This is a genomic window from Streptomyces sp. 11x1 (assembly GCF_032598905.1).
Classification (GTDB): domain Bacteria; phylum Actinomycetota; class Actinomycetes; order Streptomycetales; family Streptomycetaceae; genus Streptomyces.
The window spans coordinates 1,654,221-1,769,563 of record NZ_CP122458.1 but is presented as its reverse complement, the minus strand read 5'-3'; the positions used below and the strand labels follow the sequence as shown (position 1 = coordinate 1,769,563).

General features: G+C 71.2%; 76 protein-coding genes, 1 tRNA gene and 8 pseudogenes (2 of these 85 cut by a window edge). 48 read left to right on the top strand and 37 right to left on the bottom strand.

Translation table 11 applies throughout. The features are described from left to right. The 9 genes from P8T65_RS07860 to P8T65_RS07820 form a co-directional block, all read left to right on the top strand. Positions 1-1,340 carry the 3' portion of a PQQ-dependent sugar dehydrogenase gene (locus P8T65_RS07860; RefSeq protein WP_316724634.1) on the top strand. Its footprint begins 1,162 nt before the window's first position, so only the last 1,340 of its 2,502 coding nucleotides appear in the window; the start codon falls outside the window, past its left edge; the stop codon is at positions 1,338-1,340. A 9-nt stretch (positions 1,341-1,349) separates the two neighbouring features. Next, positions 1,350-2,777: a ThuA domain-containing protein gene (locus tag P8T65_RS07855; RefSeq protein WP_316724633.1), complete on the top strand. Its 1,428-nt coding sequence runs from the start codon at positions 1,350-1,352 to the stop codon at positions 2,775-2,777. Between the two features lie 132 nt (positions 2,778-2,909). After that, the gene (locus P8T65_RS07850) at positions 2,910-4,070 is read left to right on the top strand and encodes an inositol-3-phosphate synthase (RefSeq protein WP_316724632.1); all 1,161 of its coding nucleotides are present in this window, start codon (positions 2,910-2,912) and stop codon (positions 4,068-4,070) included. After that, on the top strand, positions 4,067-4,978 hold the full coding sequence (locus P8T65_RS07845; RefSeq protein ID WP_316724631.1) for a sugar phosphate isomerase/epimerase family protein: 912 nt from the start codon (positions 4,067-4,069) through the stop codon (positions 4,976-4,978). Before P8T65_RS07850 ends, P8T65_RS07845 begins: the two co-directional genes overlap by 4 nt. Continuing rightward, complete coding sequence (locus P8T65_RS07840) at positions 4,975-5,679, top strand: EboA domain-containing protein (RefSeq protein ID WP_399098524.1); 705 nt, start codon at positions 4,975-4,977, stop codon at positions 5,677-5,679. Before P8T65_RS07845 ends, P8T65_RS07840 begins: the two co-directional genes overlap by 4 nt. Further along, positions 5,679-6,527, top strand: a complete 849-nt coding sequence (locus tag P8T65_RS07835) for a TatD family hydrolase (protein WP_316724630.1) — start codon at positions 5,679-5,681, stop codon at positions 6,525-6,527. The genes P8T65_RS07840 and P8T65_RS07835 overlap by 1 nt, the downstream gene beginning before the upstream one ends. A 3-nt stretch (positions 6,528-6,530) precedes the next feature. Continuing rightward, the gene (gene eboE, locus P8T65_RS07830) at positions 6,531-7,700 is read left to right on the top strand and encodes a metabolite traffic protein EboE (protein ID WP_316724629.1); all 1,170 of its coding nucleotides are present in this window, start codon (positions 6,531-6,533) and stop codon (positions 7,698-7,700) included. Next, entirely contained in the window at positions 7,697-9,109 is a 1,413-nt protein-coding gene (locus P8T65_RS07825; RefSeq protein ID WP_316724628.1) for an alkaline phosphatase family protein, read from the top strand. Before eboE ends, P8T65_RS07825 begins: the two co-directional genes overlap by 4 nt. 86 nt (positions 9,110-9,195) lie before the next feature. Next, positions 9,196-10,239, top strand: a complete 1,044-nt coding sequence (locus tag P8T65_RS07820; RefSeq protein WP_316724627.1) for a sugar phosphate isomerase/epimerase — start codon at positions 9,196-9,198, stop codon at positions 10,237-10,239. A gap of 85 nt (positions 10,240-10,324) precedes the next feature. Here the strand turns inward: P8T65_RS07820 and P8T65_RS07815 are convergent, their stop codons facing one another. The 4 genes from P8T65_RS07815 to P8T65_RS07800 form a co-directional block, all read right to left on the bottom strand. Next, entirely contained in the window at positions 10,325-11,713 is a 1,389-nt protein-coding gene (locus P8T65_RS07815) for an OFA family MFS transporter (RefSeq protein WP_316724626.1), read from the bottom strand. A 222-nt stretch (positions 11,714-11,935) separates the two neighbouring features. Further along, the gene (locus tag P8T65_RS07810) at positions 11,936-14,068 is read right to left on the bottom strand and encodes an acetate--CoA ligase family protein (RefSeq protein ID WP_316724625.1); all 2,133 of its coding nucleotides are present in this window, start codon (positions 14,066-14,068) and stop codon (positions 11,936-11,938) included. 3 nt (positions 14,069-14,071) lie between these two features. Further along, a complete protein-coding gene (gene frc, locus P8T65_RS07805) occupies positions 14,072-15,322 on the bottom strand; it encodes a formyl-CoA transferase (protein ID WP_316724624.1) in 1,251 nt (416 codons plus the stop codon). A 10-nt stretch (positions 15,323-15,332) separates the two neighbouring features. Continuing rightward, the gene (locus P8T65_RS07800) at positions 15,333-17,018 is read right to left on the bottom strand and encodes a thiamine pyrophosphate-binding protein (protein WP_316724623.1); all 1,686 of its coding nucleotides are present in this window, start codon (positions 17,016-17,018) and stop codon (positions 15,333-15,335) included. Between the two features lie 186 nt (positions 17,019-17,204). Between P8T65_RS07800 and sucC the strand changes: the two genes are divergently transcribed. The 6 genes from sucC (at position 17,205) to fusA (ending at position 25,739) form a co-directional block, all read left to right on the top strand. After that, positions 17,205-18,335 (top strand): ADP-forming succinate--CoA ligase subunit beta, encoded by a 1,131-nt coding sequence (gene sucC, locus P8T65_RS07795; protein WP_316724622.1) that lies wholly within the window; start codon positions 17,205-17,207, stop codon positions 18,333-18,335. Between the two features lie 10 nt (positions 18,336-18,345). Beyond that, the gene (gene sucD / locus P8T65_RS07790; RefSeq protein ID WP_316724621.1) at positions 18,346-19,230 is read left to right on the top strand and encodes a succinate--CoA ligase subunit alpha; all 885 of its coding nucleotides are present in this window, start codon (positions 18,346-18,348) and stop codon (positions 19,228-19,230) included. A 1-nt stretch (position 19,231) separates the two neighbouring features. Beyond that, entirely contained in the window at positions 19,232-20,782 is a 1,551-nt protein-coding gene (locus P8T65_RS07785) for an aldehyde dehydrogenase family protein (RefSeq protein ID WP_316724620.1), read from the top strand. A 186-nt stretch (positions 20,783-20,968) separates the two neighbouring features. Continuing rightward, positions 20,969-21,053: transfer RNA gene (locus P8T65_RS07780), tRNA-Leu, on the top strand. A 273-nt stretch (positions 21,054-21,326) separates the two neighbouring features. After that, positions 21,327-23,330: a glycosyl hydrolase gene (locus tag P8T65_RS07775; RefSeq protein WP_316724619.1), complete on the top strand. Its 2,004-nt coding sequence runs from the start codon at positions 21,327-21,329 to the stop codon at positions 23,328-23,330. Between the two features lie 324 nt (positions 23,331-23,654). Then, complete coding sequence (fusA, locus tag P8T65_RS07770) at positions 23,655-25,739, top strand: elongation factor G (RefSeq protein WP_316724618.1); 2,085 nt, start codon at positions 23,655-23,657, stop codon at positions 25,737-25,739. 166 nt (positions 25,740-25,905) lie between these two features. Here fusA and P8T65_RS07765 read toward each other — a convergent pair whose 3' ends face one another. Then, complete coding sequence (locus tag P8T65_RS07765; RefSeq protein ID WP_316724617.1) at positions 25,906-27,264, bottom strand: glycoside hydrolase family 43 protein; 1,359 nt, start codon at positions 27,262-27,264, stop codon at positions 25,906-25,908. Positions 27,265-27,642: 378 nt separating this feature from the next. Between P8T65_RS07765 and P8T65_RS07760 the strand changes: the two genes are divergently transcribed. From P8T65_RS07760 to P8T65_RS07730, 7 genes and pseudogenes are all read left to right on the top strand, one after another. Beyond that, positions 27,643-28,011, top strand: a complete 369-nt coding sequence (locus tag P8T65_RS07760) for a hypothetical protein (RefSeq protein ID WP_316724616.1) — start codon at positions 27,643-27,645, stop codon at positions 28,009-28,011. A gap of 166 nt (positions 28,012-28,177) precedes the next feature. After that, positions 28,178-32,071, top strand: a complete 3,894-nt coding sequence (locus P8T65_RS07755; protein ID WP_316731516.1) for a helix-turn-helix domain-containing protein — start codon at positions 28,178-28,180, stop codon at positions 32,069-32,071. Between the two features lie 213 nt (positions 32,072-32,284). Then, entirely contained in the window at positions 32,285-33,166 is an 882-nt protein-coding gene (locus P8T65_RS07750) for a C40 family peptidase (RefSeq protein WP_268269155.1), read from the top strand. A 188-nt stretch (positions 33,167-33,354) separates the two neighbouring features. Further along, a complete protein-coding gene (locus P8T65_RS07745) occupies positions 33,355-34,230 on the top strand; it encodes a helix-turn-helix transcriptional regulator (RefSeq protein WP_316724615.1) in 876 nt (291 codons plus the stop codon). Continuing rightward, positions 34,227-34,397 (top strand): annotated as a pseudogene (locus P8T65_RS07740) (DUF397 domain-containing protein); the annotation flags it as partial. The gene P8T65_RS07745 and the pseudogene P8T65_RS07740, both read left to right, overlap by 4 nt. A gap of 205 nt (positions 34,398-34,602) precedes the next feature. Beyond that, entirely contained in the window at positions 34,603-35,421 is an 819-nt protein-coding gene (locus tag P8T65_RS07735; protein ID WP_316724612.1) for a phytanoyl-CoA dioxygenase family protein, read from the top strand. After that, positions 35,418-35,693 carry a hypothetical protein gene (locus P8T65_RS07730; RefSeq protein ID WP_316724611.1) on the top strand — a complete coding sequence of 92 codons (276 nt, stop codon included), beginning with the start codon at positions 35,418-35,420 and terminating at the stop codon, positions 35,691-35,693. The genes P8T65_RS07735 and P8T65_RS07730 overlap by 4 nt, the downstream gene beginning before the upstream one ends. Before the next feature lie 118 nt (positions 35,694-35,811). On the opposite strand, the gene P8T65_RS07725 is transcribed toward P8T65_RS07730, so the two are convergent. Next, on the bottom strand, positions 35,812-36,777 hold the full coding sequence (locus P8T65_RS07725) for a glycoside hydrolase family 6 protein (RefSeq protein ID WP_316724610.1): 966 nt from the start codon (positions 36,775-36,777) through the stop codon (positions 35,812-35,814). 304 nt (positions 36,778-37,081) lie between these two features. Between P8T65_RS07725 and P8T65_RS07720 the strand changes: the two genes are divergently transcribed. After that, on the top strand, positions 37,082-38,095 hold the full coding sequence (locus tag P8T65_RS07720) for a LacI family DNA-binding transcriptional regulator (protein ID WP_316731515.1): 1,014 nt from the start codon (positions 37,082-37,084) through the stop codon (positions 38,093-38,095). Between the two features lie 88 nt (positions 38,096-38,183). Here the strand turns inward: P8T65_RS07720 and P8T65_RS07715 are convergent, their stop codons facing one another. Both P8T65_RS07715 and P8T65_RS07710 read right to left on the bottom strand, forming a co-directional pair. Continuing rightward, positions 38,184-40,637: a SpoIIE family protein phosphatase gene (locus tag P8T65_RS07715; RefSeq protein WP_316731514.1), complete on the bottom strand. Its 2,454-nt coding sequence runs from the start codon at positions 40,635-40,637 to the stop codon at positions 38,184-38,186. Positions 40,638-40,867: 230 nt separating this feature from the next. Then, positions 40,868-41,158: pseudogene (locus P8T65_RS07710) on the bottom strand (Gfo/Idh/MocA family oxidoreductase); the annotation flags it as partial. A gap of 189 nt (positions 41,159-41,347) precedes the next feature. Here P8T65_RS07710 and P8T65_RS07705 point away from each other — a divergent pair. After that, the gene (locus P8T65_RS07705; RefSeq protein ID WP_316724609.1) at positions 41,348-43,000 is read left to right on the top strand and encodes an N-6 DNA methylase; all 1,653 of its coding nucleotides are present in this window, start codon (positions 41,348-41,350) and stop codon (positions 42,998-43,000) included. Positions 43,001-43,027: 27 nt separating this feature from the next. On the opposite strand, the gene P8T65_RS07700 is transcribed toward P8T65_RS07705, so the two are convergent. The 7 genes from P8T65_RS07700 to P8T65_RS07670 all read right to left on the bottom strand — a co-directional run bounded on the left by P8T65_RS07700 (position 43,028) and on the right by P8T65_RS07670 (position 55,178). Then, positions 43,028-45,163, bottom strand: coding sequence for a UvrD-helicase domain-containing protein (locus tag P8T65_RS07700; RefSeq protein WP_316724608.1), 2,136 nt, complete (start codon positions 45,161-45,163; stop codon positions 43,028-43,030). A gap of 40 nt (positions 45,164-45,203) precedes the next feature. After that, positions 45,204-46,439, bottom strand: coding sequence for a 5-methylcytosine restriction system specificity protein McrC (locus P8T65_RS07695; RefSeq protein WP_316724607.1), 1,236 nt, complete (start codon positions 46,437-46,439; stop codon positions 45,204-45,206). 17 nt (positions 46,440-46,456) lie between these two features. After that, positions 46,457-48,277, bottom strand: a complete 1,821-nt coding sequence (locus tag P8T65_RS07690; protein ID WP_399098512.1) for a DUF4357 domain-containing protein — start codon at positions 48,275-48,277, stop codon at positions 46,457-46,459. Positions 48,278-48,493: 216 nt separating this feature from the next. Further along, positions 48,494-48,916: a hypothetical protein gene (locus P8T65_RS07685; RefSeq protein ID WP_316724605.1), complete on the bottom strand. Its 423-nt coding sequence runs from the start codon at positions 48,914-48,916 to the stop codon at positions 48,494-48,496. Continuing rightward, positions 48,913-51,351: an AAA family ATPase gene (locus tag P8T65_RS07680; protein WP_316724604.1), complete on the bottom strand. Its 2,439-nt coding sequence runs from the start codon at positions 51,349-51,351 to the stop codon at positions 48,913-48,915. Before P8T65_RS07680 ends, P8T65_RS07685 begins: the two co-directional genes overlap by 4 nt. Before the next feature lie 469 nt (positions 51,352-51,820). After that, the gene (locus tag P8T65_RS07675) at positions 51,821-53,068 is read right to left on the bottom strand and encodes a 5-methylcytosine restriction system specificity protein McrC (protein ID WP_316724603.1); all 1,248 of its coding nucleotides are present in this window, start codon (positions 53,066-53,068) and stop codon (positions 51,821-51,823) included. Beyond that, positions 53,061-55,178 (bottom strand): AAA family ATPase, encoded by a 2,118-nt coding sequence (locus tag P8T65_RS07670; RefSeq protein ID WP_316724602.1) that lies wholly within the window; start codon positions 55,176-55,178, stop codon positions 53,061-53,063. Before P8T65_RS07670 ends, P8T65_RS07675 begins: the two co-directional genes overlap by 8 nt. 88 nt (positions 55,179-55,266) lie before the next feature. Here P8T65_RS07670 and P8T65_RS07665 point away from each other — a divergent pair, with 88 nt between their 5' ends. Further along, positions 55,267-55,728 carry a hypothetical protein gene (locus P8T65_RS07665; RefSeq protein WP_316724601.1) on the top strand — a complete coding sequence of 154 codons (462 nt, stop codon included), beginning with the start codon at positions 55,267-55,269 and terminating at the stop codon, positions 55,726-55,728. A 24-nt stretch (positions 55,729-55,752) separates the two neighbouring features. Here the strand turns inward: P8T65_RS07665 and P8T65_RS07660 are convergent, their stop codons facing one another. Continuing rightward, positions 55,753-57,018: a hypothetical protein gene (locus tag P8T65_RS07660; protein WP_316724600.1), complete on the bottom strand. Its 1,266-nt coding sequence runs from the start codon at positions 57,016-57,018 to the stop codon at positions 55,753-55,755. A 285-nt stretch (positions 57,019-57,303) separates the two neighbouring features. Here P8T65_RS07660 and P8T65_RS07655 point away from each other — a divergent pair, with 285 nt between their 5' ends. Continuing rightward, complete coding sequence (locus P8T65_RS07655; RefSeq protein WP_316724599.1) at positions 57,304-58,665, top strand: endonuclease domain-containing protein; 1,362 nt, start codon at positions 57,304-57,306, stop codon at positions 58,663-58,665. Positions 58,666-58,787: 122 nt separating this feature from the next. On the opposite strand, the gene P8T65_RS07650 is transcribed toward P8T65_RS07655, so the two are convergent. Both P8T65_RS07650 and P8T65_RS07645 read right to left on the bottom strand, forming a co-directional pair. Next, positions 58,788-59,441, bottom strand: a complete 654-nt coding sequence (locus P8T65_RS07650; protein WP_316724598.1) for a class I SAM-dependent methyltransferase — start codon at positions 59,439-59,441, stop codon at positions 58,788-58,790. Positions 59,442-59,522: 81 nt separating this feature from the next. Then, a pseudogene (locus tag P8T65_RS07645) lies at positions 59,523-59,837 on the bottom strand (hypothetical protein); the annotation flags it as partial. 208 nt (positions 59,838-60,045) lie between these two features. Here P8T65_RS07645 and P8T65_RS07640 point away from each other — a divergent pair. Then, positions 60,046-61,632: an oxidoreductase gene (locus P8T65_RS07640; RefSeq protein WP_316724597.1), complete on the top strand. Its 1,587-nt coding sequence runs from the start codon at positions 60,046-60,048 to the stop codon at positions 61,630-61,632. Positions 61,633-61,820: 188 nt separating this feature from the next. After that, a pseudogene (locus P8T65_RS07635) lies at positions 61,821-61,940 on the top strand (transcriptional regulator); the annotation flags it as partial. A gap of 699 nt (positions 61,941-62,639) precedes the next feature. Here P8T65_RS07635 and P8T65_RS07630 read toward each other — a convergent pair. Then, a pseudogene (locus tag P8T65_RS07630) lies at positions 62,640-66,848 on the bottom strand (protein kinase); the annotation flags it as partial. 512 nt (positions 66,849-67,360) lie between these two features. On the opposite strand from P8T65_RS07630, the gene P8T65_RS07625 reads away from it, so the two are divergent. The 4 genes from P8T65_RS07625 to P8T65_RS07610 are packed head-to-tail and all read left to right on the top strand — an operon-like array spanning position 67,361 to position 76,657. Further along, positions 67,361-70,558 (top strand): sigma-70 family RNA polymerase sigma factor, encoded by a 3,198-nt coding sequence (locus P8T65_RS07625; protein WP_316724596.1) that lies wholly within the window; start codon positions 67,361-67,363, stop codon positions 70,556-70,558. Positions 70,559-70,605: 47 nt separating this feature from the next. Next, positions 70,606-73,731: a helicase-related protein gene (locus P8T65_RS07620; protein ID WP_316724595.1), complete on the top strand. Its 3,126-nt coding sequence runs from the start codon at positions 70,606-70,608 to the stop codon at positions 73,729-73,731. Next, a complete protein-coding gene (locus tag P8T65_RS07615; protein ID WP_316724594.1) occupies positions 73,728-75,575 on the top strand; it encodes a DUF1998 domain-containing protein in 1,848 nt (615 codons plus the stop codon). The genes P8T65_RS07620 and P8T65_RS07615 overlap by 4 nt, the downstream gene beginning before the upstream one ends. Then, positions 75,572-76,657: a DNA helicase gene (locus tag P8T65_RS07610; RefSeq protein WP_316724593.1), complete on the top strand. Its 1,086-nt coding sequence runs from the start codon at positions 75,572-75,574 to the stop codon at positions 76,655-76,657. The genes P8T65_RS07615 and P8T65_RS07610 overlap by 4 nt, the downstream gene beginning before the upstream one ends. Positions 76,658-76,897: 240 nt before the next feature. On the opposite strand, the gene P8T65_RS07605 is transcribed toward P8T65_RS07610, so the two are convergent. Continuing rightward, positions 76,898-77,908, bottom strand: a complete 1,011-nt coding sequence (locus tag P8T65_RS07605; protein WP_316724592.1) for a Gfo/Idh/MocA family oxidoreductase — start codon at positions 77,906-77,908, stop codon at positions 76,898-76,900. Between the two features lie 90 nt (positions 77,909-77,998). Beyond that, positions 77,999-78,760: an SDR family oxidoreductase gene (locus P8T65_RS07600; protein WP_316724591.1), complete on the bottom strand. Its 762-nt coding sequence runs from the start codon at positions 78,758-78,760 to the stop codon at positions 77,999-78,001. A gap of 227 nt (positions 78,761-78,987) precedes the next feature. Here P8T65_RS07600 and P8T65_RS07595 point away from each other — a divergent pair, with 227 nt between their 5' ends. Beyond that, a complete protein-coding gene (locus tag P8T65_RS07595; RefSeq protein ID WP_316724590.1) occupies positions 78,988-80,028 on the top strand; it encodes a LacI family DNA-binding transcriptional regulator in 1,041 nt (346 codons plus the stop codon). A 51-nt stretch (positions 80,029-80,079) separates the two neighbouring features. On the opposite strand, the gene P8T65_RS07590 is transcribed toward P8T65_RS07595, so the two are convergent. After that, entirely contained in the window at positions 80,080-81,255 is a 1,176-nt protein-coding gene (locus P8T65_RS07590) for an acyl-CoA dehydrogenase family protein (RefSeq protein WP_316724589.1), read from the bottom strand. A 100-nt stretch (positions 81,256-81,355) separates the two neighbouring features. Between P8T65_RS07590 and P8T65_RS07585 the strand changes: the two genes are divergently transcribed. Next, positions 81,356-81,964 (top strand): TetR/AcrR family transcriptional regulator, encoded by a 609-nt coding sequence (locus tag P8T65_RS07585; RefSeq protein ID WP_316724588.1) that lies wholly within the window; start codon positions 81,356-81,358, stop codon positions 81,962-81,964. Between the two features lie 208 nt (positions 81,965-82,172). Here P8T65_RS07585 and P8T65_RS07580 read toward each other — a convergent pair whose 3' ends face one another. Then, positions 82,173-83,264 (bottom strand): IS630 family transposase, encoded by a 1,092-nt coding sequence (locus tag P8T65_RS07580; RefSeq protein WP_316724587.1) that lies wholly within the window; start codon positions 83,262-83,264, stop codon positions 82,173-82,175. Between the two features lie 276 nt (positions 83,265-83,540). On the opposite strand from P8T65_RS07580, the pseudogene P8T65_RS47215 reads away from it, so the two are divergent. Next, a pseudogene (locus P8T65_RS47215) lies at positions 83,541-83,786 on the top strand (hypothetical protein); the annotation flags it as partial. Positions 83,787-83,887: 101 nt separating this feature from the next. Then, complete coding sequence (locus P8T65_RS47210; protein ID WP_399103006.1) at positions 83,888-84,082, top strand: zinc-binding dehydrogenase; 195 nt, start codon at positions 83,888-83,890, stop codon at positions 84,080-84,082. Between the two features lie 23 nt (positions 84,083-84,105). On the opposite strand, the gene P8T65_RS07565 is transcribed toward P8T65_RS47210, so the two are convergent. Further along, a complete protein-coding gene (locus tag P8T65_RS07565; RefSeq protein WP_316724586.1) occupies positions 84,106-84,918 on the bottom strand; it encodes a CDP-alcohol phosphatidyltransferase family protein in 813 nt (270 codons plus the stop codon). Between the two features lie 106 nt (positions 84,919-85,024). Here P8T65_RS07565 and P8T65_RS07560 point away from each other — a divergent pair, with 106 nt between their 5' ends. From P8T65_RS07560 to P8T65_RS07540, 5 genes and pseudogenes are all read left to right on the top strand, one after another. Next, entirely contained in the window at positions 85,025-86,005 is a 981-nt protein-coding gene (locus P8T65_RS07560) for a zinc-binding alcohol dehydrogenase (RefSeq protein ID WP_316724585.1), read from the top strand. A 169-nt stretch (positions 86,006-86,174) separates the two neighbouring features. Continuing rightward, the gene (locus P8T65_RS07555) at positions 86,175-86,573 is read left to right on the top strand and encodes a 6-pyruvoyl tetrahydropterin synthase family protein (protein WP_184901749.1); all 399 of its coding nucleotides are present in this window, start codon (positions 86,175-86,177) and stop codon (positions 86,571-86,573) included. Next, positions 86,570-87,820, top strand: coding sequence for a glycosyltransferase family 4 protein (locus P8T65_RS07550; protein WP_316724584.1), 1,251 nt, complete (start codon positions 86,570-86,572; stop codon positions 87,818-87,820). The genes P8T65_RS07555 and P8T65_RS07550 overlap by 4 nt, the downstream gene beginning before the upstream one ends. Then, a complete protein-coding gene (locus tag P8T65_RS07545; protein WP_316724583.1) occupies positions 87,817-88,848 on the top strand; it encodes a methyltransferase domain-containing protein in 1,032 nt (343 codons plus the stop codon). Before P8T65_RS07550 ends, P8T65_RS07545 begins: the two co-directional genes overlap by 4 nt. Next, positions 88,845-90,380: pseudogene (locus P8T65_RS07540) on the top strand (YbhN family protein); the annotation flags it as partial. The gene P8T65_RS07545 and the pseudogene P8T65_RS07540, both read left to right, overlap by 4 nt. Before the next feature lie 65 nt (positions 90,381-90,445). On the opposite strand, the gene P8T65_RS07535 reads toward P8T65_RS07540, so the two are convergent. Next, entirely contained in the window at positions 90,446-91,225 is a 780-nt protein-coding gene (locus P8T65_RS07535; RefSeq protein WP_316724582.1) for a creatininase family protein, read from the bottom strand. A gap of 87 nt (positions 91,226-91,312) precedes the next feature. Here P8T65_RS07535 and ribA point away from each other — a divergent pair, with 87 nt between their 5' ends. The 4 genes and pseudogenes from ribA (at position 91,313) to P8T65_RS07515 (ending at position 95,550) form a co-directional block, all read left to right on the top strand. After that, positions 91,313-91,972 carry a GTP cyclohydrolase II gene (gene ribA, locus P8T65_RS07530; RefSeq protein ID WP_189783077.1) on the top strand — a complete coding sequence of 220 codons (660 nt, stop codon included), beginning with the start codon at positions 91,313-91,315 and terminating at the stop codon, positions 91,970-91,972. Between the two features lie 184 nt (positions 91,973-92,156). Further along, a complete protein-coding gene (locus P8T65_RS07525) occupies positions 92,157-93,302 on the top strand; it encodes an FAD-binding oxidoreductase (protein ID WP_316724581.1) in 1,146 nt (381 codons plus the stop codon). Further along, a complete protein-coding gene (locus P8T65_RS07520; RefSeq protein WP_316724580.1) occupies positions 93,299-94,339 on the top strand; it encodes a saccharopine dehydrogenase in 1,041 nt (346 codons plus the stop codon). Before P8T65_RS07525 ends, P8T65_RS07520 begins: the two co-directional genes overlap by 4 nt. A gap of 7 nt (positions 94,340-94,346) precedes the next feature. Next, a pseudogene (locus P8T65_RS07515) lies at positions 94,347-95,550 on the top strand (saccharopine dehydrogenase family protein). Here the strand turns inward: P8T65_RS07515 and P8T65_RS07510 are convergent. Genes P8T65_RS07510 through P8T65_RS07500 form a run of 3 tightly spaced genes read right to left on the bottom strand, consistent with a single transcriptional unit; the run spans position 95,502 to position 98,843 of the window. Continuing rightward, positions 95,502-96,770 carry a serine hydrolase domain-containing protein gene (locus tag P8T65_RS07510; protein WP_316724579.1) on the bottom strand — a complete coding sequence of 423 codons (1,269 nt, stop codon included), beginning with the start codon at positions 96,768-96,770 and terminating at the stop codon, positions 95,502-95,504. The pseudogene P8T65_RS07515 and the gene P8T65_RS07510 overlap by 49 nt on opposite strands. 25 nt (positions 96,771-96,795) lie before the next feature. Then, entirely contained in the window at positions 96,796-98,211 is a 1,416-nt protein-coding gene (locus P8T65_RS07505) for an MFS transporter (protein WP_316731513.1), read from the bottom strand. A gap of 53 nt (positions 98,212-98,264) precedes the next feature. After that, positions 98,265-98,843, bottom strand: a complete 579-nt coding sequence (locus tag P8T65_RS07500; RefSeq protein ID WP_316724578.1) for a TetR/AcrR family transcriptional regulator — start codon at positions 98,841-98,843, stop codon at positions 98,265-98,267. Positions 98,844-98,950: 107 nt separating this feature from the next. Between P8T65_RS07500 and P8T65_RS07495 the strand changes: the two genes are divergently transcribed. Then, a complete protein-coding gene (locus tag P8T65_RS07495; RefSeq protein ID WP_316724577.1) occupies positions 98,951-100,066 on the top strand; it encodes an ABC transporter substrate-binding protein in 1,116 nt (371 codons plus the stop codon). 35 nt (positions 100,067-100,101) lie between these two features. Here P8T65_RS07495 and P8T65_RS07490 read toward each other — a convergent pair whose 3' ends face one another. The 3 genes from P8T65_RS07490 to P8T65_RS07480 all read right to left on the bottom strand — a co-directional run bounded on the left by P8T65_RS07490 (position 100,102) and on the right by P8T65_RS07480 (position 103,092). Further along, on the bottom strand, positions 100,102-100,674 hold the full coding sequence (locus P8T65_RS07490) for a hypothetical protein (RefSeq protein ID WP_316724576.1): 573 nt from the start codon (positions 100,672-100,674) through the stop codon (positions 100,102-100,104). Positions 100,675-100,838: 164 nt separating this feature from the next. After that, positions 100,839-102,179: an MFS transporter gene (locus P8T65_RS07485; protein ID WP_316724574.1), complete on the bottom strand. Its 1,341-nt coding sequence runs from the start codon at positions 102,177-102,179 to the stop codon at positions 100,839-100,841. Between the two features lie 247 nt (positions 102,180-102,426). Then, the gene (locus P8T65_RS07480) at positions 102,427-103,092 is read right to left on the bottom strand and encodes a TetR family transcriptional regulator (protein WP_184901772.1); all 666 of its coding nucleotides are present in this window, start codon (positions 103,090-103,092) and stop codon (positions 102,427-102,429) included. 132 nt (positions 103,093-103,224) lie between these two features. Here P8T65_RS07480 and P8T65_RS07475 point away from each other — a divergent pair, with 132 nt between their 5' ends. Continuing rightward, positions 103,225-104,100 carry a shikimate dehydrogenase gene (locus tag P8T65_RS07475; protein ID WP_316724573.1) on the top strand — a complete coding sequence of 292 codons (876 nt, stop codon included), beginning with the start codon at positions 103,225-103,227 and terminating at the stop codon, positions 104,098-104,100. 130 nt (positions 104,101-104,230) lie between these two features. Beyond that, entirely contained in the window at positions 104,231-106,021 is a 1,791-nt protein-coding gene (locus P8T65_RS07470) for a TIM barrel protein (protein ID WP_316724572.1), read from the top strand. A 73-nt stretch (positions 106,022-106,094) separates the two neighbouring features. Here P8T65_RS07470 and P8T65_RS07465 read toward each other — a convergent pair whose 3' ends face one another. The 6 genes from P8T65_RS07465 to zwf form a co-directional block, all read right to left on the bottom strand. Further along, entirely contained in the window at positions 106,095-107,570 is a 1,476-nt protein-coding gene (locus P8T65_RS07465; RefSeq protein ID WP_316724571.1) for a pentapeptide repeat-containing protein, read from the bottom strand. A gap of 119 nt (positions 107,571-107,689) precedes the next feature. Further along, positions 107,690-109,162, bottom strand: coding sequence for a hypothetical protein (locus tag P8T65_RS07460; RefSeq protein ID WP_316724570.1), 1,473 nt, complete (start codon positions 109,160-109,162; stop codon positions 107,690-107,692). 72 nt (positions 109,163-109,234) lie between these two features. Then, on the bottom strand, positions 109,235-112,117 hold the full coding sequence (locus tag P8T65_RS07455; protein WP_316724569.1) for a peroxidase family protein: 2,883 nt from the start codon (positions 112,115-112,117) through the stop codon (positions 109,235-109,237). 199 nt (positions 112,118-112,316) lie between these two features. Next, positions 112,317-113,201 carry a phosphogluconate dehydrogenase (NAD(+)-dependent, decarboxylating) gene (gene gnd, locus P8T65_RS07450; protein WP_316731512.1) on the bottom strand — a complete coding sequence of 295 codons (885 nt, stop codon included), beginning with the start codon at positions 113,199-113,201 and terminating at the stop codon, positions 112,317-112,319. Between the two features lie 50 nt (positions 113,202-113,251). Continuing rightward, positions 113,252-114,190: a glucose-6-phosphate dehydrogenase assembly protein OpcA gene (gene opcA / locus P8T65_RS07445; protein ID WP_316724568.1), complete on the bottom strand. Its 939-nt coding sequence runs from the start codon at positions 114,188-114,190 to the stop codon at positions 113,252-113,254. Beyond that, positions 114,187-115,343 carry the 3' portion of a glucose-6-phosphate dehydrogenase gene (gene zwf / locus P8T65_RS07440; protein WP_316724567.1) on the bottom strand. The gene runs 373 nt beyond the window's last position, so only the last 1,157 of its 1,530 coding nucleotides appear in the window; its start codon lies off the right edge, out of view; the stop codon is at positions 114,187-114,189. The genes opcA and zwf overlap by 4 nt, the downstream gene beginning before the upstream one ends.

Genomic DNA, 115,343 nt, shown 5'->3' with positions numbered 1-115,343 from the left:
CCGAGCCCGCCTGGATCCCCTACAACGGCAACTCCCTCCCGGAGTTCGGCGACGGCTCCGAGTCCCCGATGGGCGGCCCGGTCTACCACTACGACGCCTCGCTCGACTCTCCGGTGAAGTTCCCCGAGGCGTACGACGGCGACTTCTTCGCCGGTGAGTTCGGCCGCCGCTGGATCAAGCGGATCACCAGTGACGCCGACGGCACCGTGCAGTCGATCAACAACGTGCCGTGGACCGGCACCCAGGTCATGGACATGGCCTTCGGCCCGGACGGTGCGCTGTACGTCCTCGACTACGGCATCTCCTGGTTCGGCGGCGACGAGCACTCCGCCCTGTACCGCATCGAGAACGCCACCGACGGCCACTCCCCGGTCGCCCAGGCCGCCGCCGACCGTACCTCCGGTCAGGCGCGGCTGAAGGTGCGCTTCTCCTCCGCCGGCACCAGCGACCAGGACGGCGACGCCCTCACCTACAGCTGGGACTTCGGCGACGGCTCCACCTCCACGGCCGCGAACCCCACGCACACCTACAAGAAGAACGGCACCTACACGGCGACCGTGACCGCGAAGGACCCCTCGGGCCGCACCGGCAGCGCCAGCGTACGGATCGTGGTCGGCAACACCGCGCCCAAGGTGACGCTGGAACTCCCGCAGGACGGGCAGCTGTTCGCCTTCGGGGACGCCGTGCCGTTCAAGGTGAAGGTCAGCGACCCGGAGGACGGCCGCCCGATCGACTGCGCCAAGGTCAAGGTCACCTTCATCCTCGGCCACGACAGCCACGGCCACCCGGTGACCTCCGCCAACGGCTGCACCGGCACCATCCAGACCAGCGCCGACGGCGGCCACGACGAGAACGCCAACATCTTCGGGGTGTTCGACGCCGAGTACACCGACGGCGGAGGCGGCGGCCAGGAGCCGCTGACCACCCACGACCAGAACGTCGTCCAGCCCACCCACCGCCAGGCCGAGCACTACGGCGACTCCTCCGGCGTCGCGGTCCAGACGAAGCCCACGGCCCACGGCGGCAAGACGGTCGGGGACATCTCCAACGGCGACTGGATCTCCTTCGAGCCCTACGTCCTGTCCAACGCCACGAAGATCACCGCGCGTATCTCCTCCGGGGGCGCCGGCGGCAAGCTTGAGGTCCGTGCGGGCTCGCCGACCGGGCGTCTCCTCGGCAGAGCGACCGTGCCGGTGACCGGCGGCTGGGACACCTTCCAGGACGTCACCGCCAACCTGTCCCGCGCCCCGCGCGGCACCACCGCGTTGTACCTGGTGTTCAAGGGGAGCGGCTCGGGCGGCCTGTTCGACGTGGACGACTTCACCTTCACGAAGCGGTGAGGGGGCGTCATGCCGGGATACGGACGCGGACGAGGACGCCTGTGGGCGGCGCTGGGTGGTGCCGCCCTGCTGATCGGCTGTGTGTCGGGGCCCGCCGTGTCGGATGACGCGGGCGCCTCCGGAGGCCCTGGCGGTCCCGGCGGCGCGGGTCACGGGGACGAGCGCCGGGTGCTGGTCTTCTCCAAGACCGCCGGGTTCCGCCACGACTCGATCCCCGAGGGCGTCACGGCCGTACGGGAACTGGGCGCCGCCCACGGCTTCACGGTCGACGCCACCGAGGACGCCGGCGCGTTCACCTCGCGGAACCTGGGCCGCTACGACGCGGTGGTCTTCCTCTCCACGACCGGTGACGTGCTGAACACGGCCCAACAGGGCGCGTTCGAGCGGTACATCAGACGCGGGGGCGCCTATGTGGGCGTCCACGCGGCCGCCGACACCGAGTACGACTGGGCCTTCTACGGCGGGCTCGCGGGGGCGTACTTCCAGTCGCACCCCGCGATCCAGCCCGCGACGGTCGACGTCGAGGACCACGCCCACCCGGCCACCGCCGGTCTGGGCGTCACCTGGAACCGCACGGACGAGTGGTACAACTACCGCTCCAACCCCCGTGAGCGGGCCCATGTCCTCGCCTCGCTCGACGAGTCGTCGTACAGGGGCGGCACCATGAACGGTGACCATCCGATCGCCTGGTGCCAGGAGTACCAGGGCGGCCGCGCCTTCTACACCGGCGGCGGCCACACCAAGGAGTCCTTCGTCGAACCCGCCTTCCGGCAGCACCTGCTGGGCGGCATCCGGTGGGCGATCGGCGAGGCCCAGGCCGACTGCCGTCCGGAGAACGGCTACCGGCCGCTGTTCGACGGCACCGCCGGCTCGCTCGCGGCATGGCGGCAGGCGGGTCCGGGTTCCTTCACCCTGTCCGACGACGGCACGATCACGTCGTCCGGCGGGATGGGCATGCTCTGGTACGCCGACCGGAGCTTCGGGTCCTACTCCCTGAAGCTCGACTGGAGGATGTCCGGCCCCTCGGGCGACGACAACTCCGGTGTCTTCGTGGGCTTCCCGCCCTCCGACGACCCCTGGTCGGCCGTGAACAACGGCTACGAGGTCCAGATCGACGCCACGGACGTACCCGAGCGGACGACCGGGTCCGTCTACGGCTTCCGCTCCGCCGACATCAGGAAGCGCGACCGCGCCCTGAACCCGCCGGGGGAGTGGAACACGTACGAGATCCGCGTGGAGGGCGAGCGCCTCCGCGTCTGGCTCAACGGCGTGAAGATCAACGATTTCACCAACACGGATCCGGTACGGAGCCTGCGCGACGGTCACGTGGGCATCCAGAACCACGGATCCGCCGACCAGGTGTCCTTCCGCGACATCCGCGTCAAGGAACTGCCCGCGCGGGCCGCCGACTGGGCGGACCCGCCGCCGGGCGACTGAGCGACGGCGGGCGGGGGACGCCGGACCCCCGCTCGCCGTCTCGCCCCTTTCACCCTCACCGGCTCGATTCACCGGCTCGACTCACCGGCTCGATTACCGGCTCGACTCACTGGCCCGACGAGGAGGCTGCCCATGTCCGCGTCCGTGTCCGTTCCCCCATCGAGCGTCGGCGTCTGGCTGATCGGAGCACGAGGTTCCGTCGCCACCACCGTCGTCGCGGGCTGCGCGGCCGTCACGGCGGGCCTGCACACCCCGACGGGCATGGTCACCGAGTCCCCGCTCTTCGCCGACGCGGGTCTCCCGCCCCTCTCCTCGCTGGTCTTCGGCGGCCACGACACGGTCGACTGCCCCCTGCCCAAACGGGCCGAGACCCTGGCCTCCGGCGGCGTCCTGCCCCACGACCTCCCGGTGGCCGTCGCCGCCGAACTGGCTGCCGCCGACGGGGAGATCAGGCCGGGCGGCCCCCTCCCGGGCGACACCCGCACGCCCGACGAGCTGATCTCCTCCCACGCCGCCGACATCCAGGACTTCGTACGACGCCGGGGGCTGACCCGGGCCGTCGTGGTGAACGTGGCGTCGACGGAGCCCGCGCCCACCGGCGAGGCCCTGCCGCCCAGCTCCCTCTACGCGGCGGCCGCCCTGCGCGCCGGCTGCCCCTACGTCAACTTCACCCCCTCGACCGGCCTGCACCACCCGTCCCTGGCCTCCTTCGCCTCCTCCTCCGGCCTCCCGTACGCCGGCCGTGACGGCAAGACCGGGCAGACCCTGCTCCGCTCGGTCCTGGGCCCGATGTTCGCGCAGCGGGCGCTGACCGTCCGGGCGTGGTCCGGCACCAACCTGCTCGGCGGGGGCGACGGCGCCGCCCTCGCCGACCCGGCCGCCGCCGCTGCCAAGAACGCCGGCAAGGAGCGCGTCCTGACCGACAGCCTCGGGGCGACCCCCGAGGGCGAGACGCACATCGACGACGTCCCCGCCCTCGGTGACTGGAAGACCGCCTGGGACCACATCGCCTTCGACGGCTTCCTCGGCACCCGGATGGTCCTCCAGACCACCTGGCAGGGCTGCGACTCCGCCCTCGCCGCCCCGCTGGTGCTTGATCTCGCCCGCCTCCTGGCCCGCGCCCACGAAGCGGGCCTCTCCGGCCCCTTGGCCGAGCTGGGCTTCTATTTCAAGGACCCGGTGGGGGAGAGCCCGGCGGCACTGGGGGAGCAGTACGCGGCGCTCGCGAGCTTCGCGGAGCGGCTGCGGCGGCATGACACGGACGGGCCGGGGCCACGCGAGGAGACCCGATGAACCACCCACCTACCCCCCTCTCCTTCGGCTACGGCACCAACGGGCTCGCCGATCTGCGGCTCGACGACGCGCTCGCCCTCCTCGCCGACCTCGGGTACGACGGGGTCGGTCTCACCCTCGACCACATGCACCTCGACCCGCTCGCCCCCGACCTCGCCGCCCGCACCCGGCGGCTCGCGCGGCGGCTGGGCGAGCTCGGGCTGTCCGTCACCGTGGAGACCGGGGCCCGCTACGTCCTGGACCCGCGCCGCAAGCACGGCCCCACCCTGCTGGATCCCGCCCCGGACGACCGCGCCCGCCGCGCCGACCTGCTCGTCCGTGCCGTGCGGGTCGCCGCCGACCTGGGCGCCCACGCCGTGCACTGCTTCAGCGGGGTCACCCCGCCCGGCACGGACGAGCACACCGCCTGGAAACGCCTCCCCGACGCGCTCGCCCCCGTCCTCGACGCCGCCACCGCCGCCGGCATCCCCCTCGCGATCGAACCCGAACCCGGTCACCTCCTCGCCACGCTCGCCGACTTCCACCGCCTCCGCGAGGCCCTCGACAGCCCCGCCGTGCTCGGCCTCACCCTGGACATCGGCCACTGCCAGTGCCTCGAACCCGTCTCTCCGGCCGACTGCGTCCGCGCCGCCGCGCCCTGGCTGCGGCACGTCCAGATCGAGGACATGCGGCGGGGCGCCCACGAGCATCTGCCGTTCGGCGAGGGCGAGATCGACTTCCCGCCCGTGCTGGAGGCCCTGGCCGCCGTCGGTTACGGCGCCCTGACCGTCGTCGAACTGCCCCGCCACTCCCACGCCGGCCCCCATTTCGCCGAACAGTCCCTCTCCTTCCTGCACCGATCGCTCCCGCACCGATCACTTCCGCACCGATCGACCGGCCGTACCACCCCTCCCGGGAGCAGCTCGTGATCCCTGACCGAACCCCGCCCGCGCCGACGGCCGACCCCGCCCACCCGGCACACCATCCGGCCTGCACCGCCCCCGCAGACCTGCGCCGCCACCTGGACGCCCACCTCACGGGCCCCGCCCACGCCTGGCTGGGCAGGGCGCTGGACGAGGCTGGCGAACACCCGGGCACCCATGGGGCCATCTCCCCCTGGGAGCTGCGCCTCGCCGAGGCGGGCCGGCGCTGCGGCACCGAACACGCCGACGCCGTCCGCGTCCTGATCCTGCACGCGGCCCGCGCCGACACCGACGCGCTCACCCGGGTCTACCGCCAGGGCACCGCCGACGAACGCCGCGCGGTCCTGCACGCGCTGCCCCACCTCGTGCCGGGCCCCGAAGCGCTGCACCTCGTGGAGGACGCCCTGCGCACCAACGACACCCGCCTGGTCGCCGCCGCGCTCGGCCCGTACTCCGCCCGCCGGCTGGCCCCGCACCACTGGCGGCACGCCGTCCTCAAGTGCCTGTTCACCGGGGTGCGCGTCGACGAGGTCGCCGACCTGCCCCGCCGCGCCGCGGGCGACACCGAACTCGCCCGCATGCTCAGCGCCTTCGCCGAGGAACGCACCGCCGCGGGCCGTCCCGTACCCGAGGACCTGTACCGCGTCCTGGCCCTGACCGCGCCCCCACCGGCCGCCGAGCCCGGCCTCGACGGCGAGGAGTCCTGATGCGCATCTTCGACCCCCACATCCACATGACGTCACGCACCACGGACGACTACGAGGCGATGCGCGAGGCGGGCGTCCGCGCGGTCGTGGAGCCGGCCTTCTGGCTGGGCCAGCCCCGCACATCGCCCGAGTCCTTCGTCGACTACTTCGACTCCCTGCTCGGCTGGGAACCCTTCCGCGCCGCCCAGTACGGCATCGCCCACCACTGCGCGCTCGCCCTCAACCCCAAGGAGGCGAACGACCCGCGCTGCACCCCGGTCCTGGACCAGCTGCCCCGCTACCTGCTGAAGGACGGGGTCGTGGCGGTCGGCGAGATCGGCTACGACTCCATGACCCCGGCCGAGGACCACGCGCTCGAACACCAACTCCAGCTGGCCGCCGACCACGGGCTTCCCGCCCTCGTCCACACCCCGCACCGGGACAAGCTCGCCGGCCTGCGCCGCACCCTCGACGTCGTACGGGCCTCCGCCCTGCCCGTCGAACGGGTGCTGCTCGACCACCTCAACGAGACCACCGTCGAGGAGGCCAGGGACAGCGGCGCCTGGCTCGGGTTCTCCGTCTATCCCGACACCAAGATGGACGAGGAGCGCATGGTCGCCGTCCTCAAGACGTTCGGCCCGGAGAAGGTGCTGGTCGACTCCGCCGCCGACTGGGGCAGGAGCGACCCCCTGAAGACCCGCAAGGTGGCCGACGCCCTGCTCGCGGCCGGGTTCGACGAGGACGACGTCGACCTGGTGCTGTGGCGCAACCCGGTGGCGTTCTACGGACTCAGCGGCCGGCTCGACCTGGACGTCGTCACGACGGACGCCACGCACGAGGGAAACAGCATCCTGCGCGGCGGTGAGTGACCCATGCGCTTCCGCCACCCCGACGGCTCCACCGTCCACCTCGCCTACTGCACCAATGTGCACCCGGCCGAGACCCTCGACGGTGTCCTCGCCCAGCTCCGCGACCACTGCGAGCCCGTCCGCCGCCGCCTCGGCCGCGACCGCCTCGGCATCGGCCTGTGGCTGGCCAGGGACGCCGCAGCGGCCCTGGTGACCGACCCGGCCGCACTGCGCGGGCTGCGCACCGAACTCGACCGGCGCGGCCTGGAGGTGGTCACCCTCAACGGCTTCCCGTATCAGGGCTTCGGCGCCGAGGAGGTCAAGTACCGCGTCTACCGGCCGGACTGGGCCGACCCCGAGCGGCTCGACCACACCACCTCCCTCGCCCGGGTGCTCGCCCAGCTCCTCCCGGACGACGTCACCGAGGGCACCGTCTCCACCCTGCCGCTGGCCTGGCGCACCGCCTACGACGACACCCGCGCCGCCCGCTCCCGCACCGCCCTGCGCACCCTCGCCGAACGCCTCGACGTCGTGGCCGAGTTGACCGGCCGCTCCATCCGCATCGGCCTGGAACCCGAACCGGGCTGCACCGTCGAGACCACGGCCGACGCGATCGGACCCCTGACCGACATCGGCCACGAACGCATCGGCATCTGTGTCGACACCTGCCACCTCGCCACCTCCTTCGAAGACCCGCACACCGCCCTGGACGCCCTCACCCGCGCCCGTGTCCCCATCGTCAAATCCCAGCTCTCGGCCGCCCTGCACGCCGAACACCCCCACCTCCCCGAGGTCCGCGAAGCCCTCGCCGCCTTCGACGAGCCCCGCTTCCTGCACCAGACCCGCACCTCCACGGCCGCCGGCCCGCGCGGCACCGACGACCTCGGCGAGGCCCTCACGGGCGACACACTGCCCGACGCCTCCCCCTGGCGCGCCCACTTCCACGTCCCCCTGCACGCGGCCCCCGCCGCGCCCCTCACCTCCACCCTCCCGGTCCTCAGGGCCGCCCTGGCCCACCTGGTCGGCGCCGCCCACCCGCTCACCCGCCATCTGGAGGTCGAGACCTACACCTGGCAGGCCCTGCCCCCCGAGCTGCGCCCCAGCACACGCGCCCAGCTGGCCGACGGCATCGCCGCCGAACTCGCTCTGGCCCGCGACCTGTTGACGGACCTCGGCCTCAAGGAGCTGCCATGAAGCCCGAGGCCGCCCCACCCTCGCGACCAGACGCCGGGCCCACCCCTCTCCTCGTCCTGGACGTCGTCGGCCTCACGCCCCGTCTCCTCGACCACATGCCCCACCTCAAGGCCCTCGGACAGTCAGGTTCCCGCGCCCCGCTCGGCACCGTCCTGCCGGCCGTCACCTGTGCCGCCCAGTCCACCTTCCTGACCGGCACGCTCCCCGCCGAACACGGCATCGTCGGCAACGGCTGGTACTTCCGCGAACTCGGCGACGTCCTGCTCTGGCGCCAGCACAACGGCCTCGTCGCCGGCGACAAACTCTGGGACGCCGCCCGCCGCGCACACCCCGGCTACACAGTCGCCAACATCTGCTGGTGGTACGCCATGGGCGCCGACACCGACATCACCGTCACCCCCCGTCCGATCTACTACTCCGACGGCCGCAAAGAACCCGACTGCTACACCCGCCCCCCAGCCCTGCACGACGAACTCACCGCGAATCTCGGCACGTTCCCCCTGTTCCACTTCTGGGGACCGGGCGCCGACATGGTCTCCAGCCGCTGGATCATCGACGCCACCCGCCACGTCGTCCGCACCCGCCGCCCCGACCTGGCGCTCTGCTACCTCCCCCACCTCGACTACGACCTGCAGCGCTTCGGCCCCGACGACCCGCGCTCCCTGAAGGCGGCCGCCGACCTGGACCGGGCCCTGGTACCCCTGCTCGACGACGCCCGCGCGGAAGGCCGTACCGTCGTCGCGCTCTCCGAGTACGGCATCACCCGCGTGAACCGGCCCGTCGACATCAACCGGGCCCTGCGCCGCGCCGGCCTCCTCGACGTGCACACGCAGGACGGCATGGAGTACCTCGACCCGATGGCCTCACGCGCCTTCGCGGTCGCCGACCACCAGATCGCCCATGTGTACGTACGCCGCGCCGAGGACCTGGACGCCACCCGGGAAGCCCTCGCGGATCTCCCCGGGATCGATCAACTCCTCGACGACGAGGGCAAGAAGGCCCATCACCTCGACCACCCGCGCTCCGGCGAGTTCGTCGCCGTCGCGGAGCCGGACGCCTGGTTCACGTACTACTACTGGCTCGACGACGATCGCGCGCCCGACTTCGCACGCCTCGTCGAGATCCATCGCAAACCCGGCTACGACCCGGTCGAGCTGTTCATGGACCCGCTCGACCCGCTGGTGAAGCTCAAGGCGGCCACGGCACTGGCCCGCAAGAAACTCGGTCTGCGCTACCGCATGGCGGTCGTGCCGCTGGACCCCTCGCCTATTCGCGGCAGCCACGGCCGCCTTCCCGCGAGCGACGACGACGGTCCGCTCATCATCTGCTCCATCCCCCGAGCCGTCGGTGACCGTGTGGAGGCCACCGATGTGAAAGCACTCCTGCTCCGACTTGCCGGTCTGTCCTGACCGGTGTCCAGGACCCACAGGTCCTGACTGGTCACAAGTGAAGCACCCAGCACTGACAACGCCCGCCCACCCAGAGGAGTTCCAGCATGAGCCGCATGCACCAGACCGATCCCGAGCTCACCCACCGCCTCAGCAGACGAGGCATGCTCGGTGTCGCCGCCGGCGCCACCGTGGCCGCTCTGCTGGGCGCGGCCGCCCCGGCGCAGGCTGCCGCGGGCACCGACTCCGCGGCCGCAGGCAAGGGCCGGGGCCGACCCGTCCTCCCGCCCGGCCGCCTCGGCATCCAGCTCTACAGCCTGCGCGACAAGGTCTCCACCCTCGGCTTCGCGCCCGTCTTCGCCGAGTTGGAGAAGTACGGCTACGACGAGGTCGAGTTCGCCGGCTACACCCAGGGTTCGGCGGGCCCCATCACCCTCGCACAGCTCAAGCGCCTGGCCCGCAACCACGGCCTGACCCCGATCGGCAGCCACGTCGGCTACTACTCCAGCGACCCGAACGCGTACACCTTCGCCCAGAACCTGACCAAGGTCCTCGACGACGCCCAGGCCCTGGGCCTCAAGCACATCGGCACCGCCGCCGGCCCCTTCCGCTACGGCATGACCGTCGACGCGATGAAGCGGGCCGCCCACGAGTTCAACACCTACGGCGCGGCGGCCCGGGCACGGGGCATGAAGTTCTACCAGCACAACCACTCCGAGGAGTTCTCCTTCGCCACCGACAACCCCAAGGTGCGCCTCTACGACGTACTGCTCCGCGAGACCGACCCCGACCTGGTTTTCCTGGAGATGGACATCTTCTGGGCCTACGTGGCCCAGTTCCGGTTCTCGAAGCGGCCCGACGGCACGGCCGCGCCTTTCGAGCCCCTCGACTACGTCCTGCGGCGCCCGAACCGCTACCCGCTCTTTCACGTCAAGGACGGCGAGAGCGACCCGTCGAACCCCTTCGGCTACCGCATGGTGGACGTCGGCGACGGCGACATCGACTACCAGAAGTTCATCTCGGCCGTCACCCGGCTGAAGGGCCACCGTCTCGCCCACCACTGGCAGGCCGAGCACGACAACCCCTCCGAGTCCTTCACCTTCGCCCGCCGCTCCAGCGAGCACCTGCACTCGCTGCGGGAGAAGTGCTGAACGGCAGCGGACGACAACGGCAGCAGGCGGCCGCCCCGTGGTGCGGGACCACGGGGCGGCCGCCTGCTGCCGTACGCGAAAGGCGTCAGGCCACTTCGTCACCGAGGGGACGGGGGTTGGGAGCGATGTGCTTGCTGCGGGGCCGCCCCGGCGGATGCAGGAAGACCGCCACGCAACCGGCGAAGAGCGAGATGGAACCGGCGAGCACGAAGGCGCCCGCGTAGTCCCAGGCGCCCACGACCACGGCGCCCATACCGGAACCGAGAAGCCCGGACACCAGCTTGGAACTGTAGACCAGGCCGTAGTTGGAGGCGTTGTTGTTCTCGCCGAAGTAGTCCGCGGTCATCGCCGCGAACATCGGGAAGATGGCGCCGCCGCCGAAGCCGGAGATGCTGGAGAACACCAGGAACAGCGGCAGGTTGCCGATGTTGCCGGACCACAGGATGCCGTACTGGGACAGACCCAGCACGATGCAGACGAAGATCAGGCACTGCTTGCGGCCGTAGCGGTCGGAGAGCCAGCCGATGACGCCGCGCCCGGTGCCGTTGACGATCGCCTTGAGGGACATGGCCGTGGCCACGATCCCGCCCGCGAAGCCTGCCTCGTTGCCGAACGGCACCTGGAAGGCGATGCCGAAGATGTTCACACCCGAGGTGCACAGCAGACAGAACCACATCAGCGCGACCCGGCCCGTCCGCCATGCCTCGCTCGGCGTGTACTGCTTCACGGCCGGCGGGTTCTTCTCCAGCGCGCGCCGCGCGCGAGGGTCGTCCGGCTTGCGCAGCGGGTCGACCTCGGCCGGCCACCAGTTCTTCGGCGGGTCCTGGAAGAAGTAGCCCGCCACGGCGACGACCGCCGCGAGGAACACACCGACACAGACGAGCACCCAGCGGAAGTTCGTCAGGTCCATGTACCCGGTGAAGATGAACACGAAGGGCACCGAACCGTAGGCGAAGCCGCCGTTGACGAAGCCGGTCTTGCCGCCCTTGCGCTCGGGGTACCACTTGCCGACCATGTTCACGCAGGTCGCGTACACCATGCCGGCGCCCATGCCGCTGAACATGCCGAAGCCGATGTACGCGACGACGACGTGCGGTGCGAACGCGAGGGACACGTACCCCAGCAGGGTGCCGACGGCGCCCAGCATCATCGCCCAGCGGGCGGGGAGTTTGCCGCTCTCCCGGAGTTTCCCCGCCGGGAAGGCCACCGCGGCCTGGAAGAACACCCAGACACCCAGCATCCAGAAGATGTGCTGGTTGCTCCAGCTGTGCGCCGTGTGCAGAGTCTCCTCGGCGGATGCGAACGCGTACTCCGCCGAGCTGATGCCCATCATGCCCACCCACGGCAGGATGACCATCCACTTGCGTTTGCGCCCCATGATGTCCAGGTCGGACTCGCCGATCCGGTACATCCGGCCGCCTGCGTCCGTCACCTCCCGGTAGGGGACGGGTGTGGAGATGTCAGTTGTTGCCATGTCGATCGAACCCTCCGCGTGGAAGAAGTCTGGCCAGCGCCCCCTGTCCGTGCTTCTCTGCGCCGGGGCCCGCGGTGAGCGGTCGCCGCAGGCCCCGTGGTTCGAGCCGTCGCTCAGCTCATCGACCGCCTCCCAACAGCCCTGCGGCCCGCGCCCAGCGGGCTGTGTCACGCCCGGGGGACGCCCCCCGGACCCCCGGCCGTACCGCAGCTGGCGCGCCCGTCACAGCAACCCCGCCGCCCGCGCCCACCGGTACTTCGCGCCCAGCACCGCCACCGGCTTCTCGGTCGTGTACGGGTACGCCACGACCCCCCGCTCGAAGAGGTACTGGCAGGCCTCCTCCACCTCGACGTCACCCGCGAGCGACGCGACCACGGGCTTCTCGATGCCCCGTTCGCGGAACTCGGCCACCACGCGCGCGGTGAGCTCCGCGAAGACCATCGGGGGAGTGACGATGGTGTGCCAGTAGCCGAGGACGAGCGCGTGGATGCGCGGGTCCGTAAGGCCCAGCCGGATCGTCGCCTCGTACGTCGACGGCGGCTCGCCCCCGGTGATGTCGACCGGGTTGCCGGCCGCCCCGAACGGCGGGATGAACGTCCTGAACGACGCGTCCAGGTCCGGCGGGATCTCCATCAGGGTCAGCCCGTTGTCCGTCACCGCGTCCGACAGCAGCACACCACTGCCTCCGGCCCCCGTGATGATCACGACGTTGTCGCCCTGGGGCGCCGGCAGCACCGGCAACGCGCGCGCGTACTCCAGCATGTCGTTCAGGCCCGGCGCCCTGATGACACCGGCCTGCTTGAGGATGTCCTCGTACACGGCGTCGTCGCCCGCCAGCGCTCCCGTGTGCGAGCCCGCCGCCTTCGCCCCGGCGGCCGTACGGCCCGCCTTCAGGACCACGACCGGCTTCTTCGGGACGGTCGCCCGCGCGGCCTCCACGAAGGCCCGCCCGTCCTTCAGGTCCTCCAGGTGCATGGCGATGCACTCGGTGTGCGGGTCCTCGCCGAACCAGGTCAGCAGGTCGTCCTCGTCCAGGTCCGACTTGTTGCCGAGGCCGACGATCGCCGACACCCCCGTCCTCGTGGTGCGCGCGAAGCCCAGGATGGCCATCCCGATACCGCCGGACTGCGAGGTCAGCGCCACCCCGCCCTTGACGTCGTAGGGCGTGCAGAACGTGGCGCAGAGGTCCTGCCAGGTCGAGTAGTAGCCGTAGATGTTCGGTCCGAGCAGCCGGATGCCGTGCCGCTCGGCGATCGCCACGATCTCCTCCTGGAGCTCGTGCTCGCCGGTCTCGGCGAAACCCGACGGGATCAGAACGGCGTTGGGGACGCCTTTGCGACCCACCTCCTCCAGCGCCGCGGCCACGAACTTGGCGGGGATCGCGAAGACCGCCACATCCACCTCACCGGGAACGTCCGTGACACTCTTGTACGCCTTGCGCCCCAGAATGTCATCGGCCTTGGGGTTCACCGGATGGATCTCGCCGGCGAAGCCTCCGTCGACGAGGTTGCGCATCACCGAGTTGCCGATCTTGCCCTGTTCGTTGGAGGCTCCGATCACCGCCACCGACGAGGGCTGCATCAGCCGGCGCATCGACGTCAGGATCTCGTCCCGCGTGTAGGTGCGCCTCGGCTTCGGCACCGACTCCGTGAGGATCACCCGGATGTCCGCCGCGACCGCGCCCTCCGGGGTCGCGATCACCGGGTTGAGGTCCACCTCGGCGATCTCCGGGAAGTCCGCGACGAGTTCGGAGACCCGGCGGATCTGCTCGGCGATCGCCCACCGGTCCACGGCGGGCGCCCCGCGCACCCCCCGCAGGATCTCGGCCGCGCGGATCGAGTCCAGCATCGACAGCGCCTCGTCCGCGTCGACCGGAGCGAGCCGGAACGTCACGTCCTTGAGGACCTCGACCAGCACCCCGCCGAGCCCGAACGCGACCACCTTGCCGAACGTCGGGTCCGTCACCGCGCCGACGATGACCTCCTGCCCCTTCGGCAGCAGTTCCTGCACCTGGACGCCCTCGATACGGGCGTCCGGCGCGTACGCGCGCGCGTTGTCGACGATGGTGTGGAACGCGGCCCGTACGTCGGCCGCGCCCTCCACCCCGACGATCACCCCGCCCGCGTCGGTCTTGTGCAGGATGTCCGGCGACACGATCTTCATCACCACCGGTCCGCCGAAGCGCGCCGCGAACGACACCGCCTCCTCCACGTCCCGCGCCAACTCCTCGCCGGGTACGGCGATCCCGTACGCATCGGCGATCACCTTGCCCTCGGGAGCGGTCAGCGCGCTCCGTCCCTCGGCCCGTACGGCGTCGAGGAGCTCACGCACCCGCGCGCCCCGGTCTTCGGCCATCAATCAGATCACTCCGTTCGACTTGAGCAGGCGCAACTCCTCGTCGCCGAGCCCCAGCTCGCCGACGTAGACCTCTTCGTTGTGTTCGCCGAGCAGGGGTGAACTGGTCACGTCCACGGGGGAGTCGGACAGCTTCAGTGGGCTGCCGACGGTCACGAACTCGCCGCGCTCGGGGTGCGGCACGGTGACGACCATCTCGTTGGAGACCAGCGACTCGTCCTCGATGATCTCCTTGGTGGACAGAATCGGCCCGCACGGGATGTTGTGCGCGTTCAGCCGCTCCAGCACCTCCCACTTGGGCAGGGTGGACGACCACTCCTCGATCAGCTGGAACATCTTGTTGAGCTTGGGCAGCCGGGCCTCCGGCGTCGCCCACTCGGGGTCGTCCGCGAGCTCCGGCCGGCCGATGAGTTCGCTCAACGGCTGCCAGCCGACGGGCTGCACGATGACGTAGACGTAGTCGTTCGGGCCGCCCGGCGCGCACTTGACGGCCCAGCCGGGCTGGCCGCCGCCGGACGCGTTCCCGGACCTGGGAACCTCGTCGCCGAAGTCGTCGTTGGGATATTCACGGAGCGGGCCATGTGCCAGCCGCTGCTGGTCCCTCAGCTTCACCCGACAGAGGTTGAGGACGGCGTGCTGCATGGCCACGTTGACCCGCTGGCCGCGCCCGGTGCTCTCCCGTTGGTACAGCGCCGCGAGGATTGCCGCCACGGCATGGATGCCCGTGCCCGAGTCTCCGATCTGGGCCCCCGTCGCCAGCGGCGGCCCGTCCTCGAAGCCGGTGGTCGCCATGGACCCGCCCATGGCCTGCGCGACGACCTCGTACGCCTTGAAGTCGGTGTACGGACCGTCCCCGAACCCCTTGATGGAGGCATAGACGATACGCGGATTGATCTCCTGGATACGGTCCCAGGTGAAGCCCATGCGGTCCACCGCGCCCGGTCCGAAGTTCTCGACCATGACGTCGGAGCGCCGGATCAGTTCGGTGAGGATCTCCTTGCCGCGCTCGGTCTTGGTGTTGAGGGTGATGCTCCGCTTGTTGCAGTTGAGCATCGTGAAGTAGAGGGAGTCGACGTCGGGGAGGTCGCGCAGCTGCTTGCGCGTGATGTCGCCGGTCGGCGCCTCCAGCTTCACCACGTCCGCGCCGAGCCAGGCGAGGAGTTGGGTGGCGGACGGGCCGGACTGGACGTGCGTCATGTCGAGGACGCGGACGCCTTCGAGAGCCTTGGTCGACGTTCCTGCGGTGGGGGTCATCGAGGGCACCTCACTTGTACATCGTCTGGTTCATGGTTCCGGGGGCGTACGCGTCCGGGTCGACCCAGACGTTGACGAGCGACGGCTTGCCGGACTCACGGGCGCGCCGGAGCGCGGGGCCGATGTCGGCGGGGTCGCGGACCTCCTCGCCGTAACCGCCCAGCATCTGGGCGAACCTGTCGTAGTGGACATCGCCGAGGGTGTTGCCGACGCGCTCGCGCTCCGGGCCGTACTTCTGGGCCTGGCCGTAGCGGATCTGGTTCATGGACGAGTTGTTGCCGACGATGCCGACGAAGGGGAGGTCGTAGCGGACGAGGGTCTCGAAGTCCCAGCCGGTGAGGGAGAAGGCGCCGTCACCGAAGAGGGCCACCACCTCCTTGTCGGGCCGCGCCTTCTTGGCGGCCAGCACGAAGGGGACGCCGACGCCGAGCGTGCCGAGGGGCCCCGGGTCCATCCAGTGCCCGGGTGACTTGGGCTGCACGACCTGACCGGAGAAGGTGACGATGTCGCCGCCGTCGCCGATGTAGATCGAGTCCTCGGTGAGGAAGTCGTTGATCTCGCTGACCAGCCGGTAGGGGTGGATGGGCGAGGCGTCGGACCTCAGGCTGGGCAGCCGCTTCTCGATGGCCGTCTGCTCGGCGGCGCGCAGCTCGTCGAGCCACTCCTTGCGCTTCGACGCGCCCCCGTTGATGCGTCCGGAGGCCGCCTCGGTCACCGACTTGAGCACGAGGCCCGCGTCGCCGACGATCCCGAGGTCGATGTCGCGGTTCTTGCCGACGGTCCGGTAGTCGAGATCGATCTGGACGACGTTCGCGTCCGGCGACAGCCGCTTGCCGTAGCCCATGCGGAAGTCGAAGGGCGTGCCGACGATGACGATGACGTCGGCGTTCGAGAAGGCGTACCGGCGGGAGAGCTGGAAGTGGTGGGGGTCGCCGGGCGGGAGGGTGCCGCGTCCCGCGCCGTTCATGTAGGCCGGGATGTTCAGCGTGCGCACCAGGTCGATGGCGGACTCGGTGCCGCGGGTCGTCCACACCTGGCTGCCCAGCAGGATCGCGGGCTTCTCGGCGTGCACCAGCAGGTCGGCGAGCTTCTCGATCGCCTCGGGGTCGCCGGCCGAGCGGGTCGAGGCCCGGTAGGCGCCGGCCTTCGGGACGCGTGCCTTCTCCACCGGCACCTTGGCGTCGAGGACATCGCGCGGGATCTCCAGGAAGGAGGGGCCGGGGGCGCCGTGGTAGCACTCACGGAACGCCATCGACACCATGTCGGCGGCGCGGGCCGTGTCCGGCACGGTCGCCGCGAACTTGGTGATGGGCGTCATCATGTCGACGTGCGGCAGGTCCTGGAGGGACCCCATCTTGTGCTGGGTGTGCGCGCCCTGGCCGCCGATCAGCAGCATCGGGGACTCCGCGCGGAAGGCGTTGGCGACACCGGTCACGGCGTCGGTGGTACCGGGGCCGGCGGTGACGACCGCGCAGCCGGGCTTGCCCGTGATGCGGGCGTAGCCGTCGGCGGCGTGTGCGGCGACCTGTTCGTGACGGACGTCGACGACCTCGATGCCCTCGTCGACGCAGCCGTCGTAGATGTCGATGATGTGGCCGCCGCACAGGGTGTAGATGACCTCCACACCCTCCGCTTTGAGTGCCTTCGCGACGAGGTGACCACCGGAAATGAGGTCCTGGCTGTTGCCGTCGGGCATGGCGAAGTCCTGTCCCTTCGTAGGGTTTTGAGGGCTTTTCGAAGGCTTTTCGAGGGGGCTTCGGTGCGGTTGGAGTGCTCTCGCGGTTCATTGCATACAGTCGACGAATACTGTATGAAGCTTGTTATCCCGCATCCGGTGGGTGGTGTCCAGGGGGCGTGCGGCACTTTTGAGTCAGGAGCCGGAATGGACCTGTACGAGCACCAGGCAAGGGAACTCTTCGAGGAACACGGCATAGCGGTGCCGAGGGCGGAGGTCACCGACTCGCCCAAGGGAGCCCGCGGGATCGCCCGCCGACTCGGCGGACGCGTCGTCGTCAAGGCCCAGGTGAAGACCGGCGGACGCGGCAAGGCGGGCGGGGTGAAGCGCGCCGCCGACCCCGCAGCCGCTGAACTGACCGCACGGCAGATCCTCGGCATGGACATCAAGGGCCACACCGTCCGCACGGTGATGGTCGCCGAACCCGTCGCGATCGAGAGCGAGTTCTACGTCTCGTACGTCCTCGACCGCGCCGCCGGCCGCTTCCTCGCGATCGCCTCGGCCGAGGGCGGCATGGAGATCGAGGAGGTGGCGGCGACCAGGCCCGAGGCGGTGGCCCGGATCCCGATCGACCCCGTCGAGGGCGTCACCTCCGCGAAGGCGTCCGAGATCGCCGAGGCGGCGGGCCTGCCCCCGCAGACCGTCGACGTCCTGATGCGGCTCTGGCAGGTGCTGACCCGCGAGGACGCCCTCCTCGTCGAGGTCAACCCGCTCGTCCGCACCGAACAGGGCCGCATCCTCGCCCTCGACGGCAAGGTCACCCTCGACGACAACGCGAGTTTCCGCCAGACCCGTCTGGGCGACGAGGGCTTCGCGCACGAGGACCCGCTGGAGGCGGCGGCAGCCGCCAGGGGCCTCACCTACGTGAAACTGGACGGCGAGGTCGGCGTCATCGGCAACGGTGCCGGACTCGTCATGTCCACCCTCGACGTGGTCGCGGGCTGCGGCGCCCGCCCCGCCGACTTCCTCGACATCGGCGGCGGCGCCTCCGCCCAGATCATGGCCGACGGCCTCTCCGTGATCCTCTCCGACCCCGACGTGAAGTCCGTCCTCGTCAACGTCTTCGGCGGGATCACCGCCTGCGACGCGGTCGCCGACGGGATCGTGCGGGCCCTGGACAGCGTGCAGTTGACGAAACCCCTGGTCGTCCGCCTCGACGGCAACAACGCCGCACGCGGCCGGGCGATCCTCGACGACCGCGACCACCCCCTCGTCCACCAGGCCACCACCATGGACGGCGCCGCGCGCCGCGCCGCCGACCTCGCCCACGCGAACTGAGGAGCCGGACATGGCCATCTACCTCACCAAGGAGAGCAAGGTCCTCGTCCAGGGCATGACCGGCGGCGAGGGCATGAAGCACACCCGCCGCATGCTCGCGGCCGGCACGAACGTCGTCGGCGGCGTCAACCCCCGCAAGGCGGGCCGCACCGTCGACTTCGACGAGCGGGCCGTCCCCGTCTTCGGCTCCGTCGCCGAGGGCATCGAGGCCACCGGCGCCGACGTCACCGTCGTCTTCGTCCCACCCGCCTTCGCCAAGGCAGCCGTCGTCGAGGCTGCCGACGCCGGCATCGGCCTCGCCGTCGTCATCACCGAGGGCATCCCCGTGCACGACTCCGTCGCCTTCACGGCCTACGCGCAGGACAAAGGCACCCGGATCATCGGCCCCAACTGCCCCGGACTGATCACCCCCGGCCAGTCCAACGCGGGCATCATCCCCGCCGACATCACCAAGCCCGGACGCATCGGCCTCGTCTCCAAGTCCGGCACCCTCACCTACCAGCTCATGTACGAACTCCGCGACATCGGCTTCTCCACCTGCGTCGGCATCGGCGGCGACCCCGTCGTCGGCACCACCCACATCGACTGCCTCGCCGCCTTCCAGGACGACCCCGACACCGAACTGATCGTCCTCATCGGCGAGATCGGCGGCGATGCCGAGGAACGGGCCGCCGCGTACGTCCGCGACCACGTCACCAAGCCCGTCGTCGGCTACATCGCCGGCTTCACGGCGCCCGAGGGCAGGACCATGGGCCACGCCGGCGCGATCGTCTCGGGCTCCTCCGGTACGGCGCGGGCGAAGAAGGCGGCGCTGGAGGCGGCCGGGGTACGGGTCGGGAACACCCCCACCGAGACCGCCCGGCTGGTGCTGGCCGCACTGGAAGGCAGTGCGTGACATGGCCCCCACTCTCACCCTCAAGTCCGGCGCCGCCTGGACCGACGCGTGGCGACGCTGTCTCGCCGTCGCCCCCGAGGCCTTCCGGGACGACCGGGTCCTCAACCTCTGGAACGGCTCCTGGCAGGCCGACGGCCGGGCTCTGCCCGCCACCAGCCCCGTCGACGGCACCCCCGTCGCGGGCCCGCCCCGACTGGACGGCGCCACCGCGTACCACGCCGTCCGGGCCTGTCTCGACCAGCACCGGGCCTGGCGCCACGTTCCCCTCGCCGAACGCCGCGCCCGGGTCGCCGCCACCCTCGACGCCCTCACTGAGCACCGTGAACTGCTCGCCCTGCTCCTCGTCTGGGAGATCGGCAAGCCCTGGCGGCCGGCCCAGGCCGACGTCGACCGGGCCATCGACGGCGTCCGCTGGTACGTCGACGGCATCGAACCCATGGTCGAGGGGCGTGTCCCCCTCGACGGCCCGGTCTCCAACATCGCCAGCTGGAACTACCCGATGAGCGTGCTCGTCCACGCGATGCTGGTCCAGGCTCTCGCCGGGAACGCCGTCATCGCCAAGACGCCCACCGACGGCGGCGTCGCCTGTCTCACCCTCGCCAGTGCGCTCGCCGCCCGCGAGGGCGTCCCCGTCACCCTCGTCAGCGGCAGCGGACGCGAACTGTCCGAGGCGCTGGTCCGCGCCCCCGAGATCGGCTGCGTCTCCTTCGTCGGCGGCCGCGATACCGGCGCCGCCGTGGCCACCGCCGTCGCCGACCTCGGCAAACGCCACGTCCTGGAACAGGAGGGCCTGAACGCCTGGGGCATCTGGAACCACACCGACTGGGAGACCCTGACCGCCGTCGTCCCCAAACTCTTCGACTACGGCAAGCAGCGCTGCACGGCCTATCCGCGCTTCGTCGTCCAGCGCGAGCTGTTCGACGAGTTCCTCGCGGCCTACCTGCCCGCGGTCCGCACCCTCAAGGTGGGCCACCCGCTGGCCGTGGAGCACCCCGACGACCCGTACCCGACCCTGGACTTCGGCCCCCTCATCAACGCCGCCAAGGCCAAGGAACTGACCGACCAGGTCGCCGAGGCCGTCGACCGGGGCGCCGTGCCGCTGCACCGGGGGCGACTCGCCGACGCGCGCTTCCTGCCCGGCCAGGACACCGGCGCGTACGTCCTGCCCGTCACCCTCCTCGACCCGCCCCCGTCCTCCCCGCTGCACCACGCGGAACCCTTCGGTCCGGTCGACACGATCGTCCTGGTCGACACCGAGGCCGAGCTGCTCGCCGCCATGAACGCCTCGAACGGCGCACTCGTCGCCACCCTGTCCACCGACGACCGGGCGACGTACGAGCGGCTGGCACCCCAGATCCGCGCCTTCAAGGTCGGCCACGGCAAGCCGCGCTCCCGCGGCGACCGCGACGAGCTCTTCGGCGGCTTCGGCGCGTCCTGGCGGGGCGCCTTCGTCGGCGGCGACCTGCTCGTCAAGGCGGTCACGCGCGGCCCGGCGGGGGAGCGGCTGCCGGGGAACTTCCCCGACCACCACCTCATGCCGTCCGTGGCCTGACCTGGCCGGCAGTGGCCTGTTCGTGACCGTCCGGTCACCCGTCGTGAGGCCGTGCGGACCCGCCCGTCGAGGCCCGCACGGCCCCGCCCGAAGCCCCGATATATGCAGGTGAAAGGCACTCCGAAACCTTGGTATTGTTGTCCATGTCGCCGCGGGGAACACCCCCGGCCAGGCGGCAGACACCTGGTCCGGGTGGCGGAATGGCAGACGCGCTAGCTTGAGGTGCTAGTGCCCTTTATCGGGCGTGGGGGTTCAAGTCCCCCCTCGGACACTCGCTACGGCGACACATGTGAGAAGGGCCCCGACCGGACGGTCGGGGCCCTTCGCGTGTTCCCGGCCGTGCTCGGCGCCCCGCGCCGCCGCCGACGGCCTCCGGCGGATCGAGCCGGACTCTTTCGTTTCTTCTCAACCTCTAGTCAAATAGCGTCACTTGAAGCACACGCCTCCCATCCGACGCGCGTGGCCGACGTACTCCGCGCGTGCAGGGCATCGGCGCCGTCCCCACCGCTGCCGCCCCGGCAGCCGAGCACGTCACAGGAGACACATGTCCAGCTCTCCCCTGAAGCGCCGCACGTTCGTCCTGCTGGGTGCCGCGGTCGCCGCGGCCGCCGGCACCCGCACATCGATGGCCGCGCCGACGGCGGTCCCCGGCACGCCGACGCCGGTCCGGATCGTCGACGACCACGCGACCCCCGCCACCCGCGCCCTGTTCGCGTACCTGAAGCGGCAGCAGGGCAGAGGCGTCCTGTTCGGTCACCAGCACGACCTGACCTACGGCTTCACCTTCACCACACCCGACGGCAGGGCGTCCGACACCAGAGCGGCGGTGGGCGACCACCCCGCGGTCTTCGGCTGGGACACCCTTGTCCTCGACGGCGACGAGCGCCCCGGCACCGAGGACGGCACCGACGCCGAGAACATCGCCGCGCTCAGCCGGTGCATCCGGCAGGGCGACGCCCGCGGCGGCATCAACACCCTCAGCGCCCACATGCCGAACTTCGTCACCGGCGGGGACTTCTACGACACCACGGGCCGCGTCGTCGGCCAGATCCTCCCCGGAGGAGCGAAGCACGCGCGCTTCAACCGCTTCCTCGACCGTGTCGCGAAGGCGGTCAAGGGCGCCCGGCGCCCGGACGGCACCCTCATCCCGGTCATCTTCCGCCCCTTCCACGAGAACAACGGCGGCTGGTTCTGGTGGGGTGCCGGCCACACCACCTCGGGCGAGTTCATCGAGCTGTTCCGCTACACCGTGGAGTACCTGCGTGACGTCAGGGGCGTCCACAACCTGCTCTACGCCTACTCGCCCAACGCCAGCCTCGGGGGCGACCCGGCCGGGTACCTGCGCACCTACCCGGGCGACCGGTTCGTCGACGTCCTCGGCTACGACTCCTACGACGAGGGCGCCGGGCCGACCCCCTGGCTGGACGGTCTCGTGAGGGACCTGGCGATGGTGGTCCGCCTCGCGAACGAGCGGGGCAAGGTGCCCGCCTTCACCGAGTTCGGGGAGAGCGGTACCGAGATCCGCGACCCGCAGTGGTTCACCCGGCTGCTGCGGGCCGTCGAGGGTGACCCGCTGGCCCGCCAGGTGACGTACATGGCCACGTGGGCCAACTTCGGCGGCACCAAGCGCGCTTATGTGCCGTACCCGGGCCACGCCCTGCTGCCGGACTTCGTCCGGTTCCACGAAGACCCCTACACCCTCTTCGCCGCCGATCTGCGCGGGGTGTTCGCCGCCCGCACCACCGCCGTCAGGAACGGCCCGACCGCGCACCTGGTGACACCGACCGACCGGCAGCGTGTGACGGCCGCCAGGACCACCGTCCGGGTGCGGGTCACGCCCGCGCGGGCGAGCCGGGTCACCTACTCCGTGAACGGCGGACGTGCCCGAGCGCTGCGCCCGGACGCCGACGGCTACTACTCGGCCGTCTGGTCGATCGGCCCCACCCTGCGCAAGAAGGGCTCGGCGACCCTCACCGTGCGCGCCCGGGTCGACGGCAGGACGCTCACCGACTCCGCCGTCGTCCTCCTCGGCGAGGCTCCACGGCTGCCCGCCGGGTGGATCGACGACTTCGAGGGGTACGCCGGGGACGACGTCGCGCTCGGCGAGGCGTACACCCATCTCAACACCCACACCCTCACCCTGTCGACCGAGCACAAGTCCTCGGGCTCCTACGGACTGGCCTACGCCTACGACTTCACCGGGTCGGAGTTCACCGGGATCGGCAGGCCGGTCGACGCCGACTGGTCCGCCTTCACCTCCCTGCGGCTGTGGCTGCGGGGCGACGGTTCGGAGAACGCGGGCGCGCTGGAGATCGTCGCCGACGGGATCCCGTTCCAGTACCGCTTCGCGCTGGACGACACGAGCGGGCAGGAGATCAGGGTCCCCTTCGACGAGTTCCGGCCCGCCCCCTGGGACACCGGCAACGCCACCGCCGTGCTCGACGCGGCCCGTCTGGCCCGGGTCAAGACATTCAACCTGTACCTCGGCCGGGCGAGCGAGGTGGTGACCAAGGGCGTCGTGTACGTGGACGACATCCGGGCCGAATGACCCGCCCCGCGGAAAATGCGGTGACCCGGCCCCGCCACGGTCCCTAGACTCGCCCCACAACCGACGAGAGAGGGGAGCCCGACCGTGTGTGACCGTACCGCCGCCGTCGTCGTTCCCCGTTCCCTGTACGAGGTGATCCTCGTGTCCTCGTCCGTCCGGTGCCCGCTGCGCGGCCGGTACCGGATGCCCGTGACGCACGCCTGACGCCGACCCCTGTGCGCGTGACGGAGCGACAGCTCCGTCCGCGCGCACGTCCGTGCCGTCCGCCGTACCCGTACGGGAATCGCGCTGCCCTGAAACAGCTCAGCTGAAAGGCCACGGGCCATGCGCAGCAACGTCACCAACATCGCCAACCCCCTGACCACCGTGCGGAATCTGGGCATCCTCGCCCACGTCGACGCCGGCAAGACCACCGTCACCGAGCGGTTCCTGTACGCCACCGGGACCACGCACAAGCGGGGCGAGGTCCACGACGGGACGACCGTCACCGACTTCGATCCGCAGGAGCGCGACCGGGGCATCACCATCTTCGCGGCGGCCGTCAGCTGCGCCTGGGACGGACATCGGATCAACCTGATCGACACCCCCGGCCACGTCGACTTCGCCGACGAGGTGGAGCGTTCGCTCAGGGTGCTCGACGGGGCGATCGCCGTGTTCGACGCGGTCGCGGGCGTCGAGTCGCAGAGCGAGTCGGTGTGGCGGCAGGCCGACCGGCACGGCGTGCCGCGCATCGCCTTCGTCAACAAGCTGGACCGCGCGGGCGCCGACCTGGACACGGCCGTCGAGTCGATCCGGCAGCGGCTCCACCCGGTCCCGCTGGTGGTGCAGTCGCCGATCGGTACGGAGGACGGGTTCGTCGGTGTGGTCGATCTGCTGCGCATGCGGGCGCTGGTGTGGGCGGACGGATCCGAGACGGCAGAGGAGGGGCCGGTTCCCGACGACCTGAGGGACGAGGCCGGGCGGCGACGGCGGCGGCTGGAGGAGGCGGTGGCCGAACTGCATCCGGCGGCGCTGGAGGAGTTCTGCGAACGGGGCACGCTCTCCGCGCGGACGCTGGCCGCCGCGCTGCGCGACCTGACCCGCACGGGCGAGGGCGTGGTCGTGCTCTGCGGCTCCGCCTACCGCAACCGTGGCATCGAACCGCTGCTCGACGCGGTGGTGGCGTATCTGCCGTCGCCGCTAGACGTGCCGGCCGTACGCGGCACGCACGACGGTACGGAGCAGGAGCGTGCCGCCGAGGCGGAGGCGCCGGTCGCGGCCCTGGCGTTCAAGGTGAGCGCCACGGCCACGGGACGGCTGACGTACGTGAGGCTCTACTCGGGCACGATCCGGAAGGGGGACACCGTGCTGGACGCCGGGACGCGGCGCACCGAGCGGATCGGCCGGATCCTGCGGGTCCAGGCCGACCGGCACGCCGAACTGGAGCGGGCCGTGGCCGGCGACATCGTCGCGGTGGTCGGGCTGAAGTCCGCCCGCCCGGGGACGACGCTGTGCGATCCGGCGGCGCCGCTGCTCCTCGAACCGCCGTCCGTCGCCGACCCCGTGGTGTCGGTGGCCGTCGAGGCGCGCCGGAGCACCGACACCGACCGGCTCGCCACTGCCCTCGCACGGCTCGCCGAGGAGGACCCCTCGCTGGTGGTGCGGACCGACCCCGAGACCGGGCAGACCCTGCTGTCCGGCATGGGCGAACTGCATCTGGAGGTTGCGGTGGAGAAGGTCCGGCAGGCCCATGGGCTGGAGGTGGCCGTCGGTCGGCCTCGCGTGGCCTGTCGCGAGACGGTCGTGCGTGGGGTGTCGGGGCTGGTCTTCCGGCACGTCAAACAGGACGGCGGGGCCGGGCAGTTCGCGCACGTCGTGCTGGACGTGGCGCCTCTGCCGCCCTCGGAGGCCGACGGTGACGGTGCCGCCACGGGCTTCGTCTTCCGCTCCACCGTCGTGGGCGGGCGGGTGCCGCAGGAGTACGTGCGCGCGGTCGAGGCCGGCTGCCGTGACGCGCTTGCCGAGGGGCCGCTCGGTGGTCACCCGGTGACGGGGCTGAGCGTCACCCTGACCGACGGGGCGACCCATTCCAAGGACTCCTCGGAGATGGCCTTCCGTACCGCCGGGCGGCTCGGGCTCCGGGAGGCCATGCGGGCGGCGGTGATGGGGCTGCTGGAGCCTGTCGCCGATGTCATGGTGACCGTGCCTGCGGATGCCGTGGGCGGGGTGCTCGGGGATCTCGCGGCTCGGCGGGGGCGGGTGACGGATTCCGTGACCCGGGGTGAGTCTGTGGTCGTGACCGCGGTCGTGCCGCTGGCGGAGTTGTTCGGGTACGCGACGCGGTTGCGGAGCCGGACGCAGGGGCGGGGGACGTTCACGGCGCGGCCTGCCGGGTATGCGGCGGCGCCGGGGGCCGTGGCGGTGGGTTAGGGGGAGGGCGGGGGCGGGATCCTTTTCTCGCCCCCGCCGCCCCTACCCGTCCCATCCTCAAGGGGCTGTGCCCCTTTGACCCCCATGTGCGGGTCCGGTGGGGGCTGGCCGCGCAGTTCCCCGCGCCCCTGAAGAGCAGGTGGCGCGGGGGCTTCGCTCGGTGCTGTTATGCCCAGGGGCTCACGGCCGTGAAGCTGCTGTCGGCGCGGAAGGTGTCGGTGTTCTGGTAGAGGTCGACGCGGAGTGCGTAGCCGTAGTGGCGGAGGTAGCGGCCCGGGTAGTTGTACGACTCCAGGCTCACCGAACCCGCGGTCGCGCCCGGACGGGCGCAGTACGTGGCGTCCTTGTTGAAGACGGCCGTGCCGTTGCTGCTGTCGAAGCGGATCCGGTAGTCCCAGTGCCGCAGATAGCGGCCCGAGGAGTCGCGGAAGGAGTAGCAGTTGGCGTCCGCGAGGCCGGGCACGATCGTGAAGGTGGCGCTCTGCTTGACGGCGGTGCTGCTGGAGGAGGTTACCGGGTCGATGTAGCCGAGGTTGTCGGAGCGCACTGCGGCGTACCGGCCGGGGTAGTTGACGGACTGGAGGGAGCGGGTGGTGTTGGTCGGGAGGGTCACACCGCCGGAGACTGTCTCCTTCAGCACGGTGGCGTGGCGTATGAAGCCGGACAGCCCGGGCACCTCGGTGGGCGTGGACCAGGTGGCGAAGTTGTCGTAGCTGTCGCTGTACCAGTACTTCCCGGCGCGGTAGCCGTCGTAGTAGATGCGCCAGCCCCCGTTGTCGAGCTGGACCAGGGCCGGGCCCTCGACCCAGTCGCCGAATCCGGCCCAGTCGCCCGTCTTCTGCTTGGTGTAGGGGCCGGTGAAGCTGGAGGCGGTGGCGTACTCGATGTACTTCGTCGTCTCGTTCTTGGTGAACGCGTGGTACGTGGAGCCGACCTTGACGACAAAGGTGTCGATGTTGTTCGGCCCGATGCCGGCCAGCTGGGTGGGCGCGGACCAGGCGGTCAGCGCGGAGTTGGTCGCCGTGATCTTGTGGGCGGTGAAGTGGACGGCGGTGCTCGCCGCCGTCAGGGAGACGATGACGTTGACGCTGCCGTCGGTGTCGATGAACCACTCGGGCGCCCAGGTGCGGGTCAGCCCGCTGATCGGGATCGTGTGGTTGTACAGGAACGTCCAGTTCACCCGGTCGGTGCTGCGGGCGAAACCGATCGTGTTCCCGGTCCAGTTGGTGGTGTACGTGAGGTAGTAGAAGCCGTCGGTGTGCTTGAAGATGCTGGGGTCACGGATGAGGCCCGAGGGCGGGGTGTAGGCCGGGCCCTTCCGCAGGGTGAATCCGGTGGCGTCCGGCGAGTCGTAGACGTACATGTTCGACTCGCTGCTGTTGGTGAACGCGGTCATGGTGTACCGCGTCGCCTGTCCCGCCGGCGGGTGGGCGGCTCCGGCCGCGCCGGCGAAGGCGGTGGTGAGCCCCAGGAGGGCGGCCACCGAGGTGAGGAGGGCGAGGACCGCCCTGAGGGTTCTGTTCAACGCTCGTCCCATTTCTGCGTGAACTGCCCTGAGGCGTGGGGATGTTATTTTGTTCGGTATGTCGTACATCGTGCGGAACTTCGGTCAGAAGATAAGAGGGGGGTATCTGCACGTCAATGGATCGCGCAGGGGTTTCTGCGAAGGGTGATTCCGCTTGGAGGTCCCTGTGGTGTTGCTGTGCCGCTCCCCGTGCCTTCATGGACCACCCCCCGGGGTTGCCTCCCGTCCCGAAACGGCCCTGGTCACACCGTGTTTCCCGGCCGCGCTCCCGGCGGGCAACAGGAAACCCGTCGATCCCGGTCCCCGAGATGGCGATGCTGGCTTCGAAGTCAACGGCCAGGGAGACCCGGCAACAGTGAGAACCAGCAAGGGGGAAACATGCGCAACATGTTCCGCGGCGCCGCCGCGTTCCTGACGTCGGTGGCCGCGGTGGTGGCGCTCAGCGGCTCGGCCGAGGCCAAGCCGGCCGACACCTGGGACGGCTGCCCGTACGGCGCGGTCTGCATCTACGGCCAGGGCGTCGAACCGCGCGACAACCCGCACCCGACCAACGTGTACTACAGCTACAAGGCCCACAACCTGAGCAACCAGGTCGGGTACCACTGGGTCTACAACAACCAGTACGGCGGCGCCCTCGCGGACCTGTGCAAGCAGTACAACGGCGGCGACTGCATCGAGACCATTCCGGCGGGGCACGCCTTCTACCGCAACCTCACCCCCATCAACTCGATCGTCCTCCGTCCGTAGTGCCACGGAGAACGTCCGCCTGACGACGTCCGGAACCGGCTGCCCGCGGTTCCGGACGTCGGCGTTTTCGCCACTCCGGGTGAAAGACTTGGCCGCCCCCGCCGACCCGGCAGTAACCTGGGTTTCCGCCGTCTCACGGCCGCACTGCACTGCCTTGGGGGACACCTTGGGGGACCCGCTGCACGGACAGCAGACAGACCCTCACCACGGACGGGACCGGGACGCGCCGACCACGCTGTCCTTCCCGGCACAACTGCGGCGGCTCCGGCAGGAACGCGGAATGTCGCTCACCGATCTCGCCCGCCGGACCCACTACAGCAAGGGCTACCTCAGCAAGATCGAGACCGGCGCCAAGCGGCCGACCGTCGACGTCGCCCGGCTGTGCGACCAAGTGCTGGGCGCCGAAGGGGAGTTGCTGCGGCTGTTGCGGCAGGCGCCGCCGCGCGACGACGGCGACCCGGGACCCGACGCCGCCGCGCACCAGCCCGCCGAGACCTGCCCCTACCGCGGTCTGTCGGCGTTCACCCCTGAGGACGGGGAGTGGTTCTTCGGCCGCGAGCAGGCCACCGCCGCACTGGTGGAACGGGTCTTCGAACGGGTGGGCAGCGGACCGCTGTTGCTCGCCGCCCCGTCCGGCGCGGGCAAGTCGTCCCTGCTCAACGCCGGTCTCGTCCCCGCGCTCAGGCGCGGCGACCTCCCCATGCCGGGCGCCGACCGCTGGCCGGTGGTCCAGCTCACCCCCACCGCGCGCCCCCTGGAAGAACTCCTGGAACGCACCGCCAAGGTGCTGGGCAGCGACCTCGGGGTCACCGCCGACGAGGTACGGGACGACCCGGACGCCCTGCTCGGCGCCGTACGGGCCGGGGCGGACACCTCGCCACGGGCCCCCGGGGAGCGACGGCCCCCACCGGCCCGACCGGTCCTGATCGTCGACCAGTTCGAGGAACTGTTCACGCTCTGCTCGGACGAGGGCGAACGCCGCTCCTTCGCCCGTGTGCTGTGCGCCCTCGCCACCTCCCGGCCGGCGGAGAGCCCGCACCCGCCCGCCGTCGTGGTGCTCGGTGTCCGCGCCGACTTCACCGGCAGCTGTCTGGGCCTGCCCGAGCTCGCCCCCGTCCTCACCGACGGACTGTTCGTCCTCTCCCCGATGACCGTGGCGGAGCTACGGGAGTCCATCACCCGCCCGGCGGAGCTCGCGGGCCTCACCCTCGAACCCGGCCTGGTCCCGTTGCTGTTACGGGACGCGGGACTGCGCGACGACCCGGACACGGGCCCCGGGGGTTCCGCGGTCGGCTCCGACGAGACACCCTCCGGCGCGCTCCCCCTCGTCTCCCACGCGCTGCTCGCCACCTGGCAGCGGCGGCGGGACTCCGCGCTGACCGTCGACGGGTACGAACGGGCCGGCGGAATCCAGGGAGCGGTCGCCCGCACCGCGGAGAACGTGTTCGCGCGGCTGTATCCCGCCGAGCAGCAGACGATCCGACGCATCCTGTCCCGGCTGGTCCTCGTCATGGACGGGGCCGGAGCGACCCGCCGCCGGACGAGCCGGGACGCCCTGATGGCGCGGCTCGGCGACGCGGACGGGGCCGCCGCCGCGCTCGACGCCTTCGTCCGGGCCCGGCTCATCACCATGGACAGCGACACCGTCGAGATCACCCATGAGGCGCTGCTGCACGCCTGGCCCCGGCTCCGCGGCTGGATCCGTGCCGACCGGGCGGGCCTCCTGCTGCACCAGCAGCTCTCGCACGCGGCCGGTGAATGGGAGCGCGAGCGGCGCGACCCGTCCGCCCTGTACCGGGGCACCCGTCTCGACACCGTGACGGCGTGGGCCGAGGAGTCGGACGGCTGGAGCAGGCTCGGGCCCGACGAGGAGGCGTTCCTGAGGGCCAGTCAGGCGGAAGAGGACGGACGCCGCAGACAGTCCAGACGACAGGTACGGCTGCGACAGTCCATGCTGGCCACCCTCGCCGTACTGCTGGGCCTGGCCGTCACCGCCGGAGGTCTCGCCTACCAGCAGCGCGAGGGCGCCCTCGACCAGGAACGCGTCGCCCGTTCCCAGGCCCTCGCCGCGCGCTCCGTGTCCCTGGCCGGGGGCCGCCCGGAGGCGTCGATGCTCCTCGCCGAGGAGGCCTACCGGACCGCCCCCACCGCCGAGGCCCGCGGCGCCCTGCTCAGCACCCAGTCACAGCCTTTCTCCGCCCGCATCGACGGGCACCGCGGCCCGGTCAACGCGGTCGCCTTCGCGCCCGACGACCGCAGCCTCGCGACGGCCAGTTCCGACGGCACGGTCGTCCTGCGCAGCACGGCCGACGGCCACCGCGTCCTCGCCCGGTTCCGGGTGCCGGGGCGCGTGCGCTCGGTGGCCTTCGGCGCCGACGGCCGTACGGTCGCGATCACATCCACCGACGGGCCCGTGACCCTGTGGAGCACCGGCGGGCACCGGCGGACGGCGGCGCTCTCCGACGCCACGAAGGGCGCGCGGGCGGTCGCCTTCGACCCGCGCGGCGGCGGAATCGCGGTCGCCGCCGCCGACGGGACCGTTCAGTTGTGGGACATCGGGCCCAGCCCCCGGCTCACCGCGACCCTGCCCGGGCACAAGGGCGACATCAACACGCTGGCGTACGCCCCCGACGGGCGGACGCTCGCCTCCGCCGGCGGCGACCGGGCCGTACGACTCTGGGACACCGACCGGGCCGTGCCCGTCGACGCCCTCGACGGGCACGCCGACGAAGTGCTGGGCGTCGCCTTCTCACCCGACGGGAGCACGGTGGCCTCCGCCGGCGTCGACCGGACGGTACGGCTGTGGGACGTCGACGACAGACGGCTGACCGACACGTTCACGGGCAGCAGCGACGACATCAACGGCGTCGCCTTCACCCCGGACGGGGAGACGGTCGTCGGCGCGGTCGGCGACGGGACGACGCGGCTGTGGGACGTGCGCAGCGGCCGGCAGACCCTGGTCCTCGCCGGTCACACCGACTACGTCCTCGGGGTGGCCGTCACCTCCGACGGCGCCCTGCTGGCCACGGCCGGGTTCGACCAGTCCGCCGTGCTGTGGGACCTGAGCGGGGCCGTCCTGACGCCGCGCCCGTTCACGGAGGTCTGGCAGACCGCCTACAGCCCCGACGGGAAACTGCTGGCCACCGCCGACGCCGACCACACCGTACGGCTGTGGGACGCGCGGACGCACGCCCTCGTGGCAGCGCTGGAGGGGCACACCGAGACCGTGTTCTCGGTGGCCTTCTCGCCCGACGGGCGGACCCTCGCGTCGGCCGGCTCCGACGGCACGGTCCGGCTGTGGGACGTCGCGCAGCGCAAGGCGCTGAAGAAGCTGACCGGACACAGCGGACAGGTCTTCTCCGTTTCCTTCTCGCCCGACGGCCGGACCCTCGCGTCGGCGGGCGCCGACCACACGGTGCGCCTCTGGGACGTGGCGGAGCGCCGGCGACTCGCCGTCCTCGGCGGCCACAAGGACTTCGTCAACGATGTCGCGTTCAGCCCCGACGGCCGCACCCTCGCCGGTGCCGGCGACGACCTGACCGTACGGCTGTGGGACGTCGCCTCGCATCGCGAACTCGCCGCGCTGACCGGCCACTCGGGCGCCGTGCGGGGCGTGGCCTTCAGCCCGGACGGCCGTACCCTCGCCAGCAGCGGCAACGACGGGACCGTACGCCTGTGGGACGTCCGGCACCGCAGCTTCGAGACCGCGCTGACCGGCCACTCGGGATCGGTGCGCGGGGTGGACTTCAGCCCGGACGGCCGCACCCTCGTCAGCAGCGGCAACGACCGCACGGTACGCCTGTGGGACGTCGCCGGACGGCGGCCGTGGGCGACGCTCACCGGTCATACGAACGCGGTGTGGGGCGTGGACTTCGCCCCCGACGGGCGGACCGTGGCCAGCAGCAGCACCGACGGCACCGTACGGCTGTGGAACCTCGACCCCGGCTCCCGGCTGGCGGACATCTGCCGGTTGCGCGCCGACATCGGCGCCGAGGAGCGCGCGGCACTGCTGCCCCAGGTTTCCGTCCCGGCGGACCCACCGACGTGCGGGCGTGACTGAGCGACACGCGGCGACTGTGCGGACCGTTCGGCAATCGCCCTGCTCGGAAGGGGTTTCCCAAGTGTTTCCCGTTGCCCGGTGGGACGGGGCTACACCCGGATCTCGACGAGCGGGGTGGTGGTCGGCCAGGCTGCTGCCCGACCATCACGAGTTCGTTCGAGACCGACGAGACCGACGAGACCGAAGAGACCAACAGGAAACGGGGGTTCCGGCATGGTGAGCCGGACCAATGTCATCCGCACACTGATCGCCCTCATGGCGCTGCTCTTCTGGGCGCCGGTGTCCACGGCCTCGGCGGCACCCGCCGCCCCCGCCGCCGGTGACTGCCGACCTCTCGCGTCCGGCGCCTCCGCCGCCGCCGAGCGGGCGATCGCCGCCGCCTGCGCCGAGGTCGCCGCGGGCACCTGGTACACCTGGGGCGGTGGCCACGGGGCCACACCCGGGGCCACCTACGGGCAGGTCGACCCCTCCGACCCCGCCAGCGAACACGACCCCGAGCGGCGCGGGTTCGACTGCTCCGGCCTGGTCCGGTACGCGTACGCCCAGGCCACCGGTGGCAGGGACATCCTCAACGGCGTCGCCAGCCAGCAGTTCTACACACACCGCGCCGCCGCCCGCTTCACCGCCGCCCAGGGCCTCGCCCCGCTGCTGCCCGGCGATCTCCTCGCCTACGGCAAGGACTCGACGGACATGCAGCACATCGCCATCTACCTCGGCGCGGGCAAGATGGTCGAGGCCAGGCAGTCCGGCACCAAGCTGATGGTGAGTGACGTCCGGCTGGGCAGCACCTACTTCGGCGCCGTCCGCGTCAACACCGGCGAACCCACCGGCCACATCCACCAGACGTGGGGCACCGGCGTCTGGACCAAGGCCCTGCCCAGCCTCGGGGCCGACCGCGTCTATGCCTTCCCGTACTCGACCACCATCCGCGTGTACTGCCAGAAGCACGCGGAGCTGGTCCGGGCGGAGGGCTACGAGAACGACGTCTGGTCCTACCTGCCGGACTACCGGGCCTGGGTCACCAACATCTACATCAAGGGCCCGGCCTGGCTGGCGGGCGTGCCCGACTGCAAGGACGTGCCACCCATCTCCTGACGGACTCGCGCCGGTGACCGTCGGGGGGCGGCCACCTGCGCGAGCGTCACCTGCGCCCGTACGCTGCGTCAGCGTACGGGCACGTTCTGTGGACAGTACGCACGTCTTCCCGTCACTGTGGGTGGCGTCGGGGCATGGGGGCCACAGCGCACGAAGACCGGAGGTGGCCGCGGATGACGGGCGGCGGCATGAGCAACGACTACGACGAGGCAGTGGCCGACGAGGGGACGGCGGTGGACCGCGAACCCGATCCCTCGGACAGTCTGCGGACATGGGGCGCCGTGACACAGGCGCTGCGCGAGCACGCGGGCTACAGCCGGGCGGAGTTCGCGGATCTCGTCCGCTTCTCCCGGCACACGGTGGAATCGGTGGAGCAGGGACGTCGGATGCCGGACGCGAACTACGTGCGGCGGGCCGACGAACTGCTGGGCAACACCGGGGCCTTGCGCAAGTCGTCACAGTATGTGACGCGGGGGCGGGGGGACGTGGGCCTGGCGGCCTGGTTCCGCCAGTGGGCCCGGCTGGAGCGGGTCGCGGTGAGCCTGTGCACGTACGAATGCAGGCTGGTGCCGGGCCTGTTGCAGTCACGGGACTACGCGCGGGCGGTCTTCGAGGGGACCGTCCCGGTGACCCCGGACGACCGGCTGGACAGCTTCATGGACCGCCGGATGGAGTGTCAGCGGATGCTGTTCGAGCGGCCGACGACACCGTTCAGCTTCATCGTCGAGGAGCATGTGTTCCGGCGGCGGTTCGGCGACGACGTGCGGATGCGGGGGATGCTCGACCATGTGCTGGAGCTGAGCACGCCCCGCAATGTGACGCTCCAGATCGTGCCGTTGGAGGCCGGGTTGCACGCGTGCCTCGACGGGCCCGTGCAGTTGTTGGAGACGCCGCAGGGGCAGCGGCTCGCGTACTCCGAGGGACAGCAGAACGGCCGTCTGATCTCCGACTCGAAAGAGGTGAGCCTGCTCCACCAGCGCTATGACACACTGCGCTCGCAGGCCCTGAATGCCAAGGATTCCCGGGCGCTGCTGGAGCGACTCCGAGGGGAACTGGACCTATGAGCACGACGGAACTGGCGTGGTTCAAGTCAAGCTACAGCGGCAGCCAGGGTGACAGTTGCGTCGAAGTCGCCGTCACCGGACAGGCCGTGTGCGTACGTGACTCCAAGGACGTGACCCAGCCGCACTTCGCGGTCGGACGGGCGGGATGGTCGCGGTTCGTGGGGTTCGTGGGACACGAGGGGCACGAGGGACGCCAGGGACACCGACAGGCGGACCTCACCGCGTACTCCGCCTAGTCCGCGTGGTCCACGGCGGTGGGCGCCTCCCGTTCGGGGCGCCCACCGGCCGCGCCGGTTGCCGGTCGCGAAAATGGACCACCACAGGAAGATTTCAGCCCACTACAGGGCGGGGGGTGGTCCGTAGGTTCGTCGTATGCCTACCAGCAAGCACCTCCTGACCTCGGTTCAGGTGGCCCGCTTCGTCGCGCAGGGATTCCTGCGCCTGGACGGGGTGGTGCCGCCGGACATCAACGAACGGGCCGTCGCCGCGCTGGCCGAGGGCCTGCCGGGAGTGCCGTACGGCACCCCGCTGAGCGCGGCGTTCCCGCCCGACACCTTCGTCCACGCGCTGCTCGAACTGCCGGTCGTCGCCGGTGCCGTGGAGAGTCTGGTCGGACCCGGACCGACCGTCGACCACCAGGCCGTGCACGTCCGCGAGCCCCACGAGGGCCACGCGCAGGACCTGCACGCGGACGCGATCATCGACGTACGGCCGGACGCGTTCGACCTCCAGCTCATGTACTACCCGCACGAGGTGACCGCCGAGATGGGCGGCACCCTCAGCGTGCCCGGCAGCCATCTGCGCCGGATCAACGAGACGGACATCGGCCGCGTCCAGAACCTGCGGGGGCAGACCCGGCTGACCTGCCCGGCCGGCACGGTCGTCCTCGTGCACCACGGCATCTGGCACGGCGGCCGCCGCAACGACTCCGCGCGCCGCCGCTTCATGTACAAGCTGCGCCTCAACCCGACCGTGCCGCAGGTGCGCCTGTGGGACACCGGCGACCTGCACGACCCGGCCGTCACGGCGGAGTTGGACACCCACTTCCCGTGGTACGAGCAGGCCACCGGCCGACTGGAGATCTACAACCGGGTCCTGCTGTGGCGGGCCCTGACCGGTGACGAGTCGTTCGACGTCGAGTACTGGGTCACGCGCGTCAGCAACCGGCCCGCCCTGAGGAGCCACGCATGAGGCAACAGGTCCTGGTCCTGTATCTGTCGACCTCGGCGCTCGACTCGCCGGTCGTGGGCTGGTCCCGGTACGACGGCACCGGCCGGACCCGTCCGACGGCGGGAGACAGCGACGAGCCGCCCTACCCGACGGGGCTCGACGCGCTGCTCGACGGGTGGCGCCTCTTCCAGGCGTCTCAGCTCCTGCCGCCCCGGTCCGGTCACGAGTACGACGTCTCTTTCCTGAAGCACGAGTTCTTCTTCGAGAAGCTGGAGGAGACCTCTTCCGGCTGACGTCGAGACCTCACCCGGCTGACGGCGAGGCCTTCCGGCTGACGTCGAGCCCGTGGCCCGGTCGCGGGGCGAGTGGACCGGGCCACGGAGTCCTGGAGCGGCGGGTCGGCGGCCGTGGTCAGTAGCCGTAGATCATCTTGTAGGCGACCTCGGGCAGGAACTGACCGGCCGAGGAGCCGGAGCCGACGCCGCAGTTGCCGTCCGACTCGCCCGGCACCTTGATCCACAGCAGCATCTCGGCGCCGCCGCCCATCTGGGTGGCGGGGCCGATGCGGCGGCCCGAGGGGTTGCACCACTGGCCGTTGGAGCCGTTGCCGTTGCGGCTGGTGTCCACGACGAACGGCTTGGTGTAGCCGTAGCGGGCACTCAGCTGGCTGTTCACCGCGTTGCCGTAGGCGGTGTTCTCGCCCGTGGTGAGGTAGTTGGAGATGTTCAGCGAGAAGCCGTGGGCCTGCCGCAGGCCCGCCTCGTGCAGCCGCTTGGCCATGGTCGCGGCGTCCGTCCAGGCGGGGTTGCCGGCGTCCATGTAGACCCAGGTGTTGGGGGCCTGGCGGTTGAACTGGGAGACGGCGCCGCTGAGCATGCTCTGGCGCTCGGCTATCTGCGCCTGGTTCATGCAGCCGTAGTCCCCGAGCGAGTCCGGCTCCAGGATCACCAGGGCCGGACGGTTGCCGATGCCACCGGCGAACTGGGAGATCCAGCTCGCGTAGGCGGACGGCGAGGAGGCGCCGCCCGCGGAGTGCCCGCCGCAGTAGTCGCGGTTGTAGACGTTGTACGCGACGAGGATGGGCAGCTTGTCCCGGCTGTCCGCGGCGCCCGTGAACGAACTCGTGGCCGTGCCGATCGAGCCGCTCCACGAGCCGAACCAGCGGGCCATCGGGGTGTTCGCGATGGAGGCGTTGATCGCGGACGCCCGGCCGTCACCGGGGTTGGCGGCGGTCCACCGCTTCGCGCTGTTGTCGGGGTCCACATAGAACCCGCTGGTCATGCTGGTCGGGTCGGCGGCATGGGCGGACGGAGCGGCGGCGAACGCGAGCGGTAGCGAGCAGAGCGCTGCCATCAGGGCGCGGAGCCTGCGGCGCATGACATCACCTCGGAATTCCTGGCAGGGAGGCGTCGCACGCTCTCGTCCAGAGCGTGCGACGCGCTGAGGAAGTGCGGTGGTTCGACGTGCCTGGAAGGTGGGAGCGCTCCCATTGGAAGCGCTCCCAGTTGCACTGAGAATCTCTGGGGTGTGGTCGGTATCGTGTGGCTGGCTGGTAGAACTGTCAAGAGTCGAGGCGTGAAACTCCCTCTGTACAGGGCGAGTTCGAGGCTCTACGGTCCCTATGGCCGGAAGCGCTCCCAGTTTTCGGCGTGTTCGGCCAGGGGGAGGGGTCCATATGGTGATGGCGGGCGATCCGCCGCGTCGGCAGCCCACGCTCGACGCCGTGGCAGAACTCGCGGGTGTCTCCCGCTCCGTGGCCTCCCGCGCCCTCAACAACGCGCCGCACGTCAGCCGGGGGAAGCGCGAGGCCGTCGAGCGGGCCGTCCGACAGCTCGGCTACGTGCCCAATCCGACGGCCCGCGCGCTGGCCACGCGGCAGACGGGAGCGGCCGCGCTGGTCGTCTCGGGAGAGGATCCGTCGATCTTCGCGGATCCCTTCTTCGCCCAGGTGATCGTGGGGGCGTCGGCCGCACTGGAGGAGGGCGACCTGCATCTGATGCTGTGCCTGGCCGCGACCGACCGGGGCCGCAGACGGGTGGAGGAACTGCTGCGCGGCAAGGGCGCCGACGGCGTCATGCTGATGGCGCTGCGCGAGAACGATCCGCTGGCTCGGATAGCCGAGGAGGCGGAGATGCCGGTGGTGTTCGGCGGCCGCCCCGTCGGTTCGGCCCCGCGCTGGTACGTGGACGTCGACAACACGGGCGGAGCGCGCGAGGCCACCGAGTACCTGCTCTCCCTGGGGCGCAACCGGGTGGCCGCGATCTGCGGGCCGCTGGACGCCGAGGTGAGCCGCGCGCGGTACCGCGGCTACCGGGACGCGATGCTGGCCGCCGGGCGCGAACCGTTCCCGCCGTACGAGGGTGACTTCACGGAGCCCGGCGGGGCCGCCGTCATGGCCGCGCTGCTGGCGGAACACCCGGATGTGGACGCGGTGTTCGCCGCCAACGACAACATGGGGGCGGGGGCGCTGCGCACCTTGCGGGGGGCGGGGCGGCCGGTTCCCGAGGATGTCGCCGTGGTCGGGTTCGACGACCTGGCCGTGGCCCGGATCGCCGATCCGCCGCTCACCACCGTCCACCAGCCGATAACGGCTCTCGGACGGGAGATGGCGCGCATGCTCGTCGCGCTCGTCAACGGGCAGGACCCCACCCCGCTGATCCTGCCCACGCGCCTGGTTCTCCGCTCCAGCGCCTGAGAAGGCGGTGCCCGGCGGAGGACCGGTCGCACTCGTGCTCGTCGCGGCTCGTGCTCATGGCGATCGTGGTCATCGCGGCTCGGACTCGTCAAGGCTTCGGAGGGGTGAGGGTCTGGGCGCACCAGATCGTCTTTCCGTCGGTGGTGTGCCGGGTGCCCCACCCCTGCGTGAGCTGGGCGACGAGCAACAGGCCCCGGCCGCCCTCGTCGAAGGCGCGGGCCCGGCGTAGATGGGGGGCGGTGTTGCTGCCGTCGGACACCTCGCAGATCAGGGAGGTGTCACGGATCAGCCGCAGCCGGATCGGTGGCTCGCCGTACCTGATGGCGTTGGTGACCAGCTCGCTGACGACCAGTTCGGTGATGAACGCCGCCTCGGCCAGACCCCACGCCTCCACCTGGTCGACGGCCGCCTGCCGGGCCTGCTGCACCTGCGCGAAGTCGGCCTCGACGTCCCAGTCGGCGACATGGTGGGGGTCCAGCGCGTGCGTGCGAGCGAGCAGCAGGGCCGCGTCGTCGGTGCGGCGATCGGGCAGGAGCATGGCGTCCATCACCGTGTCGCAGAGGGTCTCCAGTGACGTCGCGGAAGGCTTCAGGACCCTCAGCAGCTCGGCGATCCGCTGGTCCACGTCGCGTTCGCGGCTCTCCACCAGGCCGTCGGTGTACAGGGCGAGCAGACTGCCCTCGGGGAGCTCCACCTCGGTCGCCTCGAAGGGCAGCCCGCCGATGCCGAGCGGCGGCCCCGGCTGCGCGGGCACGGGCATGCTGGTGCCGTCCGGGAAGACGACCAGCGGCAGCGGATGGCCGGCGCTCGCCACCGTGAAACGGCGCGAGACCGGGTCGTAGACGGCGTACAGGCAGGTGGCCCCGGACTCGCCGGTCGGCTGGAAGTGCCCGCCGGGATGGTGGTCGCCGGCGAGGTGCAGGACCAGATCGTCCAGATGGGTGAGCAGCTCGTCCGGCGGCAGGTCCACGTCGGCGAGGGTGCGCACCGCCGTGCGCAGCCGCCCCATGCTGGCCGATGCGTGCAGGCCGTGCCCCACGACATCACCGACGACCAGGGCGACACGGGCGCCGGACAGCGGAATGACGTCGAACCAGTCACCGCCCACCTCCGAGCCGGTCCCGGCGGGCAGATAGCGGGAGGCCACCTCGACCGCCTCCTGGCTCGGCAGCCGCTGCGGCAGCAGACTGCGCTGCAGGGTCAGCGCGGTCGTGCGCTCGCGTGAGTACCGGCGGGCGTTGTCGATGGCGACGGCAGCCTTCGCGGTCAGCTCCTCGGCGAGGATCAGATCGTCGGCGGTGAAGGCCTCGGGCCGGTCCAGGCGGGAGAACACGACGACACCGAGCAGCGCGCCGCGCGCCCGCAGCGGCACGGTGATCCGGCCGGTCAGTCCGTCCTCGGCGAGCGACTCGTCGACCACCGGGTTTCCCGGCGGCCAGTGGGCCGGGTCGGCGGCGAGCCCCGGCCCGAACGCCCATTCGCCGCCCTGCCCGGACTCCGCGGTCAGCTCGACCGTGGACCTGCCGGTGGCCATACAGCGGGCGGCCACGGAACCGGCGGCGTGGCTGACCGGCTTGGGGGGCTCGGTGAGGGAGGAGTCGTCGTCCCTCGCGCTGTGCCGGGCGGCGCGGCTGAGCGTGAGGGCATCGCGGGGGCTGAACGCGGGTGGCGAGGGCGGCTCGTCCCCGCGCAGCACCTCGTCGAAGAGGTCCACGGTGACGAGGTCGACGAATCCCGGTACGGGGGTCCTGGCCAGCTCCTCGGCCGTGCCGATCACGTCGAGTGTCCGGCCGATTCCGCCGCTGGCCTCGTTGAGGAGAAGCAGGCGCTGCCGGGCCCAGTACTCGGCGCTCATGTCGAATCCCCAGTTGGCGACCGCGCGGACCTTGCCCTCGGCGTCCCGGACGGGCCAGATGCTGGTGGCCCAGGCATTGGCGTAGTCACTGCCGCGCGGGCGGAAGACGGTGATGAGACGCGTGGCCTCGCCCGTCCTCGCCACTTCGGCGAGCGCGTCGGTGTAGGGCTTGTCGTCCCGTTCGGGGAACAGCGAGCGGTCGAACTCCGGAAGCACCTCGCGGTACTTCTTGCCGAGCACCTGCTCCTCGGTGTGCGCGATCACCCGGCCGGAGGAGGCGTTGATCCACAGGAACCGCAGCTCAGGGTCGTACACACCCAGCGCGAAGGGACACTGCTCGAAGGCCCGGTCGGCGATCACCGGGCGGCGCCCCCAGCGTTGCACGGTCAGGACGTGGCCCAGCGCCCGGCTGTCGGTGCCGTGCAGGGGGTGGACCGCCACCACGGCGTCCAGCGTGGAACCGTCCCGGTGGCGGAGGGGGACGAACCCCGTGGGGTCGGGGCCGACGCCATGGTCCTCCGGGAAGCCGGGCGGTACGGGATCGGCCAGCAGCTCGGCCACCGGTTGCCCGACGGTGTCCGCCGCCGTCCAGCCCAGCAGCAGTGTGGCTCCCTCGCTCCAGCCGCTCACCACGCCGTCCGCGTCGACCACCACGGCGGCAGTGGGGGCATCCTGCTGGTCGGCCATTTCCACGCAACACGCCTCCGTCCGGACAGCCGTCCCGCCAGGGCTGGATTCCAGCGGCTGCTTTCCAGCGGCCGCCTTCCAGCGTAGATCCGCCCCCGCACTCCGGCGCTCCGACCGGTGCGGTCGGGGTCGCCGGGAGGCGGGGGCGGTGGGGTGCCGGGGCGGTGGCGGTGCGGACGCCGGGGATGCCCGGGGCCGGGTGGGGGGCGTGCCGGGCGCCCCGGTGCTGTTCAGGCCTCCTTGCGTACCTCCTCCAGCCGTACCGGGCGGCGCTCGGCCACGGACAGGGTCGCCGCCTCGGCGATCCAGCCGGCCTCCAGGGCGTCCGCGACCGTGCAGGGCGAGGTACGGGTGCCGGCGACGACCTCGGTGAACGCGGTGAGTTCGGCGCGGTAGGCACCGGCGAAGCGGTCCGTGAAGAAGGTGTGCGGGACGCCGGAGGGATGACGCCTATGGGTGCCGTCGTCGAAGGTCAGGAGCGCGGATGCCGTGTCGACGTCACCCGCCTCCTTGATGAACTGCCGCGCAGCGGTTCCCGGCGCGAGCGTGCCACCAGCGCAGAGGGAGAGGGCGGGGAGAGGCGTCCGGGGCTGTTCGAGGAGTGAGTACGTATTCACAGCGAGTATGCCCTGCCCTTGGGGGGATTTGTTGACGGCGTCAACGAACTTGGTCGTTGATGGCCGTCGAGATCGCTGTGTACGGTGGCGGGTATGGCAGATACCTCCCCGGCATCGACGAATGCGTTGGTCACCGGCGCCGAGATCGCCCGGCTCGCAGGCGTCACTCGCGCCGCCGTCTCCAATTGGAGACGGCGGTACAGCGACTTTCCCGCGCCCGCCGGTGGCGGGGTGAACAGCCCGCTCTTCGACCTGACCGAGGTGCAGGCGTGGCTGGACAAGCAGCGCAAGGTGCAGGACGTCTCGATCGAGGTCCGGCTGTGGCAGCTGCTGCGCGGGGCTTACGGCGAGGAGATGATCGGCGGGCTCGTCGATGTCGCACGGCTGATCGCCGGGGAAGCGCGCCCGAAGGATCTGCCGGAGGACGCCGTCCGGCTTGCTCGAGACCTGATCGGCAGTGGTTCCACGGCCGAGGTGGTGGACGCTCTCGCGGAGCGCTTCACCGACTCCGTGCGCCGGGCCGGTTCGGACCAGGTCACCTCCCCCCGCGTGGTCCGTGCGGTGCGTCGCTTCGCCGGTGAGGTGGCGGGTGACGCGACCCTTTTCGACCCGGCCTGCGGCATCGGCACGCTGCTGCTGGCCGTGGGGCCGGAGCGAGGGCCCCTGCGGTACGGGCAGGAGTCCGACATCCGCAGCGCGCGCTTCGCGCAGCTCCGCGCGGATCTCACCGGTCGCGAGGGCGTCGACATCGGGATCGGTGATTCCCTGCGTGACGACCTCTGGGCGGACGTCAAGGCCGACCTCGTCGTCTGCGATCCGCCGGTCGGTGACACCGACTGGGGGCGCGAGGAGCTGCTCCTCGACTCGCGGTGGGAGTTCGGCACTCCGTCGCGTGCCGAAGGCGAACTCGCCTGGCTCCAGCATGCGTACGCCCACACCGCCCCTGGCGGCCGAGTCCTCATGGTCATGCCCGCCTCGGTCGCCTACCGCAAGGCCGGCCGCCGTATCCGGGCCGAACTCGTGCGGCGCGGCATCCTCACCCAGGTCACCGCCCTCCCGCCCGGCACCGCGTCCTCGCACGCCCTCCCCGTGCACCTGTGGCACCTGCGCCGGCCACGCACGCTCGGTGACGCCGTGACCAGTGTCCGCATGGTAGACCTGACCGCGACAGAACCCGACGCGTCCCTGGAGCCGGCCTCCGGCCAGGTGGCGGACGTCCCCTTGATCGACCTGCTCGACGACACGGTGGACCTCACACCCGGCCGCCATGTGGCGGAGTCCCATCGTGACTACGCGGCGGAATACGTCGCTCTGCGGCAGGAGTTGACGGAGCAAGTGAGACTGCTGGCCGAACTGCTGCCGGTACTCACCGCGGGCGACGGACCGGGTGCGGTCGACGGGCCCTCCGTCAGTGTCGCCGACCTCGCCCGAGCCGGGCTCATCGAGTACGGCGACCCCGAGCCGGTCTCGGTCAGCGACCAGCTCGACACGGACTACCTCCAGGGCTTCCTGCGCAGCGCCGCGAACACCCGGCGCTCCACGAGCGCCAGCGGCACCTTTCGCCTCGACGGGAAGGGGGCGCGCATTCCCCAGATGGACATCGCCGAGCAACGCCGGTTCGGGGCGGCCTTCCGAGTGCTCCAGGAATTCGAGGAACGCGCCCGAAGGGTGGCTGAACTGAGCCGGGAAGCGGCGCTGCTGGCTCGGGACGGGCTGGGTAACGGGGCGCTGAAACCGGAGGACTGACGATCCACCACTGCCATGCGCGTCACGTCAGTTCGGCTGAGGTACGAACGGACTGGCGATCCCGCTCCATGACACCGACAGCGCCTCGCGGGCTCGCGTGCACGCCACGAACAGCAGGCACCGCTCCCGCAGCAGATCGGAGTCGTGCTGCAACGCGTCCACGGAGGCGGGCGTCACCTCGCGCGCGAACGGAACCGCGCTCGCCGATGCCCCGAGTACGGCGACACAGCGGAACTCCAGGCCCTTCATGGCGTGCATGGTGGCGAGCCGTACCCCGTCCACACCCGGACCCGGGTTGTCCCTGACCCGGACCACGGGCACCTCGGCCGCGGCCAGCTTGTCGTGGACCTTGTCGAGCAGCACATTGAAGCGGGCGCACACCCCGATCTCCGAGGGCCGGATGCCCTGGGCGATCCATTCCTCGATCCTCCCGACGAGCGCGGCGACCTCTGCCTGTTCGGATCCGTAGCCGTCCACGTGCGGCCTTCGGCCGTGCAGCAGCGAGCGGTAGCCGGCGAGGCTGTCGCTGCCCGCGCCGCCCAGATCGTCGACGTTCACCGGGCTGAGGATGCCGGTCGACCAGGCGAGGATCTCCTCCGTGCTGCGGTAGTTGATGCGCAGGCGATGGGTGCGTCCTGTCACCGAGATGCCCAGCGAACCGAGCGAGACCTTCGAGTCGTAGATCCGTTGGTGCGGGTCGCCCGTGATGAACAGGTCGTCACTGCCGGACGCCACCGCACCACGCAGGACACGCCACTGGGTGGGGTGCAGGTCCTGAGCCTCGTCGACCACGACGTGGTCGTGCGTGGGAGCCGAGTCGGCGAGCAGATCGGCCGCACGGGCACACACCTTCAGATACGTGGTGGCCTTCTGGACACGCAGCAGCTCCTCGAACAACTCGACGGCGGGCCACAGCTGTTCGCGTCGGGCCGCCGACAGCGCGCTGCCACGACCGCGTCGTACGGCGGCCCTGTACGCGTCCAGGGTGCGCAGATCCTGGGCGAGTACGACGTGCCGGTACTCCTGAGCCAGGAACTGCTCCGTCCATGGCAGTCCGAGCTTCTTGACGACGCGCTCCCACAACTGCCGTTCCTCTCGGTCACCGATGGGGGAGGGGGATCTGCCGTCGAGGCGGGTCACGACGCCGTGCGCGTAGGCGTTGACCGTGGTCACGTCCACTCGGCCGAGCAGCGACTCGTCGCCGTCGAGGAGCAGGGACAGGTTCTCGCGCAGGGAGGAGGCCAGCGCGTTCGTGTACGTGGTCAGCAGGAGGCGAGTGCCGGGAGAGCGGGTGAGAAGGTGCTTGACCCGGTGCAGGGCCGCGACCGTCTTGCCGGTGCCCGGGCCGCCCGTGACCTGGACCGGCCCGCCGTACGACACCCGATAGGCGACCCGGCGCTGCGAGGGGTGCAGGAAGACCCGCCAGGCCGCGAACGGCTTCTCCAGGATGTCGGCGAGTTCCTCCGGGCCGGTGACGAGCCTGATCCGGCTCGACGTGTTGGCGATGACGATGGCCAGGCTCTCGTCCGGGTCGGGGCCCGCGTCGACCGGCCGCCGCACGGCGACCACGTCCCGGTACACGTCCTCCGCGCTGAACCCCTCCGCGAGGTACTGGAGCACCTCGAACTGGTCCTCGGGCAGCAGTGTGCCGAACGCCTCCAGTTGCGGCTTGTCGACGATGGTCCGCACGGCCCTCAGGACCTGGTCGTCGATGCCGAGTTCACGCAGCACGGTGTCGGAGTACTTCGCGAACAGCAGCGAGGGTGCGGCGACCGCCGCCTTCTCCAGGGCCGGGGTCAGCTGCTCGATGGCCACGACGTTGCGGACTTCGAGCGCCCGTGTCGCGGAGTTCGTCGTGTACAGCCGCTTGGCCGCCCACGTGTACGCGTCGTCGTGGCGGACGACGTTGACGAGCAGGAACACATCGCTGCCGTCGTTCGGTGCGAGGACCACGCCCCGCCAGAAGTCGTTGATGCGGATCGTCCGCATGCGCGGGTCGCGGGCGTTCTCCACGGACTCCAGGTGCAGCCCCTTGTCCGCATGCAGTTCGGGCACGGTGAGCTGCTGGAACTTCTGCATCGCCTTGCGCACGCCGGCCCTGACGGGCTTCTCCAGGACGTCGTAGCTCTCCCAGAAGCTGTTGGCGAACGCGAGCTGCGGCACGAGGTGAACTCCCCACCCTGGACGGACACTCCGCAGTCGATCATACGCGCGGTGTGTTCACCAGCCGGAGGGCGATCCTTTCGATGTCCGTGAGGAGCCCTGCCGGTTCCTGGTCCAGGTCGAGGGCGTGCTGGTGGATGAGGATGCCCGCGTGGCGCACTTCATGGGCGGCGTGCGCGGCGTTGCCCTTCGCGTACAGCAGGTGTCCTTCGCGCAGGCCGAGAGCCGTGCAGTACGCCAGCATCTGGTACAGGTCGGCGTCCGGGTAGCCACTCCGCTTCTCCGCCTTGTACTTGGCGTCGACGACGGCGCACGGGGTTCCGCCGTCCGGCCCGTACAGCACGAAGTCCGGCTTCATCCGGATCGCGGCGGCCTTGTCGAGGTGGTGCGGGTCCTGGAACCGGGCGGTGTGACCCGAGCCGGTGGTTCGGAAGGCCTCCCGCAGGGCCACCGTCACGAAGTCCTCGAAGAGCTTGTTCATGTCGAACAGGAAGCCGTCGATGCGCAGCCCACCGGGCGTGTGCTCGGCGGAGGTGCCGTCCAGGACCGCGCGGGCGAGGCGCAGGGCGTGGTGGTACCGGGCGTTGAGGCGGGTGGGGAGCCAGTCGGGGATCGGCTGCCCGCGCACGATCGCGGTCACGTTGGCCAGGCGGGCGCGCTGGTGCGACAGCCTGCGGCGCACGTCGCGCGGTACACCGGACAGCCGGAGGAGACGCTCGACGGCCGTACGCAGGATGCGGTTCTCCGCGATGTCGGTGGTGAACTCGTCGTACGCCACCTCCACCGGAAGTGCCGCCCCGAAGCGACGCCGTATCTGCTCGGCTTCCCGGAGCCGTCCGCGTACGACGAGAGCGCTCTCCTCCGTCGCCTTGTACCCCTGCAGCAGCCCTTGCCGCAGCGCCCGGTCCACCTGCCGCTCCACCGCGTGGGCGAGCGCGGGCACCAGATCACGGTGCTCGGCGACCTCGACCTCCCCGTCCCGCCAACTCCCCTTGGGATCAAGGCTGTAGCCGAGCAGGAAGAAGAGGCGGCCGATGGGCACCTTGGGTGTGACACGCACGGTGACCGGCTCGCCGCCGCCCGGTACCGTCACGGCCACCGCCCCTACCTTGCTGCCCGCCCGCAGTGACCAGTGCCCCGGTGCGTACGGGTCGGGGGTCGCCTCCACGATGTCGGCGGCCGCGAGCGCGCGGCCGACGGGCTCGGGAAGGGCGCGGCGGACGGCCGGCGCGTGCTCCACCAGCTCTACCGGCGCCACGGGCTCGACAGGGTTCACGGTTTCCGCGGCCGACCTCACCCGAGTGACTCCCGCAGCGCGGTCAGCCCGTACCGCTTCTCGATGTCCATACCCTCCCCGTAGTGGTGCTCCTCCAGCAGTGGAAGGATCTTCGTCCGCCAGGTCCGCTCCAGGCCGCCCTCCCGGTAGACGCCCTTCTTCATCAGGTACGACGGCCCTATGCGGAAGTCGGCTTCGCCGATACGGGAGTTGAGTGCGTCGAGCAGGTCGGCCGGCTCGGTGTCCTTGCCCTCCTTGGCCAGCCAGCGGCGCAGCAGACCGCTCGTGGGCTCTGTACGCGGCGACAGCTCCACAAACGCGAACCGGCGACGCATCGCCGCGTCCACGAGGGCGATCGAGCGGTCGGCGGTGTTCATCGTCCCGATCACGAACAGGTTCGGCGGCAGTGCGAAGTCGTCGCCGGAGTACGTCAGCCGTACCGACTTGTTGCGGTACTCCAGCAGGAAGTACAGCTCGCCGAAGACCTTCGCCAGGTTGGCCCGGTTGATCTCGTCGATGATCAGGAAGTGCGGGATGTGCCGGTTGCCCTCACGGGAGGCGAGGTCGGCGAGTTCGCGCAGCGGGCCCGCGGTGAGCCGGAAGGCGACCTCTCTGGTCTGCGGGTCCTCCTGGGGCCGGAAGCCCTCGAAGAAGTCCTCGTAGGCGTACGACGGGTGGAACTGCACGAGCTTGACCTGCTCGGGCCCGCTGCCGAGGAACTCGGCGAGCTTCAGCGCCAGGTACGTCTTGCCGGTGCCCGGCGGCCCGTACAGCACCAACTGCCGCTCGTCCCACAGCAGGTCTCGCACCTCGCGCAGCCACTCGGTGTCGTGCACGAGGAGTTCGTCGGTCAGTTCGTCCGTCGGCTCGGGCAGCTCCAGCTCGCGGCGGGCGGTGAGCGCGGGAATCTCCACGCTGGGGTCCCGCTCTATGGCTTCCGCCTCCTCGACCAGCTCCTGGTCGGACCGGCCCAGTCCTTCGATATGTGCCTGTACGGAGGTGAGGTCGACGACATCGTGCTGGACGGACAGCTTCTGCTGAAGCTCTTCCGGCAGGTTGTCGTACGGGTACCCGGTCGTCTCCCACTCGACCGGTCGCCGCAGGTTGGTTCGTCCGTCGTCCGACGCGATCTGTTCCGCCTCGCCCGCGATCTCCCCCGCGTACAGCCGGCCGCCGGAGATGGTGCACACGGTGTCTCCGGGTTTCATGCGGGAGAGGAAGGCGTGCAGGTCCTCGACGAGCTGCTGCTTCTGGCTGTAGGTGGCGGTGGACTCGTAGTCCTCCTGGACCAGGGTCCGCAGCTCGTCCTTGCTGACGCCTTGCCCGACTCCCTGCCGAAGGCGGGAGGCGGCCAGCGTGACGCGGCCTTCAGGGAGCCACATCCTCTGGACCAGGTCCAGTCCGGTCACGTTCGACCCGCGTACCAGCCAGGGACGGTTCGGGCCGTGCCACACCGCCGCCATGAAGTCGGACAACGGCGCGCCGTCCTCCGTCCGCCATTCCTTCCACCCGTTGCGCGGGGCGCCGACCAGGAGGACGGCGGCGAACGACGGCGAACCGACGACCACGTCCTCGGTCAGCTCCAACCAGCCGGGCCACCGGGTCGAGGGCACGAGTACACCCCGGGCCCTCAGGTCCTCCCGGTGCTTGAACGGGGCCTTGAAGTGGGTGGCGAGTGACGGCATCACATGATCCCGGGCCGGAGAGCCGGCCCGGATCAGGAACCTCCGGCTTCCGTTCGTTCCCGTCTCGTCCAGCAGCGCACCGCGTGCCCGGCCGATGCCGTCGCCATTGGGTAGACGCAGCTGAAACTCCGGATACGTCGCGGACTCGGCCACGGACATCACTCCCCACTCGACACCGTCTGATGAGAACGATAGGCGCGACCACCGACAGACCGGTCCCCCAAGAGGACGCGGGTACTGTGCGCGCGGATCGCCTCACGGCGCCAGGGCCGCCGTCGCGCGCGAGTTCAGAGCGCTGAGCCGACCCCTCCTCCGGTCCAGCCGGGATGCGAAGGCCCTGGTCGTGCAACCGGTGGGCGATGTGCCCGGTCAGGAGCCTGCCGTCGAGCTGAGCGGGGTCGTGCCGGTTCCGGGCCGCAGGGCCGACAGAAGGCTGGTGACCTCCAGCAGACGGGTGTGGATCTCGGCGGGGGAGGGCGGCAGCTCACCGGTGCGGTAGTGGCAGGCCGCGCTCAGCGCCGACCAGGTCGTACGGCACCTGCGGGCGGTGTCGTGGCCCGCGTACCACTCCAGGCAGAGCATGCGGTGCTTGCCGACCCGCGTCATCGACGGGGTGACGCCCAGCCAGTAGGCGTCCAGGGCCTGGTCGAGGGCCATGCGGAGCAGGACGGCGGCGGCGCGGGCGCGCAGACCGGGCGTCAGCGCGCTGGGCGCCGACGCGTCGGCCGTCCCGGGGCCGGGGGACAGCAGACGGCCCGCGGCGGTCACGAGGGTCTCCGGGGACACGGTCACCGGGCACCTCCGGCGCCCCGGGCTCCGGCGCCCCGCCGAACGGCCGCCACGAGCGCCTTCGTGCGGCGCACGAGATCTTTCCGGCTGTCGACGGTCGGCAGGGGCGTGTGCGAGCCGGAGTTGAACACCGTGATCAGCGCCCAGCCGCCGGGGCAGATCCGCTCGACGGCCTCACGGGCCTGCTGCCGCTCGTCGCCCAGCAGGGCGAGGGCCACGTACGTCTTAGTGCGGTCCAGCGAGCCGATCCGCTCCTCCACCTCGCGGATGCCGAGCCCGTGCTCGTCGCGCAGCCTGCGACGTGCGGTCTCCAGGCAGGCCGCCTCCACGGCCCTGCGGCACATCGCGGGCAGCACGTGATCGGCCACGTCCTGCGGTACACCCGGGTCCAGGGAAACGGCACGGGCCTCCGTCAGCGCCTGCTCCACGGGGTCGCTCGCGGTCTCGACGCCGACCACGGAGTCGGTCCCGCGCGTGACGTGCAGGACGGTCGCCCGGATGCCGAGGTGGTCGACGGCCTGCGCGAGACGGGTGTCGTGGGTGAACACGATCACCTGCCGGTCCCGGGCACAGGCGTCGAGGACCCGGGCCAGCCCCTCGACCTTCTCGGGATCCATCGACTGCACCGGGTCGTCGATGACGAGGAACCCGAACGGGCTGTCCGCGTGCGTCGCGCGCGGCAGGAACAGAGAGAGCGCGAGGGAGTGCAGCTCCCCCTGACTCATCACGCTGTACGCAGGGGCCGTCATGTCGTCCACGGAGACGTCGAGAACAACCCTGCCGCGCCCGGGAGTTCCCGCGAGGGTGACGGATCCGAGGCTCACGCTGCTGTGCTCGCACAGCCGCTGCCACACCTCCTGGGACCGCAGGGCGAAGGGCCGCAGCCGTTCGTTGCGCAGCTCGTCGATGATCGGCCGCAGCCAGGCACGGGCCTTCCGCGCGTGCGGGAGGCGGACGCGGGCCGCCTGGGCAGCCTCCTCCACGCCCACCCACTCGGCGAGCCGCACGGCCACGGGCTGCCACGCCTCGTCGTGGTCGGAGAGCCGCCTGGTGTGGTCGTTCCGGACCTGTCGGCACGCGTCGTCCAGGGCCGCCGCCGCGCGCTCGGCGCGGTCCGCCAGCTCCCGCGGATGGGTGATGTCGCGGCACAGCGTCCAGTCCCGCCAGACCGACACGAGCGGATCGTCCTCGTCGCGCAGCCACACCGGAACCGGCTGTACGAGGTCGTGGACCGCCCGCAGGGTGGTCGCCGCGGCCTTCCGGGCGGCTTCGGCGGCGACCGCCTCCGTCTGGAGCCGCTCCACATCGGCCCGTGCCTGTTCCGCCCATGTCCGGTCGAGCCGGTTCTCACTGCCGCAGACCGGACAGTCGGTGCTTCCGGAGCGGTGGCGGTGGTCCAGTGCCGCCTCCAGCAGCCGGGCCAGACGGCGGGCGTCCTCGGCGCTGCCGTACCGGGCTTCCTCGGCGTCGTCGGCGGCCTCCCGCAGCCGCGCAACGGCTCCACCGACCTCCCGCAGGTCCGGCCCGGTGAGGCTCGCGTACCGCCGCAGCCTGGAGAGTTCAGCCTCGGCCGCCGGGGAACGGCTCTCCAGCAGCGCCCGCACCCGCACGAGGTCGGGCGTGGTCCCGGACAGTGCCGAGACGGCCTCACGGGCCTTGGGGCCGTCGATGTGGGAGAGGTCGCCGAGGAGCTTCGCGGTGAGGGTCTTCCCCGCCTTGTCCGCCTTGTCGTACTCGCTCACGGCGTCCTTGACCCGGGTGTCGAACTCGGCGAGCAGTTCGAGCCCGAGAAGCCTAAAGAAGGCGTCGTGCAGGTTGCCGAGCGTGCCGTTGATCATGGACCCGAGTTCGCTGTATGGCAGGAACGGCCTGGCCAACTCCAGCGCCCCGGCGTCGACGACCTCCTCCAGCTTCCGCTCCGAGCCGTCCTGCCTCTCGACCCGCGTCCGCGCCTCGTCGACCTTGCCCCCGTGCCAGGTCCGCTTCACGGTGACGGCCTCGGCCCCCTCACCCACGGACAGTTCGACGCAGACCTCGGGGACGACGTCGGGACTGTGGAGGTTGCGCCAGCCCTTCTGCCAGTCACCGGCCCGCCGCCCCTCCCAGCGGGAGTTGCGTCCCGTGATCGCGGTCTCGGCAGCCTCGGCGAAGCTCGACTTGCCGGACCCGTTCGCCCCTGCGACGACCACCAGGCCCGGCCCGGGCGGCAGTTCGAGCGTGGCCCGCGGACCGATACCGCGCCAGCCGGCCGCGGTGATGGACCGGAGCTGGACGGGACCGGCCCGCCCGCCGCTGTTCCCGACCTCCTCCTCCGGGAGCAGTTCGATCAGCAGCTCCCGCGCTGCCGGGGTCAGGCCGGGATCGGCGAGGCGGCTGAGGAGGAGCTCGCGAAGGGAGCCGGAGGTCGCGGGAGCAGGCTCGGGAGGCTGGTGACTCATGTTCGGTTCCTTGGTGCCGGGCGCGACGTGGGAGTGCGGCGCGGACTGATGGGTGTCATGTTGCCGTGAATGAGCATGGCAAGATTGCGTTAGCAGTGTCAACATATTCACGCGGCTCCAAAGGTTCGAATCTGTGTACGTATCTCGAACGTGTGAGCACTTGGGTCTGCGTGCTGCGCGGGAAGGGAGGTCCATCACGTCGGGACTCGCGGCGTTTCACCTCGGTGAGGGGAGCCGCACCGGCAACTCCGTGCGCGTTCGGCGCTGTTGCTGACGTTGCCCAGGAGTCGTTAGTCGGAATGGGGGAGACGATGGCGTTCGGCGACGAGTGGGCGCAGCTGGTCTCGGAGGCCAGGCGGCGCCAGTCCACGGGGATGCGGCTCACTCGGCTGGATGCTTACCTCGGGCTCCGACTGGCAGGGGCTGAACGCTGCCTCCCTGCACATGCAGCAGGGCCGGCGTGTGGTGGTCAGCGCAGTACTGAGCCGATCCAGGCCGTCGCCTGCTCGGGCGTGGTGCGGGTGTCGACACCGAGGATGGCGATCGTGCCCAACAAGCCGTTGGGGCCACGCACATGGAGGGTTCGCTGGGCGTGACGGCCCGTCTGGGGATGGACGATGACGGCCGTAGGGGCATCGGCGGACGCGTAGCCGCTGCCGTAGGTGAGGAGCTGGTGGACGTCGGCCGCGCTCACGCCGTGGCGGTCGTAGCGCTTGTACTTGGCGTCCACGGGCAGCAGTGTGCGATGCGCCGTGTCCTGACCTGGAAGTGCTGGAAGGCCGAGTAGGAGATCGGGGCGGAAGGTCGAGGCGTTCCCCCGGTCTCCGTGGACCGTGATGCCGACGCCGCTTCCGCCGGGTACGGCACGGCCGCCGTGCGGGCCGACGGCCTCGGTGCCGAGACGGCGGACGACGGCTTCCCAGAGCGCGGGCATGGCGAGCAGGAGACCGTCCGCCGTGGTGCCGTGGTCGGTGAGCAGGTCGGTCACGCCGCCACCGCGCAGCAGCAGGCGGGCCCAGGTGTGGGCGGGACGGTAGCGGGCGTTCAGGCGTGTGTACTGGGTGCGGTCCAGGGCGCGGAGCGCCGCGGCCGGGGTCGGGGCCTGCGGAAAGGCGCCGGCGGCGCCGTGCAGGGCGCGCGCAAGGTCGGGACTGGCGGTCAGGCCGAGCGCTGCCTTCAGTGCGCTCCCCAGAACACGGTTGTCCCAGATGTCCGCCTCCCGGTCGAAGGTGCGGACGTGCAGCTGGTCCAGTTGTCCGTAGCGGCGGGTGGCCTGGGCGGCGATGTCCAGGCGTCCCCGGAGCACTGGTTCGACGCTCCGGTGGCGTACGTAGTCCCGGCGGAGCCCCTCTCGCAGCAGCCGCTCGCACTGTTCGAGCAGGGCGGCGGCGACCAGGTCGGCGTAACCGTCGGGGCCGGTGGCCCACTTCCTGACCGTCGCCGGGACGGGTGTGCCGAGGGCGTAGGCGAGCCAGCTCATGAGCTGCTCTTCCGGAATGGCGAACTTGGGTGTGACGACCACGCGGACACGGTCCAGGACCAGGACTCCTACGGTCGCGTCGGCCTTGAGCCGCCACCCGGTGCGCTCCCTGGTCAGGGTGAGGCAGCCCCGTGTCTGGAGGGCGTGCAGGCGGTCGACGTCCCGGGGAGTGAGCTGATCGGGCTCCAGCGGGGCGGCCTCGTACTCGCCGAGCTGGACCGGTATGCGGTCAGGCATCCGGGCCGGAAACGCCGCTGGTGAACTCGGTCGCCAGCGCGTCCGCCAGGTCCTGCGGGGGCATGAGGAGCGGACGCCCGGTCTCGGCATCGACCAGGCCGCCGAGGATACGGTGCAACAGGTCCGCCCGGCCGACGCAGTAGTCCTCCAGGAGCGGGATCACCTCGTGGTGGAAGGCCGCGGCGAGATCCTCCTCGGTGGCGATCGGCTCACCGTCCCTCAGCAGGTAGGCGTGTCCGATCTGGTGGTCGGCGTCGAGGTAGCGGGCGATGCGGGTGTTGAGGGACTCGAAGAACGCGGCCAGGTCCAGGGGGCCGACGGTCCCGGAGATGGCGTCCGGGTCCGGGCCCACGGGCAGGAACGCGAAGCGGCGTCGGACCGCGGCGTCCAGATGGCTGATGCTTCGGTCGGCGGTGTTCATCGTGCCGATGACCCCGACGTTCGGCGGTACGGAGAAGCGGCGCTTGCTGACGGGCAGGGCCACCGGCAGGTTCCGTTTGTCGAGTTCGAGGAGCGTGATCAACTCGCCGAAGATCCGAGGCAGGTCACCGCGGTTGATCTCGTCGACGACCAGCAGGAACGTCTGGTCGGGGTGGGCGGCGGCCCGGCTGCACACGGTGTGGAAAAGGCCGTCTGTGAGCGCGAGTGTGAGCCCCGGGCCGGTGGCGCTCAGGTCCGGCTTGAAGCCCTCGACGAAGTCCTCGTAGCCGTAGGAGGGATGGAAGGTGACCATGCTGACACGGTCGCCGTGCAGCATCTCGGCCTGCGCCTCGGCACGTTGACGGGCGTCGGCCCCGAGCACATCCGCGCGGCCGTCCAGGGCGAGGGCGGCACCGAGCGCGAGCCGGGTCTTGCCCGTACCGGGCGGCCCGTGCAGGATCACTTGCCCCTTGCGCTCCAGCGCGTCCAGTACGACCTGCACGTCTTCGGGCAGCGCGACCGGCATGCCCGTCTGCGCCTGGCCCGTATCCGGGACGGAGTCGGAGCCGGAGTCGGCGTTGTGTGCGGTGAACCTGGCGAAGAGGGACGGGTCGACCTTGGCGAAGGTGGACCGCCACCCGTGCTGGGGCTTCGGCAGGTTCTGCGCGTGGGAGAGGTCCCAGATCACCGGGACGACGTGGTGGAACTCCGGCCGTTCCGGGTCGTAGCGGTAGCTCCCGTCGACCCGGCCGGTGGCCAGGACCTCGTCGGTCCCGCGGTTGGCGACGACCCGGTCTCCCGCCTCCAGGTCCCGGAAGGCCAGCAGCCGGCGGGCGAGGGTCAGGCTGCCGCCACTGCTGCGTGGCCAGTGCGCGTCCAGGGCCTGCTTCAGCTCCGTGTCGCTCTGGTACTGGCCGAGATCGCCGAGCTCGTCCCACCCGACGCAGATGAACTTGCCGTTCCGGCATTCCTCCCACAGACGGCCGCGCTCGCCGGGGGCGATCTTCCAGATGGTGCGTTGGCGGGGCCGAGGGTCGAAGTGCTCGTACAGGAAACGCATCACTTCATGCCTGGTCCAGCCTTTGAACTCAGGCTGCACCTGGACGAGTTTGAGCAGGCGGCGATTGATGCGCCAGGCCGAGGCGTCGCCCTGGTCCGTGTCGCCCAACAGCAGGGCGACGAACCGGCGTAGGTGTTCCCCCGCGTAGATCGGCAGAAAGTCCTCGGGGAAGTAGGTCGCCAGGGTCTTCGTCACCAGTGCCGGTCCGTAGCGCAGCACTTCGAGGTCGTCCAGGGCGTCGAAGTCTCCCGCCCCGACGGCGTCGAAGGCCCGGACGAACTGTCCGCGCAGTTCCGCCCAGGCCTCCTGCGGGTCCATGCCGCGCAGGGGAGCGGCCGTCCGCCATTCGCCGGAGTTGTGGTGGTACATGATGTGCTTGGCGGCACTGCCGCCCTTGATGCTGCCCAGGTGAGGAGTGCCGAACTCCATGAGCCGGCAGTACGTCGGCCCCGACCCGGGCGGCGCGGCCTGCCCGAGCGCGTAGCGCTCCAGCGGCAGCTCCGCCCACTCCTCCAACGGAAACTGGGCCAGCACCTGCTTGCGTTCGTCCTCGGCAGCCGACTCGGCGTCCGCCACGGAGGTCCGGTCGAACTCGGCTGCCGCCGTGCGCACATCAACCCCGTTTGTCATGGGGCCATGATGCCGGAGCACGAGGTAGCGTTCCCATCGCCCGGCAAGGTTGGGCAACTCCCTGCATACGACTCAGGTGGCTGGCACGATGCTCAGCAGGGCTGAGGTGGGCACCCGGGCAGTGGGCGTCAGGGCGAGGGGAGAGGCCGTGCAGGACTGGATCTACATCCTCAATCCGAACAAGGACACCCTTGAAGGAGAGCCCTCCGACAAGGAGACCGTGCGCCGCCTCGCTCACGGGGATCCCGAGCGCGACTTCTGGCTCAGCCGACGTAACCGCATGAACCCGGGCGACCGCCTGTGGTTCTTCTTCACCTCGCCGGAGTCGGAGGTCGCCGCGGTGGCTGACGTCGTTGGTGAGCCGTACGAAGCGGCCCCGGAGGATCCGCAGTTCTCCTACCGGGTGGATGTGATCCTGCTGCCCGGGCCCACTGACGCCTTGTACGGCAACCCGGTGGGCCGGGATGAGCTGGAACTCCGCCAGGTGCGGTCCGTGCAGAAGGTCAAGTCGGGCGCGTTGAAGATCCTGCTGGAGCGGGCCGGTCTGTGACGCGACCGGTCGCGGGCAGGACGGCTACCAGGGCTCCAGCCCACGCTCGGCCGGGTTCGTGTGGGGCAAGAGTGCTTCCTGAGCGCGTGAGTTCAGGGCCATGAGCTTGTCCGATGTGCGTTCGACGAAGAAGACGAACGCCTTTGCGGTGTCGGCGAAGGCCGCCGCCGGGCGACTGATACCGGCTGTCGTGATGACGATGAGCCGCTTGGGTATGTCCTCACCGGCCGCCGCGGCCAGGCCGTTCATCCGCTGAATTTCGGAAGTGGACAGGTTCTTGGCCCGGTTGTGCCACTCGATGTGGAACGCGTCGGAACGGATGGGCTGTTCGGCGTCCCCCTCTTCGAGGTCCCCGAAGCCGAATGCCGTCAGCTGCTCGAGAACCGTGTCGGTGATGTGCCGGGGGCTGGGCGAGCGCCGCGAGGTCCTCGGCTCGGCTTCCTCATCGAGCTGACCGATATCGACGCCTGCGTCCCCCAGCCACTCGGGTGGAGCGGCTTCATCTGCAAAGAGGGACTCCTGCCACTCGGACCGGTACCCGGCTGGATCCGGTTCCCCGCCACCGGCCGGCTCGCACGCCACCTCCACGTCCCAGGCATTCAGGCCTCTGCCGAGGACGTCGGCGATGTCCGCCACCGACGCGTCCGCGCGGGGTACCCCTGGCGTGGGCCGCGTGCTGCGCCACAGGTTCCATGCCAGATCGACACGGCCCCAAGCCCCGCATTCCGCGAGGTACACATCCACCAGCCAGCCGAGGGCGGGCTTGAGTGAGACGCGGACGAACGCGTCGGGGAACTCGGCCTCGACGAAACTGCCGTCGCGTCCGCCCACGATGTCGACTTTCGGCGAGTGGCGGGGGCCGTACGGGAAATAGCCGTTCCCCGCGGCCACGCGCCGCACTCGCACGCCCCGGGCGTCCAGGAGGTCGGCCAGCTCGGTCATGTCGGACGGCTCGCTCTCGTTCCAGCGCCACGGCGAGGGAACCGGTACGTCCGTGAGGTGTGCCGACGCCACGGCGTGCAAGGCGTCGACGAGTACCTCGTCGGGCGTGTCCAGCGGCCAGACGGACGGCTCACTGTTCAGTACCGGATCCATCACCGCCCAGACGATCGTGTAGCCCATACGCACTTGCGCCAGCACAACCGAGCCTTTGCCGGACAACGTGACCTTCAGATGCATCAGGCGGTTCGCGTCGTCGAAGTGCACCCGGTCGGCCAGCCCGGGATGACGGTCGCACAGGGCCTGTTCCAGGCTCTTGAAGTGCAGGTGTCTGCCGAAGGCGGCGACCATGTCACCGGTCGGGAAAGGCAAGGGACACACTCCTGTTGAGTAGTGGCGCGGCCGGGGACGCCGTGATCCGTTGACGGAGCGTAGGTCGACCGGATGCCGTCACTCAAAGCGTTTGGCCGTCCTCAGCGGCATTGGCTGCCGGATTGACCGGAAACTGCCTTTGGCTCCTCGCCGCGCCGGCCGAACTCCGCCCAGACGGTCTTGCCGGAGGGCGGGCGAGGCTCCGTGCCCCAGCGGTCGGCGCTTGGAAGCCCGTTGCCGCGTCTGCGCCGTTAGCCTGTGGGCATGTCGGAGCGTGTCATGCCCGGTCGCACGGACGGCCTGATCACCCTGGGTGCCGCGGACGCTCTGTGGGTCCATCTGACGGCCGACAGTGCGGTGCCGACGGCTTCTGGGGCATTCACCCGCTCTCCTGCCCATGCCCGGGTGGGGTACGTCCTGCTCGGCGGCCATGTGGTGGCGACGGTGAGGGCGAGCGACGGTCAGTGGAGTGTCCCGGAGGGGGAGGTGCGCCGGGCGGCCGCGGAACTGAACGCGGTGGGGATGGACCGGCAGGACCTGGTCCGCGTCGGTCCGTTTCGTGGGGCGCCGAGGCAGGAGCGCGACGAGGAGACGCCGCTGCGTTGGCGCCGGCGCATCACGGGTGAACTGCGGGAGCCGGGCGGCCCCGAGCGGGCGGCACGACGTGAAGTCGGTCGTCCGTACCATCTGGCGGGGATCGACTGGCGACAGATGCTCGTGGAGCAGACCCGCGACGGGATGCAGCGGACGTGGTGGCTGCCGCGCGCCGTGGTCAGGCTGCTCGACGCGGCCGAGCACGCCGAAGCGCGGTGGGTGCAAGCCGCGCGGACCCGCCGGGCAGGCACAGCCGCCACCGAGCCGCCCTCCCACCCCCGGCGGGCCCGAGACGCCGACGGTCGGCATGACGTCGACGGACGGCGGACGACGAGCCCCGAGGGTCCCACCGCCGCACCGCGCCCGTACAACGCGGAGCTGGAAGGCCAGCTGTACTCGGTGCTCAGCAAGAAGCCGGGTACCTCCCGCAAGGTGGCCGGGTGGGCGTGCGCCGTCTGCGGCACCGCGCCCGCCGCAGTCCTCGACCACTGCCACGAACACGGCTACGTCCGCGCCCCCGTCTGCCAGTCCTGCAACACACTCGAACGTCCCGACCACCTGTACAGCAACGACATCCGCGTGGCGAACCGCTACACACGCCTCTTCCACACCGACGCCGACGACTGGCTCCGCCACTGGCACCGCTGCCCCGGCTGCCGCGCCCGCACCACCCTGCCCCTGCCGCACCTCGCCGCATGGACCGCCCACATAGCCTGCCGATCGCTGCGCCCGACCCACCGAGCCCCCCGCGGGCGCACGCCCTGCGGTGTCCTGCGCGTGTCCTGGACGGGCAGTCAGAACGCGCCCCGTTCCTGCCTGCTCACTGTCACCGTCGACTGCTGCCCCTCCGGCGAGCACCGTGTCCTGGCGCGAGTCCCCTACCGAGAAGCCGTCGAGCGGTTTCGCGTCTGGTTGGCCGAGACGGCCCCTGCCGTGGCCGCCGAGGCCGGTCCTGACCGCGTGGACGGCCTCCCCGCCCAGCCCCGGCCAGTCATCGCGGACACCAGCGGCGAGGGCCTGGCACTGTTCTGAGCGGGCATCGGGAGACCTGACGCCCCAACGTCACCCGCAGCCACCGGCCAGGGGCATTCCGTGGGCCATGAAGTGGCCCCGGTCGGCTACGGAGGATCCCGGCCGGGGCCGTGACGCGACTGTCAGGCGCGGGCCTGGACGACGAGCGTGCCGATGTGTCCGGCTTTCGGGGCATCCACCACCGTCGCCTCAGCGGCGGTGAAACCAGCCCGGAGCAGGTGCCGCTCCCACACTGCGGGCTTGTAGCTGTACCGGTACGTGAACATGGCCTTCCCCGCGAACCCGCCCTTGTACATGCCCTGCGGCCCGTAGGCGCCCGGAATGGCCGGCGGCTGGGAGAACACGAAGACGCCGCACGGGACGAGGTGCTTGTAGACGAGGGGGAAGAGGCGGGACGGGTCGGTGAACCAGGCCGCGCCGAAGATGGAGTACACGGCGTCGTACCGCCCCTCGTCGGCGGCGAGCCAATCGAGGATCTCTCCCGGCTCGATCCGCACCCCGAGCGGCGCCCACTTCTCGCCCGCGAGCGCCACCATGCGCGGCGACAGGTCGACCCCGGTGGCCTTGACGCCTTGTCGTGCGAGGTGGGCGAGGGCGTGTCCGGTGCCGCATCCGATCTCCAGCACGGTCTGCGGGCTGCCGAGGAGTTCGGGGCCGTGGCCGTGGCCGGCGTACTGGGTCCAGCAGAAGGACGGCCCGGCGTCGTCCTTGAACGCGGACTCGGCGTAGGCGTCCCACAGTTCGGTCTCGGCGGCGATGTCGTGCGGTACGGGCACGGCTGTTCCTCTGGTCGTCGGGATGCGGGAGCCCCCGCCCTCGGGGAGCCGTGAGGGCGGGGGCGACTGTAGCGGCCGGGATCAGTGGCTGTCGGGGACCTTGTCGTCGCACGGCGAGCAGTCCGTGCCGTCGACGACCCACAGCTCCTCCTCGATCGCCCAGCCCTGGGAGCGGAGGAAGTCGCCGGTGCGCAGGCACAGGCCGTCGCGGCGGCGTTCGACGAACGGCGCGTGGTACTTGAACCGGCCGCCGTTGTACAGGCGGCAGATGCCCCACCAGACGGGTGTGTCGAGGATGAGCTGGTGGACGCCGATGTCGACGAGCTTGCCGACGCCCAGGTGGACGTCGGGGCTCTCGATGGAGCCCATGACGTACATGACGGCGTTGCCGAGGATGTTGATGGGACTCTTTGAAATTCCCCACCCCCTGCTCAGGTATGGGACAGACCTGCTCATCTTGATTCCCCACCCGTGCCGCGCCGGCCTATGACGAGTCGCCACGGTGGAGGGGCCCGCCCGAAATCCGGAGTGACGCCGCTTGTTGCTCAGAACGGTCCTCATCGGGTGTTGTCCGGGAGGGCCCGTACCGGGAAGATCATCGATCATGCGCCTCGACGAACTCAATGCGGGTGAACGTCAGTTGTGGAACTCATTCGCCCAGGGCAGCAGTGTCGATGTCCGTGACGCCCCGCCAGAGGCGGAGCCCGTAGTGCGGGCCGAGGTCATTGCGGCACTCCTGCTGGGTGCCGGCACCGATCCCGCCCCGGGCGGCCGCCCGGCACTGCGCCTGACCGGTGCCCGCATCATGGGCAGGCTGGATCTGCAATTCGCCGAGATTCCCGTGCCGATCGTCCTGGACGAGTGCCACTTCGACGAAGTGCCCTTGCTCCGGGGCGCCAGGATCCGCGAGCTGGCCCTCACCGGATGCTTCCTCCCAGGTCTCGCCGCCGAAACAGTGCAGATCGACGGCCGACTGGTCCTGTCCCACTGCCACCTGACCGGGCCCCTCGTACTCACCCGCTCCCAGATCCACGGCGACCTGGACCTCCGCGACACCGTGATCACCGCGCCCGGGACCGAGGCGATATCTGCTGTCCGGCTCATCGCGGGCGGCGATGTGCTGTGCACCAACCTGGCGGTCCAGGGGGCATTCCGCTGCTCCGGTGCCGCCATCGCCGGCGAGTTCGACCTGGAGGGTGCATCCCTGCGCAACCCCGACGGCCATGCCCTGGACGCCTACCACGTCCAGATCACCGAGGACTTCACCTTCCACCCGGGCTTCAATGCCGATGGTCGAATCATCATCTCCGGTGCCACGGTCACGGCGGCGATCGGATTCTGTGGGGCCCGTCTCAACAACGCCGGCGACGTTGCACTGGAGGCCATCGACGTCACAGTCGCCCGCAACTTCGACCTCGGCCAAGACCTCCGCGTCGACGGCGGCATCAAACTCGACGGCAGCAACATCGGTACACAGCTCAGCTTGTGCGACGCCACGCTGACAAACCCCGGCGGCACCGCCCTGTCCCTGCGGCTGGTCCAGGCCCGGGAAACCGATCTGCGCACTCGGCGGCCGATCGACGGCATCGTCGACGCGAGCAACGCCCAGCTGGGCACCCTGTATGACGACCCCGACACCTGGCCTGCCGACCTCCGACTGGCCGAGACCGCCTACGACTCCCTCGTCTCCCCCCTGACAGCCGCCAAACGGCTCGGCTGGCTCCGGCGCGGCACCCACGCCTACCTTCCTCAGCCGTACGAACAGCTCGCAGCCGCCTACCGACGACTCGGACACGAGGACGAAGCGCGCACGGTTCTTCTCGCCAAGCAACGCCATCGCCGCACCATCCTTCCCCTGCATACCCGGGTCTGGGGCCACGTCCAGGACGCAACCGTCGGCTACGGCTACCGGCCACTTCGCGCCGGCCTTTGGCTCACGGCTCTGCTCGCCTGCGGCGCACTCTTCTTCCACGCCCACCCCCCGGCGGCCCTCGAAGCGGAAAAGGCGCCGCCATTCAACGCCGTCGTCTACACATTGGACCTGCTACTTCCGATCAGCGCCTTCGGACAGGACTCCGCCTTCGCACCACGAGGCACCGCGCAATGGCTGGCCTACACGCTGATCGCTGCCGGGTGGATCCTGGCCACAACCGCCGCCGCCGGCATCTCACGGGCGATCAACCGCCAGTAACGACAGCCACAGTGCGACTTGGTATTCGCGGGCTGCGGATAGAACCAGCACAAAGAGTCCCATCATGTTCGGGGATGCCCGCACGCTCGGTGAGCGGGCATCCCCGGCCCCCTCAGTTGAGTACGAAACCAAGTGGGGAACGCGGGCGGGCCTGGGGAAGATCAGGGATCCCCATCACCGTTCGGCCCGTCACGGCGCCGGGCGAACTGGACATGTACGTGAAGGCGTTCGCCCGGCTCACAGAACTGGCCGTGTACGGCGCTGATGCGCGGGCCCTGATCGTGAAGGCCATCGACGCCCTGAGCTGACCCCGGTTCTGGCGGCAGCACGCGGCCCCCGGAATCACTCTCCGGGGGCCGCGGCCGTGGCCCGTGCCCGGCATCCGGACGGGACGGCGGCGTGCCTCGTGGGTGGACGCCGTCCACGGGCCGCCTAGGAGCCGCTACCAGGCGCGTGGTCCGGGGCTGGTCCGGCAGCGACGGCAGCGGCACGGGGACCATGCGAGGGACACCGGCGGGAGCGTGTCCGTGCCGGGGGCGTACGCGGTTTGCTCCGCCACGCGGACCCGGCGCCCGTCGTCATCGAGACGGTAGGTGCTGATGGTCATGCGGGACTTGCCCGGTTCGGGAGGGGTTCCGGCGATCACCGCTCGCCACCGACGTGCGGCAGGGGGCCGACGTGTTACAGGGGTGCGGGCAGCGCCGCATCAGCAGGGAACCGACCGCCCCTGGCCGGGGCACGTCGCGCGTCTGACGGCACGCCTCGTGCACCGGGCAGTGGCCGTGGATCGGCACCCTCACCGTGTGCCATCCGCTCACCGCTCGCCACCACTGCGGCGGGATGCGGGCGGCAGTGACAGAACATCCGGCACGCGCGGGAAGTGCGGGGCGCAGTCCCGGCACGCGTACACCGTGAAGCCGGGGCCGGAGCCCTGGTGCACCTCGGAGACGACGACCGGCGAATCGGTGATCGCACAGCAGCGCACACACATACGCACCGGCGCACGCGTCCAGGCGGGGCGGGGCGACGGCGCCCGCGACCATGCGCTCCGAGCGGCGGAAGTAGTACTGGTCGTGGCTGATTCCCGTCGCGCAGTACGTGGTCACGAGGGCGGGCTGGCCGCTGCGGCCCGCGCGGCCCGAGCGCTGCGCGTAGTTCGCGGGGGTGGGCGGCACGTTGCGCATCATCACCGCGTTGAGCTGGGAGATGTCGACGCTCAGCTCCATCGTCGGGGAGCAGTACAGCAGCTTCAACTCCGCCTTGCGGAAGGCCTCTTCGCGCAGCTCCCTTTCCTCCGGCGAGACCTGCGCGGTGTGCTCGCGCGCGAACAGGCCGGACAGGGTGCCTGCCGCGTCCTTGTACAGGTCGCGGAAGAAGGTGTTGACGCGCGGGCCGTCGCCGCTCTGGTAGGTGCGGGTCAGCGGGTCGTGCGTGCCCCGCTCGCCCCGGCCCGCACGCCAGACGAGGGACTGGGCGGCCACGCGGTAGCCGGTCGCGGCGGGGGCGGAGGACCTGCGGTAGCGGCCCGCGCGCTGCGGGGCCTCCGTGACCTCCTTCACCAGGCCGGCCTTGGCCAGTACCTTCAGCAACTCCTCGATGACCAGCTGGAGATCGGCCGGATCGAGCGTCTTGAACGACGTGTCCGCGCGGCGCAGGTACTTGCCGAACTTGCCGCGCGCCGACAGGAACAGAGCCGAGCGGTCCATGCCCCGGCCGGACGGGTGCGGATAGGCCGTGCCGACCTTCGGCTTGTCGGCGGCGGACAGCACCCACGGGTCGATCAGCCGCTCCTCGCTCGCCCGCTGCAGCGAGTCGAAGTCGTCACGGAAGTACGAGACGTCGATGGCGAGGGAGCGGCGCATCTCGTTTAGCAGCGCCTTCATGACCTCGGCCCGCAACGCCGGGTCGGCGTCGCGCAGCGCCTCGTGCGTGCCCGCCCACCGGTCCTGCTTGGCCGCCACCCAGTCCAGGTCCTCGTAGCCGATCTCCAGCAGGCCGGTCTGCTCCAGGTTCGGCATGGTGATACGCCAGCCGCGCTCCAGGTCCAGATAGAGCCGGAACGCGATCACGTCACGGAGGGTCTTGGCGGCGTTGCGGGCGAGGGAGGGCGGCAGATCGCTCTCGCCGGTGTAGTCGGCCGGCTCGATGGCGAGCGCGTTCGTCACCGACGAGGCCAGTTCCTCGTGGTGGATGCCGTCCTCGCCCGCGTCCAGGGCCGCCCGGTACAGCGCGCCGCGCAGCTGCGTGATCTGCACGAAGTCGTTGAAGTGACCCGCCTGGAGGGACGCGTCCTGCCGGTTGTCGACGAACGTGAGGAGCTTGCGCGCCTCCTTGTCCAGGGTTTCCTCCGGGACCGACTTCAGCGAGCGCACCACCGACGCCGAGATCAGCGAGGTCGCGGAGGACCGGCCCTCCTGGTCGAGCGTGGCCAGCTTCGCGAAGTCCCGGCCGCGCGTCTGCTCGTACGCGACCCCGCAGTGCAGACAGAAGAGGAACGGGGAGGGGACGAACGCCGCCTGGAGTTCGCCGCTTCCCTCGCGGCCGCGCGGATCGACGGTGACGGCACGCGGCACCCGGTCGCGGTACGACTTCTTCACGACCTCCTGGCCCTTGTCGTCCAACTCCAGCCAGGACTCGGGCAGTCGGCGGTCGTCCACGGCGTACTGGACGTTGGACGGCCACGCCCGCTCGTGGTCGACGTACAGATAGCCGTCGCCCTGCCGGCCGCCCGTCGCGGAGGTGTCCCGCCGCGCCTCGTACCGGACCTCGCCGTCCTTCTCGGTCCGCCACACCGTCAGGTACTCCTGGCCGCACTCCCGGCAGAACGCCAGCGGCATCAGCAACTTGCCGTCGCCGCCCGGCTGTTCGAGCTGGTACGAGCGGGTGAGGTGGCGGGAGAGCTTGTCCACCAGGGTGACGTACACGGTGTCGCCCTTGGAGAGGAACTGGTGCAGCCGGAACGCGAACAGCGGCCGCTCGGTCACCGGGTGCCGCGCCTGAGAACCGGCCTCCAGGGTGGCGCGGATCGCGGCGGCACACTGGTCCTCGGCGACCCCGGATTCCTCGTGCAGTTCCCTCGCCGCGACCTCGATCTTCGTGGGCTGCTGTCGGACCAGCCGCCCGGTGGCCTCGTCGGTGGCCAGCCCGAAGCGGGTTTCGATCCAGCGGGCCAGCGGGTCGCGTACGAGATCGTCGTACGCGCGCGGCGCGGCGGGGGAGTTGAGCCGCTCGGCGGGAACGGTGTCGGGCGTTTCGTGGGTCGCGCGGACCAGGGTCTCGCCGATGACGTGCTCCGGGCGCACCGGCGTACCGAACAGGGTGCTCGCCACTCCTGCGACGACCTTCTTCCGGTCGTCGAGCGTGCCCTCCGTCGACATGGTGGCCGACGTGCCGATGCACTGCAGGTCCTGCGCCTGGCAGGCCTCGCGGACGCGGCGGATCAGCAGGGCGACGTCGGCGCCCTGCCGGCCGCGGTAGGTGTGCAACTCGTCGAAGACCAGGAACTCCAGGCCCCGCGCCATCTTGATGAGGCTCGCCCGGTCGGCGGGGCGGGTCAGCATCAGTTCCAGCATCACGTAGTTGGTGAGCAGGATGTCCGGCGGGTTGTCGCGGATCTCCTTGCGCTTCTCGTCGTCCTCCTGGCCCGTGTACCGGGCGAAGGTGACCGGCTCGCGGCCCGCGCCGTAGCCGTCGCGCAGATACTTCTCCAGCTCCTTGAGCTGGCTGTTGGCGAGCGCGTTCATCGGGTAGACGATGATCGCCCGCACCCGCTTGGGGGCTTTGGGTCCCTCGGTGTCCCGCTGGTGGAGCACCTTGTTCACGATCGGGACGATGTACGCGAGCGACTTGCCGGACCCCGTGCCCGTCGTCAGGACGTACGACGCACCGGAGGCGGCGGCGTCGATGGCCTCGCGCTGGTGCTGGTGGAGTGTCAGCGGACGGCCGTCGGGGACCGTGCCGCCCTCGGTCTTCCTCGCCTGGAAGATACGAGCGCACTCGTCGTGCAGGACCTTCTGCCCGGCGAGTTCGACCACCGTGCCGCCGCCCTGGAAGAACGGGTTCAGCGACAACCACGGGTCGGGCCACTGCGACTTGCTGTTGAGGTCGTCCTCGACGAACGCCGCGATGCGGTCGTCACGGATGACGGTGCCGCCCTCGGTGAAGGAGCGGTAGTCCCTGATGAGCGTGCGGTGGACGCCGAAGACGTCCATGCCCGCGCCTGAGACGGTGACGGGCGCCGGCTTCGGGGCGGGGGCCTGCCGTGCGGGGGCCTGGGCGGCGCGATCACGCAGGGGGCGGGTCGGGTCCAGGGCGCTCCAGTGCGGCAGTTGCGGGGTGTCCCCGTCCCGCCTGGCCAGCGGAAGCAGCGCGTCGCGTACGGCGACGGCGTCCGCGGGACGGGCCGCCGGGTCCTTGGCGAGCAGCCGGTCGACGAGGCGGGCGAGCTCGGTCGGCACCTCACTGCGGATCACGGCGATGGGTGTCGGCGCCTCGCGTGTGTGCTTGGCGGCCAGATCGAACGGGGACTCGCTGGTGAACGGCGGTACGCCCACGAGCATCTCGTACAGCACACAGCCCAGCGCGTACAGATCGGCGGCCTGAGTGATTTGTTTGGCCTCGAACTGCTCCGGAGCCATGTAGCGGGCCGTGCCCACGCTGACGCCGGTGCTGGTCAGCCGGGCCTCGTCGGGGTCGTCGACGATGCGGCCCATGCCGAAGTCGAGGACCTTGACCGTGCCGCCCTGGGTGAGCATGACGTTGGCGGGTTTGAGGTCGCGGTGGACGATGCCGGCGGTGTGCGCGGTGGCGAGGCCGTCGGCGATCTGGGCACCGATCGCGGCGGCCCACGACACCGGGAGCTGGGGCTCCTCCTCAATGAGGTCGCGCAGCGTCTCTCCGTCCAGAAGCTCCATGGCGAGGTAGGGCAGGCTGCCGTTGCTCTCGGACACGCCACCGGCGACGAGCCGTGTGAGGTTGGGATGCTGGAGGCGGCGCATGATGCGCACCTCGCGGGCGAAGCGCTGCGCGGCCTTGGGGTCGGCGCTCGTGTCGATCTGGGTGCCGGTGCGGCGGCGCAGGATGGTCTTCACGGCGACCGTGCGCTCAGGGGCGCCCTCGGCGGCCTGAAGATCCTCGGCCCGGTGGACCTCCCCCATGTTGCCCTTGCCGATGACGTGTCCGATACGGAATCTGCCGTCGACCAGCTCGTGGCTCACGCCCCGCTCCTCTGCCCCTGTTTCCACGGGTTCTCGCTGTTCCGTAACGGAATGCGTCCCCCTGACCTGCCTGCGCCACCGCCCATCGTGACAGAGGGGGCACCGCGACCGCCGCTACCGTACACGATCGTGAGAATTTCCGATAGGTGTTCAATCTGTTGACGTCGTCAACGCGCCGCGTCTAATGTCGTCGGTGAGATCGGTTGGGGGTAGCCGTGATGAGACACCAATCCGTCGCCGGCGCGGAAGCGCCTGGGTTGAGGGCCGCGCTGGGGGTTCTGCTCGCGCAGCTTCGGAGCGCCGCTGTGAACGGTGCGGTGCCGGAGTCCGCCTTCGTGGAGCATGTGCAGGCCTTGGGGCTCGGTGGTGCCGAGCGGGAACGGCTGCGGGGCGAACTGGCCCGGTTGGGGCTGCCCGTCCGGGAAGCGCATGTACACAATGACGCGGACAGCCCGGATATGGAAAAGGTTGCACCATTCCGTGGGGAAAATGTGTTCCCCGGGGCTGATGTGGTGCGAGCGCTCCTCCTGCGCTACGCGGACCCCGACGGATTCGTGACCTCCCGGGCTGTGGACGGAGTGGCGCGACTGGCCGGACTCGGTGAGAGGGGCAGGGCGGCGCTGCGGGCCGGGGCGAAGGTCCGGGACGCCGAAGCCGTGTCCGATGAGACGGAGGAACCGGGGGATCCGGGGGATCCGGGGGCTCTGGGTAAACCGGGGGCGGGCGATGAGGACGATCCGTCGTCTGCCGGGGAGCCGGAACCTGCGGCTGTCGGCGGCAACAGTGATGCGGCCGTGGCCGCGGCGATGGCCGTCCTGCAGGAAGACCGCTTCTGCCGACGCCCGGGAGACCGGCTTCTGAAGGCCGAGGCGGAGGTCGGCCTCGCCGTTCTGCTGCGGGGCGGTGCGGAACACGTCGACCAGGAGCCCCAGGACGAGGAGCTGAGCGGGCTGCCGTCCGACGACATCAGAGTCAGGGCACGGGACTGCCTCGTCCTGCACAACCAGCGCCTGGTTCACTCGCTGATCCGTTCCTATCTGGAGCAAGGGCTGGAGTACGAGGATCTGGTCCAGCACGGCGTGCTGGGGTTGATGCGGGCCGCCCGCAAGTTCGACCCGGCGAAGGGCTACAAGTTCTCGACCTATGCGACCTGGTGGGTCCGTCAGTCGGTGTCCCGTGCGATCGCCGACGAGGGAGCCCTCATCCGGGTCCCCGTCCACATGCACGAGCAGATGCGCAAGGTGGCGGCCGCGGAACGCGCGCTGGCCGCGCAGGGGAGGCCCGCGGGGGTCGTCGATGTCGCGGTCCGGTGCGACATGGCCGTGGACAAGGTGGAGGAAATCCGGAAGTTGACCCGCCGCACCGACTCGCTCGACCGTGTCATCGGTGACGGGGCCACCCTCGGCGACTTCGTCGGAGAGAGCCAGGCGCTGCCGTCGGTGGAGAACGACGTGGTGCACGCGCTCCTGATGGAAGACGTCATGGCGGTGGTCGACACCTTCTCCGAACGAAGCGCCCGCATCCTGGTCCGCCGCTTGGGCCTCGACGGTGACGAGCCCTCGACGCTCGACGAACTCGGGCGGGAGTTCGGGGTGACCCGCGAACGCATCCGGCAGCTGGAGAACAAAGCCCGCCCGGAGTTCCGGCTCAGACTGCGGGCGGCCGGGTTGCTCAGTGGCCACGGGCCCGAGGAGGGCGAGGACGAGGGCGCCAGGAAACAGATCCCGCTGAGGCGAGTCCGCGCCAGGGCGCAAGCGGCTGTCGCGCCGGTCGGTGGTGCGCGCGACAGCCGGGTCGCGCGGACGGAGCCGTTGCCCGAGGTGGTGCCGGAGCCGGTACCGGCCGAGGAGTTGTCGACGCGGACCGATGGGGAGGCGGCAGCGGTGGAGGAGACCGAGCAGCACACCGGGGAGAACGCGCTCGATGGTGGCCCCGACGCCCCACTTACCGCTCCGGTCGCCGGTGCGCAGCAGGTGCAGTACACGGCGGACTGGGAGAAGGCCCAGCGCATGTCGGCGGAGTTCCACGGAGGAATCGACTGGCTGGCCGAGTACGCCCTGCTGGCGCTCGGACATGCCCAACTGGTGGTCGTGCTCGGGTCCGCGGCCGCCGCGGACGTGGTGCGTGCCGCGCGGGAGCGCACGATGCCGGACCGCCAGGTGCTCACGGCCCTGGAAGTCCTGCAGCGCGTCTTCGACACGTTGAAACCGGCCGGGCTCCGCCCGGAGGACTTCTTCGAACGACCGGCCGAGGCGCTGGTCGGGCTGACCCCACGGGAGTATCTGGCGAAGAGACCCCTGGTGAAGCCGGAGTCGCGCCTTGCCACGCGTGACGCGCTACGGGAGTTCGTCGCCGAGGCGCCGAGCCGGGAAGGGGGCGCGGGGTCGCCCGTGGCTCAAGCCGCCGCTCACGGGACGTCCTCGGATATCTCGGACGGTGCTCCCGACGACGCGGAGGACCGCGCGGACCGGGGGCCGGGGAGACGAGACGCGGCCGGCGAGGAGTCGGCGTCGTCCCCCGGCGAGGACGGGCAACCTGCGGTATCGGTCTACGGAACGTCCGAGCAGCACCACAGCCCCGCCCGCGACGACGCCGAGCGGCCGGCCACGCCCCCCGCCAAAGCCGGTGAGCAGTATTGGGCCTTCCCCGTCGCGGATGCCGGACAGCCGGCGATGCCCACCGGAGAGGAGTCCGAGGTGCAGCCCGTCCCGGCCCACGGTGAGCCTGAGCAGCACCACGTCTCGGCCCCGGCGGACGTCGAGCGCGATCAGGAGGCGTCCCATGGGCGGGAACAGCGGCTCGGCCCCGGGCGCGAGAAGACGAGGCAGCAGCCCGTCGCGGCGGGTGCAGACGTCGGGCGGCAGCTCGCCGTGCTCCGGGCGGAGGCTGACGAAAGGCTGGCCGAGCACAGAGTCACTGCGGAGGAGCAGCTCGCGCGGTTGCGTGCCGAATCCGAACAGTGCCTTGATGAGGAGCGCCGCGAACACGAGTCTCGGCTGGCCCGCGTACACCGCGAACACGAGCTGCGTCTCACCGAGGAACAGCAGGCCGCAGACGCCCGGGTCGCCGCTGCCGAGGCGGACACCGAGCGGCAACTCGAAGCGTTGGAAGAAGTGCTACTGCATCGCGTGGACAAAGCACTGCTCCGTCAGGAGCGCTGCTTGAAGAGGCAGGCGGAGGACAGACTCGCCCGCCTGAGGGAGGAGCACCGCGAGGCACAGCGCACCATGGCCGAGCGGGCGGGGCACGCCGCGGAAGCGGCACGGTCCGACGCCCAAAGCTCTCCCCGCGACGAGCAGCAACTGACCATGGCTCGTCTGCGTGCCACGCAGGCGGAACAACGGGCGGTCGAGGCCGAGCGGCGGGCCGTGGAAGCCGTCCGGCGTGCCTCACGCGCGGAGCAACAGGTGTTCGAGGGCGACCAGCGGCTGCGACGGCAGCGCGAGGAAGCCGAAGCGCGTATCGAGGACCTCGAAGAGCGGCTGGGGCGAGTCGAGGCCCAGTTGATCGAGCGGGACCACGCCCTCATCGCTGCCCGGCAGCAGGCGCAGGCTCAGGTGGAGGAAGCCGAGCAGCGGGCAGCGCAGCACACCGCCCAGACCGAACACGATGCCTGGGCCCGCATCACCGAGCTCCAGGAACAGCTCGCCGCCGCGCGCGGAGACGGCGACGGCCGCACATCGTTCAGGGGCCGCTGGCGCCGGTCCTGACCCGCGCCCGTAGCCCCCGCGCCCGACGCAACTTCCCGAGGAACACCATGGATCCCAGACACGAACTCGTCGCCTATCTCCACCGCCAGCTCGTCGGCCCGGCCGGGGGAGAGCACGAGATGCTCGACGCTCCGCCCGACCGGCAGTATCTGATGGGCACCCTCTATCCCCAAGAGGCCGACCTACAGCGCCAACTGCATCTCGCCGCGGAGGACCCGGAAGGGGCCGGTACGGAACGCGCGGCCGAGGACACCGCCCCGGCGAGCGACCCGATCCCCGAGTCCAACGCATGGCTTCCCTCCTCCCTCGGCTTCAGCTTCTACACCGACGCCGCCACCGTCGAGGTCCGCTGCGCGGGCGCCCGCTACGTGACCCACTCCGCCACGGGTGAACGCGGCAGGCGCTGGGAACGCGTGGCGCTGCCGGCCGAGCACCATGCTCTCGGCCCCGACCGCGACCACATCGAAGTCCTCGACGGCAGGGCCGAACTACGCGTTCGACGCCGTCACTTCGGCGTCGGCCACCTGGTCACCGTGGCTCTCGTCAACGCGGCCCGTCATGAACCGACCCTCGGCAAGACCGCCCAATGGGACCGCATGCTCTTCCAAGTAGGCCTGGAGGCACGGCCGCTGGACGGCGAGGTCCTCCAGTACCCGAGTGTCCGCCTGGCCAGCCGTGACCCGGAGGAGCAGGAACTGCGCCTTCAGTACCGGCATGTCAGGACCCACGCAGTCGGCCACGGCTGCGCCGTCGAGGAGCAGTACGACGGCGCAGGGGACCGGGTGACCGGGCTCAAGGCCGCGGTCATGCCGGAGGCCGAGGTCAGTGGTGTCCGTGCGGCGGGTCTGAGCGGGTCCCCGGTGCTCGACCTCCGGCACCTCGCCGACCCCGAGGTGTCTCTCGAACAACTACGGGAAGAGCTCGGTGAGTTCGCGGCCGACTACCGGGCCTGGTACGTGGGACAGCTGACCGCGGACATCCCCGCCTGGGGCCGCGAGGCCGCCGATCGGGTCCTCGGCCGCATCGGTGCCGCCGTCACCAGGATCGAATCGGGCGTACGCACACTGTGCGACCCGAGCCGCCCCGAACTACTGCGCGCCTTCCGGGCCGCGAACCGTGCCATGGCCCTGCAGATGCGCCACTCGGCACGCGACCAGGCGGGAGAACGCCGCTCCCGCCAGACCCCCATGCTCCTCGACCCCGAACCGGATCCGCAGGCCACGTGGCGGCCCTTCCAGCTGGCGTTCTTCCTGCTCGCTCTGGACGGTGTGGCTGACCCGCGACACCCGGACCGGGCCACCACGGATCTGATCTGGTTCCCGACCGGTGGTGGCAAGACGGAGGCGTATCTGTTGCTCGCCGCCTTCGCCATGGTGCTCCGGCGGGGTGATCCCGACGGCCGGGGTACCGCGGTCCTCAGCCGCTACACCCTGAGCCTCCTCACCACCCAGCAGTTCCAGCGCGCGGCCACCACCGTCTGTGCCCTGGAGACCTTCCGTCGCGCCGACCCGGACACCTATGGCGAGGAGCCCTTCTCGATCGGCCTGTGGGTGGGCGAGGCCACGTCACCGAACACGTACGAAAAGGCACGGGCGGCCTTCGACGACGTCCGCGCCGCCACCCGGCCCGACGACGTCTTCATCCTCGACCGCTGCCCCTGGTGCGGAACCCGCATCCTTCCCGCCCACAAGTCGCCCGACATCGGGGACTACGGCGTGCGAGCCTCAGCGGACTCGTTCGCCTTCTTCTGTCCGCGTGACGCGTGCGCCTTCCACGACGAGCTGCCCGTCGCCGTCGTCGACGAGCACCTCTACGACCAGCCGCCGACCTTCGTGCTCGGCACCGTCGACAAGTTCGCCCGTCTGGCGTGGGAGCCGCGTGCGGGACGGCTGTTCGGCGCGGGCACCTCCAACCTTCCGCCGTCGCTCGTCATCCAGGACGAGCTGCACCTGCTCACCGGTCCTCTCGGTACCACCGTCGGGCTGTACGAGTCGGCTGTGCTGGGGCTGTGCACCTCACCCGACGGGACAGGGCCGAAGGTCGTGGCGTCGACGGCCACCATCCGTCGCTCCGGTGAGCAGATCCAGGCCCTGTACGGCGGTGCCGCCCAGCTCTTCCCGCCGGCCGGGCTCGACGCCCGGCACTCGTACTTCGCCGAGCCCGACACCTCCCGCCCGGGGCGACGCTACCTCGGTGTCATGGCCCAGGGCCACACGGCCGGTCGCGCCGCCGTGGCCACGGCGGCCGCCATGCTGCAGGGCGCCTGGGAACTGCCCGAGGAGCACCGGGACGCGTACTGGACGCTCGTCGCCTACCACCACAGCCTGCGCGAACTCGGTCGTACCGTCACCGCCGCCGCCGATGACATCCCCGCTCAGATCGCGGGACTCGACTCCGGGGCTGGGACACGTCGCTTGCTGGACCACCAGGTGCAGGAACTCACCAGCAACCTGCCGCGCGCGGAGCAGCCCGTCCTGCTCGACCGGCTGGAGAAGCCCTGGGACGACCCGCAGTCGGTGTCCTTCCTGCCCTGTACCAACATGCTGTCCGTCGGCGTCGACGTGAAGAGGCTCGCGCTGATGCTGATGCAGGGCCAGCCCAAGACGACCGCCGAGTACATCCAGGCCACCAGCCGTGTCGGCCGGCACACGGTGCCCGGCCTCGTCGTGACCTTCTTCAACGCCACCCGCCCACGGGACCGTTCGCACTACGAGACCTTCGACGTGTACCACCGCTCCCTGTACCGGCACGTCGAGCCGACCAGCGTCACCCCCTGGTCGGTGCCGTCGCGTCGTCGCGCCCTGCACGCCGCGCTCGTCATCCTCGTACGGCACCGGCTGGGAATGGCCGCAGAGAACCAGGCGGGGCAGGTGATCGACCGACTGCCTGAAATGGGGAGGCTGGTCGCGGAACTGGCGGCGCGAGCCGATGCGCGCGAGCCGGGGGTGGGCGGCGAGGTGCAGAAGGAGCTGTCCTCACTCCTCGCCGACTGGGAGGACGCGGCCCGCCAGGCCCGCAAGGACGGCCGGGAACTGTACTACCGCAGCCAGGGCAAGGGGCAGTCCAACCTGATCAAGAGCTTCGAGCAGAACTACGGCCTGTGGGAGACACCGAACTCCATGCGCAACGTGGACCGGGAATGCCAGGTGACGGTGAAGGGAGCCGACCTGTGAGCCGCACACTTCGGGTACGTCAGTCGCAGACGGTGGTGCCCTTCGGCGTCGGAGCCGTCTTCGACATCCAGGGCGAGTCGTTCGTCGCCACAGGGATCGGTGACTGGCCGACACGGGGCAGGCAGAAGGTCGACTCGCCCAGGCTCGCCTCCAGGCTGGGGGTCACCGGGTTCTACGCCGCCCCCGCGACGGCCAACGACCGGTTCGACACCCCGGACGCGCCCGGCGCGCCGTACATCCGCTTCCCGTCCTGGCTGTTCTGCGGAGCCTGCCGGCGTATGAAGCGCTGGCGCATCGCCGACGAGAAGCACGGGCAGGCGCCGCGCTGCCCGTCCTGCTCACCGGCCCGGACGCTCGCGCCCATGCGGTTCGTGCAGATCTGCGCGGCCGGACACCTCAGCGACATCGACTGGTGGTTCTGGGCCCACTCACGGCGCGAGGCCGCCGAACGGCGGCAGTGCGCAGAGCGGGACAGGCTCCGCTTCCTCGTCTCCGAACGTGCCTCGGGTCTCGAGGCACTCTCCGTGGCGTGCGCCGCGAAGGGGTGCGGTGCGGCGCGCGATCTGCTCGACATTCTCGGTACCCACGGCATGCGCTGTTCGGGGCGGAACCCCTGGCAGCGGGCGAGCGAGGCCGCCGAGTGCGTGAAACCGGTGCAGATCGTGCAGCGCACGGCGGGCAACCTGTACTACCCGCTCGTGCACTCGGCGCTCGACATCCCCGAGACGGACGTACCGGCACACACCGACGACGCCCTTGCCGCGCGGGTACGTGAGCACGATCTGTGGGTCTCCCTGTGTCGCATGGCCGGGACACCGCGTGCCGAGGCGCTGCGCATGATGATCCAGGAGGACACCGGGGCCGGTGACGACCTCCTGGACGCCCTCGTCGCCGAGGAGACGGGTGGCGTTTCCGGGGCTGCTCCAGCCTCGTCGGACGGTCCGGCCCGGCCTGACCTGAGCCGCGAGGAATGGGCCGCCTTCACGGCCCCCGCCCCGCCCGCCACCCGCGACTTCGCGCTGCGTGAGACGACGCTCGGCCTCGCCGGTGAGAGTGCGGAGCCCTGGTCCGGCCTGCGTCAACGCTTCGGCCGGATCGTTCTCGCCGACCGGCTGCGCGAGGTACGCGCGCTATCCGGCTTCACCCGGGTCTCCCCGGACGCCTCCGTCGTGCCCGCCGACAGCGCGCGGCGCCTGAAATGGCTGCCGGCCGTGGAGGTCTTCGGCGAGGGCGTCTTCCTCACCCTCGACCGGGGGGAACTCGCCTCCTGGGAGGTCGACACGAGGGTGCGCCGACAGGTGGCCGGCATGCAGGCCGACCTCGACCGCTCCTTCCAGAAGGACCGTCTCGAAGCCGTGACGGGGCCGGACCTCTCACCGCGGTTCGTGCTGCTGCACACCCTCGCGCACCTGCTGATCCGTCAGCTTTCCTTCGAATCCGGATACACGACGGCGAGTCTCCGGGAGAGGATCTACGCCCGTCCCGAACAGGACCAGTACGGCATTCTCGTGTACACGGCCGCCGGCGACGCCGAGGGAACCCTGGGCGGACTCGTACGGCAGGGCGAGCCCCCGCGCCTGGTCGAGACGCTGCTGCGGATGACGGAGGCCGCCGCGTGGTGCTCGGCCGACCCACTGTGCGCCGAACACACTGGCCAGGGATTCGGCAACCTCAACCGGGCGGCCTGCCACGCCTGTGCCCTGCTGCCCGAGACCAGCTGTGAGACCGGCAACACCCTCCTCGACCGTGCCCTCGTCGTCGGCGGCGAACACGTGCCGGGCTACCTGGAGTCCATCGTCGCCGCTGCCCGTTCCGCAGCCGCCGACGCCCTGGAGAAGACATGACACTCACCTACCTCGACCTCACCACGGAGCAGCGCTCCAGCCTCGACGGACTGCCCTTCGACGGTCATCACCTGATCAGTGGCCCGCCCGGCAGCGGCAAGAGTCTCCTGGCGGTCCAACGGGCCGTCATGCTCGCCCTCACCGGCACCCCGACGGTGCTGCTGACCTACTCGAATCTCCTCCGCCAGTCACTGGCCGGGGCCGTGCACACGCTGGGCCCGGCGGACCGAAGCGTGCGCGTGAGGACCGCGCACACATGGCTCGCCGAGTGGTACGGCGGCACGCCCCCGAAGAGCGACGACGGATGGTTCGACTGGCCCGCACTCTTCGAACGAGCCGTGGAGAGCGGGCCGGTCCCGGGACTCACCCTGGTCGTGGACGAGGGCCAGGACCTGCCGCCCGAGTTCTACCGCCTGTGCCGACTCCTGGGAGCACGGATGACGGTGTACGCGGACGAGTGCCAGCGGTTGGCCGACACGAACTCCACACTCGCCGAGATCGCCGGGCGCCTCGGCCGGTGCGACCGGTACCAGATCGATGGCAACCATCGCAATACGTACCAGATCGCGTCTTTCGCGGCCCACTTCCACACGGGAGCCGGTTCGCCTCCGCTTCCCGACCGGCAGGGACCCCCGCCGAGACTTCATCACCTGCCCGAACGAGGCGCCGCCGACCTGCTGGTCCTGCTGGCGGAAAGGCATCCGGGACGGAGCATCGGCGTCATCGTCCACTCGAAGCACACCCAGTTCTCGTTGCTCGGCACCCTGAAGCACAGAGCACCGCGGCTCAAACCGCAGCTGTACACCTCCGATGCGAGGGACGGCCGTTACCGCACGCTGGACCTCGGCCGTCCCGGCATCGTGCTCGTCCACCGCAGGAGCGCCAAAGGGCTGGGGTTCGACACGGTGGTCATCCCCGACACGCACGCCGACTCGGCAGCCGATCCCACGTCGGCCGCGCTGCGCATGACCTACTACGTGCTTGCCACACGTGCGCGCAGCGAACTCCATCTCGCGTACGAAGGGGATGTGGAACCGCCCTTGATGGCGCAAGTGGGGTCGGGTGTGTTGTTGCGTGGGTGACGGACCCCATCGGGAAGTCCACGCCCGGCGGTGGAACGTGGAGAACTGCTGTGCGGAGTTATGAAGCCTGGGCCCGTGCCGCACCAGGTTGAGCGGCGACCCTGCACAACCTGTCACGGGCTTCGGAGGCGCTGCCCGCTTGGAGCAATTCTCGTAGTACCCGCCCACCGCTGTCGCGAGCCCTCTCCCTGCAGGGAGAGGGCTCGCGACAGGGTGCGTCGAGGCGTGCTCGGCCCGTGCCTAGGCGGCCGCCCCCCGCACCTCGTCCAGCCGCACCGGCCGGTGCTCCGCCACCGACAGGGTCGCCGCCTCGGCGATCCAGCCGGCCTCCAGGGCGTCCGCGACCGTGCAGGGCGAGGTACGGGTGCCGGCGACGACCTCGGTGAACGCGGTGAGTTCGGCGCGGTAGGCACCGGCGAAGCGGTCCATGAAGAAGGTGTGCGGGACGCCGGAGGGGAAGGTCACCCCGGGCTCGGCGGAGCGCAGCGGGAGCTGGGTGTCGAGGCCGGCGGCGATGCTGTCCTGCATGCCGTGGACCTCCAGACGGACGTCGTAACCCCGGGCGTTGTGACGGGTGTTGGAGATGACGCCGATGGTGCCGTCGTCGAAGGTGAGGAGCGCGGACGCGGTGTCGACGTCACCCGCCTCCTTGATGTACTCCGCACCCTTGTTGCCGCCCGTCGCGTACACCTCGACGACCTCGCGGCCCGTCACCCAGCGCACCACGTCGAAGTCGTGCACCGCGCAGTCGCGGAAGATGCCGCCCGACACCGCGACATAGTCCGCCGGCGGCGGGGCGGGGTCGAGGGTGGTCGACCGTACGGTGTGCAGCGCGCCCAGCTCGCCGCTGAGGACGGCCTCGCGGGCGGCCACACAGCCCGCGTCGAAGCGGCGGTTGAAGCCGATCTGCGCCTCGATGCCGCTCTCGCGCACGGCGCGCAGCACGGTCAGGCTCTCCTCGACCGTCTTCGCCACCGGCTTCTCGCAGAACACCGGGACACCCGCCTCGACGGCGGCCAGGATCAGCCCCGGGTGCGCGTCGGTGGCGGCGGTGATCACGACACCGTCGATCCCCGAGGCGAACACCGCCTCGGGCGAATCGACCACGGTGGCGCCGAACTTCTCGCCGGCCGCCAGCGCCGCGGCGGCCACCGGGTCGGAGACCACCAGCTCCTCCACGACGTCCAGTCCGGCGAGAGTCCCGGCGTGGAAGGCGCCGATGCGGCCCAGCCCCAGGATGCCAATGCGCATGACGAGTGTCCCTTTCGAAAGTGCAGATGAAACAGGGGGGAGCAGGTGGGAAGCAGGTGCGAAGCAGGTGGGGAGCGGGTGCGAAGCAGGTCAGTCCGAGGCGCCCGGGACGTTCTGGTCCCAGTCGATCACCGAGCCGGTGACCACGCCGCTGCGGTCGGACAGGAGGAAGACCACGAAGTCGGCGATCTCGTCGACCTGGCCGAGCTTGCCCATCGGCAGGCGCTCGGCGGCCCGTTCGCGCCAGTCGTCGCCCGCCTCGTGGAATTCACGCTGGATCGCGTCTTCGCCCTCGGTCTCCGTCCAGCCGATGTTGAGATCGTTGATCCGGATCCGGTCCCAGCGGTGGGCGTGGGCGGCGTTGCGGGTCATGCCGGCTAGGCCGGCCTTCGCGGCGGAGTACGGGGCCAGGTACGGCGGGCCGCCGTGCGCGCAGTTCGAGCCGATGTTGACGATCGTGCCGGGCGCCGAGCGGGCCACCAGGTGCTGGACCACGGCCTGCATGGCGAAGAACGGGGCGCGCAGGTTGATCGCGATGTGTGCGTCGAACAGCTCGGGCGAGGTGTCGAGGAGCGAGCCGCGTGAGGTCAGGCCGGCCGCGTTCACGAGGCTGTCGACCCGCCCGTGCGCGGCGACGACCTGGTCCACGGCGCCGCGCACCTGCGCGGGGTCCGTCAGGTCGGCCCGGACGAAGGTGGCGCCGGTGTCCGCCGCGAGTCGCTCGCCGACCTCGGCGCGGCGGCCCGTGAACGCGACGGTCGCTCCCTCGCGCAGGGCCGCGCGGACGACGCCCGCGCCGACGCCCTGGCTGCCGCCGTTGACGAGGACGACCTTGTCCTCCAGTAGTGCCATCTGGGGGTGCTTCCTTTCGATCGGCTCGGGCGGTCCGTGCCAGGACCTGGGGCGGTTCCGGTCGCCTCGGTTTCGTACGGCCTTTCACAGCGCCCTCGCCTCTGTCAGTCTTGGGGCGCGGGGCCCCTCGTACAACCCGCAGCAGACCATCAAAAACCCATCATCCGAACCGCCGGCCCCATCCGATTCACCGCCGGCTCCCCATCGAGATCCAGGACACACCCCCCATGGCGCACCCCTACACGATCCGTGAGATCGCCCGGCAGGCCGGGCTCAGCCAGGCCACGGTCGACCGGGTCCTCAACGGCCGGGGAGGGGTGCGCGAGAGCACCGCCCGTGAGGTCCACCAGGCCGTGCGGGACCTGGACCGGCAGCGGACGCAGGTGCGCATCGGCGGCCGTACGTTCATGGTCGACATCGTGATGCAGACCCCGGACCGGTTCTCCACGGCGGTCCGTGAGGCGCTGGAGGCCGAGCTGCCGTCCCTGCACCCGGCGGTCGTGCGCTCCCGTTTTCACTTCCGGGAGACGGGGTCGGCCTCGGAGATGGTGCGGGTGCTCGACCGGATCGGGCGGCGCGGCTCGCAGGGCGTGATCCTGAAGGCGCCGGACGTCCCGGAGGTCACCGCCGCCGTCGAACGGCTGGTCGCGGCCGGGATCCCGGTGGTCACCTTCGTGACCGACCTGCCGAGCAGCCCGCGCGGCGCGTACGTCGGCATAGACAACCGGGCCGCCGGGGCGACCGCCGCGTATCTGCTGCGGCAGTGGCTCGGCGACCGGCCGGGCGCCGTGCTGGTCACGCTCAGCCGCAGCTTCTACCGCAACGAGGAGGAGCGCGAGATGGGGTTCCGCGGGGTGATGCGGGCGGTCGCGCCGCGACGGACCGTGGTGGAGGTCACCGACAGCGACGGCCTCGACGCGACCCAGCGGGACCTCGTCCTCGACGCGCTGGAGCGGGAGCCGGGGATCGCCGCCGTCTACTCCATCGGCGGCGGCAACACCGCGACGCTCGACGCGTTCGCCGCGCTCGGCCGTGAGCCGCACGTCTTCGTCGCCCACGACCTCGACCACGACAACACCCGGCTGCTGCGCGAGCACCGGCTCTCCGCCGTGCTCCACCACGACCTCCGCCAGGACGTCCGCCGCGCCTGCCAAGTGATCATGCGCGCCCACCAGGCCCTGCCCGACGAGGGGCCGTTCCTACCGTCGGCGATCCAGGTGGTGACGCCGTACAACATGCCGCCGGGGGCCGGCGCGGTCACGGGGTAGCGGGGCCGGCCGCGCCGACGAGAGCCGGGCGCCCCGGCGGCTCCTGCGGCCTCAGCGGCTCAGGCTGCGGCTGATGACCAGGCGTTGGATCTGGTTGGTGCCCTCGAATATCTGCATGATCTTCGCCTCCCGCATGTAGCGCTCCACCGGGAAGTCGCGGGTGTAGCCGTAGCCGCCGAGCACCTGGACCGCGTCGGTGGTGACCTTCATGGCGGCGTCGGTGGCGATGAGCTTGGCGACACTCGCCTGTCGTCCGAAGGGGAGGTCGGCGTCGCGGCGGCGGGCCGCGTCGAGGTAGGTGGCGCGCGCGGAGTCGACGGCGGCGGCCATGTCGGCGAGCAGGAACGCCAGGCCCTGGTGGTCGATGATCTTCCGGCCGAACGTGGTGCGCTCGCCCGCGTAGTCGACGGCGGCGTCCAGGGCGGCCTGCGCGAGACCGGTGGCGCAGGCGGCGATCCCCAGGCGGCCGGAGTCGAGGGCGCTGAACGCGATCTGCAGGCCCTGCCCCTCGGCGCCGATCAGCCGGTCGGCCTCCAGTAGCGCTCCGTCCCAGTAGGCGGAGGTGGTCGGGATGCCCTGCAGGCCCATCTTCCGCTCCGGCGCGCCGAAGGACAGGCCCTCGGTGGAACCGGGAGCGAGGAAGCAGGAGATGCCGCCGGCTTCGGGCGCGACGCCGGCTCCTGGCGTGCCACCGTCTCCGGGCGTGACGCGGGCGAAGAGCGCGTAGAAGTCGGCCTTTCCACCGTGGGTGATCCAGGCCTTGGTGCCGGTGACGCGGTAGCCGGCGTCGGTGCGTTCCGCCTTGCAGGCGAGGGCCGCGGCGTCGGAGCCGGCCTGCGGTTCGGAGAGGCTGTAACCGCCGACCAGTTCGCCGCCCAGCATGTCCGGCAGCCAGCGCTGCTTCTGGGCCTCGGTGCCGAAGGCGCTCAGCGGGTGGCAGGCCAGGGTGTGCACGCTGGTGGCCACGGCGACGGCCGCCCACCGGGCCGCCAGTTCCTCCAGGACCTGGAGGTAGACCTCGTACGGCTGGGAGCCGCCGCCGTACTCCTCCGGATACGGCAGGCCGAGCAGTCCGGCTTTGCTCAGGATGGCGAACAGGCCCTCGGGGTACTCCTCGGTGCTTTCGTGTCGCTCGACCCGGGTGGCGAGCTCGCGGTCGGCGAGGTCGCGGACGAGCGCGATCAGATCTTCCGCTTCCTCGGTGGGCAGCATGCGGTCGACGGCCATGTCGAACTCCATCCGATTCGCGAAGCGGTACTTCAGCCGGTACTTCAGTACCGTTTAGCGTAGCGCATGGAGCGCATGGTCGCCCTGGGATACTGATCGAATGACTGAGACCTCCGCCGCGGGCACCCCGAAGCTCACCGGGCGCGGCGCGGCCCGCCGGTCGGCGCTGTTCGAGGATCTGGTGGCCCTGCTGATCGCCGAGGGCTTCGCTCAGTTCACGCTGGACGACCTCGCTGCCCGGCTGCGCTGCTCCAAGCGCACGCTGTACGGGCTGGCCGGCAGCAAGGAGCAGCTGGTCCGCACCGTCGTGGTGCACTTCTTCCGGGGCGCCACCGCGCGGGTGGAGGCCGCGCTGGAGGCCGAGCCCGATCCCGCCGGACGGTTGGCCGCCTACCTGGGCGCGGTCGCCGCCGAACTCGCGCCCGTCTCGCCGACCTTCTTCGACGACGTGGCCGCGTTCGAACCCGCGGCCGAGGTGTACGAGCGCAATACCCGCGCCGCGGCCGCCCGGGTTCAGCAGTTGATCGACGAGGGCGTGGCGGCCGGTGTGTTCCGCGAGGTCCATGTGCCCTTCGCCGCCGAGGTCATCACCTCGGTGATGGTCCGCATCCAGCAGCGCCAGGTGGTCGCGGCGACGGGCCTGGACGACGCCGGCGCCTACGCCCACCTCGCCGACCTGCTCCTGCGGGGCCTCGCCCGGACCCGCTAGGCCATGTCGTCACATTCCTGTCGTCGCCCGAAGGGCGGCCCCGCGGCGTCGTGGGGGTACCTCCCGGTCGAGCGCAGCCGAGACCGGGGGAGCGTGCTCTCGGCGTGCCGGGCACTGACCGGCGTACCGGACGTACTCGGGTCAGTGCCCGGCACGCCGAGAGCACGTGCATGGCGCCGCGGGGCAGGCGGGAATGTGACGACAGGGCCTAGTGTCCTGAGTCTTTGATTCGGTTCAGATATCCGGTGAGGCGTTCGAAGATCTCGTCAGCGGTCTTCGTCCAGACGAAGGGCTTGGGGTTGTCGTTCCAGTCGGCGATCCAGGTCCGGATGTCCTTCTCCAGGGCTTGGACGTTCCTGTGGACGCCACGCCGTATCTGCTTGTCCGTCAGCAGGGCGAACCAGCGCTCCACTTGGTTGAGCCAGGAGGCGCTGGTCGGGGTGAAGTGCATGTGGAACCGCGGATGGGCCAGCAGCCACTTCTGGATCGCGGGCGTCTTGTGGGTGGCGTAGTTGTCGCAGATCAGGTGGACGTCGAGATGGTCGGGGACCTCCTTGTCCAGCTTGGCCAGGAACTTCTTGAACTCCACCGCGCGGTGCCGGCGGTGGAGCGAGCTGATGACCTCGCCGGTGGCCGCGTTCAGGGCGGCGAACAGGGTCGTCACGCCGCCGCGCAGGTAGTCGTGGGTGCGGCGCTCGGGCATGCCCGGCATCATCGGCAGCACCGGTGCCGACCGGTCCAGTGCCTGGATCTGCGACTTCTCGTCCACACAGAGGACGATGGCCCGCTCGGGCGGGTCCAGGTACAGGCCGACGACGTCGCGGACCTTCTCGATGAACTGCGGGTCCTTGGACAGCTTGAAGGTGTCCACCAGATGCGGTTTGAGGCCGAAGGTCCGCCAGATCCGCGAGATGGTGGACTGGCTCAGGCCGCTGGCCGCGGCCATTCCCCGCGTCGACCAGTGCGTGGCGTTCTTCGGGGTGGTCTCCAGGGTCCGCACGACCACCTCCTCGACCTTTTCGTCGCTCACCGTGCGGGGCGGGCCGGGCCGCGGCTCGTCGGACAGGCCCTGGAGCCGGTCGGCCGCGAACCGCCTGCGCCACTTGGCCACCGTGACCGGGTGGACCCCAAGCTCCGCTCCCACCGCGGTGTTCGAACCGCCCTCAGCACACGCAAGCACGATCCGGCACCGCAACGCCAGAGCCTGCGAGGACGTTGCTCGCCGCGACCAGCGCAGCAGCGTCTCTCGCTCCTCATCCGTCAGGACCACTTCGACCGTCGGCCGACCCATACGCGCCATGAGCCCAGCCTACTTCTTTAGCGAAATAAAGACTCAGGACACTAGGGGACCGCTGAAGATCTTGCTCTGGCCGCCCGACTCACCCTGGATTGCCGGTAAATGTCAATCGCCATCAAGTAGGGCAAGCCGGGCGCATTTTCAAGATCTTCAGGACGCTTCTAGGACACGGCGGGCGCCTCAACCCCGGTGGGGGCCTCCGTCCGTGCCCGGAACGTGCGCCGGTACGTCAGCGGTGACACCCCGATCGCGCGTGCATGCTGCCGCAGCGACGAGCCGGTGGCGAAGCCGACGTGGCCCGCGATCTCGCCGGTCGACCGGCGACCACGTTCAGACGGGTGCGCTGCCGCCGGCCGCGCTCACCGCGTACCAGGCGCTCGTCGACACCGCCGACGTACGGCCGACGCGGGCAAGCACGAGTTCCTGCGGGACCTGGGGGCCGACGAGCTGATCGACTACCGGGGCACGGACTTCGCCGAGGCGGTACGGGACGTGGACGTCGTGCTGGACACCCTCGCGGGGGACGTCCGCACCCGTTCCCTGGATGTGCTGCGTACGGGCGGCACCCTCGTCTCGATCCTGCCGGTCGGGGGAGGGGGACGCCCAGAAGGGCCGCCGCTCCGGGCATACGACTGGAGAAACTGCTGGTCGAAGCCGACCAGGGGGTATGCGGGCCATCGCCGGACTCGTCTCGGAGAGGAGGGGCGGGGAGGCTGGGGGCCCATGTCGACGCGACCTTCCCCCTCGCCGAGGCGGCCAAGGCACACGCGCTGGGGGAGACCGACCGGACGACCGGGAAGATCGTCCTCACGGTCCGCTGAATCTTCGAAGCGCCGGGAACGGGTCAGCTCGTGACGAGTTCGGCCGCCCGGCGCTCGACGGAAGTCTCCATGGCCATGGTCACCGTCTGGTTCACGGTCACCGTGGCCAACGGCTCGCCGAGGCCCTCCCGGTTGCGGAACAGCCAGACGACGTCCCGCCCGAACGACCAGAGCAGCGAGCCCAGTGCCAGCGCGACCAGGCCGAAGCCCGCCGCGTACGGCAGCAGACCGGAGGCTGCGACCAGCAGGAACACACCCTGGACGGCGGCGACGGTCTTGCGGGCCATGCTGTGCGGCAGGGAGTTGTTCAGCCAGGGGGCGACCTTGGCGGCGGCCACGAACACGTACCGCATGAGACCGATCAGCAGCACCCACGGGCCCATCGACATGGAGACGTACACACTCAGCACCAGGATCAGGAACGCGTCGACCTCCATGTCGAAGCGGGCGCCCAGCGCGGTCGACGTCCCCGTCCGGCGGGCCACCTTGCCGTCGACGCCGTCGAGGATCAGCGCGACGGCCGTCAGACCGACGAAGAGCGAGACGGGCGGCGAGCTCTGGAAGGAGTCGGCGACCAGCGCGGTGACGGCGCCGACGAGTATCGCCCGCCCGAGCGTGACGCGGTTGGCGGGGCCGAAGGTACGGGTCCGGGTGCGCAGCAGGGCGCGGTTGAGGACCGCCCAGGTGGCGAGCCCGAAGGCCAGCCCGGTCAGCCAGCCCGCCGGGCCCAGTCCGATCGCCGTGCCCAGGAAGGCGAGGAGCAGCACCTGGGCGCCCGCGCCCACCGTCGTCTCCGAGAGCAACAGCCGGCCGTCGTATGTGTTGATCAGGGCCACCGCATACCTTCCGAACGTGTGACAAGTGGATCATCGCCGCGTACCGTGTCCGCGACTCCCACCGCTGCGTACGTGGCGAACCGCTCGACCGTTCACGGAGACGCACATGAAACCGACAGCCAATGCCTTCTGGCTACGCTCACCCGGCCACGGCGAGATCCGTGAGGAGACCCTCGCCGCACCCGTCGACGGCGAGGTCCTGGTCCGCGCGCTGTACTCAGGAGTCAGCCGGGGCACCGAGACGCTCGTGTTCCACGGACGAGTGCCCGAGAACCAGCGCGCGACCATGCGCGCGCCCTTCCAGGAGGGCGACTTTCCCGCGCCCGTGAAGTACGGCTACCTCAGCGTCGGTCGGGTGGAAGACGGGCCCGACGCACTGGTCGGCCGGACCGTCTTCTGCCTCTATCCGCACCAGAGCCACTACGTCGTTCCCGTGAGCGCCGTCACCGTCGTGCCGGAGACCGTCCCGGCGGCGCGCGCCGTCCTGGCCGGGACCGTGGAGACCGCCGTCAACGCCCTGTGGGACGCCGCGCCCCGGATCGGCGACCGGATCGCCGTCGTCGGCGGTGGCATGGTCGGCTGCTCGGTCGCCGTGCTCCTCGCGCGCTACCCGGGCGTGCGCGTCCAGCTCGTCGACGCGGACCCGGCGCGCGCCGACATCGCCCGCGCCCTCGGCGTCGACTTCGCCCTGCCCGACGAGGCGCTGGGCGAGTGCGACCTCGTCGTGCACGCCAGCGCCTCCGAGCAGGGCCTCGTACGCTCCCTAGAACTCCTCGCCGCCGAGGGCACGGTCATCGAGCTGAGTTGGTACGGCGACCGCCGGATCGCGCTGCCGCTCGGCGAGGCCTTTCACTCGCGCCGGCTCACCATCCGCAGCAGCCAGGTGGGAACCGTCTCCCCGGCGGCCCGCGTCGGACGGACGTACGCGGACCGGCTGGCGCTCGCCCTCGAACTCCTCGCCGACGCCCGCTTCGACGCCCTCGTCACCGGGGAGTGCGCCTTCGAGGAACTCCCCGAGGTCATGCCGAAGCTGGCAAGCGGAGAACTCCCGGGGATGTGCCATCGGGTGCGCTACGACGCCCAGTGAGCCGTTGAGCTTGGTGTTACGGTTCGCCCCACCCGCCCCTGAACTGCCCGAACGGAACGCTGACCTCCGAAGAAACCGGAAAACTCGGCTGAACAACGGGTAGGGAGCAGCCGTACTACACGGCATGCCCCGGCCCGGGGGCAGACGTACCGCACTGGAGGGTCGTCCGTTGTTCAGCATCACCGTTCGCGATCACATCATGATCGCCCACAGCTTCCGCGGGGAGGTCTTCGGACCCGCGCAGCGCCTGCACGGCGCCACGTTCCTCGTGGACGCCACCTTCCGGCGCGCCGAACTGGACGACGACAACATCGTCGTTGACATCGGGCTGGCCACCCAGGAGCTCGGTGCCGTGGTGAGCGAGTTGAACTACCGCAACCTCGACAACGAGCCCGACTTCGCCAACACCAACACCTCCACGGAGTTCCTGGCCAAGGTGATCGCCGACCGCCTCGCCGAGCGGATCCACAAGGGCGCCCTCGGGGAGAACGCCAAGGGCATCGCTGGCCTCTCGGTCACCCTGCACGAGTCGCACATCGCCTGGGCGAGTTACGAGCGTGCCCTGTGACCGATGTGACCATCGACCGGGCGGCCGTCGGCACCGCCGGCCCGGCGGACGGGGGAGAGCAAGTGCGGCTCGCGGATGGGGGAGAGCAAGTGCGGCTCGGCTATGTGCCCGTGCAGAACGCGGCACTGAAGAACGCCGCGATCATCCCCATGTCGCTGCGTACCGTGCACTTCGTGATGCCGGGCGGCGTCGACGACCCCACCCGGCCCAGCGGCGGCAACGCCTACGACCGCCGAATCTGCCTCGATCTGCCCGGCTTCGGCTGGCAGGTGCACAAGCACGCGATCCACGGCAGCTGGCCGAGCCCGGGTGACACGGCACGCGCCGAACTCGCCCGGACGCTGAGCGAACTCCCCGACGGCACGGTCGTCCTCCTCGACGGACTGGTCGCCTGCGGAGTCCCCGAGATCGTCCTTCCCGAGGCCGAACGCCTCTGCCTGGCCGTGCTGGTGCACCTGCCGCTCGGCGACGAGACCGGCCTGGAGCCCGAACTCGCCGCCGAACTCGACGCCAAGGAACGCACCACCCTGCGGGGTGTGTCCGCCGTGATCGCGACCAGCGAATGGGCGGTGCGCAGACTCGTGTCGCATCACGGGCTCGCCCCCGAGCGGGTCCATGTCGCCGCCCCCGGCGCCGACATCGCGCCCCTCGCCTCCGGCACCGACGGCGTCTCCCGGCTGCTGTGCGTGGCCGCGGTCACCCCGCGCAAGGGGCAGCACCGGCTGGTCGAGGCCCTCGCGACCGTCACCGAACTGCGCTGGAGCTGCGTCCTGGTGGGCGGTCTCGACCAGGACCCCGAGTACGTGGACCACATCCGCTCGCTCATCGCGAAGTTCGGCCTGGAGGACCGTTTCCACCTCGCCGGACCACAGGCGGGCGCGGAACTCGACGCCAGCTACGCCGCCGCCGACCTGATGGTCCTCACCTCCTACGCCGAGACGTACGGCATGGCGGTCACCGAGGCGCTCGCGCGAGGTATCCCCGTACTGGCCACGGATGTCGGCGGTCTCCCCGAGGCCGTGGGCCGCGCCCCCGACGGGGGGGTGCCCGGCATCCTGGTCCCGCCGGAGAACCCCGCGGCCATCGCGGCGGAACTGCGCGGCTGGTTCGGGGAGGCCGACGTACGGCGTCGGCTGAAGGCCGCGGCGCGCGGGCGCCGGGCCGCGCTGGACGGGTGGGCGACCACGGCCCGCAGCCTCGCCCATGTGCTGGGCAGGCTGCGGCACGAACCTCGGAGGGCCGCATGACCACTTCAGCCGATATGACCATGTCCGCAGGTGGGCCCCTGTCGACGGGCGGGCCGCTGCCCAAGGGGGCGACCTCGGCGGCGGGTACGTCGGCCGCCGCGGGGGCGACTGCCGCGGCCGGTGGGACCACGGCCGCCGGGCCCGCCGGTGGGGTGCTGAGCATGGCGGGACGCGGCGGGGACACGCCGGCGCCCGAGGGCCACCAGTACGCGCCGCAGTGGCTGGAGTTGCGCGAGAGCGCCGACGCCGACGCCCGCGCGGCGGAACTGCTGGACCCGCTGCGGATCCGCCTCGCGAACCTGCCAGGCCGGGCCACCGGGCTGACCGTGCACGACCTCGGCTGCGGCACCGGCTCGATGGGGCGCTGGCTCGCGCCCCGGCTGGACGGCGCCCAGCGGTGGGTGCTGCACGACCAGGACCCGAACCTGCTGCGGCTGGCCGTCGCGCGGGCGCCGCGCGCCGCCGCCGACGGCAGCCCCGTCACGGTCACCACGCGGCGCGGTGACATCGGACGGCTCACGGCGGCCGACCTCGACGGTGCCTCGCTGGTCACGGCGTCCGCGCTGCTCGACGTGCTCACGGTGGAGGAGATCGAGGCGCTCGCGGCGGCCTGCGCGGGCGCCGGTGTCCCCGCGCTGCTGACGCTCTCGGTCGTGGGCCGGGTGGACCTCCTCCCCGCGCACCCCATGGACACCGAGATCGCCGAGGCGTTCAACGCCCACCAGCGCGCGAGCGATCTGCTCGGACCGGACGCGATCACCGTGGCCTGCGAGGCGTTCGCCCAGCGCGGCGCCACGGTCCGGGTCCACCCGAGCCCCTGGCAGCTCGACACCCGGCACACCGCCCTCGTCGAGGAGTGGCTGCGCGGCTGGGTCGGCGCCGCCTGCGAGCAGCGCCCCGAAATCACCGAGCGGGCCGAGGCGTACCTCCGCGACCGCCTCGCGGCCAACGCGGCCGGCGAACTCCGCGCCGTCGTCCACCACAGCGACCTCCTGGCGCTTCCCCGGCCGAGGGGCGGAGCCTCATGACGGCACCGGTGGAGGAGACGGTCGAGACCCACCCACCGGCGACCGGGGACCGCATACGCCTGCGCCCACGGGGAGTCCGGGCCCGCGTGAAGGCGGGCACACCGGGCGCCCGGGCAGGGGTGCGCACACTGACACCGGACGAGGCTTCGCGCGAACTGCCGCCCGCCGCTTCGGTACCGGGGGCGCGCATGCCGGAGCCGGGCTCTCGCGAGACGGAGGCCGCGGCCTCCACGACCGGTTCCGACACGGACCAGGCGCACCCAGCAGGCCGGGCGGACAGTGCGGCGGCCACGGCGGACGGCCGCGCAGCCCTTCCGACAGCCGCCGACGCGGACCCGGTCGCCGCACCGAACGCGGCCGACCGTGTCAGCTCCTCGGAGCCGACCGTCGCCTCGACGGCGGAGGCCCTGGTGCGGCCGACCGGCGAACCGGCGTCCGCCGAGGGGCATCAGGCCGCCGAGGCGAACGCGGCAGCGGTGGACGTGTCCGACGAGTTGGCCGGTGGCCGGAGTCGTGGCGGGGCAGCGGCGGCTCGCGCCGAGGCGGCGCCGTCGTCCGTCCAGGCAACCCCCGCGCACTCTCCGGCAGCCCGCGTGTCCTCGGTGGCCCCGGGTGACGCCGACTCCCCGGGCGCCCCCGTCGAGCCCACCCCCGCCGCCAAGTTCCTCCGCGTCCTGCGCACCCACTTCGGGACGCTCGCCGGGACGGTGATCCTCGTGGTCGTGTTCTGGCGGATGGGCACCGGGGTGTTCGTGGACGGGCTGCGGCGGATCGACGGCGGGACGCTCGCGGCGGCGGTCGGGATCGGCGTGCTCACCACCGTGTTCAGCGCGTGGCGCTGGTGCGCCGTGACGAGGGCGCTCGGGCTCAAGCTGCCGCTCGGGCCCGCCGTCGCGGACTACTACCGGGCGCTGTTCCTCAACGCGGCACTGCCCGGCGGCGTCCTCGGCGACGTGCACCGCGCGGTGCGGCACGGCCAGAGCTCCGGCGACATGGGCCGGGGCGTGCGCGCGGTGGTGATCGAGCGGACCGCGGGCCAGTTGGTGCTGGCGGCCGTGGGTGTAACGGTCCTGCTGGTGCTGCCGTCGCCCGTGCTGGAGGAGACCCGTCACGCGGCCGGTGTGGCGGCTCTCGCCGCGCTGGGGGCGCTGGCGATCTGGGCGGCGGTCCGCATGGGCCGCAGGCCGAGCGTGTCCGGCGGAGGTCGAGGCCGCCGGGTACGAGCCGCCCTCGTGGAGGCGCGCGGCGTGCTGCTCCAGCGCGACAGCGGTCCCGCCGTGTTGATCTCGTCCGTGGCGGTCCTGGCCGGGTACGTGGCGACGTTCCTGCTCGCCGCGGACGTCGCCGGCTCCACCGCCGGCCCGCTGCGCCTGCTGCCCCTCGCGCTGCTGGCCCTGATCGCCATGAGCCTGCCGCTCAACGTCGGCGGCTGGGGCCCCAGGGAGGGCGTCACCGCCTGGTCCTTCGGCGCCGCGGGCCTCGGCGCCTCGCAGGGGCTGACCGTGGCCGTCGTCTACGGTGTGCTCAGCTTCGCGGCCGCCCTGCCGGGAGCGCTCGTACTCGTCGGACGCTGGTACGGCTCCCTGCGGGCCCGCCGTCAGTCGCCCGAGGGGGAGACCGGAGAGGGAACCGGACCCTCGCCCCAGGCGTCCGAGGTGACCAACGAGAGGTACGCCCCGAAGGATTCCACGAAACCCGCCAGCAACTCTTTCCCCTTCGTGGCGGACGCCAGGGACGGACGGCCGATCACACCGGAATCGGTGTAGGCCGACATGCCGAGGGAGAGGAGATGACGGCGGTCGTCGGCAAGGAAATCGGTGGTCTCGTGACCGGGTCGGACCAATTCGGGATGGCAATGCAGAAGTATGGAGGTCTCAATTTCTCCCGCATGCATATCACTGAGCAACGAGGTCTGTACGCCCGCCCGTTCGCGTGCGGCGTCCCAGTCCTCCATCGCCGGGAAAAGCGCCATTCGATGTCCCGCCGCGGTGGATTCCTGGACGACATTGCCCAGCACATAGTTCCCACCGTGTCCGTTCACCACCACCAGCGCCTCGACGCCCGACCGGCGCAGGGACGCGGCGATGTCGGTCACCATCGCGTGCAGCGTCGTCGCGGAGATGCTGACGGTGCCGGGCCAGGCCGCGTGCTCGTGCGAGCAGGCGATGGTCACGGGCGGCAGCAGATGCACGGGGTACGCGCCGGCTATCTCCCGGGCTATCGCGCAGGCGACCAGCGTGTCGGTGGCCAGAGGCAGATACGGACCGTGCTGCTCGTAGCTGCCGACCGGGAGCACCGCGACCTGCCGGCCCGCCGCCGCCCCCCGCGCCCGGACGTCCGCGGTGGTGTCCGTCGGTACAAGACTCGAACTGCTCATCTTTTCACGGCCTTTCGTCTCTGCTGATGCCCCGTCATTTTCGCATGGCTCGCATGACGTCAGGACTCACCAGTTAGGAACCAGATCATGACAGAAAATGTTGGTGTACTCGGCGCGAATGCCCAGTCCTCCGGCGCCGTACGCGTGGTGAACGCCCCCCTGCCCACCACCTACGGCGACTTCGAGGCCGTAGGTTATCTCGACCAGGACCGCGGCGAAGAACAAGTGGCACTGGTGTACGGCGACATCAGCGGCGGTGAGGGAATTCTCATCCGGCTGCACTCGGAGTGCCTGACCGGTGACGCGTTCGGTTCCCAGCACTGCGAATGCGGCGAACAACTCGACAGCGCGCTGCGGGCGATAGTCGCCGAGGGGCGCGGCATCCTCGTCTATCTGCGCGGCCACGAGGGCCGCGGCATCGGCCTGCTCGCCAAGCTGCAGGCGATGAAGCTCCAGGCGGAGGGCCTGGACACCGTCGAGGCCAACCTCGCCCTCGGCCTGCCGGTGGACGCCCGCGACTACCGGGTGGCGGCCGAGATGCTGCACGACCTCGGCGTACGATCGGTCCGGCTGATGTCGAACAACCCCCGCAAGCGGGAGGCGCTGCTGCGCCACGGCATCAAGGTCTCCGAGCAGGTGCCGCTGCTCATCACCCCGTGCGAGGACAACATCACCTACCTGCGCACCAAGCGCGAGCGGCTCGACCACTACCTGCCGCACCTGGACGCGGTGGTCCACTCGTCCTGAGCGCCGGGGTCCGCGCGGCGGTCGCCTCGGAGGCGACTCCGACACCGGCCGCCGCGCCCGACCGCAGCCCCGCGCGTACTGACCCTTCGGGCAAGTGCACCGGCGTCCCGCATGAACGTTCGCCCCGGGTGGAAGACCTGACTCCGTCGGGCATCGCGACCACGGTCGGACGAAGGGAGCGTTCGTGATCCGCAGCGCACGGGTCGTCGTCATCGGGGGAGGGGTCATCGGGACGAGCATCGCCTACCACCTGGCGGCCGCCGGAGTGGACGACGTCGTCCTCGTCGAACGCGACGAACTGGCCTCCGGGTCCACGGCGAGGGCCGCCGGCGGGGTTCGCGCGCAGTTCTCCGACGAACTCAACATCCAGCTCGGCGCCCGGAGCCTGGAGGCATTCGGCCGCTTCCGGCGCGAACTCGGCCACGACATCGGCCTGCACCGCGTCGGCTACCTCTTCCTCCTGACGACCCCCGACGAGGTCGCCCAGTTCGAGGCGGGCGTCCAGCTCCAGAACGACCTGGGCGTGCCCAGCCGCATGGTGGATCCCGAGGAGGCCCGGCGGCTCTCCCCGCTGATCTCCACCGACGGCCTGCTGGCCGCGGCGTTCTCGCCCGACGACGGGCACTGCACCCCAGAGTCCGTGGTCCACGGCTACGCCGCCGGGGCCCGCCGCCACGGGGCGACCGTGCTGCGCAACTGCGAGGCCCTCGGCATCGAGACCTGGCGGGACACCATCACCGCGGTGGTCACCAGCAAGGGCCGCATCGTCACCGACACGGTCGTGTGCGCGGCCGGCGCCTGGTCCCGTTCCGTCGGCGCCATGGTCGGCGTCGACCTTCCGGTGGAACCCCTGCGCCGCCAGATCGCCGTCACCGAACCGGTCCCGGACCTCCCGCCGAACCTCCCCATGACGATCGACTTCACCAGCAGCCTCTACTTCCACACCGAGGGACCCGGCCTCCTGGTCGGCATGTCCGACCCCGACGAGCGCCCCGGCTTCGCCACCGACACCCACGACCGCTGGATCCCCCACCTGTACGAGGCCATGCGGCGCCGCGCCCCCTCCCTGCTGGACCTGCGCCGCACGGGCGGCTGGGCGGGCCTGTACGAGATCACGCCGGACCACAACGCCCTGATCGGCGAGGCCGGTTCCTGCTCCCGCTTCCTGTACGCGACCGGGTTCTCCGGCCACGGGTTCCTCCAGGGCCCGGCGGTCGGCGAGGTGGTCCGCGACCTGTACCTGGGCCGCGTACCCTTCGTCGACATCAGCCCCTTGACCGTCGACCGGTTCACGGCCGACGCGCTGCGCCCGGAGGCCAACCTCGTATGACCGATCTCCACTTGTGGCTCCGCCACGAGACCCGCACCACCGAACGTCGCACCCCGATCGTGCCGTCCGACGCCCGGCGGCTCGTCGAGAGCGGCGTACGGATCACCGTCGAGGACTCCCCTCAGCGGATCTTCCCCAGGGAGGAGTACGAGGAGGCCGGCTGCCAGATCGCCGATCCGGGCTCGTGGGTGTCGGCGTCGGCGCGCGCGGTGATCGTAGGCCTCAAGGAACTGCCGGACGAACCCGCTGAACTGACCCATCGTCATGTCTTCTTCGGGCACGCCTACAAGGGGCAGCCCGGCGCCGAGGCGCTGCTGCGCAGATTCGCGGCCGGGGGCGGGGCGCTGCTCGACCTGGAGTACCTGGTGGACGACCAAGGCCGTCGGCTCGCCGCCTTCGGCTTCTGGGCGGGCTATCTGGGCGCGGCCCTCGCCGTGCTCCACCACCGGGGCGCGCTCCGGGCTCCCCTCGTCCCCACCACCAAGGAGGCGATGGAGGCCGAACTCCGCGGCTCGCGAGGCGACTTGACCGCGCTGGTGATCGGCGCCCTCGGCCGCAGCGGCCGAGGCGCGCGGGTCGCCCTCGAAGAGGCGGGCGTCGAGCCGACCTGCTGGGACCTGGCGGAGACCCGCGACCTGGACCGGCCGGCCCTGCTGGCCCACGACTTGATGGTCAACACCGTCCTGACAACCAGCCCGGTCCCGCCGTTCCTGACGGACAAGGACCTCGACGGGCCGGACCGTCGGCTCCGCACCCTCTCGGACGTCACGGTCGACGTCGGCTCACCCATGAACGTCCTGCCGGTCTACGACACGACCACCGAATGGGACCGCCCGGTACGGCGGCTGCGCGAACACCCTCCGCTCGATCTCATCGCCATCGACAACCTGCCCTCCCTGCTGCCCCGCGAGGCGAGCACCGACTTCTCGGCCGCGCTGCTGCCGCAGCTGCTGGACTTCGAGACGAGTGGTGCCTGGGGGCGCTGCCTGGACCGATTCCGCCGGGCGAATGACGAACTGGGCCTCACAGAAAGGTAGTTGCCCGATGACCGAGGTGGTCCCCGCGAGCGGCACCGTCCACTGGGTCGGTGCCGGCCTGTCCACGGGCAGCGGCCTGGCGGCGCTGTGTGGCACCGCCGCGCGCGTACGGCTGTGGCACCGCACCGAGGAACGCGCCGCGCGGGCACTGGCCGCACGGGGACTGACGGGCCGGGCCGAGCCCCGTGCGTACACACTGCCCGCCCTCGCGGCGGACCTGGCCCCGGGAGACGTGGTGGTCTCCATGCTCCCGGCGTCGGACCATGCCCCGCTGCTCGCCGCCTGCGTGGGGGCGCGGGCCCACTTCGCCTGCTCCAGCTATGTCTCGGACGCGGTCCTGGAACAGGTACCGGCGGCCGGGGCGGCCGGCGTCACCGTCCTCACCGAGGCCGGCCTGGACCCGGGCGTGGACCACCTCTTCGCGCACAGCCTGATCGACCGGGCCACCCGGGCGATCGGCCCGGGGACCGCCGCCACGTACAGCCTCACCTCCTACTGCGGCGGTGTCCCGGCCGTCCCCAACGACTTCCGGTACCGCTTCAGCTGGGCCCCGGCGGGGGTCCTGAACGCCTTGCGCTCACCGGCCCGTTACATCGAGGACGGTGTCGAGACGACGGCCGACCGCCCCTGGACGGCCACCCGGCCGCACGTCGTCGACGGCGAGACCTTCGAGGCCTATCCCAACCGCGACAGTGTCCCCTTCGTCGCCCAGTACGGCCTGCCTCCGGCCTGGAGACCGAGCACCTTCGTCCGCGGCACCCTCCGTCTCGACGGCTGGCTCGCCGCCTGGGCCCCGGTCTTCGCGGAACTCGAACGCGGCGACGACCTGCGCACCGCCGAACTGGCGAAGGAACTGGCGGCGCGCCACCCGATGACCGACTCCGACCGCGACCGGGTCGTCCTCGCGGTCTCCCTCGACGTACGCGCCGACTCGGGCGAGCGGTGGTCCGGCCGCCACCTTCTCGACGCGACAGGCACCGAGGAGGAGAGCGCGATGGCCCGCCTGGTGTCCCGCCCCCTGGCCCTGGGGGTGGGACACATCCTGGACGGCTCGCTGCCGGCGGGGTTGAGCAGGGCGGCGGAGACGGGGGGAGCGGTCACAGGCGTGGCTCGCCGAACTGGCCGAGGCCGGTGTCGAGTTCACGGCGCGCATCGCGCCCCTTCAGGGGCGCGGGGAACTGCGCGAGGACCCCCACCGGACCCGCGGCTGAAGCACGGCCTCGTGAACCAACCGCTTCAACTCGGGATACACCGAGAACGACGACCGCCGCCGCACCTGCGTCATGAACTGCACCGTCAGGTCCCGCCGGGGATCCACCCAGAAGATCGTCGTCGCCGCCCCGGTCCACCCGAACGCCCCCAGGGAGGACGGGCACTCCGTCACCGCGGGGTCGACGACGACGGAGACCCCGAGCCCGAAACCGACCCCCACGTTCCCCGGCTGCCGGTGGAACGCGCTGCCGTACGTGTGGATGTCGGCACCGCCCGGCAGCTGATTCGTGGCCATCATGTCGATGGACTCGGCGGACAGCAGCCGTACGCCGTCGAGTTCGCCGCGCCGCCGCAGGAACTCGGCGAACCGATGGTAGTCCCGGGCGGTGGCGACCATCCCGCCGCTGCCGGACAGGAAGCGCGGCCGCCCGCGCACCGGGAGGCCGGGCACCGGCGCGATCGAGCCGTCCTCCTGCTCGCCGTACAACTCGGCCAGCCGCCCCGCCTGTTCGGGGGTCACCTGGAAGCCCGCGTCCGTCATGCCGAGCGGGCCGAGGATCCGCTCGGCGAAGAACGCGTCGAGGTCCTGCCCCGACACCACCTCCACGATCCGGCCGAGGACATTGGTGGAGACCGAGTAGTTCCACTGCGCGCCCGGCTCGAACTGCAGGGGCAGGCGCGCGTACTCCGCGATCGTCTGCGCCAGGGTGGCACCCGGCCGTACGGAGTTCTCCAGGCCCGCGTCCCGGTAGAGCGCGTCCACCGGGTGGTCGTAGTAGAAACCGAAGGTCAGGCCCGAGGTGTGGGTCATCAGATGGCGCACGAGGAGAGGCCGCTCCGCCGGGCGGGTCCGGACGTCGGCGCCCTCACCGGACTCGTACACGCGCGGCTCGGCGAACTCCGGGAGGTGCCGGGAGACCGGGTCGTCGAGCGACAGCCGTCCCTCCTCGACCAGTATCAGCGCGGCGACGGACGTGACGGGCTTGGTCATGGAGTACACCCGCCACAGCGTGTCCGTCTCGACGGGCAGCCCCGCCGCGCGGTCGCGCAGGCCGTAGGTCGTGAGGTGGGCGACGTGACCGCCGCGGGCGAGGGAGAGGAGGTAACCGGGCAGGCGCCCCTCCTCGACCTGGAGGGCGAGGTACTCGTCCAGGCGGGCCAGGGTCTTCGGGTCGAGGCCGGCCTCGCGCGGTTCGACCTCTCGGCGCAGTCGTTCCATGGTGCTTCTCCTCCGGTGGCCCGGGTCACGGCTCGCGATCGTGCTCGTCGCCTTCACGCTTCTTGTCTTCATCGTTCCGTACTGATCGCGTTCCATCCCTCGCGGGGCGGGCGGGTCGGGGCATTCGCAGAGCGAGAGGCGCACCCAGCGCGGCCGCACCGGCCAGGAGCAGCAGCGCCGGGCCCGTCCCGAGCGGCATGAGCGTGGTCGCGGCCGCCACACCGAGCGCCGGACCGACGTTCATCGCGGTCTGCTGAAGTCCGCCCGCGACCCCGGCCACCTCCTGCGGCGCGTGCCGTACGACGACGGCGGTCGCGGTGACCATCAGTGCGCCGAAACCGGCCCCGAGCAGCAGGAACCCGCCCCCGATCAGCGCCGTCGACGACCCGGGGCCGAGACGGGACAGCGTCAGCAGTCCGGCGGTGAGCAGCAGGGTCCCCGTGAGGGCGGTGGGACGGGCGCCCCACCGCCGCAGCAGGACGGCCGACAGCGGCGCCCCGAGCACCATCGTCACCCCGCCGGGCAGGGCCACGAGGCTGGTGCGCAGCGGGTCCAGGCCGAGCACGTCCTGGAGCACGAAGCTGCACACGAACAGCGCGCCCAGCATCGCCGCGGAGGCGGTCACCAGCACCCCGAGCGCCGCTCGCACGGGCGGCGAGCCCAGCACGGCGGACGGCAGCAACGGATCCGGGGTCCGCCGTTCGTGGCGGACGAGGACGGCCGCCGCGGCGACGGCGATCGACAGGACGAGCACGTCGGCGGCCGTCCAGCCGTGGTCCGGTACCCCGACCAGGGTGTGGACGAGGGCCGCGAGGGCCACGGCGAGCAGTGCGGCGCCCGGCAGGTCGAGGCGGGACGCGGGTACCGGCCGCGATCGCTGTGCCTCGGGATCGCGCACCGCCAGGGCAGGCAGGCCCATGAGCAGCGCCGGTAGGACGTTGAGGAAGAACACCGCCCGCCAGCCCACCTGCTCGACGAGCACCCCGCCGACCAGCGGACCGGCCGCCACCGCGACCCCGATGGCACTGGTCCGCAGCGCGATGGGCATGGCCAGCCGGTCGGGCGGGAACGCCGCCCGCAGCATGCCGAGCGTGGCGGGCTGCAACAGCGCGCCGAAGACCCCCTGGACCACCCGCAGAGCGATCACCCAGCCCACCTCGGACGCGCACCCGATGCCGGCGGAGGCCGCGCCGAACCCCAGCACACCCCAGGCGAACACCCGTCGATGCCCGAACCGGTCGCCCAGCCGTCCCGCGAACACCAACAGCGCGGCCACCGCGATCAGATACCCGGTGCTGGTCCACTGCACCTCGGTGAGGGAGGCGTCCAGGTCGCGCCGCAGGGCCGGCTGGGCGATCACCAGCACCGTGCCGTCGAGGGCGACGAGCACCGCACCGAGCACACTGGCCGCTAGGGTGAGACGGCGGGACGACGCGGACACGGGCCCGTGCCGGTCGGTCCCGGCCTCCGTCGTGGTGGCCGTGGTGGGGGCCGTCACCGCTCCTCGCTTCCCAGGTGCGCGTCCAGCGCGGTGTGCAGCAGGAGGGTGAAGTCGTCGGCTCCGGTGGTGAGTTGGAGGCTGCCCCAGGTCCAGAGCTGGGCGATGCCGTAGAGGTTCGCCAGCAGCGAGCCCGCGACGAGCCGCGCGTCGGCGTCGGGCCGGGCCCGCCCGACGAGATCCACCAACAGCGTGAACATCGGGAGACTGGCGTCCCGCAGCCCCAACGCGTTGCTTTCCAGCAGGTCGTGACGGAACATCAGCTCGTGCATGCCCCGGTTGGTGAGCGCGAAGTCCAGGTAGACGCGCCCAAGCGTCGCGATCTGCTCACGCGGCCCCACCGTGCCGTCCCCGAGCGCCTCGACCCCTCGGCCCGCCAGCTCCTCGAAACCCCGGCGCGCGATGGCCGACAGCAGCTCCAGGTGCGTCGGGAAGTACCGGCGCGGCGCCCCGTGCGACACGCCGGCCCGCCGCGCGATCTCCCGCAGCGACAGGGCCTGCACGCCCTCCGCCGTCACCAACTCGACCCCGACGTCGACCAGTCGGGACCGCAGTCCCGTGTTCCGTTCGTCCATGTCCACTGTCTACCAAGGTAAGTAGACACTGTCTACGGATTTGGTGGACGGCGTCTACCGCGATATTCGCTTGCCCGTCGGCGGCGCCGGTGGATGCAATGTCCGGCATGATCACAGGCGAGCCCAGCCCGGACCGTCACGCGGACGACGCCGGTGGACCGATCCTGGTCGGCGCACTCGTCCCCCTGAGCCCGCCCGGCTGGGTCGAGGCGGGCCGGCATCTGCTCGCCGGACTGGAGTTGGGCGTGCGCGAGGTCAACGACGCCGGCGGTGTCGCCGGCAGGCCTCTCGAACTGGTGGTCAGGGACACCGCCGCCGATCCGCGGCGGGTCTCTGCGGCCGTCGACGAACTCGCACACCTGGGCGTGGTCGCCCTGGCCGGGGAGTACCACAGCGTCGTCGCCCGCGCCGCGGCCGGCCGGGCCGACGCCCTCGGCCTGCCGTTCCTCTGCTCGTCGGCGGTGCTCGACGGGCTCACCGAACAGCCGACGGACTGGGTCGCGCGCCTTCCCCCGCCGCAGTCCCGGGGCTGGCGTATCTATGCCGACCACCTTCTGGCCGAGGGCCACCGCCGGGTCGCCGTCGTCACCCAGCCGAGCGTCTACTGGGCCGCCGGGACCGGCATCCTGCGGGACCACCTCGCCGCGTACGGCGGCACCGTCGTCGAACTCGACAGCGGCGCGCTCACCCTCGACGGCGTGTGCGACGCGCTCGTCGACCGGGGCGCGACCGCCCTGCTCCTGCTGGTCGGCCACCCGCAGCCGGCCGTGCCGATCGTCAGGGCCGTACGGCGTGACTGCCGCCTCGCCGACGTGCTGATTGGTGCTCCGGCCGGGCAGCCGGAGCTCGCCGACTGGGCGACGTCGCTGGGGGCCGACGGCGCCGGAGTTCCGTTCCTGAGCTATCAGCCCGACCGGCTCGGCCCCCTCGGCTCACGTGTCGGGACGGGCCTCGGCGATCGGCTGGGCGAGGCTCCCTCCTTCGTCGCCTTCGAGGGCTACGACACGATCGCCGTCCTCGCCGAGGCCATGCGCACGCACGGCACGGACCGGGCGGGCGTCGCCGCGGCCTGGCCGCACGTCACGGTCGAGGGCACCCGTGGCCGGATCGGCTTCTCCCGGGTACCGGGCATCGGTGTGTGGCAGTGGGCCGGGGCGCCGGTCCTGGTCGTGGACGGGGATCCGGCGGCACCGGGACGCCTGCGGGTGCTGCACAGGGGCTGAGCGTGAGCGGCCGCCGTACCCGGGGCGTATCAGTCCTAGGTTCTCGCGCGTTCGAGGACGCACAGCTCTCCGCTGTCGGGGTCGCTGATGTACGTCCACAGGACGGGGGCCCGCGACGTTCCCCGGGCCTCGTACTGGGCCGACGTTCCGTCCGGTGCGAACGTGAGGCGGACCGTGGAGACTGAGCTGTCCGTGTCGACGTCGGTGCCCATGGTGTGTTCCCAGGTGCCCGCGCCGGGGGCCGGGGAAGCGACGTCGTCGAAGTGATCGTCGTCGTTGTCGTCGAAGTCGCCGCAGACCTCGTTCGAGGTGAACGTCCCGTCCTCTTCGAACGTCAGTCGACCGCCCTGCTCGTCGACCCAAGATCCCCTGATCTCGGCCGTGCTCATGGCCAGGGGCTCGCCGTCAGGAATGGGGACCGACATCCGGCTGACGATCAACAGCGCGGCGAGCGCGCCCATCCCGAGCAGGAACAGCAAGCCGCACCCCGCCGCGCCGACGAGCGGAACGAGCAGCCCGATCCGCCAGCGGCGTCGGCGCGTCTCGGCCGAGGGCCACCCCTGCCACGGGGGAGGGGTGGTTCTGTAAGGGTCCTCGTCGCGCTTCACATGGTCCCCCCTGCTGTGGTGCCGCGTGGTCGCGGCGGTGTGATCATCATCCCGCCGAGCTGCGCGGGCCTTCGCCCGGGGGGCGCGCGGCACCGGCGACACGCGGGAGTCCCCGGCCACACCGCGTGGGTGTCCGGGGACTCGGGGCGGGGCCGGGCCGTAGCTCAGGCCGCGACGCGCTCCCGGTCGCTCTCCGTGTGCGGGGTGCGGGTGCCGAGGAGCTCCGTCGGGATCCTGTGGGTCTCGCGGGCGGTGAGCGCGGCGAGGACCGCCGGGACGCACAGCGCCGAGGTGAAGAGGGCCACGGCGAACCAGTCGTCGCCGTCCGGACCGGCGATCTGCGCGGCGAAGGTGACGGCGAAACCGGCGATGGCGAAGCCGATCTGGGTGCCGATGGCCATGCCGGACAGCCGGACCCGGGTGGAGAACATCTCGCCGTAGAAGGAGGGCCAGATGCCGTTCGCGGCGCTGTAGACGACACCGAAGGTGACGATGCCCAGGACCAGGACCAGCGGGTACGCGCCGGTGGAGATCGCCCACAGGTAGACGAACATCATCACCGCACTGCCGGCCGCGCCGATCAGGAACACCGGACGGCGGCCGATGCGGTCGGACAGCGTGGCCCACAGCGGTATGGCGCCGAGCGCGACCAGGTTGGCGAGCGCGCCCACCCACAGCATCGAGGAGCGGGACAGGCCGACCGACTCGCTCGTGCCGTAGGCCAGCGCCCACACGGTGAAGATCGTGGAGACCGAGGCGACCAGCGCGCCCGCGATCACCCGGAGCACGTCCGCCCAGTGCTCGCGCATCAGGATGGCCAGCGGCAGCTTGGCGACGCCCTCGGACTCGGTCTGCTGGGTGAAGGCCGGCGTCTCGTCCAGGGTGCGGCGGATGACGTAGCCGACGACGGCGACGGCGATGCTCATCCAGAACGGGACGCGCCAGCCCCAGGAGAGCAACTGGTCCTCGGGGAGCGCGGCGATCGGGATGAAGACCAGGGTGGCCAGCAGCTGCCCGCCCTGGGTGCCGCTCAGGGTGAAGCTGGTGAAGAAGCCGCGCCGGTCCGACGGCGCGTGTTCCAGCGTCATCGAGTTCGCGCTGGCCTGCTCACCGGCCGCCGATATGCCTTGCAGGACACGGCAGATCACCAGGAGGACCGGGGCGAGGGTGCCGACCTGGTCGCGGGTGGGCAGACAGCCGATCAGGAACGTCGACAGCCCCATCAGGATCAGCGTGAAGACCATGATCTTCTTGCGGCCGAGGCGGTCGCCGTAGTGCCCGAGGAACAGCGCGCCGATCGGCCGTGCGGCGTAGGCGACGCCGAACGTGGCCAGGGAGAGCAGGGTCGCCGTGGCCGGGTCGGACTCGTCGAAGAAGACCGTCGGGAAGATCAGGGCGGCGGCGCTGCCGTAGATGAAGAAGTCGTAGTACTCCAGGGCGCTGCCGATCCAGGCGGCCGTGGCGGCCTTCTTGGGCTGGCCGGGCGGTGCGGCGGGGACGGACACGGCGTGCTCCTTCGAGGGATCTCCCCCATGAGAGGGGGGTGAAGCGGAGGAAGGCAAGACAGGGCGGGACAGGTCACAACAGGGGGGAGGGGGCCGATCCCCGGGGGTGGTGGGACAGCCGTGCCGGGCACCCGGCTTAATTAACGCACTGGATAGTTAGTAGTGCTTGGCTACGGATGTTGCGCCGACGTTTCCCGGGTGTCAAGAGGTGCCGCCGAAGGATTTCGTCGCGGACGTGCGGGTGGCCTCAGTCCGCCGCGCGGTCCGCCGTCAGGTAGGCGATCACCATGTCGCCGAGCATCTGCCGGTAGTGGTCGCGGCGTCCGGCGTCGACCAGGTCGCGGCCGAAGAGGGCGCCGAAGGTGTGCCGGTTGGCGACCCGGAAGAAGCAGAAGGCGCTGATCATCGCGTGCAGGTCGACGGCGTCGACGTCGGCGGTGAACAGGCCGGACTCCTGGCCGGACTCCAGGATCCGGCGGATCACGTCCAGCGCGGGCGAGCCGATCTTGGCGAGCATCTCGGAGGAGGCGATGTGCTCGGCCTCGTGGATGTTCTCGATGCTGACCAGGCGGATGAAGTCGGGGTGCGCCTCGTGGTGGTCGAACGTCACCTCGGCGAGCCGGCGGATGGCCGCCACCGGGTCCAGGTGCTCGACGTCCAACTCCTGCTCGGTCTGCCGGATCACGGAGTACGCCCGCTCCAGCACGGCGGTGAACAGCTGCTCCTTGCCGCCGAAGTAGTAGTAGATCATCCGCTTCGTGGTGCGGGTCCGGGCGGCGATCTCGTCGACCCGGGCCCCGGCGAACCCGGAACGGGCGAACTCCTTGGTCGCGACGTCGAGGATCTCGGCCTTGGTGCGGGCGGCGTCACGGATCCGCCCGTTCGGTCGTGCCGGTTCTTCGACGCTGGTCATCGGGTTCCTTCGGGCGAGTGCGGCCGGTGCCCGTGATTCTAGGAGCTGCGGCGGCGGTCTTCCCTCGGGGAGGGTGCGGCTGCTATGACTAACGTACTAGTTCGTACATTAGATCTCGCCGGGAGGGCCGCTGTGGCCAAGGACTCGTATCTCGTCGGCCTCGTCGGCTCCGGCATCGGGCCGTCCCTCAGCCCCGCTCTGCACGAGCGGGAGGCCGACCGGCAGGGTCTGCGCTATCTGTACCGGCTGATCGACATCGACGACCTCGGCCTCGCCCCGGAGGCGGTGGGCGACCTGGTGCGTGGTGCCCGCGACCTGGGCTTCGACGGGCTGAACATCACCCATCCCTGCAAGCAGCTGGTCATCGAGCACCTCGACGGACTCGCCCCGCAGGCCGCCGCGCTCGGCGCCGTCAACACGGTCGTCTTCGAGGACGGCCGCGCCATCGGCCACAACACGGACGTCACCGGCTTCGCCGCGTCCTTCGCGCGCGGGCTGCCCGACGTCCCCCTGGAGAAGGTGGTGCAGCTCGGCGCCGGGGGCGCGGGCGCGGCCGTCGCCCACGCCACGCTCACGCTCGGCGCGGAGCACGTCACCGTCGTCGACGCGATGCCGGACCGCGCGGCGGACCTCGCGACCTCCCTCGACCGGCACTTCGGTACGGGACGGGCCGCCGCGGCGACGCCGGACGCGCTGCCGGCGCTGCTGGGGGCGGCCGACGGGGTCGTGCACGCGACGCCCACGGGGATGGCCGCGCACCCCGGGCTGCCGTTCGCCGCGGAGTTGCTGCACGCCGGGCTGTGGGTGGCGGAGGTGGTGTACCGGCCGTTGGAGACCGCGTTGCTGCGGGCCGCGCGGGATCTTGGCTGCGCCACGCTGGACGGGGGAGGGATGGCGGTGTTCCAGGCGGCCGACGCGTTTCGGTTGTTCACGGGGCGTGAGCCGGACGCTTCGCGGATGTTGGCGGACATCGAGGAGCTGGCCGGGGTCGCGGGCGCCCGTAACTAAGCGCCGCGACGGTCGGTCGCGCGCGTCGGCCGCGGGTTCGTCGTGGCTGGTGGCGCCCTCGCGGCGGAGCCGCACAATGTCACGCCCCGCGCCCCTTTCAGGGCGCGAGCCGGGTTTCTAGGAGTTCTGTATGCGTACATCCATCGCCACCGTCTCTCTCAGTGGGTCCCTCACCGAGAAGCTCGCCGCCGCCGCGCGGGCCGGGTTCGACGGGGTGGAGATCTTCGAGAACGATCTGCTGGCGAGTCCGCTCACGCCCGAGGAGATCAGGGCCCGCTGTGCGGATCTCGGGCTGAGCATCGATCTCTACCAGCCGATGCGGGACATCGAGGCCGTGCCGCCGGACCTGTTCGAGGCGAACCTGCGGCGGGCCCGGCACAAGTTCGAGCTGATGGGGAGGCTCGGCTGCGACACGGTGCTCGTCTGCTCCAGCGTCCATCCGCTCGCCAAGGACGACGACGCGCTCGCCGCCGACCAGCTGTGGCAACTCGCTTCTGTCGCCGAGGAGTTCGGCGCCCGGGTCGCCTATGAGGCGCTGGCGTGGGGGCGGCACGTCAGTACGTACGACCATGCGTGGCGCATCGTGGAGGCGGCCGACCATCCGGCGCTCGGGACATGCCTGGACAGCTTCCACATCCTGGCCCGGGGCTCCGATCCCAAGGGCATCGAGGACATCCCGGGCGAGAAGATCTTCTTCCTCCAGCTCGCCGACGCCCCGCTGATGGCGATGGACGTGCTGCAGTGGAGCAGGCACTACCGCTGCTTCCCCGGTCAGGGTGGCCTCGACGTCACCGGACTGGTCGGACACGTGCGGGCTGCCGGATACGACGGGCCGCTGTCGCTGGAGGTCTTCAACGACGTCTTCCGGCAGGCCGAGGCGGGCCCCACCGCCGTGGACGCCCACCGCTCGCTGCTGATGCTCCAGGAGGCGGCCGGCATCGCCGCGTTGCCGGAGCGGGTGGTGCCCACGGGCGTCGCCTTCGCGGAGCTGGTCACCCCCGACGCCGAACCCGTCGCCGCGCTGCTCGGCGCGCTCGGCTTCGCCCGCACCGCGCGCCATCGCAGCAAGCCGGTGGACCTGTGGCGGCAGGGCGAGGCACGGGTGCTGGTCAACACCGGCGCGGCGGCCCGGCGCGAGGGCACCCAGCTCGCCGCGATCGGACTGGAGTCACCGGACCCGGCCGGCGCCGCCCGCCGCGCCGAGGCCCTGCTCGCGCCGGTGCTGCCGCGCCGCAGGGCCGCCGAGGATGCCCCGCTCGAAGCGGTCGCCGCGCCCGACGGCACCGCACTCTTCTTCTGCGCGACGGACCGCCCCGGACTCCCCAGCTGGACCGGGGACTTCCGGCCCGTGACACACCCCGAGGCCGCGGGCCACGTCCACCGCGTCGACCACCTCGCGCTCACCCAGCCCTGGCACCAGTTCGACGAGGCGGCGCTCTTCCACCGAACGGTGCTCGGCCTCCACGCCAGCGACAGCGTCGATGTCGCCGACCCCTACGGCCTGTTCCGCAGCCGTCCGGTGACCAACGACGACGGCCGCGTGCGGATCGCCCTCAGCGTCGGCCCCGCGCCGACCGACGACACGGCCCGCGCCCAGCACATCGCCTTCGCCACGGACGACGTGGTCGCCGCGGCCCGCGCCTTCCGCGCGGCCGGGGGCCGGCTCCTGGCCGTCCCCGCGAACTACCACGACGACCTGGCCGCACGGTTCGAGTTCGCCGACGGCGAGCTGGAGACGTACCGGGAACTCGGCATCCTCTACGACCGTGACGCGGGCGGCGCGTTCCGCCACTGCTACACCGAGACCGTCGGCCGGGTCTTCTTCGAGCTCGTCCAGCGCGACACCGGGTACCAGGGCTACGGCGCGCAGAACGCGCCCGTGCGCCTCGCCGCCCAGCACGTCCGACGACCGGTCGGATGAGGGGAGCCGGAGGGACGGGAGGCGGAGGGGCGGGCGCCGTGGGCACGGGAGGTGCACGCACGCGAGCCGGAGGCTACTGGCGGCTGACGGTACGCGTCACACCGGTGACGACCGTCGTCGCCAGGATCCAGCCGGTGATGACGAGGACGTACGACAGCCACTGCGACCAGCCCTCGGGCGCGTAGGCCCGTTCCTGCCCGAAGTCGATGATCGGGAGGAGCAGGTCGAGGGTGTAGAAGACCGGGTTGAACTCCGGGGCCTCGTCCGCCTTGAGCGGGCTGGGCGTCCGCACCGCGTACGCCAGCGAGCCCACCGCCATCAGCGACAGCAGCCAGACCGCCGCGCGCAGCGGACGGAAGCCGTAGCCGACGGTGGCGTCCTGGGCGTAGCCCCAGAGCCGGCCGTGCCAGCGGAGCGTGGCCCGGTTGCGGCGCTGCTTGGCGAGTTGGACCCGCCGGGCGGCGTCGTCGTCACCGATCCGGCGGTACGCGGCGGTCAACTGCTCGTAGGCGTACGGCAGATACCCCTCCCCGTCCCGCTCCAGCATCGGCAGCCGCCGCTCGGCGGGCACGTGCGGGATCAGGGAGGTGTAGGAGAGGCTGTTCAGCAGGACCTGGTCCGGCAGCTTGTCCGGCTCCACGAACAGCACCTCTATCTGGGCGCGGCGCAGGTTCAGGACGCCCTCCACCGGCGGGCCCTCGCGCAGCCACAGTTCGCTGATGACACTGCTGCTCACCCGCAGCGCCGTACCGCCGGGGTTGGACAACCGGGCGTAGGACAGCTCCAGCCAGCCGCCCACGCGGGTCCCGCGCAGCTCCACCCGCCCGCGTACGTCCGCGTGCCGCAGCACGACATCGGACTCGGTGGCGAGGGTCTCCGCGGCGAGGGCGGTACCGCCCGGCCGGTGCAGCCGGGCGCGGCGCAGGTCGATCTTGCCGGCGACATGGGCGCCGCCCAGCCGAACCTCACCGTCCGCGCGCAGTCCGGGAGCGCACAGTTCCTCCCCGATCTCCGCCTGGGTGAGCCGCAGCGCGGGCTCCCCGTCCGACGCGGTGAACTCGGCGCGTTCCATGAACAGGGTCCCGGAGATCTGCGCCCCGGTGAGCTTCACCGGCCCCCCGAAACGGCATTCCGTCAGCCGCAGCCCGCCGTCCACGCGGGCCCGTGCCGAACGCAGGCCGGGCAGGGTGGACTTGGACAGATTGAGGTAGTTGAAGTGCGCGCCGGAGAAGTCGGGCACCTCGTCGAACCGACAGCCGCTGAGGCGTACGACGCTCTCCACCGTCGCGTACTTGAGCTCCAGGCGGCCGGTGATCCGGGCGCCCTCGATCTTGAGGGCCGCGACCTCGCCCTCCTCCTGGGGAGCGGTCAGCAGCAACGCCCGCAGCACCCGCGCCCGGACGGTCCGTTCCGGACCCCAACCGGCGCCGTCCACGGCGGCACCGTCCTCGGCGGTCGGGCGGTCCGCGGCCCCGAAGTCCACCGCCGCGCCGAGCGGAAAGGCGTCCCACACCCGCCGCTCGGCCGCCGTCAGATCGTTGATCATCATCAACGGGAATCTCACCCGCGACGCTTGTACCTGTCAACTACCGCGATCCGGCCGCACGTTCCGGCCGGATCCCGAACGACACACCCTGCCGCCCCTCGGTACTCCCTTCAGTGCTCCCTCTAGTGCCCCCACGCCCCGGCGTGCGCGCGGTGCGCGTCCGTGAGGCCGTTGGTGAAGAAGCGTTCGTAGTACTCGTTCTCCACGTGGTGGACCTGGAGCCACACGCCCGGGACGTGGATCGCGTCCGTGTGGGCCGGGAAGCGGCCGTGCGTGCGGAGGATGTACTCGCAGACGTCACGGGCGCACTCGATCACCCGCTCCTCGTACTCACTGGCCTCGGTGAGATAGCGCTGCCCGTAGTCCTCCCGGTAGATCCGGGCGAAGACGTCCCGGTCGGTGTAGACGCCGCCGCGGCCGAACTTGTCCCGGACGATTCTCCGCACCGCCTCCGACATGGTCCCGAACACGGGTGGGCACGCGGCGGCGATCAGCGGCGCGCCGCCGTCGGGGGAGGGCAGCCGGACCGGGTGCGCGCGCACGTTCGCGTACTTCGGCAGGGGGATGTGCCAGCGCCAGATGTCGGCCGGGCGCCAGCGCGGGGTGACGAAGTCGAAGCCGAGCATCCTGCCGTACCTGCGGGAGAACTTCGGGTCGCCGAGGGCGATCTGCGGGTTGATGGTGGCGTGGATCCAGGCGCCCAGGCCCATCGCCTCGGCCGTGAGCATCAGGTTCTGCAGCAGCAGGTCCGCCTCGATCTGGGTGCGCATGGGGCCGAGCGCGCCGAGCGGCAGCTTCAGGTCCCCGTTGAGGAACCCGTTCCGCACCCACGCGCGGACCCCGGCCGGGCGGTAGAAGTTGCGGTCGTCCACGAAGGTCGGACGCGCCCCGTCCGGCTGGGTGAGCAGGTACATCAGCGCGTTCACGTACTGGTGGGAGAGGTCGACCACGGGGAACAGCAGGGTCGTGCCCGGCAGGTTGGACAGGAAGCGGTTGGAGTCCAGGTACGCCGGGAAGTCCCGCTGGTCCGGTGCGACGTCGAGGCGGTGGTCCAGGACCTTCACCTTCGCCCGGCGGGCCCGGGCGATCAGCGTCTCGGCGTCGAACGGCTCGTCCGGTGCCGGCTCCAGCCTGCGCAGGAAGTAGGTGCCCGAGTCGTTGACGAGGAAGAAGTGGGTGCCCTGCGCGTTGTCCGGGCTGCCCGCGGTCCGGCCCGCCATCGTCAGGTTGGGCTTGGACATGATGGGGGTGCCGTTGTCCGGGTCCTCGAAGGGCCGGTCGGGCATGGTGAGGCCGGTGGTGCCGGTGATCGCGATCAGCACCGCCTCCTCCAGCTCGGTCAGGGGCTCGGCCGCGTTGCGGGAGGTGTAGGTCATGGTCCCGGCGGACACCTTGGCACCCCGGCTCACACGGTGGGTGCGGCGGCGCCACACGGTCCGCAGCAGCGGACGGTCGAAGAGGTCGGCGAGCCCCGGGTGGGTGGTGCCCACGCCGGTGCCGGGCTGTTCCTGGACCGCGAGCTGTTCGCCCGCCCCGGGTATCGCGGACGGCTCCGGGTCTCCGGGCAGCTCGGAGTGGTTGTCGGTGAAGGTCATGCGTGTTCCCCCCGTTGTCGTTCGGACCCGGGGCACCACGTGACACATGACCCCGGGTCGTCTGTCACGGCGTCATGGTGAACCGCCGTCGGTCGTACCGGTGGTGCCGGTCGTGGGCACCGTCCGCCACGGCGCGAAGGCGCTCGCGTCGCGCGGCAGGAGGGGTGCCAGCTCCGGGCAGTGGCGCTGGACCACCGCGTTCATGCCGCCCTTCTCGACCCAGTCGATGCCGAGCGGTGTGTAGACCTCGGGCCGGTAGTCGACCGTCAGGAAGCGGTCGCTCTGCAGCCGTCGGCTGGCCATCAGGACGAAGATCCGGAAGGCGGTGTCGCTGAAGCCGAAGCCCTCCGGCGGGTTCTCCGCGAACAGCCCGACCACGGTGTCGATCTCGTCCACGTCCCGGTAGACGTCCTTGAGCCGCGCCAGCGTCTCGGGGTTCTCGGTCAGCTCCTCGAAGGAACGGATCCGCCCCCGGTGCAGCCCGGCCCGGAAGTCGTTGTAGCGCGGCACCCCCCGCCTGCGCGTGCGGACCAGGTCGACGACCGACAGATCGATGATCTCCCCGTCCCGCTCGAAGCGCTGGAGCGAGCGGGGGAAGTTGTGCAGGGTGATCGCGCCGGGGTGGGCGATCCCGAACGAGTACAGCGCGTTCGCGAGTCCCGTCTTCCGGATCTGCGCCTCGGCCGCCCCGCCCTGGATGTCGGGGAAGCCCACCGTCTGCAGCCGCCGCCCGAACTGGTGCTCCCGCAGCTCGAAGTCGTCCGGGATCAGCGGATGCATACGGTAGACGGTGGTGAAGTCCTCCGTCAGTGAGTACGGCGCCGAGTGGTGGTCCGGCAGCGTCTTCGGGATGCCGGTCAGCGAGTGCGCCTCGAACAGCCACAGGCCCAGCTGGTTGAGCCAGTTCTTCGGCGGGCCCGACCAGTTGGTGCGCAGCGCGCGATCGATCGCCTCGGTGGCCAGGATCGCGGGCGTCCACTCCACGGTGTGGATCTTCGCGATCAGCGCGGACACCACGAGCCGGGCCGTCTGGTAGATCTTCTCCTCGCTCATCGAGGGGTACTGCGCCCGCAGCGCGTCGCAGATCGCGTTGTGCTCCCGCGCGAAGAGCGTGTGCAGGGCGCTGAGGCCCATCCACCAGCTCTCGTTGAAGCCGGTGAGCGGGATGCCGTGGGTGCCGCCCGGCAGATGGCCGTCCTCCAGGCGGAGTTTCGCGCCCCCGTCCGGCTCGCGCAGGGACCGTGCGGTCCGCTCGTTCTCGCCGTACACCTCGGAGCCGTCCCACCAGTGCGAGGCGGAGTTGGCGAACAGGATCGGCGGGCGGCCGGGCACCTCCAGGCCCTCGTTCTCGGCGAACCGCATCACCCGCTCGGTCGGGCCGCCCGGCACGTTCCGCCAGGTCCCGTCGTAGCCGGGCGGCAGCGGCACCTCCACACTGCGGTCACCGGTCTTGTACCGCCGGTGGTTCACCCAGTCGTGCACCTGGAACTGGATCCACGCCGCCGCCAGCACATTGAGCGAGGTCGCCGGCACGAAGCTCTCCCGGTGCAGCAGCTGCCTGCTGACCGTCACCGGGTTCGGTGTGTCGAAGGTGTCCGGCCGGTAGTCCGGCTTCAGGTTCCGCCCGAACGCGGCCCCCACCGCGCCCATCGCCGGCTCCGACAGATCGTTGTACGTCCCGTCGTACGACCGCTCCGTGCGCAGCCGCTCCGGGATCGGCTCCGGCACGGGCTGGGCCTTCGGCGGGGCCTCGCGGACCTCGGTGTCGATCAGGTTCAGCCGGCGCAGCGTCTTCCGCAGGAAGACCAGGTTCAGCAGACTCAGCGACAACGGCAGCCGGTGCCACGGCACGGCACGGTTCAGCAGCCCGAGCGCGGGGCCCACGAGACGGCCGAGCACCTTGTTGCGCAGGGGTTCCTCGGTGACGAAGCGCTGCCCGAGGCGGTGCGCGCCGCTCGCCCGGTACCCGGCCTTCCGGGCCCGGTTGATATGGCCCAATGGCCGGAAATCATCGGTCGTGTACCACGGATTGAAGGTCAGGTCCTCGATCCGCCGTGCCGCCGCCCGAGCCTCGGCCCCGTCCAGCTTCTGTGCGGGGACGGTGAGCCGGGCGATCGGCACCGCCGGCGCCACCGCGTCCTTCCACTCCGCCGCCGCGTCCTCGACCGGTGTGCGCCGCTCGTCCACGTACCGCTGCACGCACAGATCGAACGCCACGTCCGCCTGCCCGAGCCGCCGCGCCAGCTCCCGGTGCAGGAAGTCCGGGTCCCGGCGATCGGGCTCGGCCGCCGCCGGTGTGCCGGGCGCGGGCCGCAGCAGATAGCGCACCGGACCGGCGTCGCCCCACAGAATGGCGCCGCGGCTCCAGTAGGTCTCGGTGGCCAGGGAGTTGACGGGCCGTCGGGTGGCCGCCGTCACATTGCGCCGCATCCGTGCGGCCGTCCTCGGCCCCACCGCCAGCGGCAGCTTCACGAACAGTGCGAACGCCTTCCGCAGCCGACTCCGGGCTCCCGCCATGGCCTTGGCGAACGCCACGAACTCCCGCGCGTCGCTCGCGTGCGACACCGGGAAACTGGTGGCCAGTAGATCGTGGCTCACCCCCTCCGACACCCGCACCCGCACGGCCGCGCCCCGCAGATCGGGTGAGCCGTCCCCCTGCCGGATCCCGCTCGCGTTGGACAGCCGGACCACCGCGGGGTAGTCGGCACCCGGCTGCGCGAACCCGGTCCGCAACGCCACCGGCAGGTCGTCGTGGAACCGCAGCCGCGCGTTCTCCACGCCCAGCGGCGCCTTCGCGTGGAACGCCCGAGCGAGGCCACCGCCCCCGGCCCGCCGGTTTCTGACCTGGACCTCCATCAGCTCCCGTGCCAACCGCTCGAACACGAGCCGCTCGGCCTCGGGGCTGCCCCCGTCGTACCGCTCGTAGCGCTGATCGTGCTGCCCTGTCTCGGCCATCGCCGCTCCCCCTACCGACGCGCTGCGTATGTACGCGCACTCATGCGCACGCGATGCATACGGGACAGGGGCCGCACGCTACCGGTGGCGCGGTTCCGGCCACAGCGACAGTTCACGCCATGTGCACATCTGCCGACAATGCTACGGAAGGTCCGGTTCCCCGCACCCCGAGGAGTGCGGGGATGTGTCCGATCGGCGTCTACTTCCCCTTCATCGACTCCACCGCGTGGCCGCCGAACTGGTTGCGCAGCGCGGCGATCATCTTCATCTGGGGCGAGTCGTCCTGGCGTGAGGCGAAGCGGGTGAACAGCGACGCGGTGATCGCGGGCAGCGGCACCGCGTGGTCGATGGCGGCCTCGACCGTCCACCGGCCCTCACCGGAGTCCTCGGCGTAGCCACGCAGCTTCTGAAGGTGCTCGTCCTCGTCGAGCGCGTTGACGGCGAGGTCCAGCAGCCACGAGCGGATCACGGTCCCCTCCTGCCAGGAGCGGAACACCTCGCGCACGCTCGTCACCGAGTCGACCTTCTCCAGCAGCTCCCAGCCCTCGGCGTACGCCTGCATCATCGCGTACTCGATGCCGTTGTGGACCATCTTGGAGAAGTGACCGGCGCCGACCTTGCCGGCGTGGACATAGCCGTACGGCCCCTCCGGCTTGAGCGCCTCGAAGATCGGCTGGAGCCGCTCGACGTGCTCCTCGTCGCCGCCGACCATCAGGGCGTAGCCGTTCTGCAGGCCCCAGACGCCGCCGGAGACACCGGCGTCGACGAAGCCGATGCCCTTCGCGCCCAGCTCGGCCGCGTGCTTCTCGTCGTCCGTCCAGCGGGAGTTGCCGCCGTCGACGACAGTGTCGCCCGGCGACAGCAGCTCCGCCAGCTCGTCGACGACGGACTGGGTGGCAGCGCCGGCCGGGACCATCACCCAGACCGTGCGCGGCCCGTCGAGGCGCTCGACCAGTTCGGCGAGGCTGCCCACGTCGGACACCTCGGGGTTGCGGTCGTAGCCGACGACGGTGTGGCCGGCGCGGCGGATCCGCTCGCGCATGTTGCCGCCCATCTTGCCGAGACCGATGAGACCCAGCTGCATCGTTGCCATGTCAGTTCACCTGTTCCATACGGGAGTCGAGCGGAGGCGTGTCAGTCATCGGCGGCGGTCTGCCCGTCGCCCGCGCCGCCCCGCAGGGCGACGGCGTACATCTCGTCGGCGTCGAGGCGGCGCAGCTCCTCGGCGATCAGCTCGGAGGTGGCGCGGACCTTCAGGGCGAGGGTGCGCGACGGCTGCCCGGGCAGGGTGAGCGTGGCGAGCGGCCCCTCGGGCCGGTCGATGACCACCTCGCCCCTCGCGGTGCCGAGCCGTACGCCCGTGACCACCGGCCCGGCGGTCAGCACGCGCTCGACGGACACCCCGAGGCGGGCCTCCAGCCAGCGGGCCAGCAGCTCGGCGCTGGGGTTGTCGGCCTCGCTCTCCACGGCGGCCGAGGTGATGGTCTCCTTGGCCTGGTCGAGGGCGGCCGCGAGCATGGAGCGCCACGGCGTGAGCCGCGTCCAGGCGAGGTCGGTGTCGCCGGGGGTGTAGGAGGAAACCCGCTGTTCGAGTGCGGCGAGCGGGGTCTCCACGGCGTACATGTCGGTGATCCGGCGCTGCGCGAGCGCGCCCAGCGGGTCCTTCGCCGGGTTCTCCGGCGCGTCCACCGGCCACCACACCACCACCGGCGCGTCCGGCAGCAGCAGCGGCAGGACCACGGAGTCGGCGTGGTCGGAGACCTCGCCGTACGTCCGCAGCACGACCGTCTCGCCGGTGCCCGCGTCGGCGCCGACCCGCACCTCGGCGTCCAGGTGCGACTTGGTGCGGTCCTTCGGGGTGCGGGCGTGCCGCTTGATGACGACCAGGGTGCGCGAGGGGTGCTCGTGCGAGGCCTCCTCGGCGGCCTTGATCGAGTCGTACGCGTTCTCCTCGTCCGTCACGATCACCATCGTGAGGACCATGCCCACGGCGGGCGTGCCGATGGCCCGGCGGCCCTGCACCAGGGCCTTGTTGATCTTGCTTGCCGTGGTGTCAGTCAGGTCGATCTTCATGGCCTGCGCCAGCTCCGTCCGTCTTGTGCGAGCATCTCGTCCGCTTCCGCGGGACCCCAACCACCCGAGGCATACTGCGCGGGCCTGCCGTTCTTGGCCCAGTACTCCTCGATCGGGTCGAGGATCTTCCAGGACTCCTCCACCTCCTGATGGCGGGGGAAGAGGTTGGCGTCGCCGAGCAGCACATCCAGGATCAGCCGTTCGTACGCCTCCGGGCTGGACTCCGTGAACGACTCGCCGTACGCGAAGTCCATCGTGACGTCCCGGATCTCCATCGAGGTACCCGGCACCTTCGAGCCGAAGCGCACGGTCATCCCCTCGTCCGGCTGCACCCGGATGACGATCGCGTTCTGCCCCAGCTCCTCGGTGGCGGTGGAGTCGAAGGGGGAGTGCGGGGCGCGCTGGAAGACCACCGCGATCTCGGTGACCCGGCGGCCGAGCCGCTTGCCGGTGCGCAGATAGAAGGGGACGCCCGCCCAGCGGCGGTTGTCGATGCCGAGCTTGACCGCCGCGTAGGTGTCCGTGGTGGAGGACCGGTCGATGCCCTCCTCCTCCAGATAGCCGCGCACCCGCTCGCCGCCCTGCCAGCCGGCCGCGTACTGGCCGCGCACGGTGTGCCGGCCCAGGTCCTTCGGCAGCCGCACGGCCTTGAGCGCCTTCAGCTTCTCGGCCAGCAGCGCCTCGGCGTCGAAGGCCGCCGGTTCCTCCATGGCGGTCAGGGCCAGCAGTTGCAGCAGGTGGTTCTGGATGACGTCTCGGGCCGAGCCGATGCCGTCGTAGTACCCGGCGCGACCGCCGATGCCGATGTCCTCGGCCATGGTGATCTGCACGTGGTCGACGTAGCTCCGGTTCCAGATGGGCTCGTACATCTGGTTGGCGAAGCGGAGCGCCAGGATGTTCTGGACGGTCTCCTTGCCGAGGTAGTGGTCGATGCGGAAGACCTGCTCGGGGTCGAACACCTCATGCAGGACCGCGTTCAGCTCGCGTGCGCTGGCCAGGTCGTGGCCGAACGGCTTCTCGATGACCGCGCGCCGCCAGGAACCCTCGGGCGGACTGGCCAGGCCGTGCTTCTTGAGCTGCTTGACGACCTTCGGGAACATGCTCGGCGGCACGGAGAGGTAGAAGGCGAAGTTGCCGCCCGTCCCCCGGGAGC

Coding starts and splice junctions, on each gene's coding strand:
- P8T65_RS07825 (WP_316724628.1), top strand. CDS start 7,697: ATGAAGCCCGAGGCCGCCCCACCCTCGCGACCAGACGCCGGGCCCACC.
- P8T65_RS07845 (WP_316724631.1), top strand. CDS start 4,067: ATGAACCACCCACCTACCCCCCTCTCCTTCGGCTACGGCACCAACGGG.
- P8T65_RS07535 (WP_316724582.1), bottom strand. CDS start 91,225: ATGAGCAGTTCGAGTCTTGTACCGACGGACACCACCGCGGACGTCCGG.
- P8T65_RS07590 (WP_316724589.1), bottom strand. CDS start 81,255: ATGGCCGTCGACCGCATGCTGCCCACCGAGGAAGCGGAAGATCTGATC.
- sucC (WP_316724622.1), top strand. CDS start 17,205: ATGGACCTGTACGAGCACCAGGCAAGGGAACTCTTCGAGGAACACGGC.
- P8T65_RS07760 (WP_316724616.1), top strand. CDS start 27,643: ATGCGCAACATGTTCCGCGGCGCCGCCGCGTTCCTGACGTCGGTGGCC.
- P8T65_RS07580 (WP_316724587.1), bottom strand. CDS start 83,264: ATGGCGCGTATGGGTCGGCCGACGGTCGAAGTGGTCCTGACGGATGAG.
- P8T65_RS07775 (WP_316724619.1), top strand. CDS start 21,327: ATGTCCAGCTCTCCCCTGAAGCGCCGCACGTTCGTCCTGCTGGGTGCC.
- sucD (WP_316724621.1), top strand. CDS start 18,346: ATGGCCATCTACCTCACCAAGGAGAGCAAGGTCCTCGTCCAGGGCATG.
- P8T65_RS07545 (WP_316724583.1), top strand. CDS start 87,817: ATGACCACTTCAGCCGATATGACCATGTCCGCAGGTGGGCCCCTGTCG.
- P8T65_RS07670 (WP_316724602.1), bottom strand. CDS start 55,178: ATGACAAACGGGGTTGATGTGCGCACGGCGGCAGCCGAGTTCGACCGG.
- P8T65_RS07595 (WP_316724590.1), top strand. CDS start 78,988: ATGGCGCACCCCTACACGATCCGTGAGATCGCCCGGCAGGCCGGGCTC.
- P8T65_RS07640 (WP_316724597.1), top strand. CDS start 60,046: ATGCGCCTCGACGAACTCAATGCGGGTGAACGTCAGTTGTGGAACTCA.
- P8T65_RS07705 (WP_316724609.1), top strand. CDS start 41,348: ATGGCAGATACCTCCCCGGCATCGACGAATGCGTTGGTCACCGGCGCC.
- P8T65_RS07560 (WP_316724585.1), top strand. CDS start 85,025: ATGAAACCGACAGCCAATGCCTTCTGGCTACGCTCACCCGGCCACGGC.
- frc (WP_316724624.1), bottom strand. CDS start 15,322: ATGACCCCCACCGCAGGAACGTCGACCAAGGCTCTCGAAGGCGTCCGC.
- P8T65_RS07460 (WP_316724570.1), bottom strand. CDS start 109,162: ATGACCTTCACCGACAACCACTCCGAGCTGCCCGGAGACCCGGAGCCG.
- P8T65_RS07725 (WP_316724610.1), bottom strand. CDS start 36,777: ATGCGCCGCAGGCTCCGCGCCCTGATGGCAGCGCTCTGCTCGCTACCG.
- P8T65_RS07455 (WP_316724569.1), bottom strand. CDS start 112,117: ATGGCCGAGACAGGGCAGCACGATCAGCGCTACGAGCGGTACGACGGG.
- P8T65_RS07750 (WP_268269155.1), top strand. CDS start 32,285: ATGGTGAGCCGGACCAATGTCATCCGCACACTGATCGCCCTCATGGCG.
- P8T65_RS07655 (WP_316724599.1), top strand. CDS start 57,304: ATGTCGGAGCGTGTCATGCCCGGTCGCACGGACGGCCTGATCACCCTG.
- P8T65_RS07585 (WP_316724588.1), top strand. CDS start 81,356: ATGACTGAGACCTCCGCCGCGGGCACCCCGAAGCTCACCGGGCGCGGC.
- P8T65_RS07855 (WP_316724633.1), top strand. CDS start 1,350: ATGCCGGGATACGGACGCGGACGAGGACGCCTGTGGGCGGCGCTGGGT.
- P8T65_RS07810 (WP_316724625.1), bottom strand. CDS start 14,068: ATGGCCGAAGACCGGGGCGCGCGGGTGCGTGAGCTCCTCGACGCCGTA.
- P8T65_RS07510 (WP_316724579.1), bottom strand. CDS start 96,770: ATGGAACGACTGCGCCGAGAGGTCGAACCGCGCGAGGCCGGCCTCGAC.
- ribA (WP_189783077.1), top strand. CDS start 91,313: ATGACAGAAAATGTTGGTGTACTCGGCGCGAATGCCCAGTCCTCCGGC.
- fusA (WP_316724618.1), top strand. CDS start 23,655: ATGCGCAGCAACGTCACCAACATCGCCAACCCCCTGACCACCGTGCGG.
- P8T65_RS07495 (WP_316724577.1), top strand. CDS start 98,951: ATGATCACAGGCGAGCCCAGCCCGGACCGTCACGCGGACGACGCCGGT.
- P8T65_RS07675 (WP_316724603.1), bottom strand. CDS start 53,068: ATGCCTGACCGCATACCGGTCCAGCTCGGCGAGTACGAGGCCGCCCCG.
- P8T65_RS07520 (WP_316724580.1), top strand. CDS start 93,299: ATGACCGATCTCCACTTGTGGCTCCGCCACGAGACCCGCACCACCGAA.
- P8T65_RS07745 (WP_316724615.1), top strand. CDS start 33,355: ATGAGCAACGACTACGACGAGGCAGTGGCCGACGAGGGGACGGCGGTG.
- P8T65_RS07470 (WP_316724572.1), top strand. CDS start 104,231: ATGCGTACATCCATCGCCACCGTCTCTCTCAGTGGGTCCCTCACCGAG.
- P8T65_RS07480 (WP_184901772.1), bottom strand. CDS start 103,092: ATGACCAGCGTCGAAGAACCGGCACGACCGAACGGGCGGATCCGTGAC.
- P8T65_RS07715 (WP_316731514.1), bottom strand. CDS start 40,637: ATGGCCGACCAGCAGGATGCCCCCACTGCCGCCGTGGTGGTCGACGCG.
- P8T65_RS07730 (WP_316724611.1), top strand. CDS start 35,418: ATGAGGCAACAGGTCCTGGTCCTGTATCTGTCGACCTCGGCGCTCGAC.
- P8T65_RS07660 (WP_316724600.1), bottom strand. CDS start 57,018: ATGGTCGCCGCCTTCGGCAGACACCTGCACTTCAAGAGCCTGGAACAG.
- P8T65_RS07735 (WP_316724612.1), top strand. CDS start 34,603: ATGCCTACCAGCAAGCACCTCCTGACCTCGGTTCAGGTGGCCCGCTTC.
- P8T65_RS07680 (WP_316724604.1), bottom strand. CDS start 51,351: ATGAGTCACCAGCCTCCCGAGCCTGCTCCCGCGACCTCCGGCTCCCTT.
- P8T65_RS07500 (WP_316724578.1), bottom strand. CDS start 98,843: ATGGACGAACGGAACACGGGACTGCGGTCCCGACTGGTCGACGTCGGG.
- eboE (WP_316724629.1), top strand. CDS start 6,531: ATGCGCTTCCGCCACCCCGACGGCTCCACCGTCCACCTCGCCTACTGC.
- gnd (WP_316731512.1), bottom strand. CDS start 113,201: ATGCAGCTGGGTCTCATCGGTCTCGGCAAGATGGGCGGCAACATGCGC.
- P8T65_RS07785 (WP_316724620.1), top strand. CDS start 19,232: ATGGCCCCCACTCTCACCCTCAAGTCCGGCGCCGCCTGGACCGACGCG.
- P8T65_RS07820 (WP_316724627.1), top strand. CDS start 9,196: ATGAGCCGCATGCACCAGACCGATCCCGAGCTCACCCACCGCCTCAGC.
- P8T65_RS07620 (WP_316724595.1), top strand. CDS start 70,606: ATGGATCCCAGACACGAACTCGTCGCCTATCTCCACCGCCAGCTCGTC.
- opcA (WP_316724568.1), bottom strand. CDS start 114,190: ATGAAGATCGACCTGACTGACACCACGGCAAGCAAGATCAACAAGGCC.
- P8T65_RS07835 (WP_316724630.1), top strand. CDS start 5,679: ATGCGCATCTTCGACCCCCACATCCACATGACGTCACGCACCACGGAC.
- P8T65_RS07815 (WP_316724626.1), bottom strand. CDS start 11,713: ATGGCAACAACTGACATCTCCACACCCGTCCCCTACCGGGAGGTGACG.
- P8T65_RS07665 (WP_316724601.1), top strand. CDS start 55,267: ATGCTCAGCAGGGCTGAGGTGGGCACCCGGGCAGTGGGCGTCAGGGCG.
- P8T65_RS07605 (WP_316724592.1), bottom strand. CDS start 77,908: ATGCGCATTGGCATCCTGGGGCTGGGCCGCATCGGCGCCTTCCACGCC.
- P8T65_RS07610 (WP_316724593.1), top strand. CDS start 75,572: ATGACACTCACCTACCTCGACCTCACCACGGAGCAGCGCTCCAGCCTC.
- P8T65_RS07800 (WP_316724623.1), bottom strand. CDS start 17,018: ATGCCCGACGGCAACAGCCAGGACCTCATTTCCGGTGGTCACCTCGTC.
- P8T65_RS07720 (WP_316731515.1), top strand. CDS start 37,082: ATGGCGGGCGATCCGCCGCGTCGGCAGCCCACGCTCGACGCCGTGGCA.
- P8T65_RS07850 (WP_316724632.1), top strand. CDS start 2,910: ATGTCCGCGTCCGTGTCCGTTCCCCCATCGAGCGTCGGCGTCTGGCTG.
- P8T65_RS07465 (WP_316724571.1), bottom strand. CDS start 107,570: ATGATGATCAACGATCTGACGGCGGCCGAGCGGCGGGTGTGGGACGCC.
- P8T65_RS07600 (WP_316724591.1), bottom strand. CDS start 78,760: ATGGCACTACTGGAGGACAAGGTCGTCCTCGTCAACGGCGGCAGCCAG.